Source organism: Ruegeria sp. AL7 (assembly GCF_056536105.1).
Genome location: NZ_JBQFJF010000001.1, coordinates 225485 through 340827, shown reverse-complemented (window position 1 = coordinate 340827; position 115343 = coordinate 225485). Strand labels below are relative to the sequence as shown.

106 protein-coding genes and 3 tRNA genes (2 of these 109 running past the window's edge) are annotated in these 115343 nt (G+C 59.8%); 44 read left to right on the top strand and 65 right to left on the bottom strand.

The genetic code is table 11. The features are described 5' to 3' along the window. Together moaA and ACR3E2_RS01690 are read left to right on the top strand one after the other, a co-directional pair. Positions 1-933: the 3' portion of a GTP 3',8-cyclase MoaA gene (gene moaA, locus ACR3E2_RS01695; RefSeq protein ID WP_267362895.1), read on the top strand. Its footprint begins 75 nt before the window's first position; the window shows 933 of its 1008 coding nt (coding positions 76-1008); its start codon lies beyond the left edge, outside the window; its stop codon occupies positions 931-933. Positions 934-936: 3 nt separating this feature from the next. Then, positions 937-2259 carry a 3-deoxy-D-manno-octulosonic acid transferase gene (locus tag ACR3E2_RS01690; protein WP_480481802.1) on the top strand — a complete coding sequence of 441 codons (1323 nt, stop codon included), beginning with the start codon at positions 937-939 and terminating at the stop codon, positions 2257-2259. A gap of 42 nt (positions 2260-2301) precedes the next feature. Here ACR3E2_RS01690 and ACR3E2_RS01685 read toward each other — a convergent pair whose 3' ends face one another. Genes ACR3E2_RS01685 through ACR3E2_RS01665 form a run of 5 tightly spaced genes read right to left on the bottom strand, consistent with a single transcriptional unit; the run spans position 2302 to position 8870 of the window. Next, positions 2302-3465 carry a M20 aminoacylase family protein gene (locus ACR3E2_RS01685; RefSeq protein ID WP_267362899.1) on the bottom strand — a complete coding sequence of 388 codons (1164 nt, stop codon included), beginning with the start codon at positions 3463-3465 and terminating at the stop codon, positions 2302-2304. 24 nt (positions 3466-3489) lie between these two features. Beyond that, positions 3490-4653, bottom strand: coding sequence for a M20 aminoacylase family protein (locus tag ACR3E2_RS01680; RefSeq protein ID WP_480481803.1), 1164 nt, complete (start codon positions 4651-4653; stop codon positions 3490-3492). 15 nt (positions 4654-4668) lie between these two features. After that, a complete protein-coding gene (locus ACR3E2_RS01675) occupies positions 4669-5835 on the bottom strand; it encodes a M20 aminoacylase family protein (RefSeq protein WP_267362903.1) in 1167 nt (388 codons plus the stop codon). 43 nt (positions 5836-5878) lie between these two features. Further along, positions 5879-7045, bottom strand: a complete 1167-nt coding sequence (argE, locus tag ACR3E2_RS01670) for an acetylornithine deacetylase (protein WP_480481804.1) — start codon at positions 7043-7045, stop codon at positions 5879-5881. A gap of 4 nt (positions 7046-7049) precedes the next feature. Further along, positions 7050-8870, bottom strand: coding sequence for an ABC transporter ATP-binding protein (locus tag ACR3E2_RS01665; protein WP_480481805.1), 1821 nt, complete (start codon positions 8868-8870; stop codon positions 7050-7052). A gap of 285 nt (positions 8871-9155) precedes the next feature. On the opposite strand from ACR3E2_RS01665, the gene ACR3E2_RS01660 reads away from it, so the two are divergent. The 3 genes from ACR3E2_RS01660 to ACR3E2_RS01650 all read left to right on the top strand — a co-directional run bounded on the left by ACR3E2_RS01660 (position 9156) and on the right by ACR3E2_RS01650 (position 12938). Then, complete coding sequence (locus ACR3E2_RS01660) at positions 9156-10862, top strand: peptide ABC transporter substrate-binding protein (RefSeq protein ID WP_480481806.1); 1707 nt, start codon at positions 9156-9158, stop codon at positions 10860-10862. 95 nt (positions 10863-10957) lie between these two features. Further along, complete coding sequence (locus tag ACR3E2_RS01655) at positions 10958-11965, top strand: ABC transporter permease (protein ID WP_480481807.1); 1008 nt, start codon at positions 10958-10960, stop codon at positions 11963-11965. Next, positions 11958-12938, top strand: a complete 981-nt coding sequence (locus ACR3E2_RS01650; protein ID WP_209504481.1) for an ABC transporter permease — start codon at positions 11958-11960, stop codon at positions 12936-12938. Before ACR3E2_RS01655 ends, ACR3E2_RS01650 begins: the two co-directional genes overlap by 8 nt. A gap of 6 nt (positions 12939-12944) precedes the next feature. Here ACR3E2_RS01650 and ACR3E2_RS01645 read toward each other — a convergent pair whose 3' ends face one another. The 6 genes from ACR3E2_RS01645 to ACR3E2_RS01620 all read right to left on the bottom strand — a co-directional run bounded on the left by ACR3E2_RS01645 (position 12945) and on the right by ACR3E2_RS01620 (position 19667). Beyond that, positions 12945-14081: an MFS transporter gene (locus ACR3E2_RS01645; protein ID WP_480481808.1), complete on the bottom strand. Its 1137-nt coding sequence runs from the start codon at positions 14079-14081 to the stop codon at positions 12945-12947. Positions 14082-14149: 68 nt separating this feature from the next. Next, positions 14150-15427, bottom strand: a complete 1278-nt coding sequence (locus ACR3E2_RS01640) for a DUF3422 family protein (protein WP_480481809.1) — start codon at positions 15425-15427, stop codon at positions 14150-14152. 109 nt (positions 15428-15536) lie between these two features. Continuing rightward, positions 15537-15893 carry a VOC family protein gene (locus ACR3E2_RS01635; RefSeq protein ID WP_209504483.1) on the bottom strand — a complete coding sequence of 119 codons (357 nt, stop codon included), beginning with the start codon at positions 15891-15893 and terminating at the stop codon, positions 15537-15539. 155 nt (positions 15894-16048) lie between these two features. Next, positions 16049-17503, bottom strand: a complete 1455-nt coding sequence (locus tag ACR3E2_RS01630; RefSeq protein ID WP_209504484.1) for an NAD(P)(+) transhydrogenase (Re/Si-specific) subunit beta — start codon at positions 17501-17503, stop codon at positions 16049-16051. Positions 17504-17516: 13 nt separating this feature from the next. Continuing rightward, positions 17517-19088, bottom strand: coding sequence for a Re/Si-specific NAD(P)(+) transhydrogenase subunit alpha (locus tag ACR3E2_RS01625; protein WP_480481810.1), 1572 nt, complete (start codon positions 19086-19088; stop codon positions 17517-17519). Positions 19089-19217: 129 nt separating this feature from the next. Beyond that, the gene (locus ACR3E2_RS01620; protein WP_267364290.1) at positions 19218-19667 is read right to left on the bottom strand and encodes a methyltransferase family protein; all 450 of its coding nucleotides are present in this window, start codon (positions 19665-19667) and stop codon (positions 19218-19220) included. A gap of 172 nt (positions 19668-19839) precedes the next feature. On the opposite strand from ACR3E2_RS01620, the gene kynU reads away from it, so the two are divergent. After that, on the top strand, positions 19840-21033 hold the full coding sequence (gene kynU / locus ACR3E2_RS01615) for a kynureninase (protein ID WP_480481811.1): 1194 nt from the start codon (positions 19840-19842) through the stop codon (positions 21031-21033). On the opposite strand, the gene ACR3E2_RS01610 is transcribed toward kynU, so the two are convergent. After that, positions 21026-21604, bottom strand: a complete 579-nt coding sequence (locus ACR3E2_RS01610; RefSeq protein ID WP_480481812.1) for a TetR/AcrR family transcriptional regulator — start codon at positions 21602-21604, stop codon at positions 21026-21028. The two genes, kynU and ACR3E2_RS01610, sit on opposite strands and share 8 nt — an antisense overlap. A gap of 98 nt (positions 21605-21702) precedes the next feature. On the opposite strand from ACR3E2_RS01610, the gene ACR3E2_RS01605 reads away from it, so the two are divergent. Both ACR3E2_RS01605 and ACR3E2_RS01600 read left to right on the top strand, forming a co-directional pair. Continuing rightward, a complete protein-coding gene (locus ACR3E2_RS01605) occupies positions 21703-22167 on the top strand; it encodes a (2Fe-2S)-binding protein (RefSeq protein WP_480481813.1) in 465 nt (154 codons plus the stop codon). Between the two features lie 3 nt (positions 22168-22170). After that, the gene (locus tag ACR3E2_RS01600) at positions 22171-24411 is read left to right on the top strand and encodes a xanthine dehydrogenase family protein molybdopterin-binding subunit (protein ID WP_480481815.1); all 2241 of its coding nucleotides are present in this window, start codon (positions 22171-22173) and stop codon (positions 24409-24411) included. Positions 24412-24470: 59 nt separating this feature from the next. On the opposite strand, the gene ACR3E2_RS01595 is transcribed toward ACR3E2_RS01600, so the two are convergent. The 3 genes from ACR3E2_RS01595 to ACR3E2_RS01585 form a co-directional block, all read right to left on the bottom strand. Further along, the gene (locus ACR3E2_RS01595) at positions 24471-25250 is read right to left on the bottom strand and encodes a gamma-glutamyl-gamma-aminobutyrate hydrolase family protein (RefSeq protein WP_480476009.1); all 780 of its coding nucleotides are present in this window, start codon (positions 25248-25250) and stop codon (positions 24471-24473) included. Between the two features lie 221 nt (positions 25251-25471). Next, the gene (locus ACR3E2_RS01590) at positions 25472-25897 is read right to left on the bottom strand and encodes a GlcG/HbpS family heme-binding protein (protein WP_480481817.1); all 426 of its coding nucleotides are present in this window, start codon (positions 25895-25897) and stop codon (positions 25472-25474) included. A gap of 57 nt (positions 25898-25954) precedes the next feature. Continuing rightward, positions 25955-28090: a malate synthase G gene (locus ACR3E2_RS01585; RefSeq protein WP_480481819.1), complete on the bottom strand. Its 2136-nt coding sequence runs from the start codon at positions 28088-28090 to the stop codon at positions 25955-25957. A gap of 207 nt (positions 28091-28297) precedes the next feature. Here ACR3E2_RS01585 and pepN point away from each other — a divergent pair, with 207 nt between their 5' ends. The 7 genes from pepN to ACR3E2_RS01550 all read left to right on the top strand — a co-directional run bounded on the left by pepN (position 28298) and on the right by ACR3E2_RS01550 (position 37411). Beyond that, positions 28298-30850: an aminopeptidase N gene (gene pepN, locus ACR3E2_RS01580; RefSeq protein ID WP_480481821.1), complete on the top strand. Its 2553-nt coding sequence runs from the start codon at positions 28298-28300 to the stop codon at positions 30848-30850. Beyond that, on the top strand, positions 30847-31275 hold the full coding sequence (locus ACR3E2_RS01575) for a hypothetical protein (protein ID WP_480476001.1): 429 nt from the start codon (positions 30847-30849) through the stop codon (positions 31273-31275). The genes pepN and ACR3E2_RS01575 overlap by 4 nt, the downstream gene beginning before the upstream one ends. A gap of 129 nt (positions 31276-31404) precedes the next feature. Beyond that, complete coding sequence (locus ACR3E2_RS01570) at positions 31405-32664, top strand: hypothetical protein (protein ID WP_480481823.1); 1260 nt, start codon at positions 31405-31407, stop codon at positions 32662-32664. Positions 32665-32745: 81 nt separating this feature from the next. After that, positions 32746-34257 (top strand): Asp-tRNA(Asn)/Glu-tRNA(Gln) amidotransferase subunit GatB, encoded by a 1512-nt coding sequence (gatB, locus tag ACR3E2_RS01565; RefSeq protein WP_480481825.1) that lies wholly within the window; start codon positions 32746-32748, stop codon positions 34255-34257. 147 nt (positions 34258-34404) lie between these two features. Next, positions 34405-35661, top strand: a complete 1257-nt coding sequence (pepT, locus tag ACR3E2_RS01560; RefSeq protein WP_480475995.1) for a peptidase T — start codon at positions 34405-34407, stop codon at positions 35659-35661. Between the two features lie 80 nt (positions 35662-35741). Then, positions 35742-36173, top strand: coding sequence for a DUF4177 domain-containing protein (locus ACR3E2_RS01555; RefSeq protein WP_480475993.1), 432 nt, complete (start codon positions 35742-35744; stop codon positions 36171-36173). Positions 36174-36334: 161 nt separating this feature from the next. Beyond that, entirely contained in the window at positions 36335-37411 is a 1077-nt protein-coding gene (locus ACR3E2_RS01550; protein ID WP_480481827.1) for a PLP-dependent cysteine synthase family protein, read from the top strand. A 9-nt stretch (positions 37412-37420) separates the two neighbouring features. Here the strand turns inward: ACR3E2_RS01550 and ACR3E2_RS01545 are convergent, their stop codons facing one another. Next, entirely contained in the window at positions 37421-37675 is a 255-nt protein-coding gene (locus ACR3E2_RS01545; RefSeq protein WP_209597754.1) for a BolA family protein, read from the bottom strand. Positions 37676-37781: 106 nt separating this feature from the next. Between ACR3E2_RS01545 and ACR3E2_RS01540 the strand changes: the two genes are divergently transcribed. The 3 genes from ACR3E2_RS01540 to ACR3E2_RS01530 all read left to right on the top strand — a co-directional run bounded on the left by ACR3E2_RS01540 (position 37782) and on the right by ACR3E2_RS01530 (position 39975). Next, positions 37782-38408 (top strand): J domain-containing protein, encoded by a 627-nt coding sequence (locus ACR3E2_RS01540; protein WP_480475989.1) that lies wholly within the window; start codon positions 37782-37784, stop codon positions 38406-38408. A gap of 131 nt (positions 38409-38539) precedes the next feature. After that, positions 38540-39088 carry an NYN domain-containing protein gene (locus ACR3E2_RS01535; protein WP_480482335.1) on the top strand — a complete coding sequence of 183 codons (549 nt, stop codon included), beginning with the start codon at positions 38540-38542 and terminating at the stop codon, positions 39086-39088. A 101-nt stretch (positions 39089-39189) separates the two neighbouring features. Beyond that, the gene (locus ACR3E2_RS01530; RefSeq protein WP_480481829.1) at positions 39190-39975 is read left to right on the top strand and encodes a hypothetical protein; all 786 of its coding nucleotides are present in this window, start codon (positions 39190-39192) and stop codon (positions 39973-39975) included. A gap of 166 nt (positions 39976-40141) precedes the next feature. Here the strand turns inward: ACR3E2_RS01530 and ACR3E2_RS01525 are convergent, their stop codons facing one another. Beyond that, positions 40142-41032, bottom strand: a complete 891-nt coding sequence (locus ACR3E2_RS01525; protein ID WP_480481831.1) for a Hint domain-containing protein — start codon at positions 41030-41032, stop codon at positions 40142-40144. 139 nt (positions 41033-41171) lie between these two features. Next, positions 41172-41378, bottom strand: coding sequence for a hypothetical protein (locus ACR3E2_RS01520; protein ID WP_480492676.1), 207 nt, complete (start codon positions 41376-41378; stop codon positions 41172-41174). A gap of 101 nt (positions 41379-41479) precedes the next feature. Here ACR3E2_RS01520 and cobS point away from each other — a divergent pair, with 101 nt between their 5' ends. The 4 genes from cobS (at position 41480) to ACR3E2_RS01500 (ending at position 47054) form a co-directional block, all read left to right on the top strand. Continuing rightward, on the top strand, positions 41480-42466 hold the full coding sequence (cobS, locus tag ACR3E2_RS01515; RefSeq protein ID WP_209504507.1) for a cobaltochelatase subunit CobS: 987 nt from the start codon (positions 41480-41482) through the stop codon (positions 42464-42466). Positions 42467-42899: 433 nt separating this feature from the next. Further along, positions 42900-44777 carry a cobaltochelatase subunit CobT gene (gene cobT / locus ACR3E2_RS01510; RefSeq protein WP_480481834.1) on the top strand — a complete coding sequence of 626 codons (1878 nt, stop codon included), beginning with the start codon at positions 42900-42902 and terminating at the stop codon, positions 44775-44777. An 81-nt stretch (positions 44778-44858) separates the two neighbouring features. Further along, complete coding sequence (locus ACR3E2_RS01505) at positions 44859-46649, top strand: aminopeptidase P family protein (RefSeq protein WP_480481836.1); 1791 nt, start codon at positions 44859-44861, stop codon at positions 46647-46649. 63 nt (positions 46650-46712) lie between these two features. Further along, the gene (locus tag ACR3E2_RS01500) at positions 46713-47054 is read left to right on the top strand and encodes a DUF427 domain-containing protein (RefSeq protein ID WP_209504510.1); all 342 of its coding nucleotides are present in this window, start codon (positions 46713-46715) and stop codon (positions 47052-47054) included. Positions 47055-47113: 59 nt separating this feature from the next. Here ACR3E2_RS01500 and ACR3E2_RS01495 read toward each other — a convergent pair whose 3' ends face one another. From ACR3E2_RS01495 to ACR3E2_RS01405, 19 genes are all read right to left on the bottom strand, one after another. Beyond that, positions 47114-48799: a chloride channel protein gene (locus ACR3E2_RS01495; protein ID WP_480481838.1), complete on the bottom strand. Its 1686-nt coding sequence runs from the start codon at positions 48797-48799 to the stop codon at positions 47114-47116. Between the two features lie 99 nt (positions 48800-48898). Then, the gene (recN, locus tag ACR3E2_RS01490) at positions 48899-50548 is read right to left on the bottom strand and encodes a DNA repair protein RecN (protein WP_480481840.1); all 1650 of its coding nucleotides are present in this window, start codon (positions 50546-50548) and stop codon (positions 48899-48901) included. Positions 50549-50584: 36 nt separating this feature from the next. Next, on the bottom strand, positions 50585-51448 hold the full coding sequence (locus ACR3E2_RS01485) for an outer membrane protein assembly factor BamD (protein WP_267363885.1): 864 nt from the start codon (positions 51446-51448) through the stop codon (positions 50585-50587). Between the two features lie 126 nt (positions 51449-51574). Next, the gene (gene lpxC / locus ACR3E2_RS01480) at positions 51575-52495 is read right to left on the bottom strand and encodes a UDP-3-O-acyl-N-acetylglucosamine deacetylase (RefSeq protein ID WP_480481843.1); all 921 of its coding nucleotides are present in this window, start codon (positions 52493-52495) and stop codon (positions 51575-51577) included. Positions 52496-52708: 213 nt separating this feature from the next. Next, positions 52709-54313, bottom strand: coding sequence for a cell division protein FtsZ (gene ftsZ / locus ACR3E2_RS01475; protein WP_480481845.1), 1605 nt, complete (start codon positions 54311-54313; stop codon positions 52709-52711). 348 nt (positions 54314-54661) lie between these two features. Continuing rightward, positions 54662-55081, bottom strand: coding sequence for a hypothetical protein (locus ACR3E2_RS01470; protein ID WP_480481847.1), 420 nt, complete (start codon positions 55079-55081; stop codon positions 54662-54664). Continuing rightward, positions 55068-56402 carry a cell division protein FtsA gene (gene ftsA, locus ACR3E2_RS01465; RefSeq protein ID WP_480475961.1) on the bottom strand — a complete coding sequence of 445 codons (1335 nt, stop codon included), beginning with the start codon at positions 56400-56402 and terminating at the stop codon, positions 55068-55070. Before ftsA ends, ACR3E2_RS01470 begins: the two co-directional genes overlap by 14 nt. A gap of 8 nt (positions 56403-56410) precedes the next feature. Continuing rightward, the gene (locus ACR3E2_RS01460) at positions 56411-57418 is read right to left on the bottom strand and encodes a cell division protein FtsQ/DivIB (protein WP_480481849.1); all 1008 of its coding nucleotides are present in this window, start codon (positions 57416-57418) and stop codon (positions 56411-56413) included. Beyond that, positions 57406-58323 carry a D-alanine--D-alanine ligase gene (locus ACR3E2_RS01455; protein WP_245222549.1) on the bottom strand — a complete coding sequence of 306 codons (918 nt, stop codon included), beginning with the start codon at positions 58321-58323 and terminating at the stop codon, positions 57406-57408. The genes ACR3E2_RS01460 and ACR3E2_RS01455 overlap by 13 nt, the downstream gene beginning before the upstream one ends. Positions 58324-58431: 108 nt before the next feature. Next, on the bottom strand, positions 58432-59370 hold the full coding sequence (gene murB, locus ACR3E2_RS01450; RefSeq protein WP_480481851.1) for a UDP-N-acetylmuramate dehydrogenase: 939 nt from the start codon (positions 59368-59370) through the stop codon (positions 58432-58434). Further along, complete coding sequence (locus ACR3E2_RS01445; protein ID WP_480481853.1) at positions 59367-59660, bottom strand: hypothetical protein; 294 nt, start codon at positions 59658-59660, stop codon at positions 59367-59369. The genes murB and ACR3E2_RS01445 overlap by 4 nt, the downstream gene beginning before the upstream one ends. 24 nt (positions 59661-59684) lie before the next feature. Then, the gene (locus tag ACR3E2_RS01440; RefSeq protein ID WP_480481855.1) at positions 59685-59951 is read right to left on the bottom strand and encodes a DUF2484 family protein; all 267 of its coding nucleotides are present in this window, start codon (positions 59949-59951) and stop codon (positions 59685-59687) included. Then, positions 59948-60196 carry a DUF2484 family protein gene (locus ACR3E2_RS01435; protein WP_480481857.1) on the bottom strand — a complete coding sequence of 83 codons (249 nt, stop codon included), beginning with the start codon at positions 60194-60196 and terminating at the stop codon, positions 59948-59950. The genes ACR3E2_RS01440 and ACR3E2_RS01435 overlap by 4 nt, the downstream gene beginning before the upstream one ends. A gap of 75 nt (positions 60197-60271) precedes the next feature. Continuing rightward, the gene (gene murC, locus ACR3E2_RS01430) at positions 60272-61681 is read right to left on the bottom strand and encodes a UDP-N-acetylmuramate--L-alanine ligase (protein ID WP_480481858.1); all 1410 of its coding nucleotides are present in this window, start codon (positions 61679-61681) and stop codon (positions 60272-60274) included. Then, complete coding sequence (locus tag ACR3E2_RS01425) at positions 61678-62775, bottom strand: UDP-N-acetylglucosamine--N-acetylmuramyl-(pentapeptide) pyrophosphoryl-undecaprenol N-acetylglucosamine transferase (RefSeq protein WP_480481860.1); 1098 nt, start codon at positions 62773-62775, stop codon at positions 61678-61680. The genes murC and ACR3E2_RS01425 overlap by 4 nt, the downstream gene beginning before the upstream one ends. After that, entirely contained in the window at positions 62775-63938 is a 1164-nt protein-coding gene (ftsW, locus tag ACR3E2_RS01420) for a putative lipid II flippase FtsW (protein ID WP_209504524.1), read from the bottom strand. The genes ACR3E2_RS01425 and ftsW overlap by 1 nt, the downstream gene beginning before the upstream one ends. Before the next feature lie 189 nt (positions 63939-64127). Then, positions 64128-65741: a S8 family serine peptidase gene (locus ACR3E2_RS01415; protein ID WP_480481863.1), complete on the bottom strand. Its 1614-nt coding sequence runs from the start codon at positions 65739-65741 to the stop codon at positions 64128-64130. A 21-nt stretch (positions 65742-65762) separates the two neighbouring features. Further along, the gene (locus ACR3E2_RS01410) at positions 65763-66926 is read right to left on the bottom strand and encodes a phosphatase PAP2 family protein (RefSeq protein WP_480481865.1); all 1164 of its coding nucleotides are present in this window, start codon (positions 66924-66926) and stop codon (positions 65763-65765) included. 28 nt (positions 66927-66954) lie between these two features. Further along, positions 66955-68778 carry an adenylate/guanylate cyclase domain-containing protein gene (locus ACR3E2_RS01405; RefSeq protein ID WP_480481867.1) on the bottom strand — a complete coding sequence of 608 codons (1824 nt, stop codon included), beginning with the start codon at positions 68776-68778 and terminating at the stop codon, positions 66955-66957. Positions 68779-69617: 839 nt separating this feature from the next. Between ACR3E2_RS01405 and ACR3E2_RS01400 the strand changes: the two genes are divergently transcribed. Further along, positions 69618-70799 (top strand): BaiN/RdsA family NAD(P)/FAD-dependent oxidoreductase, encoded by a 1182-nt coding sequence (locus tag ACR3E2_RS01400; protein WP_480481869.1) that lies wholly within the window; start codon positions 69618-69620, stop codon positions 70797-70799. Between the two features lie 24 nt (positions 70800-70823). On the opposite strand, the gene ACR3E2_RS01395 is transcribed toward ACR3E2_RS01400, so the two are convergent. The 10 genes from ACR3E2_RS01395 to mraZ all read right to left on the bottom strand — a co-directional run bounded on the left by ACR3E2_RS01395 (position 70824) and on the right by mraZ (position 80889). Continuing rightward, a complete protein-coding gene (locus tag ACR3E2_RS01395; RefSeq protein ID WP_480475937.1) occupies positions 70824-71198 on the bottom strand; it encodes a glycine zipper family protein in 375 nt (124 codons plus the stop codon). Between the two features lie 109 nt (positions 71199-71307). Then, positions 71308-72705 carry a UDP-N-acetylmuramoyl-L-alanine--D-glutamate ligase gene (gene murD / locus ACR3E2_RS01390; RefSeq protein WP_480481871.1) on the bottom strand — a complete coding sequence of 466 codons (1398 nt, stop codon included), beginning with the start codon at positions 72703-72705 and terminating at the stop codon, positions 71308-71310. Further along, positions 72702-73247 (bottom strand): AAA family ATPase, encoded by a 546-nt coding sequence (locus ACR3E2_RS01385; RefSeq protein ID WP_480481873.1) that lies wholly within the window; start codon positions 73245-73247, stop codon positions 72702-72704. Before ACR3E2_RS01385 ends, murD begins: the two co-directional genes overlap by 4 nt. Continuing rightward, positions 73244-74326: a phospho-N-acetylmuramoyl-pentapeptide-transferase gene (gene mraY, locus ACR3E2_RS01380; protein WP_267363338.1), complete on the bottom strand. Its 1083-nt coding sequence runs from the start codon at positions 74324-74326 to the stop codon at positions 73244-73246. Before mraY ends, ACR3E2_RS01385 begins: the two co-directional genes overlap by 4 nt. 36 nt (positions 74327-74362) lie before the next feature. Continuing rightward, positions 74363-75757: a UDP-N-acetylmuramoyl-tripeptide--D-alanyl-D-alanine ligase gene (locus ACR3E2_RS01375; RefSeq protein WP_480481875.1), complete on the bottom strand. Its 1395-nt coding sequence runs from the start codon at positions 75755-75757 to the stop codon at positions 74363-74365. Then, positions 75754-77253 (bottom strand): UDP-N-acetylmuramoyl-L-alanyl-D-glutamate--2,6-diaminopimelate ligase, encoded by a 1500-nt coding sequence (locus ACR3E2_RS01370; RefSeq protein ID WP_480481877.1) that lies wholly within the window; start codon positions 77251-77253, stop codon positions 75754-75756. The genes ACR3E2_RS01375 and ACR3E2_RS01370 overlap by 4 nt, the downstream gene beginning before the upstream one ends. A 22-nt stretch (positions 77254-77275) precedes the next feature. Beyond that, entirely contained in the window at positions 77276-79063 is a 1788-nt protein-coding gene (locus ACR3E2_RS01365) for a peptidoglycan D,D-transpeptidase FtsI family protein (RefSeq protein ID WP_480481879.1), read from the bottom strand. After that, positions 79060-79428 carry a cell division protein FtsL gene (ftsL, locus tag ACR3E2_RS01360; RefSeq protein WP_209504535.1) on the bottom strand — a complete coding sequence of 123 codons (369 nt, stop codon included), beginning with the start codon at positions 79426-79428 and terminating at the stop codon, positions 79060-79062. The genes ACR3E2_RS01365 and ftsL overlap by 4 nt, the downstream gene beginning before the upstream one ends. Continuing rightward, positions 79425-80417: a 16S rRNA (cytosine(1402)-N(4))-methyltransferase RsmH gene (gene rsmH, locus ACR3E2_RS01355; protein WP_480482337.1), complete on the bottom strand. Its 993-nt coding sequence runs from the start codon at positions 80415-80417 to the stop codon at positions 79425-79427. The genes ftsL and rsmH overlap by 4 nt, the downstream gene beginning before the upstream one ends. Before the next feature lie 4 nt (positions 80418-80421). After that, positions 80422-80889 (bottom strand): division/cell wall cluster transcriptional repressor MraZ, encoded by a 468-nt coding sequence (gene mraZ / locus ACR3E2_RS01350; RefSeq protein WP_480475923.1) that lies wholly within the window; start codon positions 80887-80889, stop codon positions 80422-80424. Between the two features lie 924 nt (positions 80890-81813). On the opposite strand from mraZ, the gene ACR3E2_RS01345 reads away from it, so the two are divergent. Together ACR3E2_RS01345 and ACR3E2_RS01340 are read left to right on the top strand one after the other, a co-directional pair. Further along, entirely contained in the window at positions 81814-82038 is a 225-nt protein-coding gene (locus tag ACR3E2_RS01345) for a DUF1127 domain-containing protein (protein WP_480481881.1), read from the top strand. A gap of 441 nt (positions 82039-82479) precedes the next feature. Continuing rightward, positions 82480-82698, top strand: a complete 219-nt coding sequence (locus ACR3E2_RS01340; protein ID WP_480481883.1) for a DUF1330 domain-containing protein — start codon at positions 82480-82482, stop codon at positions 82696-82698. A gap of 4 nt (positions 82699-82702) precedes the next feature. On the opposite strand, the gene ACR3E2_RS01335 is transcribed toward ACR3E2_RS01340, so the two are convergent. Continuing rightward, the gene (locus ACR3E2_RS01335; protein WP_480481885.1) at positions 82703-85327 is read right to left on the bottom strand and encodes an ATP-dependent helicase; all 2625 of its coding nucleotides are present in this window, start codon (positions 85325-85327) and stop codon (positions 82703-82705) included. Positions 85328-85507: 180 nt separating this feature from the next. On the opposite strand from ACR3E2_RS01335, the gene ACR3E2_RS01330 reads away from it, so the two are divergent. The 4 genes from ACR3E2_RS01330 to ACR3E2_RS01315 all read left to right on the top strand — a co-directional run bounded on the left by ACR3E2_RS01330 (position 85508) and on the right by ACR3E2_RS01315 (position 92503). Then, positions 85508-87283: a sensor domain-containing diguanylate cyclase gene (locus ACR3E2_RS01330; protein WP_480481887.1), complete on the top strand. Its 1776-nt coding sequence runs from the start codon at positions 85508-85510 to the stop codon at positions 87281-87283. Positions 87284-87322: 39 nt separating this feature from the next. After that, positions 87323-88450 carry an alpha-hydroxy acid oxidase gene (locus tag ACR3E2_RS01325; protein ID WP_480481889.1) on the top strand — a complete coding sequence of 376 codons (1128 nt, stop codon included), beginning with the start codon at positions 87323-87325 and terminating at the stop codon, positions 88448-88450. A gap of 154 nt (positions 88451-88604) precedes the next feature. Continuing rightward, entirely contained in the window at positions 88605-92042 is a 3438-nt protein-coding gene (locus tag ACR3E2_RS01320) for a pyruvate carboxylase (protein ID WP_480481891.1), read from the top strand. Between the two features lie 77 nt (positions 92043-92119). Next, positions 92120-92503, top strand: coding sequence for an MAPEG family protein (locus ACR3E2_RS01315; protein ID WP_480481893.1), 384 nt, complete (start codon positions 92120-92122; stop codon positions 92501-92503). A gap of 15 nt (positions 92504-92518) precedes the next feature. On the opposite strand, the gene ACR3E2_RS01310 is transcribed toward ACR3E2_RS01315, so the two are convergent. Further along, positions 92519-92671 (bottom strand): hypothetical protein, encoded by a 153-nt coding sequence (locus tag ACR3E2_RS01310; protein WP_267363306.1) that lies wholly within the window; start codon positions 92669-92671, stop codon positions 92519-92521. Between the two features lie 150 nt (positions 92672-92821). On the opposite strand from ACR3E2_RS01310, the gene ACR3E2_RS01305 reads away from it, so the two are divergent. The 3 genes from ACR3E2_RS01305 to ACR3E2_RS01295 all read left to right on the top strand — a co-directional run bounded on the left by ACR3E2_RS01305 (position 92822) and on the right by ACR3E2_RS01295 (position 93956). Then, positions 92822-92896, top strand: a tRNA-Gly gene (locus ACR3E2_RS01305). 33 nt (positions 92897-92929) lie between these two features. Further along, positions 92930-93004: transfer RNA gene (locus tag ACR3E2_RS01300), tRNA-Gly, on the top strand. Positions 93005-93026: 22 nt separating this feature from the next. Continuing rightward, a complete protein-coding gene (locus ACR3E2_RS01295; RefSeq protein ID WP_480492665.1) occupies positions 93027-93956 on the top strand; it encodes a GNAT family N-acetyltransferase in 930 nt (309 codons plus the stop codon). Here the strand turns inward: ACR3E2_RS01295 and ACR3E2_RS01290 are convergent. Then, positions 93953-94192 carry an Lrp/AsnC family transcriptional regulator gene (locus tag ACR3E2_RS01290; protein WP_480482339.1) on the bottom strand — a complete coding sequence of 80 codons (240 nt, stop codon included), beginning with the start codon at positions 94190-94192 and terminating at the stop codon, positions 93953-93955. The two genes, ACR3E2_RS01295 and ACR3E2_RS01290, sit on opposite strands and share 4 nt — an antisense overlap. A gap of 154 nt (positions 94193-94346) precedes the next feature. On the opposite strand from ACR3E2_RS01290, the gene hisB reads away from it, so the two are divergent. Together hisB and hisH are read left to right on the top strand one after the other, a co-directional pair. Then, entirely contained in the window at positions 94347-94934 is a 588-nt protein-coding gene (gene hisB, locus ACR3E2_RS01285; RefSeq protein ID WP_480481897.1) for an imidazoleglycerol-phosphate dehydratase HisB, read from the top strand. Beyond that, a complete protein-coding gene (gene hisH, locus ACR3E2_RS01280; RefSeq protein WP_480481899.1) occupies positions 94935-95573 on the top strand; it encodes an imidazole glycerol phosphate synthase subunit HisH in 639 nt (212 codons plus the stop codon). A gap of 3 nt (positions 95574-95576) precedes the next feature. On the opposite strand, the gene ACR3E2_RS01275 is transcribed toward hisH, so the two are convergent. Continuing rightward, a complete protein-coding gene (locus ACR3E2_RS01275) occupies positions 95577-95978 on the bottom strand; it encodes a DUF2147 domain-containing protein (RefSeq protein ID WP_480481901.1) in 402 nt (133 codons plus the stop codon). Between the two features lie 134 nt (positions 95979-96112). Here ACR3E2_RS01275 and hisA point away from each other — a divergent pair, with 134 nt between their 5' ends. After that, positions 96113-96832 carry a 1-(5-phosphoribosyl)-5-[(5-phosphoribosylamino)methylideneamino]imidazole-4-carboxamide isomerase gene (hisA, locus tag ACR3E2_RS01270; protein ID WP_480481903.1) on the top strand — a complete coding sequence of 240 codons (720 nt, stop codon included), beginning with the start codon at positions 96113-96115 and terminating at the stop codon, positions 96830-96832. A gap of 4 nt (positions 96833-96836) precedes the next feature. On the opposite strand, the gene ACR3E2_RS01265 is transcribed toward hisA, so the two are convergent. Next, entirely contained in the window at positions 96837-97283 is a 447-nt protein-coding gene (locus tag ACR3E2_RS01265; protein WP_267363290.1) for a DUF302 domain-containing protein, read from the bottom strand. 117 nt (positions 97284-97400) lie between these two features. On the opposite strand from ACR3E2_RS01265, the gene hisF reads away from it, so the two are divergent. From hisF to ACR3E2_RS01250, 3 genes are all read left to right on the top strand, one after another. Beyond that, positions 97401-98162, top strand: a complete 762-nt coding sequence (gene hisF / locus ACR3E2_RS01260) for an imidazole glycerol phosphate synthase subunit HisF (protein ID WP_209504552.1) — start codon at positions 97401-97403, stop codon at positions 98160-98162. Next, a complete protein-coding gene (locus ACR3E2_RS01255; RefSeq protein WP_480481906.1) occupies positions 98159-98476 on the top strand; it encodes a phosphoribosyl-ATP diphosphatase in 318 nt (105 codons plus the stop codon). Before hisF ends, ACR3E2_RS01255 begins: the two co-directional genes overlap by 4 nt. A gap of 69 nt (positions 98477-98545) precedes the next feature. Further along, positions 98546-99118: a hypothetical protein gene (locus tag ACR3E2_RS01250; RefSeq protein ID WP_480481908.1), complete on the top strand. Its 573-nt coding sequence runs from the start codon at positions 98546-98548 to the stop codon at positions 99116-99118. Here ACR3E2_RS01250 and ACR3E2_RS01245 read toward each other — a convergent pair. The 4 genes from ACR3E2_RS01245 to rlmB all read right to left on the bottom strand — a co-directional run bounded on the left by ACR3E2_RS01245 (position 99115) and on the right by rlmB (position 101406). Next, entirely contained in the window at positions 99115-99585 is a 471-nt protein-coding gene (locus ACR3E2_RS01245) for a CoA-binding protein (RefSeq protein WP_480481910.1), read from the bottom strand. The two genes, ACR3E2_RS01250 and ACR3E2_RS01245, sit on opposite strands and share 4 nt — an antisense overlap. Before the next feature lie 196 nt (positions 99586-99781). Beyond that, positions 99782-100213, bottom strand: coding sequence for a YHS domain-containing (seleno)protein (locus ACR3E2_RS01240; protein WP_480481912.1), 432 nt, complete (start codon positions 100211-100213; stop codon positions 99782-99784). Between the two features lie 125 nt (positions 100214-100338). Further along, positions 100339-100620, bottom strand: a complete 282-nt coding sequence (locus ACR3E2_RS01235) for a hypothetical protein (RefSeq protein ID WP_480482341.1) — start codon at positions 100618-100620, stop codon at positions 100339-100341. Between the two features lie 15 nt (positions 100621-100635). Next, positions 100636-101406 (bottom strand): 23S rRNA (guanosine(2251)-2'-O)-methyltransferase RlmB, encoded by a 771-nt coding sequence (rlmB, locus tag ACR3E2_RS01230; protein ID WP_480481914.1) that lies wholly within the window; start codon positions 101404-101406, stop codon positions 100636-100638. Positions 101407-101522: 116 nt separating this feature from the next. Here rlmB and ACR3E2_RS01225 point away from each other — a divergent pair. Continuing rightward, positions 101523-101606 (top strand) — tRNA-Tyr (locus tag ACR3E2_RS01225). Between the two features lie 231 nt (positions 101607-101837). Here the strand turns inward: ACR3E2_RS01225 and ACR3E2_RS01220 are convergent. The 5 genes from ACR3E2_RS01220 to ACR3E2_RS01200 form a co-directional block, all read right to left on the bottom strand. Further along, positions 101838-102359: a DUF2478 domain-containing protein gene (locus ACR3E2_RS01220; protein ID WP_480481916.1), complete on the bottom strand. Its 522-nt coding sequence runs from the start codon at positions 102357-102359 to the stop codon at positions 101838-101840. Between the two features lie 70 nt (positions 102360-102429). Then, positions 102430-103095 carry an NnrU family protein gene (locus ACR3E2_RS01215; RefSeq protein WP_480481918.1) on the bottom strand — a complete coding sequence of 222 codons (666 nt, stop codon included), beginning with the start codon at positions 103093-103095 and terminating at the stop codon, positions 102430-102432. A gap of 105 nt (positions 103096-103200) precedes the next feature. Continuing rightward, entirely contained in the window at positions 103201-105267 is a 2067-nt protein-coding gene (locus ACR3E2_RS01210; protein ID WP_480481920.1) for an ABC transporter permease, read from the bottom strand. Beyond that, a complete protein-coding gene (locus ACR3E2_RS01205; protein WP_480492660.1) occupies positions 105264-106298 on the bottom strand; it encodes a quaternary amine ABC transporter ATP-binding protein in 1035 nt (344 codons plus the stop codon). Before ACR3E2_RS01205 ends, ACR3E2_RS01210 begins: the two co-directional genes overlap by 4 nt. A 25-nt stretch (positions 106299-106323) precedes the next feature. Continuing rightward, complete coding sequence (locus ACR3E2_RS01200; protein ID WP_209504562.1) at positions 106324-107274, bottom strand: ABC transporter substrate-binding protein; 951 nt, start codon at positions 107272-107274, stop codon at positions 106324-106326. 418 nt (positions 107275-107692) lie between these two features. On the opposite strand from ACR3E2_RS01200, the gene ACR3E2_RS01195 reads away from it, so the two are divergent. Together ACR3E2_RS01195 and ACR3E2_RS01190 are read left to right on the top strand one after the other, a co-directional pair. Beyond that, positions 107693-108355, top strand: a complete 663-nt coding sequence (locus ACR3E2_RS01195) for a DNA-3-methyladenine glycosylase I (RefSeq protein ID WP_480481924.1) — start codon at positions 107693-107695, stop codon at positions 108353-108355. Between the two features lie 42 nt (positions 108356-108397). Continuing rightward, positions 108398-109084, top strand: a complete 687-nt coding sequence (locus ACR3E2_RS01190) for a hypothetical protein (RefSeq protein ID WP_480481925.1) — start codon at positions 108398-108400, stop codon at positions 109082-109084. Here ACR3E2_RS01190 and ACR3E2_RS01185 read toward each other — a convergent pair. After that, positions 109081-109494, bottom strand: a complete 414-nt coding sequence (locus ACR3E2_RS01185) for a c-type cytochrome (RefSeq protein WP_267366018.1) — start codon at positions 109492-109494, stop codon at positions 109081-109083. The two genes, ACR3E2_RS01190 and ACR3E2_RS01185, sit on opposite strands and share 4 nt — an antisense overlap. 97 nt (positions 109495-109591) lie before the next feature. Here ACR3E2_RS01185 and ACR3E2_RS01180 point away from each other — a divergent pair, with 97 nt between their 5' ends. Continuing rightward, a complete protein-coding gene (locus ACR3E2_RS01180) occupies positions 109592-110029 on the top strand; it encodes a DMT family transporter (RefSeq protein ID WP_480481927.1) in 438 nt (145 codons plus the stop codon). Here the strand turns inward: ACR3E2_RS01180 and ACR3E2_RS01175 are convergent. Both ACR3E2_RS01175 and ACR3E2_RS01170 read right to left on the bottom strand, forming a co-directional pair. Then, positions 110013-110699, bottom strand: a complete 687-nt coding sequence (locus tag ACR3E2_RS01175; protein ID WP_480481929.1) for an ABC transporter ATP-binding protein — start codon at positions 110697-110699, stop codon at positions 110013-110015. The two genes, ACR3E2_RS01180 and ACR3E2_RS01175, sit on opposite strands and share 17 nt — an antisense overlap. Continuing rightward, complete coding sequence (locus tag ACR3E2_RS01170) at positions 110692-111987, bottom strand: lipoprotein-releasing ABC transporter permease subunit (RefSeq protein ID WP_480481931.1); 1296 nt, start codon at positions 111985-111987, stop codon at positions 110692-110694. The genes ACR3E2_RS01175 and ACR3E2_RS01170 overlap by 8 nt, the downstream gene beginning before the upstream one ends. A gap of 355 nt (positions 111988-112342) precedes the next feature. Here ACR3E2_RS01170 and ACR3E2_RS01165 point away from each other — a divergent pair, with 355 nt between their 5' ends. After that, entirely contained in the window at positions 112343-112702 is a 360-nt protein-coding gene (locus tag ACR3E2_RS01165) for a hypothetical protein (protein ID WP_267366022.1), read from the top strand. A gap of 128 nt (positions 112703-112830) precedes the next feature. On the opposite strand, the gene proS is transcribed toward ACR3E2_RS01165, so the two are convergent. After that, on the bottom strand, positions 112831-114171 hold the full coding sequence (gene proS / locus ACR3E2_RS01160; protein ID WP_480481934.1) for a proline--tRNA ligase: 1341 nt from the start codon (positions 114169-114171) through the stop codon (positions 112831-112833). Between the two features lie 169 nt (positions 114172-114340). On the opposite strand from proS, the gene ACR3E2_RS01155 reads away from it, so the two are divergent. Beyond that, positions 114341-115343 carry the 5' portion of an FAD-dependent oxidoreductase gene (locus tag ACR3E2_RS01155; protein WP_480481936.1) on the top strand. 362 nt of this gene lie beyond the right edge of the window, so 1003 of the gene's 1365 nt are visible here — the first part of the coding sequence; its start codon is at positions 114341-114343; its stop codon lies beyond the right edge, outside the window.

Sequence of the window (115343 nt, the reverse complement as noted above, 5' to 3'; positions counted from 1 at the left end):
TTTCGTTGCGTCTACTGCATGTCCGAAAACATGACCTTTCTGCCCAAGAAAGACCTTCTTACGCTGGAAGAGCTGGATCGCATGTGCTCGACCTTTGTAAGAATGGGCGTTGAGAAACTGCGCATTACCGGCGGTGAGCCATTGGTTCGTCGCAATATCATGACTTTCTTCAACGCCATGACTCGCCACTTGGACAGCGGTGCGTTGAAAGAGCTGACGCTGACGACAAACGGTTCGCAATTGCATCGCTTCTCCGAAGATCTATATGCCGCCGGTGTGCGCCGTGTGAATGTATCCCTGGATACTCTGGATGACGACAAATTTGCCAAGGTCACACGCTGGGGCCGCCTCAAACAGGTACTGAACGGCATCGACGCGGCGCAGAAGGCAGGGCTGCGGATCAAGATCAACGCTGTTGCGCTCAAGGGTTTCAACGAACCCGAACTGCCCAAGATCACTGAATGGTGCGCCGAGCGCGACATGGACCTGACCTGGATCGAGGTCATGCCGATGGGCGATATCGGCAACGAGGATCGCCTGGACCAGTACTGGTCGCTCAAGGACGTGCGCAAAGAGTACGAAAACCATTACACAATCACGGATCTGGCCGAACGCACTGGCGGCCCGGCCCGCTATATCAGGCTGGAAGAAACCGGTCAGAAGATCGGCTTCATCACGCCCCTGTCCCACAATTTCTGCGAAAGCTGCAACCGCGTGCGCCTGACCTGTACTGGCGAGCTTTATATGTGTCTTGGGCAGGAGGACATGGCTGATCTGCGCGGCGCATTGCGGGATCACCCCGATACAGAACAGCCGCTTGAAGATGCCATCCGCGCGGCGATCAACCTGAAACCAAAAGGTCACGACTTCGACTATTCCCGCCAGTCCGTCGATGGCCGGATGAGCCGCCATATGAGCCATACAGGCGGCTGATACATGCCGGATCCCCAAGACCGACCCACAGCGCTGTACTACCTGTACTGCGCTCTGATCTCTCTGGCCGCACCTCTGGTCTGGAGAACCGTCCGAAAGAAACTTGAGGCTGCGGGCGTAGCAGCCAACCGCCAGCACGAACGTCTTGGCCATGCCAGTCAGCCCCGCCCCGCAGGGCAGTTGATCTGGTTCCACGCCGCCAGCGTCGGCGAAAGCCTGTCGGTCCTCACTCTGATCAATCGGCTGGGCACCTGCCTTCCCAAATCCGAGTTTCTGATCACCTCAGGCACGCCAACCTCAGCGGCCCTGATCGAAAAGCGCTTGCCGCCCCGCACCCGGCACCAGTACCCGCCGCTTGACACAGCCAACTCGGTCCAACGCTTTCTGGACCATTGGCAACCCGATGCCGGGATCTTCGTCGAAAGCGAGATCTGGCCGCGGTTGATTGTCGAAAGCGCAGGGCGCGACATTCCACTGGCTCTGCTGAATGCTCGATTGTCGGACAAATCTGTCGCCGGATGGAAGAAGCGCCCTAAAACGGCAAGGTTTATTCTGAATAAGTTTCGCCTGTTCCTAACGCAAAACGACAAAACAGCTGCCGACCTGATTGCCATGGGTGCCCCTGCCCAACGCGTGCAGCCCGGCACCAACCTCAAGGCCATGTCCGATCCTCTGCCTGTGGACCAGAACACTCTGGATGACATTCGCGCGCAATTAGCTGCCAGACCGGTCTGGATCGCCAGTTCCACCCATGCCGGAGAAGAAGACAGCGTTCTGGCAGCCCACAAAGCATTGTTGCAGCATTGGCCCGACCTTCTGCTGCTACTGATCCCACGCCACCCCGAACGACGCGGTGAGGTTGCAGAACTTCTGAACAACGCCGGGCTCAAGGCGTCCTTCCGGTCAAAAAACGCACCGATCACAGATACGACGCAGGTGTATGTTGCCGACACACTGGGCGAAACCGGAACCTGGTACGCGCTTTGCCCGATCGTTTTCCTTGGGGGATCACTGAAAGAGATTGGCGGACACAACCCATTTGAACCGGCACAGGCCGGGGCCGCAGTGATCACCGGCCCGGGGTATTTCAACTTTGCAGAAACCTTTGCCCCGCTGATCGACGCCAAGGGCGCTGTCGAGGTCCAGACATCCGCTGACCTCTCTGAGGCCGTTTCACATTGGCTGTCGGACCAGAATGCCCTTCAAGCCGCCCGAAGGGCTGCACAATCCTGCGTCAATACGCAGTCGACCGCCTTGGATGCCGTCGTCGAAACCCTCTGCACGGTGCTTGATCTGCAAGCAGAGGATCCCGCTTCCTCTGGCTAGAAATATCCCGGGGGTGTGGGGGCAGAGCCCCCACCCTCTCGATCAGGCGGCTGGCATCCGCTGTTCAACAATCTCCGCCCACCAGCTGCATCCGGCCGGAATGGCTTCGTCGTTGAAATTGTATTCCGGGTGATGAACCATTGCGGTGTCCCCGTTGCCCACAAGAATATAAGCGCCTGGGCGTTCCTCCAGCATGAAGGCAAAATCTTCGCCCCCCATGACCAAAGGTGCCTCGTCGCAATCACCGGACACCGACCGGGCCACATCCGCCGCAAACTCTGTTTGCTCGTCGCTGTTCACCATCACCGGATATCCACGAATATAGGTCACGTCAGCGGTGCCGCCAAACGTGGCCGCAACACCGTTGCAAATCTCGTTGATCCGCTTTTCAGCCAGATCCCGCATGCCCTTGCTCATGGTGCGCACCGTGCCTTTGATCTGCACGGTCTGAGGGATCACATTGAATGCCTTGGATGACGTCTCGAACGATGTCACTGACACCACAACCTGATCAATCGGGTCGGCATTGCGCGAAGAAATCGTTTGCAACGTAAGGACAGCCTGCGCTGCCAGAACTGTGGTATCCACGGTCTCATGCGGTTTGGCCGCATGTCCGCCGCGACCCTCAAAGGTGATGTCGAACTGATCGGTTGCCGCAAAGAACGACCCCGGTCGGATTGCGAACTTGCCGACAGGCTGTCCCGGCCAGTTATGCATGCCGTAGACTTCCTGAATGTTCCAGCGGTCCATCATGCCGTCTTCGCACATTTCGCGGCCCCCGCCGCCCCCTTCCTCAGCAGGTTGGAAGATCACGACAACGGTGCCGTCAAAGTTGCGGGTTTCCGACAGGTACTTTGCCGCCCCCAGCAGCATCGCGGTGTGCCCGTCATGGCCACAGGCATGCATCGCACCCGGCGTTTTCGAGGCATAGTCCAGCCCCGTTGCCTCATGTATCGGCAACGCATCCATATCTGCGCGCAGGCCGATCACCTTTCCCTTGCTGTCCGACTTGCCTTTGATCACCCCCACAACGCCGGTACGTCCGATACCGGTCACAACCTCATCGCATCCGAACTCCTTCAGCTTCTCGGCCACCTTCGCGCTGGTGCGGTGGGTCTCAAACAGGATCTCTGGATTCTCGTGCAAATCCCTTCGCCATTCTGTGATTTCATTCTGCAATTCGGCAAAGCGATTCTTAACTGGCATGTCTTTTCTCTCTCCTGATTCAGGTCAAGCCGCCGGCATCCGGCGCTCGACCATTTCCGCAAACCACGAGCACCCAATGGGGATGATCTCGTCATTGAAATTGTATTCGGGGTGATGCAGCCCGGCACTGTCACCGTTCCCCAAAACGATGAATGCCCCGGGCCTCTCTTCCAGCATGAACGAGAAATCCTCGCCCCCCATCACCATCGGCGCTTCAATGCAACTGCCCCCAACCGACACCGCAGCCTCTGCTGCATATCCCGTCTGGGCTTCGGCATTGATCGTCACCGGAACACCGCGCGTATAGGTGAGGTTCACGGACCCGCCAAATGTTGCAGCGGTCCCTTCCGAGACTTCCTTCAGCCGTTGTTCGATCAGGTCGCGCAACTCGTTGGAATGGGTCCGAACGGTGCCGCGTATCCGCGCCGATTGCGGGATCACGTTGAACGCTTTCGAAGATGTCTCGACCGAGGTCACAGACAGCACGGCCTGCAAAATCGGATCCGCGTTGCGCGACACGATCGTCTGCAACGCCACGATCAGCTGCGACAGCATCACCGTTGTATCAATCGTCTGATGAGGTTTTGCCGCGTGGCCGCCGCGCCCTTCAAGTTGGATGTCAAACTCGTCCGCCGCTGCCAGCAACGGGCCTGAGCGAATGGCAAACTGCCCGGTGGGAACACCCGGCACATTGTGCATCGCATAGATTTCCTGAATGCCGAACCGATCCATCAGACCGTCCTTGCACATGGCCTCGGCGCCATTCCCACCCTCTTCGGCAGGCTGAAAGATCACAATTGCCGTGCCATCAAAGTTGCGGGTTTCCGCCAGATACTTGGCGGCCCCCAAAACCATCGCAGTATGCCCGTCATGACCGCAGGCATGCATCGCATTCGGTATTTCTGAGGCATAGTCCAACCCGGTCTGTTCCTGCATCGGCAGGGCATCCATATCGGCGCGCAAGCCAATCACACGGCCCCGCGTGTCGCTTTTGCCGCGAATGACCCCGACGACTCCGGTGCGACCGATGCCGGTCACGACCTCGTCGCAACCAAACTCGTTCAGCTTTTCCGCAACCAGCGCACTGGTGCGGTGGGTGTCGTACAGAATTTCCGGGTGTTGGTGAATGTCACGCCGCCAACCGGTGATCTCATCATGCATCTCTGCGAGACGGTTCTTGATCGGCATGTCATTCTCCCTGTTTCATGCGACAGGCAATCGTCGTTCCACAAGCTCGGCAAACCAGCTGCAACCGGCGGGGATCGCGTCGTCGTCAAAGTTGTATTGCGGGTGGTGGCACATGGCCGTATCCCCGTTCCCGATAAAGATGTACGCGCCGGGGCGTTCTTCAAGCATATAGGCAAAATCTTCGGACGGCATGATCGGGTCCGTGCTGTCATTGACCTTGCCCGCAACCGCTGCTGCCGCCTCGGCCGCATAGCCCGTCTCAGCCTCGGAATTCACTGTCACCGGGTATCCCGGTGTCCAGATAACCTCCGCCTTCGCGCCAAAGGCCGAGGCCGTATCCTCGGCGATCCGGCGCACGCGTTCTTCGGCGATTGTGCGATATTCGGGGTCAAGTGTCCGCACGGTTCCCTGCAAACGAACCGTATGAGCTATCACGTTTGACGCTACGCTGTCCGTCACAAACGTCCCAACGGTGAGGACAACTCGCTTGATCGGGTCAACGGTCCGGGACACAACCGATTGCAAGGCAACAACGATGTGCGAGGCCACCAGCGTTGTATCCACCGCCTCATGCGGTGCAGCGGCGTGTCCGCCCTTGCCAGTGACGGTGATTTCAAACTCATCGGACGAGGCCAGCAACGCGCCAGGGCGAATTGCGAACTCTCCCACCGGAAGACCGGGCATATTGTGCATGCCATAGACCTCGTGAATGCCCCAGCGGTCCATCAACCCGTCCTGACACATGGCCAGACCGCCGGCCCCGCCTTCCTCGGCAGGCTGAAAGATCAGAACTACGGTGCCATCGAAATTGCGCGTTTCGGAAAGGTACTGCGCGGCCCCAAGCAGCATCGAAGTATGCCCGTCATGTCCACAGGCGTGCATCTTGCCCGACACGGTCGAGGCATAGTCCAGCCCTGTCGCCTCTTCAATCGGAAGCGCGTCCATGTCTGCACGCAGGCCGATGACGCGCCCCTGCGTATCCGTGCGCCCTTTGATCACCCCGACAACGCCCGTTTTGCCAACGCCCGGAGTGATCTCGTCCACTCCGAATTCTTTCAGACGGGCAGCGACAAACGCCGCAGTTTCATGGACGTCATACATCAACTCCGGATGGGCGTGCAGGTGGCGACGCCATTCGGTGATCTCGCCATGCATTTCCGCAAGTCTGTTTTTCACGGGCATCTCAAGACCTTTCTCTCAACCGCTGGCACCGTATTACACCGGGCTAGACGCATAGTTTTTCAACCAATCGCTGCATGAATTTATGACCGGCTTCGAATTGTTCAATCGTAATGAACTCATTCGGCTGATGGGCCTGTGCTATGTCTCCGGGTCCGCATATCACGGCAGAATACCCGGCCTCCTGAAATTGGCCTGCCTCGGTCCCGTAACTGACCACATGGCTTGCGTTGTCTCCGGTCAGGGCGCGTACCAGAGCTTCGGCTTCACCATCCTCTTCCGGGATCAACCCCGGAATCGCGAAGTTTTCAGTCAGTTCGATGCGGGTATCCGGGTGAACGGCCTGCATCTGAGCCTCAATGTGCCGAACCTGTTCGAAATAGGCATCGCGCCATTGGGCCTGCGTTTCATCGGGCACAGTCCGGAAATCCATCATGAACCGGCAGTCTTTGGCGGTAATGTTATGGGCTGTTCCGCCTTCAATCATACCGACGTGGCAGGTTGTCCAGGGTGGATCGAACACGGCAGCAACGGTACTGGGTTGCGCCGCCATGTTTCGCGCGTTCTGTTGGTTGGCCCAGTCGATCAACGGGGCCGCCGCCATGATGGCGTTGACGCCTGTGTGCATGATCGAGCTGTGAACTTCGAACCCGACCATATGGGTGTCAAAGCCGAACCCACCCTTGTGACCCGTCACCGCCTGCATCATCGATGGTTCGCCCACAACCACCGCCGAGCCTTTGGGAAGAACGCCCTGCATCGCCTCGATCATCGGCGGCGCCCCGGTACACCCGACTTCCTCATCAAAACTCAGCGCAAGTTGGAGCGGTCGTTTCACACGTGCGTAATGCGCCTCGACCAGCGCCCAGATGGCAAGCGCATCAAATCCCTTCATGTCACAGGTGCCGCGCCCGAAATATTTGCCGTCCTCCTCGGTCACGGTGAAGGGGTCGGTGTCCCAGGGTTGCCCGTCAACCGGTACGACATCCGTGTGCCCGGACAGTACAACTGCGCCTTCTTCCAAAGGGCCAACATGCGCAAAGATCGCCGCCTTATGCGGCTGATCCGGATCAGGCCAGCGGTGCGACGTGATCCCATGGCTTTGCAGGTATTCTTCCACCCAGCCGACCAACGGCAGGTTGGTGTCACGACTCACGGTTGGGAATGAGATCAGCTTGGTCATGATCTCAAGCGGCGTCAGGCGCTTGGCCATCGTGTCAGTACCCACTGTCTGTGGTCAGGATAAAGTGACCCGGTTCAACCTCTTGATATTGCGAGGGTTCCGGTTTGTAATCGACAGGATGGATCGGTGACGGGATCGGTTTGAAGTTCAGGTCTTTTTCAGTCTTTCGCTTGTTCGGATCAGCAATTGGAACTGCCTTCATCAATGCCTGCGTATAGGGGTGTTGCGGGTTTTCAAACACACGTGCACGCGGGCCCAGTTCCACAATGCGGCCCAGATACATAACGCCGACATAGTGGCTGACACGTTCAACCACGGCCATGTCATGACTGATGAACAGATAGGACAGCCCCAGATCGGACTGCAGCTCCATCATCAGGTTCAGAACCTGCGCCTGAACCGACACGTCGAGGGCCGAGACCGCCTCATCCGCGATGATCAGCTTGGGGTTCAGGGCCAGTGCGCGGGCAATCGCGATCCGCTGACGCTGTCCCCCGGACATTTCATGCGGGAAACGACGCATGAAGCTGCGCGGCAGCTGCACCTTGTCGAACAATTGCGCGACGCGGTCCTGCAATTCGGATCCCGACGCCACGCCATAGTTGCGCATCGGCTCGGCAACCTGATCGACCAGCTGCATCTGTGGGTTCAGCGAGGCGAACGGGTCCTGAAAGATCATCTGCATGTCCAGCCGCGCCTTGCGCAGGCCGGACGGGTCCAGCTTCATGATATCGACACCGTCCAGATTGACCTCGCCCGCCATCGGCTCGACCAGCCGCAGGATCGAACGCCCGGCCGAGGACTTTCCGCACCCGGATTCGCCCACAAGGCTGAGTGTCTGACCTTTGTTCAGTGTGAATGACACATCCTCGACCGCATGAACGTTCGAGATCGTGCGCCGCAGAAGACCACCTTTGACCGGGAACCGCGTGGTCAGGTTCTTTACGGTCAACAAAACCTCTTCGGTTCCGTGGATGGGCGCAATTTTCTGCCCCTCGACACCCAGCAGCTTCATCGGTTCGGGTGCCGACTTGCCCTGCATTTCACCCAGCTTCGGTACTGCGGCCAAAAGGGCCTTGGTGTAATCATGCTGCGGGTTTTCAAAGATTTCCTTGACGGTCCCCTCTTCGACCTTGTTGCCGCGATACATGACAACAACACGGTCAGCCATCTGGGCAACCACGGCCATGTCGTGGGTGATGAACATCACCGCAGTTCCGGTTTCGCGCTTGAGGCGATCCATCAGGGCCAGGATCTCGGCCTGAATGGTCACGTCCAGCGCTGTGGTTGGTTCATCGGCGATCAGCAGGCGGGGTTCGCAGGCCATGGCCATCGCGATGACGACACGCTGGCGCATCCCGCCCGACAGCTCGTGCGGGTATTGTTTCAGACGACGCTCGGGCTCGGGGATGCGAACCTGGCGCAGCAACTCAAGCGCCCGGTCCTCGGCCTGTGCCTTTGACATCTGCTTGTGGATGCGCAGACCTTCGGTCAACTGGCGGCCAACGGTAAAAACCGGATTAAGCGCCGTCATCGGCTCCTGAAAAATCATCCCGATCTCGTTGCCGCGAATCTGTTTCATCAGATCCGGATCGGCTTTGGACAGGTCCATCTCGCTCCCGTCGCGGCGGTCAAACAGAAGTTCACCACCCGCGATTTCGCCACCTCCGAACTCGACCAGCCGCATCAGCGACAGCGACGACACCGATTTCCCCGAGCCCGATTCGCCAACGATACAAACGGTTTCACCCGGTTTGATCTCGAACGAGACATCCTCAACACCGACAACGGGGCCATCCTTCGTCTGAAACTCCACCCGCAGTTTTTTAATCTGTGCAATAGGCTGATCCAGCACGCGCGCGCTCCCTTGACGACGGTATTCTTTTTCTGAATTCCGAACGCTAAGGCGGGCCGCCGGGAAAAGTCAAACCCATTACACATTTTCGCGACGGCACTACTTGCATTTTTCTCAGGTTCTGTTTCGATACGCCATGTAACCGACCTGGGGAGGCGGCGCAGACCGAAATCGTTAGCGCTATTATCTTTGTTGATCAGAACCTTACCTTGGGGCGGCAACGCCAAACCCGCAGGCCTTGCGGAGATAATCGAGACACGAACGTGTCCAACTTGGGAGTAACTTATGAAAATCAAAACCCTTTTGCTTGGTGCGATTGCAAGCACGGCGATGGCCCCGATGGCCTTTGCCGAGCGCGGATCGGACGGCAATGTCAGCATCATTTACTGGCAGGCCCCGTCGATCATGAATCCCTACCTGTCCAGCGGCACCAAGGATATCGATGCCTCCGCGTTGGTTATCGAACCCCTTGCGCGATATAACGAAGATGGCGAACTTGTGCCCTGGCTGATCGACGAAGTTCCGACCGTTGAAAACGGCGGCGTGTCCGAGGATCTGACCTCGATCACATGGAAAATTACATCCGGCCTTGTCTGGTCAGACGGCAGCCCGTTCACCAGCGCCGATGTCAAGTTCACACATGAATACTGCACGCATCCCGAAGGCGGTTGCGCCCAGCTTGTGAAATTTGAAGGTGTCTCCAGTGTGGAAACACCCGACGATCTGACGGTTGTGGTAAACTTCGAAAGCCCAACCCCCAACCCCTATGGCCCGTTTGTCGGCGGTGAAAGCCCGATCCTTCAGGCCGCCCAGTTTGCAGAATGCCTGGGCGCGCGGGCTCCGGAATGCACGGACGCCAACTTTAACCCGATCGGCACCGGCCCGTTCACGGTAACCGAGTTCCGGCCAAACGACGTGATTACGTTGGCGGCGAATGAAAACTATCGCGATCCTGCCAAGCCCGCATTTGCCAGTGTGACCTTCAAAGGTGGCGGCGATGCAACGGCGGCTGGCCGCGCGGTGATGGAAACAGGCGAGTTCGACTATGCCTGGAACCTGCAACTTGCGCCCGAAGTGATCGCGCAGATGCAGGAAGGCGGCAAAGGCACCCCGGTCGCGGGCTTTGGTCCGCTGGTCGAGCGTATCATGCTGAACCAGACCAACCCGTCGCCCGATCTGCCGGAAGGCGAGCGGTCAACGGCCCAGCATCCGCACCCGTTCCTGACCGATCCGGCGGTTTACAAAGCGATGTCGCTGGCCATCGACCGTCCGCTGCTGGTCGAGGTCGGCTATGGTCAGGCGGGCAAGGTGACCTGTAACTGGGTTCCGGCCCCAGCTGCGTTCAACTCGACCTCGATGACCTGTGACAAGCAGGATATCGAAGGCGCGAAAAAGCTGCTGGATGATGCGGGGATCGTTGATACCAACGGCGACGGCATCCGCGAAAAAGACGGCGTTCCGCTGAAAATCGTCTATCAGACCTCGACCAACGCCGTCCGTCAGGATTTCCAGGCGCTGATCAAGGAATGGTGGAGCCAGATCGGCATCGAATCCGAGCTGCGCAACATCAACGCATCGGTCTTCTTTGGCGGTGATCCGGGCTCGCCCGATACCTTCCAGAAGTTCTATGCCGATGTTGAGATGTACGCCAATACCTTCTCGGGCACCGACCCGCAGGTGTATCTGGCCAACTTGCTGTGCTCGGATGCGCCGCGCCCGGATTCGCAATGGCAGGGACAGAATATCTCGCGCTGGTGCAGCGAAGAGTATGATGCGATGCACGCCCAGCTTGCCAAGACCGCCAATTTCGACAAGCGCGCGGAACTGGGCCGCAAAATGAACGATTTGGCGGTTGAAGGCGGCGCAATGATTCCGCTGGTTCATCGCGGTCGTATCTCTGCCCATTCCAATACCTTGGGCGGCGTTGTCCTGAATGTCTGGGACAGCGAAATGTGGAACGTCGCGGACTGGTATCGCAAAACCGGTTCCTAAACTTCACAAGTGCGAAACCGCGCCCCGATCCTCATCGGGGCGCGGCATTACACGAGCGCTCCAACAAAATGACGCATCTGCAAAGGCACCTTTGAATGCTCAACTTCACCATTCGACGACTGGTGCTGGCCGTACCCACGCTGCTGTTCATCAGCCTCATTATTTTCCTGCTTCTGGAACTTGCGCCCGGCGATCCGATGGCCAGCCAGCCGCTGACCGTACCTGCGGACGTGCGCGAACGGATGCGCGAGGCGCTTGGCCTTGGTCAGCCGATGCATATCCGGTTCTGGAAATGGATCGTGCAGTTCTTCTGGATTGAACCGCAGGTGCTTGTCGACTCGATCTTTGGCACCACCTTTTCCGAAGGCGACCTGCGTGTGATTTCGTGGCAGACCCGCTCACCCGTTATGGACATCGTCGTTCAGCGTATCCCGCAGACCCTGTGGGTTGTCGGCACCGCCTATGTGGTCGCCATCCTGATCGCGCTGCCCATCGGCATCTATTCGGCCTACCGTCAGTATTCCTGGTTCGACCAGATGGGTACTTTCGTGTCGATGGTCGGCTTTTCCGTTCCACCCTTCTTTTCGGGCGTGCTGGTAATCGTGATCTTTTCAGTCCAGCTGGGCTGGTTCCCGTCGATCTATGACACCACGCTGGTGGTCAACAGCTGGGACAGCTTTGTTGTGCAGCTCAAACAGATGATCATGCCGGTCATGGTTCTGGCCTTGCAGATCACCGCACAACTCAGCCGGTTCATGCGCGCGTCCATGCTGGATAACCTCAATCAGGATTACGTTCGCACCGCCCGCGCCAAGGGTCTCAGCGAATATACCGTGGTCATGGTTCACGTCCTGCGAAACTCGATGATCCCGGTGGTCACCGTGATCGCGCTGGGTATTCCGTCCATCTTTGGTGGCGCCATCATCACCGAGCAGGTGTTCAAGGTGAACGGAATCGGGCAGTTGCTGATCGGCGCGATTCAGGCCAATGATCTGCCGATGGTGCAAACCCTGACCTTTATTTTCGCCGTACTGATCGTGCTGTTCAACCTGATCGCCGACGTCCTGTATGGCATTCTGGACCCGAGGATTCGCTATGACTGATCACGACAAATCAGACACGCTGATCCCCGACGAAGGTCTGGCCCCGGCATCCACCGCGCTGCCAACGGCCGACGTGATGGAAGAACTGGCCACCCCGCCCCGCAGCCAATGGCGCGATGTATGGGATCAGTTCAAGACCCACAAAGGCGCGATGGTCGGGGCGATCCTGTTTATCATCATCGTTGCCGGTGTCTATTTGGGCCCGTATCTGTGGAGCATCGATCCGACCCAGATCGATATCCGGTCGCGCAATCAGGGGCCCAGTTGGGCGCATCCCTTTGGCACCGACCAATTGGGTCGCGACATTCTTGCGCGCATGATGTCGGGTGGTCAAACCTCAGTCTCGGTTGGCATAACCGCAATGTTGCTGGCGCTGTTTCTGGGTTCGTTCATCGGCGTTCTGGCGGGATTCTTCAGGCGGCTCGATGGGCCGCTGATGCGCCTGACCGACCTGTTTCTGGCCCTGCCCCTGCTGCCTTTGCTGCTGGTCATGATGCTTCTGTTCCGCGAGCCCCTGTCAGCGGCTTTCGGGCTGGAGCGCGGGATCTTCATCCTGATCGTCTGCGCCATCGGCATCACCTCATGGATGCCGACTGCACGGATCGTGCGCGGTGACGTCCTGGCCATCAAGGAACGTGAATTCGTTCTGGCCGCACGCTCCATCGGCACCAGCAACAGCCAGATCATCACGCGGCATATCCTGCCGAACGTTCTTTCGCCGATCATGGTGTCGGCAACACTGGGGATTGCCACAGCGATCATCACCGAAAGCGCGCTGTCCTTCCTTGGGCTGGGCTTCCCGCCCGACTTCCCGACATGGGGCCGCCTGTTGTTTGATGGTGTCGACTATCTTCAGCAATACCCCGAGCGTGTATTCTGGCCCGGTCTGGCAATCTCGCTGACTGTTCTGAGCGTCAACTATCTGGGTGATGGTCTGCGCGACGCGCTGGATCCCCGCATTCGCGGACGCTGAAACAAGTTAGTCGGCGCGCTTCAGCGCGCCGGCCAACAGCACGATCAGAACGGCCAATGGCAACAGCACGGCGAACGCCAGACGCAGGCCGAACAGTTCCGCCAAAAATCCGATCAGCGGCGGCCCAATCAACAGCCCGCCATATCCCAGCGTAGCTACACTCGCGATGGCTTGCCCCGGCGGCACATGCGGATCGCTGGCTGCACGGCTGAACGCCAGCGGCATGATCACCGCATACCCTATACCCATCAGCGCAAACCCCGCCAATGCGGGCAAGGGCACGACCGAAGAAACCACAACGAAAACGCCCAGTGCCGCGCAGATCCCGCCAAACCGAGCCGTGGCGGCAGGACCAAACCAAGTGATGACAACAGCACCTGCAAGTCGAAACGCAACCATCGCCACGGAAAACACGGCATAGCCCAATGCGGCAACACTTTCGGGCGCACCGGACACGTCTCGCAGGAAAATCGCGCTCCAGTCCGCGACGGCGCCTTCACCCAATGCACCACACATGGCGGCGAATCCGACCAGTATCAGCGCGCCCGAGGGCAAAGCAAAAACCGAGCTTTGCGGCCGATCGGACCGTTTCGACGTCCAGCGCACCCACGACAAGGCCAGCGCGAAGGCGACAACCGCGCCACCCGCCACTAGGAAGTGCACCAGAACCGTCAGCCCCATCTGAACAGCCACATATCCGCTGAGCGCGCCAAGACCGGCCCCAAGGCTCCACATGGCGTGGAATGATGACATTACGGGTTTGTCATAAGCCTGCTCGACTTCGGCGGCCCAGGCATTCATTGCCACATCCATCGATCCGTGGAACGCGCCGAAAACAAACAAACAAAACGCCAGCGCCCAAAACCCGCCAGCCACAGCAAGCAGAACCAGCGACAGCGTGTACAGAACGGCCACAATCCGGGTAATCGCAACAGCGCCATTCCGATCCGTCAACCGCCCTGTGACCGGAAAGGAACAGACGGCCCCGGCCGCCATGAACAACAACCCGTACCCCAACGCGTCATGAGACAAGTCCAACCGGTCGCGCACGGCCGGAATGCGCGAGGCCCAGATGCCAAACAAGGCCCCGTTCAGGATGAACATGGCCGCAACTGCCCGCCATGCCGAGAAAACACCAATCAACAGAGAACCTCGTGCTGTCTGCCCGCCCCACCCGTTCTACAGGTTGGGCGCAAATTGGCAATTGCAGCTTACCCCAGGCGTTTGCGGATGCGCCGAACGGCGAACCATACGCCCGCCACTACCGGGATCGTCGCCGCCGCCGTCAGCGTTCCCTTGCTTATACCGGTGGCCGTCAACGGATACAGAAGATAGCCAACCAGTGAGACCGCATAATAACTGATGGCCACCACAGAAAGCCCCTCGACCGTGTGTTGCAAGCGCAAGGCAAGATCGGCCCGACGATCCATGCTTTCCAGCAGGGCCTGATTTTGTGCACTCCGCTCGACGTCCACCCTAGTGCGCAACAACTCACCCGCACGGATGGCCCGGTCAGACAGCGCCTGCAGGCGGCGTTCTGTTGATTTCACGGTACGGATCGCAGGATCATAACGGCGCATCATGAAATCGGCAAAGCTTTGACCACCTTCGAACCTTTCCTCGCGCAGGACGTCGATCCGTTGATTCACCAGCGCCTCGTAAGCGCCGGTTGCCCCAAACCGGAACGAACTGCGGGCCGATATGGTCTCGAGCTCGGTCGATGTGGCCAGCAATTGAGGCAACAGCGCATCTGGTGGTGTGGTGTCATCTGTCATTTCAACCATCAGCTTCGCCAGCTGGGCGTCCAGTTCCTCGATCCGGAGGGCCAATTGTTTGACGCGGGCAAAGCCAAGCATCGACATCGCCTTGTATGTCTCGATCTCGCACAGCCGCTGGATAATACGCCCTGTTCGGCGCGTGCCCGTGCCTTCGGTCACGAACAGGGCAAAACGCATGTGACCAGCCGGGTCGATACGGAAATCGCTAGCGCAAATTGCCGAAGCATCCAACACCCGAGACACGGCAAGACTTTCAGGTTCGAACCAATCAGCCAGAGCGACCTTTACAGCCGCATCTTCCGGGCGCGGTACCACCCGCATCAGCAACGAAGTGATCCTCTGGCCCGGGCTGGCCATCAGCCAATCCGGGGGAAAAACCTCGAAATCGGCGGGGTTGAAAGGGCGGCCGCTGACGTTCGGCACAATCGCCGTATACGTGACAAACTCTGTGTGCTGCTCCCATTTCAGCCAATGGCGTCCGATCTGCCCGGCATAATGCGTGGCCCCCGGCTGCGGATGTTGCGCCCCATGTCGGTCAAGCAGATCAATCAGATGGGCGATATCCTGACTGCGGTCCCGAGCGACGGCTGCTTCCGGCTTCTTGATCGCAAGAAAGGCGACCGTGCACGGCGTATCGGCGGCCGGAAACGGGCGGGCATGAAGTTCATTGGCCAGCGCATAGCGCAGCGGGTGATCATCGATTGGCGTCATTCAGAGGCTCCGATAGCGGTGTCCGCACTATACGTCACAACTCGGATACATCAATTCTTATTTTATTTCATATACTTACACGAATACAAAGGTATACAAACCGACTATCTCATTGATTTGGCTGCCACAGCTCGATCGGATTACCTTCCGGATCGTGAAGCCGCGCGAACTTTCCGATCTCACTGTCCCAATCGGGGCGGGTCTCAACAGCGATTCCGGCAGCTTCAAGCTGCTGTATCATCGCGCCCAGATCGTCGACCCGAAAATTGATCATCCATTGCTGATCCGGGTTTCCGAAATACTCAGTGTCTTTCGCGAACGGCGCAAACACCGTATACCCTTCGCGTTGCTTCCAGGGCACCGGATCATAGTGGTTTACGCCCAGATGTTCTTCGTACCAGCGGCTTAATGCCTCGGGATCACTGGCCCGAAAAAATACGCCCCCTATACCGTTCACTTTCTCCATGCTTCGCTCCAACAATACGCATGTCTATTATACCACAACCCGCCCGCTTCATCTGGCCATAAATATCCTGGGGGTTTGGGGGCAAAGCCCCCAATAGTACAAGTAAAGAAAAGGGCGCCCAAAGGCGCCCTTTGCAATTGGATCAGACCGGTGGATCAATCGATCATCGGCAGCAGCTTGTCCAGCGATGCTTTGGCGTCGCCATAGAACATGCGGGTATTTTCCTTAAAGAACAGCGGGTTTTCGATACCCGAATACCCTGTACCCTGACCGCGTTTGGACACGAAGACCTGCTTGGCCTTCCAGCATTCCAGAACCGGCATACCGGCAATCGGGCTGTTGGGATCTTCCTGCGCCGCAGGGTTCACGATGTCATTCGAGCCGATGACGATGGCCACATCCGTATCCGGGAAGTCGTCATTGATCTCGTCCATTTCCAGAACGATATCATAGGGCACCTTCGCCTCGGCCAGCAGCACGTTCATATGGCCCGGCAAACGGCCCGCGACCGGGTGGATCGCAAAACGCACCTCTTTACCCTTGGCGCGCAGCTTACGGACCAGTTCACTGACCGATTGCTGTGCCTGCGCCACCGCCATACCATAACCGGGAATGATGATAACGCTGTCGGCATCGTTCAGGGCTGCAGCAACGCCATCCGCCTCGATGGCCACCTGCTCGCCCTCAACGGCCATCTGTTCACCCTGCGGGCCACCAAAGCCGCCCAGAATCACGCTGACAAAGTGACGGTTCATCGCCTTGCACATGATGTAGGACAGGATTGCACCGCTTGAGCCCACCAGCGCACCGACCACGATCAGCAAGTCATTGCCCAGCGAGAAACCAATAGCCGCCGCGGCCCAGCCCGAATAGCTGTTCAGCATCGACACAACCACCGGCATGTCCGCGCCACCGATGCCCATGATCAGGTGATAACCAATGAACAGCGCGGCCAGGGTCATCAGGATCAGCGGCAGCAGCCCACCGGACGAGGTATACCAGATCAAGCAGATCAGCGAGAGACCCGCAGCCGCTGCGTTCAGCGCATGACCACCGGGCAGCTTTGTCGCCGCCGAGGTCACTTTGCCCGCCAGCTTGCCATAGGCCACGACCGAACCGGTAAAGGTGATCGCACCGATAAAGATGCCCAGGAACAGCTCTACATGAAGGATTGCCAGCTCGGCCGGTGTCTTCTTGGCGATCAGTTTGGCAAAGGTGCCCAGATCATGCAGATCCGCCTCTTTTGCCGTATCCGCAATCGCCAGGACCTGCGCCACGTTGCCGATCTCAAAATGCGCATTGAAACCCACAAACACCGCGGCCAGACCGACCAGCGAATGCATCGCGGCCACAAGTTGCGGCATCTCGGTCATCTGGACGCGCTGCGCCACGTATTGACCGATCAGACCGCCGCCAATGATCAGCAGGATCGACAAAAGCCACAGGCCAGACCCGGGGCCAACCAGCGTGGCAAAGACCGCCAACGCCATACCGACGATGCCGTACCAGACCGCGCGCTTGGCGCTTTCCTGGTTCGACAACCCGCCAAGGGAAAGGATGAACAAAACAGCCGCAACAACGTAGGCGGCAGTGGTGAAGCCAAATTCCATGTGCCCGGCCTCCTTAAGATTTCTGGAACATGGCGAGCATGCGCCGGGTTACGAGGAAGCCGCCGAAGATGTTGATCCCGGCCATGAAGACAGACAGTGCCGCCAGCAGAATGACCAGGAACGACCCCGATCCGATCTGCATCAAGGCCCCAACGATGATGATCGACGAGATCGCGTTGGTGATCGCCATCAGCGGCGTATGCAGGCTGTGCGAGACATTCCAGATCACCTGGAAGCCCACGAAAATGGCCAGCACGAAGACGATGAAATGCTGCATGAAGCTGGCCGGGGCAACCAGCCCCACCAGCAGCATCAGCGCACCGCCGACACCCAACAATGTAAACTGCTGCCTGGTCTGCGCCTTGAAGGCCGCAATCTCCTGCGCCTTTTTCTCTTCCGGGGTCAGTTCCTTGACCTCGGGCTTTTTCTGTGCGGCGATCGCCTGAATCTTGGGCGGCGGTGGCGGGAAGGTGATTTCACCTTCATGCGTCACGGTCGCGCCGCGGATCACATCGTCTTCCATGTTGTGATTGATCTGACCGTCCTTTTCGGGCGTCAGATCGGTCATCATGTGACGGATGTTGGTTGCATAAAGCGACGAGGATTGCGCCGCCATCCGGCTGGGGAAGTCGGTATAACCGATTATGGTCACGCCATTGTTGGTGACAACTTTCTCATCCGGCACGGTGCCTTCGACGTTACCGCCACGCTCGGCTGCAAGGTCGATGATGACCGAACCCGGCTTCATCGCCTTGACCATATCCTCTAGCCACAGCTTGGGCGCCGGACGGTTGGGGATCAGTGCGGTGGTGATAACGATGTCCATCTCGGGCGCAAGTTCGCGGAACTTGGCCAGCTGGGCGTTGCGGAATTCTTCCGACTGGACCGAGGCATACCCGCCTGTGGCCGCGCCGTCCTGCTGCTCTTCCTCGAAGTCCAGATAGACGAACTCAGCCCCCATCGATTCGACCTGTTCGGCCACTTCAGGGCGCACGTCGAACGCGTAGGTGATCGCGCCCAGCGACGTGGACGTCCCGATTGCGGCCAGACCGGCCACACCGGCCCCAACGATCAGCACCTTGGCAGGAGGAACTTTACCGGCGGCGGTCACCTGGCCGGTGAAGAAACGGCCAAAGTTGTTGCCTGCTTCGATCACGGCGCGATAGCCTGCGATATTTGCCATCGACGACAGCGCGTCCATCTTCTGCGCGCGCGAGATGCGTGGCACCATCTCCATGGCGATCACGTTGGCGCCCTTGGATTTGGCCAGCTCCATTCCTTCTTCGTTGCCCGCAGGATTGAAGAACGAAATCAGGGTCTTGCCCTTGGTCAACCGTTTCAGTTCGGCCTCAGTCGGGATACGAACCTTGGCAATGATATCCGCAGTCTTCCACAGCGACGCTGCGGTCTTGACCACCTCAACGCCTACGGCCTCGTATGCGGCATCCGAAAAACCGGCAGCCGCGCCCGCGCCTTTCTCGATCAGGCACTCATAGCCCAGTTTCTGCAATTGCACGGCCGAGTCGGGCGTCATTGCAACCCGGTTCTCACCGTCCAGTATTTCCTTTGGCGTGCCTATCTTCACTGGCAGTCCCCCTAATTTTTACTCTGTCCGAGCGGGTGGTCGGTATTCTTTGTTAAGCAAAGATGTATCCTGCGCAACATTATTTCGCAAGCGCAGCATTTTTTACGTAACATCACAAAATCAGCCACCTTAGATCCAACGCCGCGTCTTGCGTTCATAGCGTGCGAAATCCGTGCGGAACTGCCGGCGCAGGCGGTCTTCTTCCGGCAGGATAAACCGGCGCTCCAGCACCCAGACGAAGACCGGAACCAAAACCAGTGACAACACGGCGTCAAACCGCAGAATCAAACCCGCAAGAATCAGTACGTCCCCGACGTAGATCGGGTTTCGACTGCGTTTGTAGATGCCCGTTTGCACCATCGCGGTCGGTGTCTCATGGGGAATGACAGTTGTTTTATGGCGGCGAAACTCGACAATGGCCAGAACGGCCATCAGAACGCCACCGCCGATCAGAACTCCACTGAGAAGGTCGGTCAGGCCGCTCTCAAGTGACAGGCCCAGCGCCATGTATCTGGCTTGTGCCCATGCCAGCACCGCAAAAGCGATCAACCAAACTGGCGGTACATCTATCCAGCGCATTCTAAGCCCTCATGAACGACGACAGTGTCGGGTATATGTCGCTTCTGACCGACGTCCTACCGTTTTTCGGCCAGATTAGCAAAAGACCAGTATGTCGCATCGATAGACAGACATGTCAGGATCGGCTACCCCAAATGCAACAAAAGACGACCACACAAGTGAGTGAGCCTTCATGACCGATTTTGCAGCAACCAAAGCCATGTTCGACCTGCCCGAGGGCGTGATTTATCTGGACGGCAACTCTTTGGGCCCGCTGCCTAAAACGGCTGCGTCTCGTGTGCAGAACATGCTGACCGAGGAATGGGGGCAAATGCTGATCACCGGCTGGAACAAAGCCGGTTGGATGGGCCTTCCCACAGGGCTTGGAGATCGAATTGGCCGCCTGATCGGAGCCGAGCCAGGCAGCGTCGTGACCGGCGATACCCTGTCGATCAAGGTTTATCAGGCCGTGTCCTCTGCCCTTGAACTGAACCCGGCCCGCAAGGTTGTGCTTTCTGACAATGGGAACTTTCCGTCAGACCTGTACATGGTCGATGGCCTGCTGCGATCCCTTGGGAGCCCATACGAACTGCGCGTCGTCGACCCGCAGGACGTCGCAGATGCAATCACCGAAGAGGTCGCAGTCCTGATGCTGACCGAAGTGGATTACCGCACGGGCCGGATGCACGACATGAAGGCACTGACGGAACTGGCCCACGCCAACGGTGTCGTGACGGTTTGGGATCTGGCGCATTCCGCAGGGGCCATCCCCGTTGACCTTGCAGGGTGCAATGCAGATTTCGCAGTCGGGTGTACTTATAAATACCTCAATGGCGGCCCCGGTGCGCCCGCGTTCATTTATGTTGCGCCCCGACTTGCAGATAGTGTGCGCCCGGCCCTGTCTGGTTGGCTGGGGCACGAAGCGCCCTTTGCCTTTGACCTGGACTATCGCCCCGGAAGCGGGATTGAGCGTATGCGCGTGGGAACACCTCCGATCATCCAAATGACCGCACTTTCGGCGGCCATGGACATCTGGGATATGGCCGACATGGCGGATGTGCGCGCCAAGTCCATTGAATTGACCGAGCTTTTCATTCGTCAGGTCGAGGCGACCTGCCCAGACTTGCAATTGGACAGTCCGCGCGCGCCCGAGCAGCGTGGCAGTCAGGTTTCATTCCGCTTCAAGGAAGGCTACGCCGCGATGCAAGCGCTGATCGCGCGTGGTGTCGTCGGAGATTTCCGCGCACCTGACACAATGCGGTTTGGTTTCACGCCGCTGTATATCGATGAAAGCGATGTCGAGCGTGCAGTCGGGATTCTGGCGGATGTCATGCAGAACAAGCTTTGGGACACGCCCGAGTACAAAACCCGGCAGCGCGTTACCTGATTTCCAGCCCGGCCCCGATCAGGGCCGCCAACTGGTTGGTGCGCCTTTCAAATTCCTCGGCGTCTGACGCAGTCAGCTTGATCCCCTTCAGCGTGACCGTAAGTGTTTTCGCCGTTTCTTCAGGCGTGTCGAACAGACGAACGCGGCCAGCACCCTGCTCTCGCCTCAGCCATTCGGCATAAAGCGCGGCAAGTTCCCCTTCGCCCCGTTCGACAATGTCGATGGCCATGGATTTGGTCGTGTCCAGCATCTCAAGCCCATGCGGCGACGCCAAAATCGCAGCCATGCCCTCGGTCTGGGCGTGGATCGCCTTTCTGGCAATGTCCGAAACCGAGCCTTCACCGTTCAGCGCCTCGGCCACCGCTGCGGTCTTTTCCTCGTAATGCCGTTCGGTCAGCTTGCGAACGATCGCTTCCTTGTTCCTGTAATACAGATAAACCGCTGGCCGTGACATCCCCGCACCGCGCGCAATGTCATCCATCGAGGTCTTGCGGAACCCGTATGCGGAAAAGGCCTGAAAAGCAGATGCTAGGATCGCTTTCTGCCGGGATTCGTCACTCGTATCTTTCATGCGCAAATCTCTGACATTTTTTGTTTAATTTGTCAATTGACAGACTGACACTTTGCAATCATTATGTCAGAACCTGCCACAGTTACAAAAGGTGCGCCATGGCGACGGCCCTGAAGATTAACGGAACCCCTCATCAGATCGACCTGCCGGATGATGTCCCCCTGCTTTGGGTTCTGAGGGATGAGGTTGGCCTGACCGGCACCAAGTTTGGCTGTGGCGTCGCCGCTTGCGGCGCCTGTACGGTTCATATCAATGGCGAGGCGGTACGTTCGTGCCAAGTGGCGCTGTCGGATGTCTGGGGTGACGTGACCACAATCGAAGGCGTTGGCACGCCAGAAGCACTGGCTACTATCCAGCAATCCTGGGCTGATCATCAGGTGGCGCAATGTGGCTATTGCCAGTCGGGCCAGATCATGCAGGCCGCTGCCCTGCTTGCGGAAAACCCTGCGCCCACGGACGCAGAGATCGATGAGGCGATGCAGGGAAACCTGTGCCGCTGTGGCACCTACCCCCGCATCCGGGCCGCGATCCACGACGCAGCATCGAAGTTGAAGGAGGCGTAAGAGATGGCTTCTGTTGGCAAAATTATCCGCCGCACGTTCCTGATCGGCTCGGCCGCGATCGTCGGTGGCGTCGCCTTTGGCGCGTATTATGTCACCCGCCCTGCCCCCAACCCGCTGAAACCGAAAGAAGGTGAAGCGGCCCTGAACCCCTTCGTGCTGATCGATCAGAATGGCATCACCCTGTTCGCGCCCCGTGCCGAGATGGGACAGGGCGTGAAAACCACGTGGGCCGCGCTGATCGCCGAAGAACTGGACGTCGATCTGGATCAGATCACCGTTCTGCACGGTCCAGCAGCCGCCGCCTATTACAACTCAGCCATGATGGGCGAGGGACTGCCAAACAAGGGCTACGACATCTCGGACTTCCAACACAACTTAGGTGAAGCTCTGGGGGTTCTTGGCAAGGCCCTTAGCCTGCAAGTCACAGGCGGCTCCACCTCGATGAAGGACGGGTTCGAGAGGATGCGGCAAGCCGGTGCTTCGGCCCGTGAAACGCTGAAACGCGCCGCCGCTGATCGGTTGGGTATCGACCCCTCGGATCTGAAAACAGCTTCAGGCCATGTCATCACGCCAAACGGTGACAAGATCGCTTATACCGATCTTGCAGTGGAAGCGGCCGGACTGGAACCCGTCGAGGTACCTTTGCGAGACCCGTCCGAATGGCGTTATCTGGGACGGACACAACCGCGACTGGACATGGTGGGCAAAGTGACAGGCACTGCCGAGTTTGGCATCGATGTTCGCCTGCCCGGTATGAAATTTGCTGCCGTGCGCATGAACCCCAAACTTGGCGGCGCGATGAACAGCTTTGACGACAGTGCTGCAATATCCATGCCCGGGGTCGAGAAGGTTGTTGATCTGGGCACAGGTGTTGCCGTGATCGCGAACAACACATGGCTGGCCAATCAGGCGGTTGAGGCTGTTGAGATCGACTGGGGCGATGCGCCATATCCACCTGATACCGATGGCATTTTCTCAAAGATTGCCGAGGCGTTTGACGAAGCGCCGAACTCGACCATGCGCGATGATGGCGATGTCAGCGTGACGCCGGATGGCGCAACCGAGGTCACTGCCGAATACCAAGTGCCCTATCTGGCGCACGCCACGATGGAGCCGATGAATGCCACCGCGCTCTATACCGGAAACGCTCTGGAACTGTGGTGCGGCAATCAGGCCCCGACGCTGATCCGTTTTCGCGCTGCGAATACCGCAAATCTGGACACTGAGGCTGTTCAGATTCACACCACCTATCTGGGGGGAGGGTTTGGCCGCCGGGGCGAACTGGATTTCGGAGAAATCGCCACCAAGGTCGCCATGGCCATGCCTGGCACACCGGTCCAGACAACCTGGAGCCGCGAAGAAGACATGCGTCACGACTACTTCCGCCCCGGCGCCATCGCCCGGATGCGCGGCGCTGTTCAGGACGGCAAGGCCGTTCTTATTGACGGCAAGGTTGCATCGCAGTCCTGCACGCAACAGGCGGTCGAGCGTTACACCGGCTTCCCCGGAGGCGGACCCGACAAAGTGCTGGTCGAAGGGTTCTTCAACCAGCCTTACGCCGTGCCAAACTACCGGATGAGCGGCCACGTCGCTGATCTGGCTGTCCCGGTGGGCTTCTGGCGTTCGGTCGGCAACAGCCACAACGGCTTTTTCCACGAGACCTTCATGGACGAATTGGCCCATGCCGCAGGGCGCGACCCGCTGGACTTCCGGCTAGAACTGATGAGAACCGAACATGCCCCATCTGCAGGATGTCTGGAGGCGGTCAGGGAAATGTCCAACTGGACCGGAAAAACACCTGACGGTGTAGGCCGTGGCGTGGCCTTCACCTACAGCTTCGGCACTCCGGTGGCTCAGGTTATCGAAGTGGTCGACGAAAACGGTGCCATCCGCATCCACAAGGCCTGGATCGCCTGCGACATGGGGCTGGCGCTGGACCCGGAAAACGTCAAGGCGCAGATGTTTGGCGGCATGATGTATGGCCTGTCAGCCGCGTGTTTCGGCGAGATTACCTTTGCCGACGGGGAAGTCGAGCAGTTCAATTTCCCCGACTATGACGCCCTTCGCATGCATTCCGCGCCACAAGTCGAGGTGCGCGTTCTGGAAACCAACCGCCATATGGGCGGCGCTGGTGAGCCCGGCACGCCCCCCTCGATGCCCGCACTGGGCAACGCCCTGTTTGATTTGACGGGAAACCGCGCGCGCAGCCTGCCGCTGGTCAATCAGTTCAACCTGCTGGTCTGATTGCCATTCACCTTCCCCTGCACCGGTCCGTCGCGCGCCCGCACGGTCCGGTGCCCAAGTCAGGCTGATTTCTGAACTGCCTGACAGGCAATCCCCGCCGCCCATCCCCGCACAGCCATGCCGAAGGCTTCGAACAAGGGGCGTGAAACCGGGTCGTTGATCGCATCCCATTCGGGATGCCATTGCACGGACAGCGTAAATCCGGGCGCGTCCTTGATGTAGATCGCCTCGGGCGTTCCGTCCGGCGCATGCCCATCGATCACCACACGCTGTCCGATGCACTTGATCCCCTGCCCATGCAGCGTGTTTGTCATGACCTCCTGCGCACCAAACAAGTCGTGGAACACACCGTTTTCCGTCAGTTTCACCACGTGGCGCAGCGCAAATTTTTCCTCAAGTGTACCATCGGGCGGCATCCGGTGGTTCATCCGCCCCGGCAGATCGCGAATTTCCGGATAGAGTGTTCCACCCATGGCCACGTTGACCTCTTGAAATCCACGGCAAATGCCCAGAAACGGCTGACCCCGTTCCACACAGGCCCGAACCAGTGGTAAGGTGATCGCGTCACGCGCGCGGTCAAACTCTCCATGCGCCTCGGTTGCAGGTTCACCATATTCTTCGGGATGCACATTGGGGCGACCGCCGGTCAGAAGAAAGCCGTCGCAAACCTCCAGCAACTCCTCAACCGACACATAACGGGGATCGGCGGGAATCAGCAGCGGCAAACATCCCGATACGTTCGCCACAGCGTCCGAATTCATCGTCCCCCCTGCATGGGTCGGGTATTGATCGTTCATGAGGTATGAGTTGCCGATAATACCAACAACGGGTCGAGACATTCCGCTTTCCTTGTTATTCATCCCCTTGAAAAGGAAGCTAACCGCAGCTTCACAGCCGTGCAAGAATACACCTCCTGCGTGACAGCGCAGGGACGTGTTCAGGGGTGCACAAATACCCCCCGCGATCAGTCAAGTCACGGCTCGTTTTCCCCGCCTAAAACTTCAAGTCGGAAACATGCGCCAAGTCATTGCTTTGACGGAGCTGCTCTCAATGGTCGGACTTAAATCTCGCCGTCCAACCCGGCGGCCTCAATTCCCGCCATCGCAACGGCAGCATCGTTTTCTGACGTGTCGCCGGTTACCCCAACGGCACCGATCACGTCCCCTTTTCGACCCCGCAGCAAGACCCCGCCCGGAACTGGTACGACCTGCCCGCCATACACTCCGTTTACCGCCGCCATAAAGTAGGCTTGCGCCTCGGCCCGTTGCATCTGTGCCGTGCCCGCCATTCCCAGCATGACAGAGCCATATGCCTTGCCATGCGCAATCGCAAAGCGGCCCGGTGCTGCATCATCCTCACGCTCGAACGCGATGACGTGGCCGCCTGCATCCAGAACAACCACTGAAAGTGGCTTCAGCTCCATCTCGCGGCCTTTCTCAAGTGCTTTGCGGATAATGGTGCGGGCTTTGCGAAGGGAAACTTCCATGTGCATTCCTGTGTCTGCATGTCGAAAGAAGAAAGGGGGCGGATCGCCCCCTTTGTATTACGCGGTGGCCGCCTTCAATTCCAGACGGCGCGCGTGCAGGACCGGTTCGGTGTAGCCCGAGGGCTGCACACGGCCTTTGAACACAAGGTCACAAGCCGCCTGAAAAGCAATTCCGTTAAAGCCCGGCGCCATCGGGACATAACCCGGATCACTTGCATTCTGGCGATCCACGACAGCCGCCATTTTCTGCATCGCAGCCATCACCTGTGCATCGTCGACAATGCCGTGATGCAACCAGTTGGCCAGAGCCTGAGACGAAATCCGGCAGGTCGCACGGTCTTCCATCAACCCGATGTCGTTGATGTCGGGGACTTTGGAACATCCTACGCCCTGATCGACCCAACGCACGACATAGCCCAGAATGCCTTGTGCATTATTCTCGACCTCGCGCGAGATTTCCGCGTCACCAAGATTGCGGCCCCCCAGCAGGGGAATGGTCAGCAAATCGTAAAGCGTACCTCGGGCACCCGCCGCTGCGATCTCGTCCTGACGGGCCAGTACGTTGACCTTGTGGTAATGTGTGGCGTGCAGCGTCGCAGCTGTAGGCGACGGCACCCAGGCGCAGGTGGCGCCAGATTGCGGATGGCTAATCTTTTGCTCCAGCATATCGCCCATCCGGTCCGGCATCGCCCACATGCCTTTGCCGATCTGCGCCTTGCCTTTCAGGCCACAGGCCAAACCGATATCGACATTGCGGTCTTCATAAGACGCAATCCAGGGCGTGTTCTTGATCTCGCCCTTGGGCAGCATCGGCCCAGCCTCCATCGAGGTATGAATCTCATCCCCCGTGCGATCTAGGAAACCGGTATTGATGAAGGCGACGCGCGACTTCGCGGCGCGGATACATTCTTTGAGGTTGACCGAGGTGCGGCGTTCCTCATCCATGATGCCCAGCTTCACGGTGTTGCGCGGCAGGCCAAGGATGTCTTCGACCATGTCGAAAATCTCAACCGCAAAGGCAACCTCTTCCGGACCGTGCATCTTGGGTTTCACCACGTAGACCGACCCTTCGACCGAGTTACCCCCATCCCGTTGCAGGTCATGCATTGCGATCAGAGTGGTGCAGAGCGCGTCCATCAGCCCCTCGCCAATCTCGCGCCCTTCGGCGTCCAGAACGGCCGGGTTCGTCATCAAGTGGCCGACATTTCGCACCAGCATCAGCGAACGGCCTTTCAGGGCCGCCTGCTCACCTGTCGGTGTGGTGAAGGTCAGATCTTCTGCCAGCTTGCGGGTAAACGTTGCGTCGCCCTTGGTGACGTCTTCAGTCAGATCACCCTTCATCAAGCCCAGCCAGTTGCCATAGGCCGCGACCTTATCTGCTGCATCAACACAAGCGACCGAGTCTTCGCAGTCCATAATCGTTGAAAGAGCGGATTCCAGCCGGACATCTGCGATACCTGCGCGATCAGTGGCACCGATAACGCCAGTCGGATCGATCATGATCTGAATATGCAGGCCATTGTTTTTCAGAAGCACAAAAGCCGGCTTGTCTGCCGCGCCACCGAAACCAACAAATTGATCGGGGTTTGCCAGTGCCGGGGAAAGAGCACCTTCTTCGACATGCAGTCCCGACACGTCGGCCCAAGACCCACCAGCCAGAGGTACCGCGTCATCCAGAAAGGCTTTCGCCCATGCAATCACCCGTGCACCGCGCGCCGCATCATACCCACCGCCTGTTGGCAGATCGCCTATCGCATCGGTGCCGTAAAGCGCATCATACAGGCTGCCCCATCGCGCATTCGCCGCGTTCAGCGCAAAGCGCGCGTTGGTGATCGGCACCACCAGCTGCGGACCCGGCGTCAGCGCAATCTCGGGGTCGACATGCGTCGTGTCGATCTGAAACCCGTCGCCTTCCTCGACCAGATAACCAATTTCCTTTAGAAAAGCCTGATAGTCAGTGGGATCATTGCTCTGACCCTTGCGCGCAATATGCCAGCCATCGATGCGCCCTTGTATCTCGGCCCGCTTGGCCAGAAGCGCGCGGTTTTTCGGCCCCAGTTCAGACACCAGTCGCGCCAGACCCGCCCAGAAATCCTGCGCCGACACACCCGTACCCGGCAATGCCCGCGTCTCGATAAACTCTGCCAGTATTGGATCGATCTGCAGCCCGCTCAGGGTTTGTCTGCCACTCATCTTCCTGCTCTCCTGCGATTGTGTGCCATTGTATGCGTAAGTGACTTAGGCCGAAAGTTTCCGATAGGCAACTTTCGACTTTGCGTTAGGGTTATTCGGATCGAAGGGAAGCTGTTTCAAAAACAACAAGGGAATGGCGGGGGCCAGTTGCAGCTCTGGAACGATGCCCCTAACGTCGCGCCAGACACGAACCGATGCGAGGCCCCCATGCGCGACGCTGCCCCCACCACGATCTTCCTGAAAGACTACACTCCGTTTGGTTATCTGCTGGACAGCGTGCACCTGACCTTCGATCTGTCTGCACATGCCACACGGGTCACGTCGCGTATCGCGTTTCGTCCAAACCCCGACGCGACCGATCGCACCTTTTTTCTGCACGGCGAAGATCTGAACCTGATCCGCGCGTCCATCAACGGAACCGAAGTTTCGCCTGATGTCACGGACAAGGGCCTGACCGTCCATGTTCCCGACACCCCGTTCCTCTGGGAAGCCGAAGTTGAGATCGATCCGGGCAACAACACGGCGTTGGAGGGGCTTTATATGTCGAACGGCATGTATTGCACCCAGTGCGAGGCGGAAGGTTTCCGCAAGATCACATATTATCCGGATCGCCCCGATGTCATGTCCACCTTTACCGTGCGTATCAATGGCGACCTGCCGGTTCTTCTGTCGAACGGCAACCCCTCGGGCAAGGGCGAAGGATGGGCCGAATGGACCGACCCGTGGCCCAAGCCTGCCTATCTGTTTGCGCTTGTCGCTGGGGAACTTGTGGCCCATCCCGATCAGTTCACTACCAGATCAGGCCGGGATGTTGAGTTGAACCTGTGGGTGCGACCGGGGGATGAAGGCAAGTGCGCCTTCGGTATGGAGGCGCTGAAGAAGTCCATGAAATGGGACGAAGATGTCTATGGCCGGGAATACGATCTGGACGTCTTCAACATCGTCGCCGTCGATGACTTCAACATGGGCGCGATGGAAAACAAGGGGCTGAACATCTTTAACTCTTCGGCTGTTCTGGCCAGTCCTGAAACCTCGACCGATGCCAATTTCGAACGGATCGAGGCGATCATCGCGCATGAGTATTTCCACAACTGGACAGGCAACCGCATCACCTGCCGCGACTGGTTCCAGCTGTGTCTGAAAGAAGGTCTGACCGTCTTCCGCGATGCACAGTTCACATCCGACATGCGCTCGGGCCCTGTGAAACGCATACACGACGCCATCGACCTGCGCGCGCGGCAATTCCCCGAGGATAACGGCCCGCTCTCGCACCCGGTCCGGCCCGAAAGCTTTCAGGAGATCAACAATTTCTACACGGCCACGGTTTACGAAAAAGGTGCCGAAGTCATCGGCATGTTAAAGCGGCTGGTCGGGGATGAGGCCTATGCAAAGGCGCTGGACCTCTATTTTGACCGCCATGACGGACAGGCCTGCACGATCGAGGATTGGCTGAAAGTGTTCGAAGACACTACAGGCCGCGACCTGACCCAGTTTAAACGCTGGTACAGCCAGTCGGGCACGCCGCGTTTGACCGTATTTGAAGATTGGGCCGACGGGACCTTTACCCTGACACTGAAACAGCGCACCGATCCCACACCGGGTCAGGCAGAGAAACTGCCGCAGGTGATCCCGGTCGCCGTTGGCCTGCTGGGACCAAACGGGGATGAGGTCCGCACGACCGAAGTGCTGGAACTGACAGAGGCCGAGCAGAGTTTTCAGTTCACGGGGCTTGCGACAAGGCCCACAGCTTCGATCCTGCGCGATTTTTCGGCACCGGTCATCCTGGAACACGATCATTCAAACGCCGAACGCGCGTTTCTGCTGGCGCATGACACAGATCCGTTCAACCGCTGGCAGGCTGGCAGATCGCTGGCGCAGGACACCTTGCTGCGGATGATCTTGGACGAAGCAACCCCGGACGCCGATTACCTTGACGGGCTGCTGGCCGTGCTGCGCGACGACACGCTGGACCCGGCCTATCGCGCCTTGATGCTTGGGCTGCCGACGCAATCCGAACTGGCTGCGGCGTTGCATGAACGCGGCCAGACGCCCGATCCGATGGCAATCTGGTCAGCGGTCGAAACGCTGCGGCAGTCCACGGCGCAGCATGTGCAGGATCTGCTGCCCCGCCTGCACAGCGAGGCGTTGGTTGATGGCCCCTACAGCCCGGATGCCGAGCAATCCGGCAAACGCGCCCTTGGCAGCGCGGCATTGGCGCTGACCTCTCGGCTGGACGGGGGGGCAATGGCGGCCAATGTGTATGCCAACGCGGATAACATGACCCTGCAACTGACAGCCCTGTCCTGCCTGCTGCGCGCCCGCAAGGGCGAAGCCCAGCTGACCGCCTTCTATGACCAATGGCAGCATGATCGGCTGGTCATGGACAAATGGTTTGGCTTGCAGGTGACCATGGCCGCACCCGAGGCGACACCGGAAACGGCAAAGGCATTGACCGGGCATCCCGATTTCAACTGGAAGAACCCGAACCGGTTCCGCGCTGTCATGGGGGCCTTGGCGATGAACCACGCAGGGTTCCACCAGCCGGATGGTGCCGGGTACAGCCTGCTGGCCGATTGGCTGATCCGCCTTGATCCTGTGAACCCGCAAACCACGGCACGGATGTGTTCAGCTTTTCAGACCTGGAAACGGTACGACACCGGGCGTCAGGGCCAGATGCGCACGCAGCTTTCTCGCATTGCAGAAACACCGAACCTGTCGCGCGACACGACGGAAATGGTATCCCGCATCCTCGGCGCATGACACCCTACAGCTTTACCCGCCGCAACCGGAACACACGAACACTGGTCATTCTAGCCAGTGTCTACGCGACCCTGCTGGCGCTGGTCATCCTGTTCGACGCGGCTTGGTGGGTTGTCGGCCTGCTGTCTCTTGCCACTCTCCCCGCAATCTGGGACGTGATCCAGAATACCAGCGCTGGCGTGCATCTGGACCGGGATGCGGTGCGCTGGTTCACGGGCAATCGTAAGGGAGATATCCCGATGCGGGATATCGACCATTTCCGATTTGACACCCGGTGGGACTTTTCCGTTCGCGTATCCATCGTCCTGAAATCCGGGAAACGAATCCGGCTGCCAGATGAGTCTCTGCCGCCGCATCGGGATCTGGAAACCATTCTGAAACAGGCAGGTTTTCGCGTAAACCGTCATCATTTCACTGTTTTCTGAAACACTGCGTGATCTAAGGGCGCATTGGACACAAAAAACAAAGTTTATTAAGCAAATTACTTGAATTGAGCCTGATACCTCGCCAGACTTCAGACTCAGTTAAGTGTTTTTACAGTTTTGAGTTTTACCATGTTTCGGTCGTTAAGGGCGCTGTTTGCCCAGCCCATATCCAATCCCACGGACGCCTCAGAAGATCTGTGCGCAACGAAATCTGCGCTGGCCGCTGCCCTGCCTGAACATGGGCAGCTCAACATTCCTGTTGCAACGTCGAATTGCGACAATCTGATTGGACATTCTACAATCGAACATGGGCGCTATCTGGCCAGACAGGATCGCTGGACCGAGTTGTCCGATGAAATGCGTGCAGCGGATCAGGATCGTGCCGCCGTATCAGATGGTATGCCGATTGCCGATCTTTTGGCGTTCGGGGCCAGATCTGACGTGGTTCTGGCTGCGGAACATGCACTGTCGGACGGCAAGGCCATATCCGATTACGATTTGCTGGGTGGTATTTCGGAACTGGAAGGCGAGTTGTCAGACAATCCTGGTGATCCGATGATCGCTGCCGTTGTGGCGCTGGCCCATATCGACCTGGCCTGGGCCTGGCGCGGGAACGCCACGGACACGGCCCTTCCACCCTTGCACCGTTCGCGATGCGCCGCTCATTTCGACCGGGCCGCTGCGATCCTTCCCAAATGCAAGGCGGATGCACCGGACAGCCCTCTGATTGCGGCCGCCGGTTGTGCCCTGTTGGCCGGGCAGCGCAAGTCAAACGCCCGCGTTGCCGATGAGTACGAGCGCCTGATCACACTGGACCCGCGCAATCAGCGTCACATGCGCGCGATGGGCAGCCACCTTTTGCCCCGGTGGTTCGGCAGCTACGCAGAACTGGAATTGCAAGCCTTGCGCAATGCCGTCCGGACACAGGATATCTGGGGCGCTGGTGGATATACGTGGGTGCAATTCGATGCCATCGCTTTGGACGAAGAGGCCTGCGCACAGGTCGATGTCGAGTATTTCCTTGAAGGATTGCGCGATATCGTAGGTCTGCGCCCTGACCAGCAGATGATCAATATGTTGTCGGCCTATTGTGCAATCACCATTCAGAATGGTCACGGGCTGAACGAAAAGGCAGACAATGTCCGCGCTCAGATGCGCGACACCGCAAACTGGCTGATCCGCGATCACCTGACCGAGCTTCACCCCCTGATCTGGGCCCATGCCGCCAACGGGTTCAACAACTCGGTCCGCATCAACTCGCCCGAGCGGTTTGCTGCGCGCGGTCAGCGCGACGCGCTGCGCGCTATCTCGGATTTGTTCCGGGATGAACTGCGCAGCGGCAAGGATGTAACCTTCACACCGTCTGGTCTGCAGTTTTCCAAGAACTGAACGCGTCAGGATTCCCCCTTGCCCCTAGGCCCTGCCGGGCCTAATACGCAGGCTTAGACTTCTGCGGAAATGAGGCGCGCCATGCTCGACCTGACACACGAAATGCCCAAACCCAAAACCATTGCCGGGGCCAAGCACGATTGGGAACTGGTGATCGGAATGGAGGTGCATGCGCAGGTCTCATCCAATGCCAAGCTGTTCTCGGGCGCGTCCACCAAATTCGGGGCCGAGCCGAACTCGAACGTGGCCTTCGTGGATGCGGCAATGCCGGGGATGCTGCCGGTGATCAACGAGTTCTGCGTGGAACAGGCGGTGCGCACCGGGCTGGGCCTGAAAGCGGATATCAACCTGAAATCGGCCTTTGACCGCAAGAACTATTTCTATCCTGACCTGCCGCAAGGTTACCAGATTTCCCAGCTTTATCATCCTATTGTGGGCGAAGGCGAAGTGCTGGTCGAGATGGGTGACGGCACTGCGCGCATGGTGCGGATTGAACGTATCCACATGGAGCAGGACGCAGGCAAATCGATCCACGACATGGACCCGCACATGTCCTTTGTCGACCTGAACCGGACCGGTGTCTGCCTAATGGAGATCGTCAGCCGCCCTGATATTCGCGGGCCGGAAGAGGCCGCCGCCTATATCGCCAAACTGCGCCAGATCATGCGCTATCTGGGCACCTGCGATGGCAACATGCAGAACGGCAACCTGCGGGCGGACGTCAACGTCTCGATCTGTTTGCCGGGTGCTTATGAGAAGTATCAGGAAACACAGGACTTTTCGCATCTGGGCACCCGTTGCGAGATCAAGAACATGAACTCGATGCGGTTCATCCAGCAAGCCATTGAAGTCGAAGCCCGCCGCCAGATCGCCATTGTCGAAGCCGGTGGCAAGGTCGAGCAGGAAACCCGTCTGTATGATCCGGACAAGGGCGAAACCCGGTCGATGCGGTCCAAGGAAGAAGCGCATGATTACCGCTATTTCCCCGATCCCGACCTGCTGCCGCTGGAGATCGAACAGGCATGGGTGGACGAAATCGCCGCCCATCTGCCAGAACTGCCTGACGACAAAAAAGCGCGCTTTATCAGTGAGTTCGGCTTGACCGACTATGACGCTTCAGTGCTGACTGCTGAAGTGGAATCGGCGGCCTATTTCGAAGAGGTCGCGCAGGGGCGCAATGGCAAACTGGCCGCGAACTGGGTGATCAACGAGCTGTTCGGACGTCTGAAAAAAGAAGACCACGACATCACGGAGTCGCCGGTTTCTCCGGCGCAGCTGGGTGAGATCATCGACCTGATTTCCTCTGATGCTATCTCGGGCAAGATCGCCAAGGATCTGTTTGAAATCGTCTATACCGAAGGCGGTGATCCGGCGCAGATCGTCGAGGATCGCGGAATGAAACAGGTCACCGACACCGGCGCGATCGAGGCTGCACTGGACGAGATCATCGCGGCCAATCCGGCCCAGGTCGAGAAGGCCAAGGTGAACCCGAAACTGGCGGGTTGGTTCGTGGGTCAGGTGATGAAAGCGACCGGCGGCAAGGCCAACCCGAAGGCCGTTAACGATTTGGTCAGCAGGAAGCTGAGCTCCTGAACCTTACATTTTGTACAAACCTGCCAGTGGCAATTGTCAGGTTTGTACAATCAGATTTCCACGATTTCTTAAGAAATGGGGTCAGCTCATCGGCTTGACTTCGCCTGTGATTGCACCCTTTCTTCCGACCCAGAGAGGTGAGGTATCATGCAGAACAGATTTGATCAGGAACTCGAAGATCGGCTGGTGCGTTACGCGGCGATCGACAGTCAGAGCGACGAGACCTCGGCGACCACGCCGAGCACACAGATACAGTTCGACATGCTGAACCTGCTGAAGCAGGAACTGACCGAGATCGGCGCCAAGGATGTGACACTGACGGGTGACAGCGTGGTCGTCGCGACCATCCCCGGCACCGCACCCGGCCCGACGGTTGGCTTTCTGGCGCATGTGGATACGGCCCCCCAGTTCAATGCAACGGGCGTCAAGCCGCGGGTGATCAAAGGATATAACGGTGGCGACATTTCCTTTCCGGACAATCCGGATCTGGTGCTGTCCCCGGACGAGAACCCCTATCTGGCCGAGAAGATCGGACATGATCTGATCACGGCGTCGGGTACCACCCTGCTGGGCGCGGATGACAAGGCCGGGGTGTCGATCCTGATGACCATGGCGCGGCATCTGATCGAAAACCCGGATATACCGCACGGCCCTATCCGCATTGCCTTTACCCCAGATGAAGAGATCGGGCGCGGCGTTACCGAACAGCTGCCCAAGGATCTGGGGGCGGATTTCGCCTATACTCTGGACGGTGCCGAAGTGGGCGAGATCGAATATGAGAGCTTCTCGGCCGACCGCGCCGTGATCCGGATCGAAGGGGTATCAATCCACCCCGGACTGGCCAAGGACAAGATGGTGAACGCGACCCATCTGGCGGCGAAGATCGTGCAGACCTTGCCGCAGGCCACCATGACGCCCGAAACAACCGATGGCCGCGACGGGTTCATCCATGTCACCGACATGAGCGGTGGATCGTCCGAGATGGAAATCAAGCTGATCCTGCGCGATTTCGAGATGGAGGGCCTTGAGGCGCAACGTGACATCGTGCGGCAGGTCTGTGCGGCCGTGCAGGCCACGGAACCGCGCGCGACCATCACCTGCGATATCAGCCACCAGTACAGGAACATGCGCTATTGGCTGGAAAACGACATGACACCGGTTGATCTGGCGCGTGACGCCTGCCGCGAGCTGGGGATCGAGCCGCTGTCGGTGCCGATCCGCGGCGGCACCGACGGGTCGCGCCTGACCGAGTTCGGCACCCCCTGCCCCAACCTGTTCACCGGAATGCAGTGCATTCACGGGCCGCTGGAGTGGATTTCGGTGCAGGACATGGCAGTGGCGACCGAGCTGTGCCTGTCGGTTGTGACCAAGGCGGCACAGGCTAACGGCAATAATCAGGGCTGAAAACCGCCGCTCGGGCGACGGCCCTTTCACCCCGGGGTCAGCGTGGTAAGTTGGCGCGAACAGGTATTTAGGAACACTTGATGCAGCTTTTTGAATACAAGGTCGTCCCCGCGCCGCAAAAGGGCGTGAAAGCCAAGGGCGTGAAAACGGCCGAGGGCCGCTTTGCGGTCTCGGTCGAACAGGTTCTGAACCAGATGGCGCAGGACGGCTGGGAATACCAGCGCGCCGAGCTGCTGCCCAGCGAGGAACGCTCGGGCCTGACCGGATCGACCACAAACTGGCGCAATGTGCTGGTGTTCCGGCGGGTCGTGGCCGAGGAAGTCGATGCGTCGGTGATCGGAGAAGTGCCCGAGTTTGACGACACCCCGTTGGCCCAACCGATCCCCGGCCCCGGTGTGGTGGCCGCGCCGAAACCAATTTCGGAAGAAGCGAATGAACCGCCTTTGTCGTTGAAAAGCCGGGACCAGGTTGACCAGGATACGGATACCGCCAATGACAAGAAAGACGCCTGAGACGGATCAGGGTTTGACGTGCGGTTACACCTGCAACACGGTGTGCACCGCAGTTTGAGCAGCCCGCCCGCGGGCAGGTTTGGCGCTGCGGGCGCGATATGTGCTTATCAACCCAGCGAAATCTGTGGCATGTTAACCGGACAACCGGGAGGGATTTTGAAATGGGTATTCGGCAGACACAGGGGCGGGCACGCCTGTATGACAGCATCCTTGATACAGTCGGCGACACGCCCTGTATCCGGGTCAACCGGATCGCGCCGGAGCATGTGACCGTTTATGTGAAGTTCGAAGCGTTCAACCCGGCGGGGTCGGTCAAGGACAGGCTGGCGCTGAACATCATCGAGGCGGCAGAACGGGATGGGCGGCTGAAACCCGGTCAGACGGTTGTCGAGGCGACGTCCGGCAATACCGGGATCGGGCTTGCCATGGTCTGTGCGGCCAAGGGATATCCGCTGGTCGTGACGATGGCCGAAAGCTTTTCGGTCGAGCGGCGCAAGCTGATGCGCTTTCTGGGCGCGAAGGTTGTTCTGACCCCCAAGGCACAAAAGGGGTTCGGCATGTATACCAAGGCCAAGGAACTGGCCGAGGAAAACGGGTGGTTTCTGGCCAGCCAGTTCGAGACTGCCGCCAATGCCGATATTCACGAGAATACGACCGCGCGGGAAATCCTTGCGGATTTCGAAGGCAAGCAGCTGGATTACTGGGTGACGGGCTATGGCACCGGTGGCACGGTCGCCGGAGTATCACGGGTGTTGCGCAAAGAGCGACCCGATACGAAAATCATCCTGACCGAACCGGCAAATGCCGCCATCGTGTCGTCAGGCTATGTGAATACGCGCAACGACGATCACCAGCCCACCGAAAGCCACCCCAATTTCGAGCCGCACCCGATTCAGGGTTGGACACCGGATTTCATTCCATGGGTCCTTCAGGAAGCCATCGACAATTCCTATTACGACCAACTGGTCCCTATTCCAGGGCCGCAAGGGATTGAGTGGTCGCGCCGCCTTGCCTCGGAAGAGGGGATATTCACCGGGATCTCGGGCGGGTCGACCTTTGCGGTGGCGATGAAACTGGCCGAAACCGCAGCGCCGGGATCGGTCATGCTGGTGATGCTGCCGGATACGGGCGAGCGTTACCTGTCGACGCCTCTGTTCGAGGGGATCGAAGACGTCATGACGGATGAGGAATATGCGATCTCGGCCTCGACCCCATCCGCGCAGATGAGCGCAGAATAGGGCGCAGCGTCAGGTTCCGATATCCAGCGCCAGCGCGTGGATGCGGGGCACGATGTCGCCCAGCGCCTTGTGCACGGCCCGGTGGCGGGCGACGCGGGATTGACCCGCAAACGCGGCGGCGCGGATGCGGACGTTGAAATGGCTTTCGCCGCCTTCCCTGTGGCCTGCATGGCCGCGATGGCTTTCGCTGTCGTCGATCACGTCAAGTTCATGCGGGTCAAAGGCGGCTTGCAGGCGGGTTCGGATTTCGTCGGTCACGCTCATTTTTTTGCTCAGCGGCAAAATTTTTGCCGCCCCCCTCTTCTACTTTCGGCTGCTTAGACTAAACTGCTGCCTCCGAGTCGAAAAGATGCGTTCGTGAGGATAGAGCATGGCGAAATCAGACCCCTTCGGATTCGATATGTCCGTTTCCAGCGCCAAGAAAAAGAACCCGCGTGGGCGCCGGGGCATGTCGGGCGCGTCCGAGACCTCGGTCCGGATCTGCGATCACGACGGGTGTGACGAGCCGGGCAAGTTCCGCGCCCCCAAGGCACCGGATGTGCTGGATGACTATTTCTGGTTCTGCCAGCAGCACGTGCGCGAGTATAACCAGAAGTGGAATTTCTTCGACGGCACCACCGAGGCCGAGCTGAACGCGCAACGCTCGAAGGACAAGGTTTGGGAACGTGAGACCAAGCCGATGGGAGACCCGGAGGCGCGCGCCTGGGCCCGTCTGGGCATTGAGGACCCGCATCAGGTTCTGGGCGCCAACAGCACGCAGAACAAGGGGCGCACCTCGGGTGGTGGCGGACGTCGCCTGCCCCCCACTGAACGCCGTGCAATCGAGATTCTGGAAGCCCATGACAGCTGGTCCAAAACCGAAGTGCGCAAGGCGTACAAGAAGCTGATCAAGGTGCTGCATCCGGACATGAACGGCGGCGACCGGTCGCAGGAAGAGCAGTTGCAAGAGGTCGTCTGGGCCTGGGACCAGATCAAGGACAGCCGGAATTTCAAGTAGGGCCGCCGTCAGTCGCCAGCTGTTTACACAGTTTGAACGGATTGTGAGGATGCTGTCTGGAAACCTGTTTCAATTCCCGCAATAGTAGTGGGAATTGAAACAGTGCTTTTCCCGGAGCAACCGCTGTGCGTATGCCTTTCTTTTTGCTGCTTGCCTCACTTTGCGGGCTGGTCGTGGCGCAGTTCTATCCAACCGAGATGGACTGGCTGTTCCTTTTGGCCCTGCTTTGTGTGTTCGCCAGTACGATCCTTCTGATCCGGGCCTGGTTCGGCTGGCGCAGGGCCAACACATGGATCATCGTGGACGGGTCGAACGTGATGCACTGGAAAGACGGCGCACCGGATCTGGCTACGTTGCGGCAGGTTCTGGCCAGCCTGAAGCAAGCCGGGTTCAAACCGGGCGTCGTGTTCGATGCGAATGTCGGGTACAAGGTCGAAGGGGAATACATGAACGACCGGGCGCTGAGCCGCGCCCTGGGCTTGCGGGCCAAACGGGTCATGGTCGCGCCCAAAGGCACGCCGGCAGATCCGCTGATCTTGCAGGCGGCGCGCGACAGCAAGGCACGTATCGTGACAAATGACAGGTTCCGTGACTGGGAGGACGAGTTTCCGGATGTGTTGAAAGCGGATCGCCTTGTGAAAGGTGGTTTTCGCAAGGACGAGCTTTGGTTTTCGCTTTGACCACGCGACCACAGCTTTACGCAACGATCCGGGTTTCGTAGCGTTCAGGGATGACACTGACGGGACCCTGCCCCGGCAGAACAGTTTTGGATGCAAGGACCGTGGCACGCAAAGAGCAGAACCCGCCAAAAGCCAAGATCCCGCCGGATCATCCATTTTCTGACATCATCAGCGATGCGTACCGGGTTTTTGCCTATCCAAAGCCGAGCAGCATCGAGGTTTGCGAAGGCTGCTGCATGGACGCCGACATTGAGGCGGATTTCTTTACGCCGCCCATTGCCGAGCTTCCCCTGCATTACGTCCAGGACTGGTTCTTTGCCGCTTGTGATCCTGCGGGGATAGCCCGCGACACATGGGGGTACCTGCTGCCCCGGATCCTTGAGATTCTGGCCGTGGACGAAGACCCTGCCAGCGTTGGGCTGGAGGTGAGCCTGAACCGGTATGAAACCGGCAACCCGAAGAACTGGTCACCCGAGGAATGGCGGGTTCTGGACCGGTTCCAGCGCGCGTATCTGAAACGCGAGATGGCACGGGAACGCGGCTGTCTGGACGATACACTGTGCATGTTCGCCCTGGCGGGGTGGCCGCTGGAGTCGCTGTTCGAACAGGTCGCCGCAAGCCCGGATACCGAATTGGTGCTGCGCCTGTGGCGCGATTGGTGCGCATATTGCGTTCCGGGGCGGGACTCGATCTGGATTACCGCATTCTGGAACAGCCCCGGCAATACGCGGGCCTTTGAGTTCTACACCTCGGAAGCGATGCACGACAGGATGACCCGCATCGCGTTCGCCGAGGTCACACCGGAGGATATCGCGGAAAAGGCGCTGTCCGTGGCCAGTGTTATCGAGACCCATGCCGATTGGGCAATGGGTGGGTTGTCGACCTAAGGTCTGAGCCATGCGCGAATGATGTTGGGTTGATGTCCCGGAGGATGAAGGCGTCAAACCTTGTTCGGTTGATCCCCGATTGGCAACTACTGCACTAATGCTGTTAACAGCGCGGCGTGATCCGGGTGCGCACCAACAATGGCGCCACGATTTCCGCAACGTGGGCCTAACCTGCGAACATGCCTCGCAACGCGCGTGCCTCGCGCCCGGTCAGGCAGCTTAGGCGCGTTTGGGGGTGTGGTCCTGCGTCTGAACGCAACACCGGAAAGAGCGCGCGCAGTTCCTCGACATCGTCGCGATGCAGTGATTTCAGCGCCATGTCACCCGGAAACAGGCTTTCGCTTTGCAGACCGTGCGATGTGAGGATCACATGTTCGGCGCAGGCGATGTGATAATATGTCACCGCCTCGCCCGTGGTCACTTGCCGGATGGTATCATCGTTGACCAGATGAATGGCCGCGCAGAACACGCTTGGTGCGCCAAAATAAAGCTCGGCCCGCCAGCCCCCCAGCACAACCCGGTGTTGCGGAGAGAGGTAAAGATCCCTGTCCGGCAGGCCCTTGCCCAACGCATCGCGCCGGATGCAGACCGGGTTGAATTGGGGCCAGACGCGCAGGATTTGCGCGCTGAGTGTTCGTTTGCCGATCCATTCGATGGGCAGCGGGGTCCCGCCGGCTACGCAAACCCGGTCGCCCACGGTCAGATCTTCGACCGGGCGCGGGCCGCGATCCGTTTCGATCAGGGTGCCCGAAACAAAACAGGGCGGATCGGTCGGGTTCAGATCACTCGGGGTGATTTTCCAGTTGCCAGTGGTCTTCGGACCGGTTGGGTTATTGGCATCCCAGGCGTAGATTTGCCCGCCGACCTGAATGAATTCTCCGGTTTCCCCGGTTCCGCGGTAGTTTCCTTGCCCCAGATAGGTGTAAGGCTGGAAAGTCGCGCCCCCGTCAAACGACACCATCGATCCGCTGATGATCGCGGATTGTGTCGTGTTCTGGACGATGAGATCGTTCTGGCCCGTTGTCTTGGCCGTATGGAGAAGAACGCTAAATGCCACCTGGCGTCACCAAGGCCATGTTGGCAGATATCGACGCCTGCTGATCACTCGACCCAGAGCAACATTGCAGACGGAGCCGCACCCGGCATTCCCGTTTCACCAACACCCGATCACTTATAAAACGCCCCATAAGACCATTTTATATGTCTGATAAGGTCACTTTCCACAACATATAGTTTGCCGAATGCCCACCTGCATGCAGCATTTCGGACACATGGTTCGGCATCTGCATCCGATCAGGCCGCGCTGTCATTGAGAAACGCGGCGTGATCTGTGCCTTGTACCCGTCGCAGTTGAGGATCACCCGCGCGTCAATAGGGCCAGTTTGAAAGAAAAACCTGCTCACCTTTCCGAGCGGGCGGCTTTCCCTTGCCCTTGCCCGCAATATGTTGCACCACACACGGGTTCAAACCCGGCAATACGGGCCAAAGGATAAGGACAAGGCGAATGGCTGACGGATCGATCGATGTAAACGCAAAACCCACCGAAGATATCTCGGTCCGTGACGTATTTGGCATTGAGACGGATATGAAGGTCAAAGGGTTTGCCGAAGCCACCGACCGTGTGCCCGTCATCGACCCGACCTACAAGTTTGACCCCGAGACGACATTGGCGATCCTGGCGGGCTTTGCCCATAATCGCCGGGTGATGATTCAGGGCTATCACGGCACCGGCAAATCGACCCATATCGAGCAGGTCGCCGCCCGCCTGAACTGGCCCGCCGTGCGCGTGAACTTGGACAGCCACATCAGCCGGATCGACCTGATCGGCAAGGACGCGATCAAACTGCGCGACGGCAAGCAGGTGACCGAATTCCACGAGGGCATCCTGCCCTGGGCCCTGCGCAACCCCGTCGCCATCGTGTTCGACGAATATGACGCGGGCCGTGCCGACGTGATGTTCGTGATCCAGCGGGTGCTGGAACATGATGGCAAGCTGACCCTGCTGGACCAGAATGAGATCATCACGCCGAACCCGTGTTTCCGCCTGTTTGCCACCGCAAACACCGTGGGTCTGGGCGATACCACGGGTCTGTATCACGGCACCCAGCAGATCAACCAGGCGCAGATGGACCGCTGGTCGCTGGTCTCAACCCTGAACTATCTGAGCCATGACGCTGAGACGATGATCGTGCTGTCGAAGGCGCCGCATTACAACACCGCCGAGGGGCGCAAGACCGTCAGCCAAATGGTCACCGTGGCCGACCTGACCCGGACCGCCTTCATGAATGGCGATCTGTCCACCGTCATGAGCCCGCGGACCGTGATCAACTGGGCGCAGAATGCCGAGATCTTCCGCAATGTGGGCTATGCGTTCCGCCTGTCGTTCCTGAACAAATGCGACGAGTTGGAACGTCAGACCGTGGCCGAGTTCTATCAGCGCTGTTTCGACGAGGAACTGCCGGAGAGCGCCGCGAGCGCGAGCCTTGGTTAAGGCAAGCATCACCTCTGCGCTCATTGCGACCGTATGCGCTGGCTGTACACCGGTCAGATTTGAAAACCGTTACCCAAATGCCTATTTGGAAGAGGACTTCATATCTTCTCATGACGGTGGAGACGCGTTCGGCGCTCTCAGTTGTGGGTCAGTTTTTCACTATTGGGCAGCGTACAATAGCAAGAACGGTCTCCAATCCGCAAACGAAACCAAAGCGTCAAATGCGTTTCACACGTTACTCGCAAAAATGAACTATCGTTCTGGATGGAAAGACCTACAAAGCCTGTGGAAACGACCTGTATCCAGCGAGGAGCTTGAGCAGTTTGGCCCCCGTGAGGATCCTGTAACTGGTCGGATCTCGCACTCACTTTTTGACAAGTGCAAGAGACTGGCTTCAAGATACCCAGAAACGCAAAACCTAGCAGTTTTTTGAATGAGCAAACCCAACGACAACCCCGCTGATCCGTTCAAGAAAGCGCTGGCCGAGGCCACCAAGGTCATGGCTGATGACCCTGAGCTGTCGGTAACTTATACCGTCGATCCATCGGGCCTGTCGGGTGAGTCGATGCGGCTGCCGCAGGTGTCTCGGCGTATGACGCGGGAAGAGGTTCTGCTGGCGCGCGGCACGGCGGACGCTTTGGCGTTGCAGCGCCGGTATCATGATGACGCAACCCATGCGCGCTATGCGCCTCCGGGGGACATGGCGCGGGACTTGTACGAGGCGATGGAGACGGCGCGTTGCGAGGCGATGGGCGCGCGGGACATGCCCGGCACTGCCAGCAATATCGACGTCAAGATCGGGCATGAGGCGATCCGGCGCGGATATGACCAGTGTAAGCAGCCTGCCGATGCGCCCTTGTCGGTGGCGGCGGGATACCTGATCCGGCATCTGGCCACCGGGCGCGATCTGCCGCCTGCGGCCGAGAACATCATGAACCTGTGGCGCGGGTTCATCGAGGAACAGGCCGGTGGCGTGTTGGAGAACCTTGATGACGTGCTGTCGGATCAGGCGGAGTTCGCCAAGTTCGCGCGCCAGATGATCAAGGATCTGGGCTATGGCGACCAGCTGGGTGATGACCCCGACGAGTTGGACGACGAGCAGGAAGACCAGGCCGAGGACGACGCCGAGGAACAGCCCGATCCCGACAGCACCGGTCAGGATGATCAGGACGATCAGGACGCGGATGCGACGCCTGAGCAGACGCAGGAAGAGCAGCAGGATCAATCTCAGGCGCAGGTCTCGATGGATGAGATGGCCGAGGATGAGCTGGGTGACGAGGCGGAGATGCCGGATGGCGAAGCGCCGCTGGAGCCGCCTGCCCCGCCGCCCGCATCCGAGGCCGACCCGGATTACAAGGTCTATCTGAGCACGCATGATGAAGAGATTGCGGCCGAAGATCTGGCCGAGCCTGCGGAACTGGAACGGCTGCGGGCCTATCTGGATCAGCAGCTTGAACCTTTGAAAGGTGCGGTTTCGCGCCTTGCCAACAAGTTGCAGCGCCGATTGCAGGCGCAACAGAACCGCAGTTGGGAATTCGACCGCGAGGAAGGCATTCTGGATGCGGGCCGTCTGGCGCGCGTTGTGGCAAACCCCACCACACCGCTGAGTTTCAAGGTCGAGAAGGATACCGAGTTCCGCGATACGGTGGTGACGCTGTTGCTGGACAATTCGGGGTCGATGCGGGGGCGTCCGATCTCGATCGCGGCCATTTGTGCCGATGTTCTGGCGCGGACGCTGGAGCGCTGCAATGTGAAGGTCGAGATTCTGGGCTTTACCACGCGGGCGTGGAAAGGCGGACAGGCGCGCGAGGCATGGCTGAACGATGGCCGCCCGCAGCAACCCGGCCGTCTGAACGACCTGCGCCACATCATCTACAAGGGTGCCGATGCGCCGTGGCGGCGGGCGCGGCCCAATCTGGGGCTGATGATGAAAGAGGGCCTGCTGAAGGAAAACATCGACGGTGAGGCGCTGGAATGGGCGCATCGCCGGATGATCGCGCGGCGCGAGCAGCGCAAGATTCTGATGGTGATTTCGGATGGAGCTCCGGTTGATGATTCAACGCTGAGCGTGAACCCCGCCAACTATCTGGAAAAGCACCTGCGCGATGTGATTGCCATGGTGGAAAAGCGCAAGATGGTCGAGTTGCTGGCGATTGGCATCGGTCATGATGTGACCCGGTATTACGACCGTGCGGTGACGATCACCGATGTGGAACAGCTGGCCGGTGCGATGACGGAACAACTGGCGGCCCTGTTCGACAGTGATCCACGCGCGCGGGCGCGGGTGATGGGGATGAAGAAGGTCAGCTAGGCTGGCCTTGCCTCCGGCGGGAGTATTTCCCAAAAGATGACAAGGCGGCGATATCGACCGCCCGGCTGAGGGAGGAGTAGTATGTTCCAGTCCTTTGAGGTGACCGCGCGGCCCGAGCAGGGGCCGCCGCGTCTGGCTGCGTTGCGCGCTGAGCTGGTGCGCGAAGGGTTGGACGGGTTTCTGATCCCACGGTCGGATGCGCACCAGGGCGAGTATGTGGCCCCGCGGGATGAGCGTCTGGCCTGGTTGACCGGGTTTACGGGATCGGCCGGGTTCTGTGCTGCGCTGACCGACATGGCTGGTGTGTTCATCGACGGGCGGTATCGCACGCAGGTCAAGGCGCAGGTCGCGGATGTGTTCACGCCGGTGCCGTGGCCTGACGTGAGCCTGAGTGCATGGCTGAAAGAGCAGTTGCCCGGTGGAGGCAAGGTCGGTTTCGACCCATGGCTGCACGCGGCAGGGCAAATCTCGGCCGCGCTTGACGAGCTTGAGGGCACAGGCGTCGAACTGGTGCGCTGCGACAATCTGGTGGACCGGATCTGGGCAGACCAGCCTGAACCGCCGATGCAGGCCGTCAAGGCGCATCCGATCGAGTTTGCGGGTGAAACCGCTGACAGCAAGATTACCCGACTGGCCGCAGACCTGCGGCAGGCCGGGCGAAAGGCTGCGGTGATTACATTGCCGGATTCGATCATGTGGCTGCTGAACATTCGGGGGTCGGATATCGCTTACAACCCCGTGGCCCACGGGTTTGCGACCCTGCATGACGACGGCCGGGTCGATCTGTTCATGGCAGCGGCAAAACTGTTGGAGGTGCAGGATCATCTGGACCCGAAGGTGACGGTGCACAACCCTGCGGAGTTTCTGGACGCGGTGGCAGCGCTGGACGGTGCGGTACAGGTGGACCTGAGCACGGTGCCGCAGATCGTGGCGGACGCGTTGGGCGATGCCATGGTGGATGGCGGCGACCCCTGTGCCCTGCCCAAGGCCTGCAAGAACCCGGCCGAAATCGCGGGCAGCGCCGAGGCGCATTTGCGCGATGCGGTGGCGGTGGTCGAGACCCTGTGCTGGCTGGACGCACAGACCCCCGGCAGCCTGTCCGAGACGCAGGTGGTCACGCGGCTGGAAGAAAACCGCCGCAGGGACAATGTGTTGCAGGATATCTCGTTCGATACCATTGCCGGGACGGGTCCGAACGGCGCGATCATGCATTACCGCGTGACGGACGAGACCGACAGCCGGTTGCAGGACGGTCATCTGCTGGTGCTGGACAGTGGCGGACAATATCTGGATGGCACCACCGATATCACGCGGACGCTTGCCATCGGCTCTGTCGGGGCGGAGGAAAAGACCTGCTTCACCCGCGTGCTGAAGGGCATGATTGCCATGTCGATGCTGCGCTGGCCCGCAGGGCTGGCCGGGCGCGATATCGAATGCGTGGCCCGCACGCCGCTATGGGCGGCGGGGCAGGATTTCAACCATGGTGTCGGACACGGCGTCGGGGCCTATCTGAGCGTGCATGAGGGGCCTCAGCGCCTGTCGAAGGTCAGCCATGTCCCCTTGCTACCCGGCATGATCCTGTCGAATGAGCCGGGATATTACCGCGAAGGGGCCTTTGGCATCCGCATCGAAAACCTTGTGGTTGTGGAAGAAGCCCCGGCCCTGCCCGGTGGCGATGCGGAACGCGCGATGCTGTGCTGGCGCACCCTGACATTTGTGCCAATTGACCGCAGGCTGATCATGGTTGATATGTTGACGCCTGACGAACGCCGCTGGCTGAACGCCTATCATCGCGACGTCGCGGAAAAAATCCGCCCAAGGCTGGGACATGACGCGCAACTGTGGTTGGATGCCGCAACTGCGCCGATCTGACACCCGCCTGTTACATAGAACGGGCAGAGGAGAGGCCCCAATACGTCGACGGAAGGAATAGAAATGACTGAGATCACGATCCAAAAAGCGCCGGGCAAATGGACTGTCCGTTCGGGCGGCGCGATTCTGGGCGAAACGAGCAACGCGCTGGAACTGCACGAAGGCGACAAAGCTCCGGTGATTTACTTTCCGCGCGGCGATGTTGCCATGGCATTTCTGGACCAGACCGACAAGGTGACGCATTGCGCCCGCATGGGGGATGCGACGCATTTTTCCATCGTCAACAAATCCTCGGTGACCGAAAATGCGGTCTGGAGTTATGAAGACCCGGTTTCCGCCGTGGCCGAGATCAAGGGATACCTGGCGTTTTATCCGGTGGACTCGGTGAAGGTGGAACAGATTTAAGGGCACCGGACAGGGTTTCAACGGAGGCTTCGGGAGCGCTTGTCCCGGTCGCGGGAGCCTTATGAATGTTCCTCGGCCGCGGTGGCTGCGAGGGCCCGGTTGTACGCCTTGAGCGCGTCGACATGGTAGAGCGCGCCGACGGGTGTCTCGGACCCGTCCTGTTCCAGAACGATAACCGGAATGCAGGGTATGTCGTCACGGTCGAAATAGGGCATCGCGGCCTCGAGCGTGGCGCTGGCCTGAACGCACAGGCCCTGTTCGATCAGGGCGTGCGCCTCGTCCGCAGTGATTGAGCGGTCATCCCCGATAGGGCGCATCACCGCCCCGGCGCGCAGCATCGCCAGCAGATAAGCCTGCGGCCCGGCGGCCAGGTGGACATCGCGGCGTTCCAGCTGGGTCAGGAAGAACGACCGGTCCACAAGGCGCGACGCCAATGCGGTGGATATGGATACAGTCACCATCACGGCAAGGCCGATCTGCCAGTCTCCGGTCAGTTCAAAGACGATCAGAGTGGTCGAGATCGGGGCGCCCAGCACCGCAGCAGCCACGGCGCCCATTCCGGCAAAGGCGTAAAGCGTATGCGTGCCGGACACATCCGGCAGCAGCCCAGTGGCGATCAGTCCGAACGCCAGCCCGGTCAGCGCGCCGATCATCAGGGACGGTGAAAACACCCCGCCCCCCATGCGCCCGCCCATGGTGATCGCCACAGCCACTGTCTTGGTCACCGCAAACAGGATCGCGGTTGTCAAAACCAGATCACCGGTCAGGGCGCGGATCGTGGTTTGGTAGCCGACACCGATGATATGCGGGAACCAGATTGCCATCAGCCCCAGCATCGCGCCGGACACGGCCGGGCGCAGCCAGCCCGGAATGGACAGGCGGTTCTGGATATGGCTGCCGATATCATCAGCAAAGAAGATCGACCGCATCAGCAGCAGCGCGACAAAGCCGCAGATCAGGCCGAGGATCAGGAAGGCGGGAAGTTCGACATAGAATTGCAGCGATCCGGGCGTTTCCAGCGTGAACTCGGTAACGTCGCCATATTCCAACCGGTTGATCACCGTTCCGGCGACCGAGGCGATGACGATCGGGGCAAAGGCATGCACGGCGAAGTGGCGCAGCACGACCTCGAGCGCGAACAGGGCCCCGGCGATGGGGGCGTTGAAGCTGGCTGATACGGCGGCGGCGACAGCACAGCCCAGCAAGTCGCGGCCCGTGATCCCGTCGGCATGGATGCGGTTGCTGACCCAGGTGGAAATCACCCCGGCCATATGCACCACGGGGCCTTCGCGGCCCGTTGACCCACCCGAACTGAGCGTGATCAGCGAGGCAAAGAACGAGGCAATTCCGGCCTTGACCTCGACCCGCCCGTCGGTGATGGCGGATCCTTCGATCACATCAGCGACAGACCTGACGCGCCCGTCACTGGTGAACCGGTTCAGGATCACGCCCACGACCAGCCCACCGATGATCGGGATGATCAGGATCATGAACCACGGCAGTTTCTCGGCATGGCTGTGCAGCAGCAGAACGTCGTCGGTGTCGTAGAGATAGGCCTGCAACGCGCGGATGGCCTTGCGGAACCCAAGCGCCATGAATCCGGCAGCGATACCAATGACCAGCGCGATGAACCAGAACTGGATCTGGCTTGGCCCCCGGCGCAGCATCACCCGCCACGCATCCTTGATCGCGGCCAGAGCCTGATTGAACTGGTTGCGCAGAACGGTGCGGGTCGACTGGGTCATTGGCCCTCGGGGATCATCACGTAACCCTTAGTAAGCCACGGAGCACCCTAATAAAAGTGAGATAGCGACAGTGTGAAGCCAATTCGTGCCACGGGCGCATCAGGCCTGCAGCAGGGCCCGGGCGGCGGCGCGGGCCTCGTCCGTGATGGTGTCGCCCGCCACCATGCGCGCAATCTCGTCCACCCGGTCGGGTTGGGCCAGAGGGATGACGGTGGACAGGGTTTGCCCGTCCGTGACCTGTTTCTGCACCCGCCAGTGATGCGCCGCACGGGCGGCGACCTGCGGGGAATGGGTGACAACCAGCACCTGCCCGCCCTGCGCCAATGACGCCAGCCTGCGCCCGACCGCGTCGGCAGTGGCCCCGCCGACGCCGCGGTCAATCTCGTCAAAGATCATCGTGCGGGCGCTGTCATCGCCCGACAGGCACACTTTGAGCGCAAGCAGGAAGCGGCTGAGTTCACCCCCCGAGGCGATCTTGTTCAGCGGCCCCGCAGGCGCGCCCGGGTTGGTGGCCACGGTAAAGGCCACCGCGTCAGTCCCTTCGGGGCCGGGTTCCGCCGGGGTGAGTTCGGTCCGGAACACAGCGCGTTCCATCTTGAGCGGGGCCAGTTCCGCCATGACGGCAGCGTCCAGCCGCCCTGCAGCAGCTGCGCGGGCCGCGCTGAGGTCGGTGGCGGCATTATCATAAGCCTTTTGTGCCGCGTCCAAAGCCGCGCGCCTGTCCGCCAGATCGGCGTCGCCTGCTTCCAACTGGTTGAGGCGGGCGCGCAGAGTGTCGGCAAACGCGCCCAGATCATCCGGGGCCACGTCATGTTTGCGGGCCAGTGCGCGGATGGCAAACAGGCGTTCCTCGGCCTGTTCCAGTTCCGACGGGTCGAAGTCCAGCGCCTGAAGGCAGGCGTTCACGCCATCCTGCGCCTCGCCCAGTTCAATCATGGCGCGGCCCAGCGCGGCAATCGGTTCGTCCAGCTGACCACCCGCGTTGCCGGACACACCTTCCAGCCAGCGGATAGCGTCGGACATCGCCCCTTCGGCACCGTCCCCGGACAGCAGGGCGTAGGCGCGGGCGACATCATCGCGGATACGCTCGGCCCCCTGCATCATGCGGCGGCGGGCATCAAGTTCGGCATCCTCACCGGGCTGAGGATCAAGCTGATCCAGCTCGGCAACCGCGTGGCGCAGGAAATCTTCCTCACTTCGGACGGCAGCCAGAGCGGCCTCGGTCTCGGCCAGCACCTTGCGGGCGCGTGACATGTCGGTCCAGGCCGCACGAACGGATGTCAGCCGGTCCGAAACCCCGGCGAAATCGTCCAGCATGGCCCGGTGGCCACGCGGGTTCAGCAGCCCGCGGTCATCGTGCTGGCCGTGCAGTTCGATCAGGGTTTCCGACAGCGCCCGCAGCACATCGCCCGAGCAGCGGCGGTCATTGACCCAGGCGGTCTTGCGCCCCTCGGCGGTGTTGATCCGGCGCAGGATCAGCTCATCCCCGCCCGGCAGGCCTGCTTCGGCCAGTATCGCATGTGCGGGATGATCGGGGGAAAGTTCGAACTCGGCCACAACCTCGCCCTGCGCCGCACCCTGCCGCACCAGTTCGGCCCGCCCGCGCCAGCCCAGAACAAAGCCCAGAGAATCCAGAAGGATCGATTTGCCCGCGCCGGTTTCGCCGGTCAACGCATTCAGGCCCGGCTGAAAACTGAGTTCCAGCCGGTCGATGATCAGCATGTCGCGGATATCAAGGGCGCGCAGCATCGGGTCTTCAGCGTCCCAAGCCTAATGCCATGGCGATTACAACCACTCACCCTTGATGGTCTGACGATAGATTGTGCTGAGCCAGTTGTTGCCACGGCTCTTAAGCTGGAGCCCGCGTGAGGTCAGCAGCTTGTAGGCATCGTCATACCATTCCGAGGATTGGTAGTTGTAGCCAAGGATGGCACCTGCGGTTTGCGCCTCATCCAGCAGGCCGAGGGACAGATAAGCCTCGACCAGACGATAAAGCGCTTCGGCGGTGTGGGATGTGGTCTGGAAATCCTCGACCACGACGCGGAAGCGGTTGATGGCGGCGACAAAGTGATCCTGACGCAGGTAGTATCGCCCGATCTCCATCTCTTTGCCGGCCAGATGGTCAAAGGCCAGATCGAATTTCAGCACTGCCGAGGTGGCATATTCGCTGTCGGGATAAACCTCGATCACGGTGCGCAGCGATTGCAGCGCCTGAAAGGTCAGCCCCTGATCGCGCCCGACCTCGTCAATCTGGTCATAATAGCTGAGCGCCAGCAGATACTGGGCATAGGCCGCATCTTCGTCTGTTGGATAGAAGTCGATATACCGCTGGGCAGCGGCCCGGCTTTCTTCGTAGTTCTTGTCGGAATGGAACGAGAACGCCTGCATGATCAGCGCACGCTTGGCCCAGTCGGAATAGGGATACAGACGCTCGACCTCGGAGAAATACCAAGCCGCGTCATCCGAGCGATTCTGCGACAGTTCGTATTCGCCACGGGTATAGATCTGTTCTGGTGTGAACCCTTCCAGATTCTGATCCCGGTCCGCGCCCTTGTTGCCAAAAAGGCCGCCTGCGTTTCCACATGCCGTCAAAACTGCTGCCAGAAGAACCGCGCCTGCGAATCTGACTGCCGCCTTGCTGCCAACCATACCGCCCATCCTTGTCGTCTTACTTAAGAGGGTTCGCCCCGAATTGAGCCATGGTCTAGCACAGAAAATTCCGGTGCAAAACGCCTTATGCAACATCTGGCGCAAATGTCGTCAGAGTTGATCTGATCAGGCGACTTCGGGAATTTCGTTTACGATCAGGCCCTGCCCCGGCAGACGCGCGGCCTGTTCCGGTGTGCACAGAACCGGACGCACAGCACCGGGTGTTTCAAACAGATTGCGCAGCAATGTGTTGGTCAGCGAATGACCCGACTTGTCGCCCGTGAAATGGCCCAGAATCGGCCCGCCTGCCAGATAGAGATCACCCAGAGCATCCAGCATCTTGTGGCGCACGGCTTCGTCGGCGCGGCGGAACCCACCGGGTGTCAGCACCTCGTTGCCCTGCACGACCACGGCGTTATCCAGGGTACCGCCAAGGGCCAGCCCGTTTTCGCGCATGGCTTCGACATCAATGCGGCGGCAGAAGGTGCGGCAATCGCTGAGTTCGCGCGCGAACGACCCGTTGCGCATATCCAGCGTCTTGGTCTGGCTGCCGATTGCGCTGTCTTCGAAATCAATGTGGAAATCGATGATCAGCCCATCCGCGGGTGCGATGCTTGCGCTGGCGCCTTCCCGCGATGCGGTGACGGTCTTCAGCACCTCATAGGCCAGCACCGGGCTGGCCTGACGACGCACGCCTCGGGCCATGATACCGCGTACGAAATCGATCGAAGACCCGTCCATGATCGGAACTTCGGGGCCGTCGATTTCAATCAGCGCGTTGTGAACGCCGCACCCGGCCAAAGCAGCCATGATATGTTCGATGGTGGATACCGACACCCCGGCGCCATTGACCAGACGGGTGCAAAGCGGGGTCCGTTCGACCACGTGATAGATCGCCGGGATCATCGCATCGCCCAGATGGATATCCGTCCGTTTGAACCAGATGCCATGACCAACTGCCGCTGGTTTCAGGACCATGGTCGCAGGCTTGCCGCTGTGCAGCCCGACGCCTTTAAACGTGACCGGAGATTTGAGCGTATGTTGCAAAATGGGCCTCGGCGAGTGGTGTCCAGCCTTCTGGGGCTGTGTTGGACACTCAGTTAAGGAAGCCCGCGTCAAGGCTCAACTCACTCTTTGTAACCGAATGAAACATGTATGTAACAGATCGGCAAAACCCTGCTTACACGTTCGTAAGCCACTGTTTTAAAAAGAATTAGGGCCGCCAGATGGCGACCCCATGAGTGGATTTTGTTACCGCGATCAGTTGGCCTGACGGCGCAGGAAGGCCGGAATTTCGATACGATCCTGATCCGGGTCGGCCTCATCGTGAATCGGTGCCGTGGCCTCGGACTGGCGCAGAACGGGTTGCTGACGCGGCGGTTGAGCCGGTGTGTCAGAGGCGTGCCCGGTCATCCGGTCGATCAGCCGATTGAAGCCAAACCGCGAGCGTTCTTCGGGTTCGTGATGCGAAACCGCCGCTTGCGGGCGGGGTGCTGCGGCGCGCTGAGCTGCCGAGGGAACCTTCTGAACCGCAGCCTGCAAACGCTGGAGCGCTTCGGGCGACGGGGTGCCTGCGACAGGCGCGCGCGGGGCAACAAATGCCTCGGGCGCCGGTTCGACATGCTCGGGCTGCGGCTCGAATTCGGCGACGCGCGGCTGATAGGCTGGGGGCGGCAGATCGTCCTCATCCCGCTCGTCAAGCGGCTGGAACTGCGGCTGGGCGGGCTCTTCCGCGGCTTCAAACAGCGAAGGTTCGCGGTTTTCTTCCATCTGCGGCGCGGGCTCTGCCATTTCGGCGGCTGCGGGTGCTTCTTCGCGACCATATTCTTCGGCCGAAACGGTGCGGGTCAGCGGCTCGGACATCGAGCGGCGCGCGACCGGAATGTCAGCCGTTTTTTCGGTGGCGTCGATGCCGGTTGCAACAACCGACACGCGCATACCGCCTTCCATGGCGGTATCCAGCGTCGAGCCGACGATGATGTTCGCTTCGGGGTCCACTTCCTCGCGGATGCGGTTGGCGGCTTCGTCCAGTTCGAACAGGGTCAGGTCGTGCGAACCGGTGATGTTGATCAGCACGCCTTTGGCGCCTTTGAGGCTGATTTCGTCCAGCAGCGGGTTCGCAATGGCTTTCTCCGCCGCCTGAATGGCGCGATCTTCGCCGGTTGCCTCGCCGGTGCCCATCATGGCTTTGCCCATCTCGTCCATTACGGCGCGCACATCCGCAAAGTCGAGGTTGATCAGTCCCGGACGCACCATCAGGTCGGTTACGCCTTTGACGCCCTGATACAGGACATCGTCAGCCATCGAGAACGCCTCGGTAAAGGTGGTTTTTTCGTTGGCGAGGCGGAACAGGTTCTGGTTCGGAATGATGATCAGCGTGTCAACGACCCGTTGCAGCGCCTCAACGCCGTCTTCGGCCTGACGCATCCGCTTGGCACCTTCGAACTGGAAGGGCTTGGTCACGACACCCACGGTCAGAACGCCCAGCTCACGCGCGGCCTGCGCGATGATCGGAGCAGCGCCGGTGCCTGTGCCGCCGCCCATGCCTGCGGTGATAAAGCACATATGCGCGCCTGCCAGATGGTCGACGATCTGTTCGATGCTTTCTTCGGCAGCTGCGGCACCCACGGCCGGACGGGCCCCTGCCCCCAGACCTTCGGTGACCTTCACACCCAGTTGAACCCGCGCCGAGGACTGGCTTTGCTGCAGCGCCTGCGCGTCGGTGTTGGCGACGACAAAATCGACGCCGTCCAGCTGTTTTTCAATCATGTTGTTGACAGCGTTACCGCCCGCACCGCCAACGCCAAATACTGTAATCCGAGGCTTCAGTTCGTCTTGCCCGGGCATCGAAAGATTCAATGTCATGCTCTGTCCGCCTGTATTTATGTTCCGCCAAAGCGGTGTTTTTCTTACCTATCCTTGCTCGATTCTAGCGGGCTGATGCGAAAAGGTCACGTCAAAAATCGCGATTCACCACAAAATATGGAGGAAATAAGGCAGAAACCGGCGGCATTTCGCAGGTACTGCCAGATATAGCGGAAACGCCGGCGACCATCACAAGGCAGACGACCCCGGCGCGAGGACTCAGCCGTTCGTCACGCTTTGGTCGACCATCATTTACACTGCGGAAAACTGCTCAGGTCCTGCCGCGAGGCCTCTGCCGGGCCTTGTGGATATCTTGAGGGATAAATCGACGCGCTGCAACCGGATTTTTCAACTGAGCGGTGCACTTGGACAGTTGAGGCTGGTTTCGGTGATGCTGCGCACCTCCTGGATTTCGCCATCTGCAAACGAGGCCAGACGCACCATCAGACGGCCTTCGTGCAGGAAGGGCCACCAGCAGACGGGAATACCATCCGGATCGTTGTCATAGAGAAAGCAGATCTGACCGTTTGGCGTGGTGATCTGCCCATAGACACAGCCCTGCCCCTCTTGCCGCCAGACCGAGATGTGACGGTTCAGAAATTGCTCGGTCCCGACCAGATCGTTGCTGCGAATCTCATGGAAGGTGAGCGTTTTGCCGACGGCGGCATCCAGAAATGCCTCGGGCGTGATGATGGTCTGGGCCGAAACCCATCCCGGCAACAGGGCCGCACACAAAGCGGCCCGGCACAGGGGGCTACCAGTTGTCACGGAACCACCGAACGGCCCGCTTGAACGGGCGCGCGGCGTAGGTGTCGACCGGGATTTCGAAATCCCACCATTCGTCCTGCGGGTGCGCCGCAAACAGGCTGAGCCCCACGGAGGACGAGAACGCCGGACCTGTCGCCGATTGCGGCAGGCCGTGCACCCGCAGCGGGCGACCCAGACGCACGCGTTGACCAAGGATGCGGGTCGCCAGACCGTCCAGCCCCATGATCTGACTGCCGCCACCGGTCAGAACGATCTGCTGGCTTGGCATGTGTTCAAACCCGGCCGCATCCAGACGCACGCGGACCTCTTCAAGGATTTCCTCGACGCGCGGACGCATGATGCCGATCAGTTCGGCCCGACTGACCGTGCGGCGGTCGTGTTCCCAGTCACCAGTATCGCCGCCGATATCGATCATGTCGCGGTCATCAGCGCCGGTCGCATGAACGCCGCCATTGAACGTCTTGATCCGTTCCGCCACTGCCGCGGGCACGCCCAGCCCCATCGAGATATCGGCGGTCACGTGATCGCCGCCCATACGCACGCAATCGGCATAGATCATGTGTTTCTTCATGAAGATCGAAACGCTGGTGGTGCCGCCGCCCATGTCGATACAGGCCGCGCCCAGTTCCTGCTCATCCTCGACCAGCGCGGAAATTCCCGAGACATAGGCCGAGTTTGCAATCCCGGCGAGTTCCAGATCGCAGCGTTTGATACAGCGCACGATGTTCTGGATCGCCATCGCATCGACGGTCAGCATGTGCATATCGACCGCAAGGCTTTGGCCCATCTGCCCGCGCGGGTCGATCAGGCCCGAGCGGTTGTCGAGCGCAAAGTTGACCGGCTGTGCGTGCAGCACCTCGCGCCCGTCGCCGTAATCCGGCACGTCGCAGGCGTTCAGAACACGACCCACTTCGGCCTCGGTCACCAGCTGGCCATCCAGATCAACCTGTGCGTCCAGCCCGTAAGAGCGCGGGTTGGCCCCCGAGAAACAGGCGATGACGTGATCGACGCGAATATCGGCCATCTTCTGTGCGGCCTGAAGCGCGGTGCGGATGGCGCGTTCGGTTTCCTGCATGGCGGTGACTTCGCCAAACTGTACGCCGCGCGAACGTGTCGTTGCGGCCCCGATAACCCGAAACCCCGTCTGCCCCGCCATTGAGCCGATGGTGTTATCTTCACTCAGCCGGCCCGATCCGTCAAAACGCAGAACGAGGCAGGCAATCTTGGAACTGCCCACATCCAGAATCGCGATCACACCGCGTTGCAATGCCTGGCGCCGCATTTGACGCATGGCGCGTTGGGACTGATAAAGATCGGTCATCATGCTCGTTACTGCCCGTTACTCATTGTCACTTTTGTATTCCACCAGTCTTCGCTGGCGGCTTTGGTCATTCGGATGGTAGGACGCTGGCCTAGGCGCATGTCGACCACGGCCACGTCGCGTTCCAGAAGGTCCTGCACTTCGTTCACCGCAAGCACGCGTTCCAGCGCGCGCACCGGGCGCTCGGTCGGCAGCATGATGCGCTGGCCACGGTCCAGGACCAGATCCCAGCGCCGTTCACCCACGCGCACCAGCCCGCGCACACGGTTGCCCAGGCTGCGGGCGGTCTGGAAAATCTCGAGCGCCTGCGCCACATGGGCATCCGCACCCGCGCCCGCGATCAGCGGCAGGTCGGCATGGTCCTTGCGAGAGGTGGTTTCCTTGACATGCGCGCCGGTCTCGTCGAGCAGTTCGAGCCCGTCATGCGTCCGCCAGACAATCACGGGCTGACGCTCGACCACGTTGACCTGAAGGATGCCGCCCGGACGGATGCGGACGCTTGCCGATTTCACCGGATCAAGCCCGGTGATCGTGTCGCGCATCTGTTCGACGTCCAGATCCCATGAACTGATCGGGAAATCCAGAGGCACGACCTCGCGGATATCATCGGACAGGCTGGTGCCTGCCCCGTCGATGGCCATCAGGTTAACCATGAACTCGGGGCGTTCCTGAATCGAGGTGCGAATATCGGCGATATAGGTACCAAGCGCTTCGCGCCGGTCCTGAGAGGCAAAATAGACGCCAACTGCTGCGGCAATGGCGCAGATCGGCAGGCCAAGCTTGACGCCCAGACGGATACCCGGTGTCAGCATCCAGCGCTGAAGACGATAGCTGAGGCGCGACGGGGCCGGATCACTGCGGCGTGCGGTGCGGGAAAACACCCGCGCCCCGCGCAGACGCAGAATGGGCTGGGTGTCATGCGGCTCCGTATCGGCCGAGGCAAAATCGGCATCCGGCCCGGCAAGGGGTTTGGTGCGATGGATTTCCAGAGAGCGGCTGGCGATTAACGGTTGCATGAGGCGTCCTCAACCATCCAGGCGCAGAGCTGGCCAAATGTCATGCCCAGATGCGCGGCTTGTTCCGGGGCCAGCGAAGTGGGTGTCATGCCCGGCTGGGTGTTGGTTTCCAACAGAAACAAACCATCAGCACCCGCGCTGTCATCCCAGCGAAAATCGGTGCGGCTAACGCCCCTGCAGCCCAAAGCATCATGCGCGCGCAGGGCATAATCCATGCAGCGATCAAAGATGTCCTGTGGGATATCGGCAGGGACCACGTGCCATGATCCGCCGGGTTTGTACTTGGCGTCATAGTCGTACCAGCCGCCATCGGTCATGATCTCGGTCACGGTCAGGGCGCGGTCGCCCATCACGGTCACGGTCAGCTCGCGTCCGGCCACGTATTTCTCGACCATGATCTGGTCGGGCATGTCTTCGGACAGCTGCGGCGGGCCATTGGCGTTTTCGTGGACGATGTAGATACCGACGCTGGACCCTTCGTTATTGGGTTTGGCTACATAGGGCGGTTCCATCACGTGGGCGCGAGTCACCTCGGCACGCGGGACGATCACACTGGGGACAACGGGCAGACCTTCGGCCTGATAGACGTCCTTGCTGCGTTGCTTGTCCATCGCAAGGGCCGAGGCCAGAACACCCGAATGGGTATAGGGAATCCGCATCCATTCCAGCATCCCCTGCACGCAGCCATCCTCGCCCCAGCGGCCATGCAGGGCGTTGAAAACCACATCCGGCTGAATATCCAACAGGCGCGCATAGAGGTCGGGACCTGCGTCCAGTTCGACCACTTCAATACCTTCTCCCACAAGGGCGGCCGCGCATTCGCGCCCAGAGCTGAGAGACACCTCGCGTTCCGCCGAGGGGCCGCCCATCAATACCGCCACTTTGGGGTTTGTCCTGCTCGACATACCCAATGTGCGCCTCAATGTCCCCGGACCTTATGTGGTGGTCCGTACTGCGTTTATGCCTTTGATCCGTCGCCTGAATTTGCCTGTTTTGGTCTGACGGTCGGGGCTTTATTCTTTTAGCGGATCACCGACCCGCATGATTTCCCACTCTAGCGTGATGCCGCTTGTTTCGTAAACCTTTTTTCGCACCTCTTCGCCCAGACCTTCGAGGTCGTCAGCGGTGGCGGTGCCGGTATTGATCAGGAAGTTCGAGTGTTTCGGGCTCATCTGTGCCCCGCCGCGTGTCGCGCCGCGCATTCCGGCATCGTCGATCACTTTCCACGCCTTGAGGTCATGCACGTCATCAGCCTGCCCGGTCGAGGAAAAACCGGCCGGGTTGCGGAAGGTCGATCCGGCGCTGCGGTCCTTGGTGGGCTGGGTTTCGTCACGCTTCTTCAGTTGCGCTTCCATTCGGGCATGAAGGTCATAGGGATCGCCGGACGGGCCTTCGAACGTGGCCGAAATCAGAACGGCGCCTTCGGGCAGGTCGGACTGGCGATAGCGAAAGTTCAGATCCTCGGTCGTCAGGTCCCGCAGGTCGCCCTGCCGGGTGACAATGGTGGCCTTGCGCAGCACGTCCGCCGTGTAGCTGCCGTAACAGCCCGCATTCATCCGCACCGCGCCCCCGATCGAGCCGGGGATGGTGCGCAGAAAGGTCAGGTCCACACCCGCATCCGCGGCCTTGCGCGCAACATGCGCGTCCAGTGCGGCAGCGCCCGCGATGACCGTATTGCCCTCAACCGAGATGGCGTTGAACCCGCGCCCCAGCCGGATCACCACGGCCCGCAAGCCACCATCGCGCACGATGAGGTTCGAGCCGACCCCCATCGGGAAGACCGGCACACCATCCGGCAGATCGCGCAGGAAGGCCTGCAAGTCTTCGATATCGGCAGGTTGAAACAGGTAATCCGCCGGCCCACCAACGCGGAGCCATGTGAGGTCAGACAGGTTGCGCGCTTTGGCCAGGCGGCCCCGGACATCGGGAAGAACAGGGGGAAGCGGAGTCATGTAGTCGCGCGCACCGCCAGGCTGCGCCCACCGACCCCGCCCATGATTGCGGCAAAAAGGAAGGGGAGTACACCGGCAGTCAACCAGACCAGCGGGCCGAACGCCTTGTCTTCTTCACCCGTTCCGACATCGGCCAGCACGACGATCAGCCCCAGACCAACCGCGGATGTCAGCCCGATCAGCCACAGAAGGCTGCGCAGGCCAAGCCAGCGGCCCGCTGTAAACCCGGCAGCGGCACCCAGAACGAAGGAAACAAGCGGCAGATAGGCAAATGTGGCGATTGTCGCCATGACAGATCTCCTGAAGTTGGCCGGTTATTCTTTGGCCGCCTTCATGCCCTGCATTTTCGACTTTGTCCAACGGGTCAGATAAATCACCGGCCAGCGCAGCACGGACATGCCCATTGCCAGCACCAGCATCCCGATCCAGGGGCCATTTTCATAGGTGACATAGCCGACGATGGGAATGCCCACGATGATCAGGATATAGGCGCGCGTCCAGTGGTTGTCGGTGCTGGGGATCAGCGCAAGAACGTTGGCAGCAAAGCCCCACAGGGCCGCCAGAGCGATAGACCATGTCATTCCGCGACCTCGCGCCCTGTCCACTTGCGCCAGTAATACCGGATGGGGTTGCGGAACATCGACACGAACCCGGCAAATGCCGCGACCGACCAGAACCAGCCGTGGACATATCCAAGCCATACGACCAGCAACGGTGCGCAGACCAACAGGACAAACCCCGGCGGGAATTGCAGCCGCATCGGCAACATTGCCACGATGGTGGCGCAGATCACCCAAAGCGCTGCCAAGATCATCGAATAGTCCATTCGCCCCTCCGAGGACACGCGACTGTTGCGGTCAGAGTATCACACTTTTAAGTTGTGCAACAAACAAATGACGCGTCAAACAGCTTGTTTTCTTTGCAACCTCTCGGGCAGGCCGTTGGCCCAGGCGCTGATCGTACCGGCCCCGAGGCAGACGACCATGTCGCCCGGTCGGGCCTGTTCGCGCACGAGGCGTTCAAGGTCGTCTTCATCCAGCAGCGCGCGGGCGTGGCGGTGGCCGTGACGGATCAGGCCCTGCACCAGATCGTCGCGCGAGGCGCCTTCGATCGGGTCTTCACCAGCGGCAAAAACCTCGGCAATGGCCACGACATCGGCGTCATTGAAACAGGTGCAGAAATCGTCAAACAGGTTGGACAGGCGCGAATAGCGGTGCGGCTGATGCACAGCAATCACGCGGCCTTCGGTCGCCTGACGGGCGGCCTTGAGAACGGCGGCTATTTCGACCGGGTGGTGGCCGTAATCGTCGATGATGGTGACACCGTCGATTTCCCCGACCTTTGTAAAGCGACGGTTGACGCCGCCGAAATTGGCCAGCGCGTCGCGGATTTCCGCAGCTTTCATGCCCAGATGACGGGCGACGGCAGCGGCGGACAGCGCGTTTGAGACGTTGTGATCGCCGGGCATCGGCAGGGTGCAGCCTTCGATCATCTTGTCTTCGTATTGCAGATGTATGTCGAAATGCGCCACGCCGCCTTTGTAGGTCAGGTTCACCGCCCGCACATCCGCCTGCGCGTTGAACCCATAGGTTCGCACACGGCGGTCGGTGATGCGGCCGACAAGGGCCTGAACCTCGGCATGATCGGTGCAGCAGACGGCCAGACCGTAGAATGGCAGGTTCGAGACGAATTCGTAAAAGCCGTCGCGCAGCCTGTCGAAATCACCCCAATGCTCCATATGCTCGGGGTCGATATTGGTAACAATGGCGATGGTTGCGGGCAGCCGGTTAAAGGAACCGTCGCTTTCGTCGGCTTCGACCACCATCCATTCGCCCTGCCCCATCCGAGCGTTCGATCCATAGGCGTGGATGATGCCGCCATTGATCACGGTCGGATCGAAATCGCCTGCCACCATCAGTTCGGCCATCATGGTCGTCGTGGTGGTCTTGCCGTGCGTTCCGGCAATGGCAATGTTCGAGCGCAGGCGCATCAGTTCGGCCAGCATGTCGGCGCGGCGGACAACCGGCAGACCTTGGGCGCGGGCTTGGTCCAGCTCCGGGTTGCCCGGTTTGATCGCAGTCGAGACAACCACGACGGCGGCGTTTTCAAGGTTTTCGGCGCGCTGGCCGACGAAAATCTCGGCCCCCAAACTGGCCAGACGGTCAGTGATCTTCGAGGCTTTCAGATCGGAGCCCTGCACCTGATACCCCAGGTTCAGCAGCACCTCGGCGATGCCCGACATACCAATCCCGCCGATGCCCACGAAGTGGATCGGCCCTACGTCCTGCGGCAGTTTGGTTGCTGGGTTCATGTGGTCTCCTTCTGCGCCAGCTGCTCGACCAGAGCGACCAGACGCTGGGTGGCATCGGGCGCCCCGACCGACAGAGCGCCATGGGCCATTTTCTGTGCGGCTTCGGGGTTCGTAAGAACCGTGGTGATTTGCTGTGTCAGCGTGGGAACGTCAAGCGCATTTTCCGGGATCATGATGGCCCCGCCGGCCTGCACCAGCCCGCGCGCGTTGGCGGTCTGATGATCCCCGGCGGCAGCAGCAAACGGAATCAGGATCGAAGGGCGACCGATGACCGAGATATCGGCCACGCTGGACGCGCCCGAGCGCGAGATCACCAGCTGCGCATCCGACATGCGGCGGGGAATGTCATCGAAGAAGGGCTGAACGTCGGCGCGGATACCATGGTCTTGGTAGAATGCGCTGACCCGTTCGCCATCTTCATCCCGCGCCTGATGCGAGACACGGATATGCGCGCGAAGGTCTTCGGGCAGCGCGGCAATCGCACCGGGCACTATATCGCTGAGGATGCGCGCGCCCTGCGAGCCACCCATCACCAGAACCGACATCGGATAGTCACCCGGCGGGATATACCCGGCGGCGGCACGGTCCAGGACCGCGGCACGCACCGGGTTGCCGGTGTGAATGCCATGCGCGCCTTCGGGCAGATCCGTCGGCCAGACGCCGCAGGCCACCTGCGCAACGCGGGTTGCAAACAGCTGGTTCACGCGGCCCAGTACCCCGTTCTGTTCATGGATCATCCGCGGTATTTTCAGCAGGGTCGCGGCGCCCAGCGCCGGGATCGACGGATAACCGCCAAAGCCCACGACAACATCGGGTTTGTCGCGCATCATCTGGAAGACCATGCTGGTGACACCACCAGCGATAATCGGGCCAACCATCGCCTTTGCCGCCAGACCGCCACGGGCGAAGGTGGCCGAGGACGCCTCGACAATTTCGGTCGAATGGGGAAAGCCACCGGTATAGCGCGCACCGCGCGGGTCGGTGGACAGGCGCACACGCCAGCCCTTGTGCAGCATCGCCTCGGCCAGCGCCTGAGCGGGGAACATATGGCCCCCGGTGCCGCCAGCCGCAATCAACAGGTAAGGGTTCCCCATTATCCTCGTCCGCGCAGAATATCGCCTAGTTCGCCCTGTGGGCGGTTTCGGGTGAAGGCCAGCAGCATGCCAACGGCAATACCGCCAGCAATCAGGGACGAGCCGCCATAGCTGACGAACGGCAAAGTCATGCCCTTGGCGGGCAGCAGACGCACCGCAACACCCATGTTGATCATCGCCTGAACGCCAAACATGCAGGCCAGACCGGTACCGGCCAGACGAATGAACATGTCGCGTTCGCGCATCAGCCGCAGCAGCGAGCGCACGACGATCAGCGCATAAAGCGCAATGATGATCATGACGAGGATCAGGCCGTATTCCTCGGCCGCGACGGCGATGATGAAATCGGTATGGGCATCGGGCAGCGACCATTTCACCTGCCCTTCCCCCACGCCGACGCCGAACAAGCCACCTTCGCGGATGGCGTTGGTGGCATAGCCCAGCTGGGTGGTCGGATCGACCTCTTGATTCAGAAAGCCGTCGATGCGGCGGGCAAAGTGTTCAGAATTCGAATAGGCCAGCATCCCGCCCAGAACGACAACACCGGCCATGCCCAGCAACAGCAGCATCGGGGCCCCGGCTACGAAATACATGACGCCCCAGCCGAACAGGATCAGGCAGGCCTGACCGAAATCGGGTTGCATCACCAGCATGGCCACGATGGCCATGCAGAGCGCAAAGGACCACAACCGCCCCGGAGGGCCATTGATTTCCTGTGAGGCCGCCAGCAGCCAAGCGGCCACGACGACAAAGCCGGGTTTCAGAAACTCGGACGGTTGCAGCGAGGCAAAGCCCAGCGAATACCAACGCACCGCACCCTTGCCGAAATCCGTTCCAAACACCGGCAGGAAGACCAGAGCGACGAAGGCCCCCAGAAAACCCAGAACGGCCAGACGCCGCACCAAGGTTGGAGACATCATCGAAGTCAGCAGCATCGCGATCAGCGCCAATCCGCCGAACAAGGCCTGACGCTCGACATAATGGAAGGGGTCGAACCCGTTGCGACCGGCCAGTGGCGGCGAAGAGGCCAGCCCCAGCAACAGCCCGATGGTAAACAGGATCAGAACGCAGGACATCGTCCAGCGATCGATAGTACGCCACCACTTCGGTAGAATCGGTTCTCCGCGCTGGTCCTGGACCGCGCCATACACCATCTCAGTCATGAGATACCGCCACTCTCTGCCTCGTTAACGCCCCGTTTTCGGGGTCTGGCTACGAGTCTACATGCAATTTGGCGATCAGGCCAGCCTGTTCGCGGGCAAATCGGGATTTCCCGCGCAAGACCCGCGCCGCAGACCCAGACCGCCTGTCAACCGTGTTGCGACGGCCATCGGGCGGGAGGCGGCGGGCTGTCAGACTTTGGTCAGCAGCAGCGGCACATCCAGCAGCCCCGCCACACCGAACAGTTCGGCCCTGAGGGGAGGCGTGTAACCGTTGATCGCATCAGCTTGCAGGGTTCCTGCGGCCGAGGACCAATACCAGTGGGCATTATTGAAACGCGTTGCAGATGTTTCGAGGTTCTTGAAGATGGCTTTGATCTGCACCCCATTGAGAACATTGGGCGACTTTCGTTGCATCATCGCGATTGCCCCGGCAACAAGGGCCGAAGCCCCCGAAGTGCCGCCGAATTCGGTATACAGACCAGCAGGATCGTCCACGGCCTTTTTTCGGGTTTCGACAGCCGCGGCAAGGCTGCCTTCGACATAACCCCGGGGGCCCGGCACGTCCAACGTCACCAACCGTTGAGGTGCGAAATCGACAATCGGGATCGCGTCACCACTGCCATCGCGTTTGAGGTGATGTTTGGGAAGAGCGGCCCGATCCTCCAGATGGAAGTCAGTCGCCGAGGCCGCGTCACGGTCCAGACGTATTTGATAGCGGTTGTATATCTCACCGTCATCTGAGGGGGCGGACACGGTCAGATCAGCAGAATAGTTCGAATACCCGGACCGGTAGCCATTATAGTTGACGGCCCCCACGGAAATGATCCCGTTGGCTGGATCACCGGACAGGCTGGCGGGGTAAATCAATTCACTTCGACCGTCATTGCCAGCCGCGCAGACCACCGGAATTTTCGTGCTGACCCATTCGACGACCTTGTGGAGCGTCGACCACGCCACTGAAATATCGCGCGCGTCACCGTCGGGTTCATCGCGCATCGTCTCGTGCAGGCGCGTCTTTTCGTGCCTGTCCAGACCCGGATAGAACGGTTCGGTAACAGTGGCAGGACGGTCATCATACCCGGGCCAATGGTCCGGGTTCGCTATGTCGCGCGGAAACAGGATGACATGAACATCCTTTTCATGAGCATAAAGAAACGCCGCAATCAACTCTTCCGGGCTGGGTGAGATCGACGTCGTGATCGGAATAATCCTGCTTTTGGGATCAACCCCGTAATACGCCGCGATATTGCCGGTATTGCCGAATTGGTCCGCCGCAAAGCTGGTTCCGCAAGCCAGCCCGGCACAGCTGGTGCCGTGCCCGGCATAGCGATCATCATAAGCATCGATGTAACGCTTAACACCAAACCCCGATCTCAGCCCGGCAATCACCCGCTGTTCCTGCGACGTCAGGCCCGGAATGCCCAAGGGGTTCTGAATGCCCGACAGATGTTGCACATGTTCTTCGATATGTTCTGCCCCTGCCCCAACGGCCGACCGGTCGATGTATTTGACACCGAACGGGTGGCTGGCCAGATCAAGGGCTTCGTCCCGAATGACCCTGTCCGCCGGAACCGGTCCGGTGTCCGGCGCTTTCAGGTTTGGGTGATGCGGGGCCACGCCCATGTCGATCAGGGCGATCTTCGCCTCGGCCAGAGCAGGGCCTGTGAAATCCCAGATCGCGCTGTCGATTTCCGGGCAGGTCTCTCCGTCAGCGGGCGGGGGCGCCTTGACGGTCAAGGCTTTGATCGCGACCAGATGCCAGAGATAGTAATATCGTGCGTAGTCTTCGTTTCCTGCGGTCATTTCGTCACCTCGCGTTGATCCTTAACCCAGCCATTCGTCTTGTGCTTCGTCCATCAGTTCGTCCAGAACCTCGGTCAGGTAAGCCACGGTTTTTCTGGCCAGACTTCGCCCGGCGGCTGTGTCGCTTGGGTAGTGCAGACCAGCCCATTCGCGGTTTTCAGCAATCCGCTGGGCGCGGTGGAACAAAGCGACAGTGCCCGGATGTTCAGGGATCAGCCGCGAGAACAGTTCGGCAATCGCGAAGGATTGGTAGGAGTGGTTCGAGGGGTAAGCCGCATGAAAAGGCACCGGGATAAAGGGCCGGATCAGCGGCTGGATGATATTGGGTCTGGGTCGGCTGAAACGGTTCTTGTAGGTCAGGCCGATTTCATTCGTCAGTTCCAGCAGGATCGTCATCAGTGCACGTGTCGCATCAAAGCCGCCCTGCTCGTCAATGCCCAGCGGGCTGAGATAGTCATCAATACCAAAGCCAGCCTGCGCCACGATTTCCTCGCGCCGTGTCGCCTGATTTGACCACTTGAGCCGACCTTGCAGGATCAGCAAGTATTCGGTTTCCTTCATGCTTTCGTCAGGGCCCGGTGGCGGCAGAAGGTCGATGTTTTCCCAGACCTTGCCCAGCAGACCGGATGCGGGCAGCATTCCGATCCGGCACAGATCGCGCATCTCGCGCCAGCCGAAGGAGGCATCACTACCGCCAAAGTCAAAATCGCTGCGGTTCCGGTTGCGATTGCGATTTCTGTTTCGGTTGCGGTTTCTGTTGCGATTGCGGTTTCTGTTGCGATTCCTGTTTCGATTCAAAGCAAACGCCGAAGATGCGCTCATCGCGATTGAGGCCGCGCCGAGGGCAGAGCGTTTCCCGATCTCACCGTCTATCGAATCCATTACGCCTGCGTCAGCCTTGAGCGGATCGATAAACCGCTCGTCCTGCATGAAATCGCTGAGTTTGCGCAGCGTTTCATCGTCCAACACCTCTGGGTCCAGCGCGTTGATCGCTTTACTGTATTGCAGGTAACTCTCTCTCTGGGCATCGAAAATGAAATTGTTCAGCTCAGATTGGTTCGCCCCCAATGAGGTACCGAGACCACCGGTTCCGGCAAGGTTCATCAGTTTCACCACTTTGCACGAGATCAGCTCACCACGTCGGACCATCATTCCGAAACCGTTGAGCGTGGAAACGTAAGACATAAGTAAACCCCCTACTTTTACCCCTGCTTTAAGCGTGTTGCGGCAATCCGATCCTGGACAGGCCGCTTTCCATCAGTTGCGCGCTGAACCGTGTTGGCACCGGGAACCGGTCCTGCTGGATGCAGGCCAGCGACATGTCCGGTTCTAATTCGATCAACCGTTTCAAAGCGCTTTTACCAAGTTGCCGATCGCCTGCGTGCCCATAGGCCGCTGCTAGGTAACGCATGACCGCTTTGAATTGCGGCTGAACCTCCATCACGGATTCTCCGAACCTGATGGATTTCTCGAACTCGCCATTGACCAGCGCGGCGACGCATCCTGCCCCGTCAAACAGGTGCCGGTACGGGTTGTGCCGACCCAGAAGCCGGGCCTTCTGCGCGGCTTCCACCGCCAGCGCGGGGCGATCTGTGTAGCAATAAAGCATGGCGGCTGAATCCCAGCTCATCGCCCGATAAGGGCTGAGCTCGAGCGCGCGGTCGACCAGATCCTGCGCCACCGAAAACTCTCGGAACACGTAGGAATGCACGTGGGCGACAAGGCCCAGAACAGTGCCGTTATCCGGGTCAGCCTCGACCGCGCGGCGGGCCAGATCGCGTGCTTGCGCTTCCAGTGTGGCATCCCAGGTACCGTACCGTTCACCGACCTTGAAGGTCGTGACATAAGCCAGCCACGCTAGGTAGGCTGGTTTGGGATCAAGCTCGTAGGCAGCCAGAATGTCCGCCTCCAACTCATCGACTCCCGGCCCTGTCATGGTCAGCAGATGATGCACGGCTGCAAGAGCCGTCTTCGCCGCGTGATGGGAGGCCGGATCGCGCATGTGACGCCCGTTCAGCAAAGCCGTCAGCAAAGCGTCGGTGGCATAGCTGATGAACGATGTCAGTCCCGAGCAGTTTTGCCCCAGAAAGTCACCCTGATCCGCCACCACATTCTGGCTCCAGATCACTTTTCTGTCTTCCGACCTCATTGCGGTGGCGGACACTTGCAACATGCTGCCACAGGTCGAAGCGCGACACTGAAGGAAAAGATCAGGCCCAGCCGACAGTGGTTCCTTTGGAAGCGCGACCTGCGGCACCCGGTAATCCTGAACCTCGAGCGCTTCGGTTTCGGTAAGGGATTTGGACAGCTGTTCCGCAACGATGTTGGACACGAATGTCGCGGTTTCGGAACTGCCACCGACATCCGGAGACAACAGACCTATCACGAAATTCGGGCGCGGTATGGAGAACGACATCTGCTCGGACCGGAAGGCCGTTGGTTTGGTGGGAACGGGAACCGGCTGTGCTTTTCCATCCTTCTCATAGGGGACGTCGATGGTTGCGCGGGCCACTTTGAACAGCTCGAGCGTGGCACCGATATTCTTGAGATTGGGCCGCCCGATCGAGTTGAACAGGAAATCCTGTCGTCCGCGCAGCGCATTGCGCACAACGCTTGAGACCAGAACCTCGCCGGATGAGCCGACGCTTTCGATCCGGGCTGCCGTATTCACGGCGTCACCGATGATCTGCTGGTCAACCTCGAACGTGTCGCCCAGATGTATCCCAATTCGATACCCCTTGGCGTACCGGTCGGGGGCATGGGTCAGGACATCCTGCACCCCCAGCGCAGTTTCGACGGCGGCACGCGCACTTGGAAAGACGGCGCATAGCCCGTCACCGGTCAGGCCGGTCACCCGGCCCCGAAAGCTGTTAACCAGATCGCTGACGCAGTTCAGATCGCGGCGGATTCTGGCCAGCGTTTCAAGCTCGGCCTCGCGGACGGCGGCAGAGTAATCACATGCATCAAGGAACAGGATCGCCCTGAGCCGCGCCTTGGGAAGGTCGCTTGGATTGTTCAAATTCAGAGTAATACCCATGATCGTGTCTCGGAACTCTTTAACTTGTTGAAATGTGCCACCCCGAAAACAGGCGGGCTGGCACGCATCAGAGGCGTGTTGCGATTGCAAATGCAGCCGACGGGTGTGAATGGCGCTGCATTGCGCGGGACGGGCCACGGGCCTGAATGGAAATCACGAGGCATTAATCGGCCCGCTGATGAGATTTGGTTTCTAAAATGCGTTAAGTTCAAAATAATAAGGGTTATTGTATTGTTTTAGTGAACTTCCGTCGACATATTTTTATTTTTGAACATATTTTTCGGTGTAATTTGGCCAATTTACCCGGCACCTGTGGCGCTTGGTGCTTGGCGGGCAAGACGGGCTGATGCGGCAAGACTTCCCGTTAGGAGTGCGCGAGGGCTGATCCCGGTCAAGCACTTGGTATTGAACCGGCCCGATACTCTTGAACCAAGCGGATGGCCCGACACAGTTGCGGCTAACTGACACCGGAAATCGATTCTCCAAAAAGTATCCGAACGTTGTAATGCCTTCACCGTTTCTGCCAGACATGCCTGCCACCACCCTGTTCGGTGGCCCCACTTGTGGTGGGATCAGGTGCCTTGCACAACCTGAACGGTGCCGCATTTTGACCGGACCCGGGCATGGCTTTCTGCGATCTGCACCCTTCCAGCCCCGCCCCGCGACGCGCGCGCAAAATCTCGACAACCAGCCCAAACCGGCCCCCGTGCAAGGGTGTCACCGCCCGCAGGCCCCGATTTTCCGGGAATCATTCACCTGACAACTAAATCTTTTGCCTCAGGCACGATGCGCCGGGTTTCACCCTTGTCATCGCCGAAAATCCACGCCAAGGGCGGTGCATGAGGTTCGATACGATCATATTGGGTGCCGGAGCAGCAGGCATGATGTGCGCGGCCCGTTGCGGTGGGCGGGTGCTGGTGATCGACCACGCCAAGGCGCCGGGCGAGAAAATCCGCATCTCGGGCGGAGGGCGGTGCAATTTTACCAACATGTATGCGGGGCCGGGCAACTTCCTGTCGCAAAACCCGCATTTCTGCAAATCCGCGCTGGCCCGGTTTACGCAGTGGGATTTTGTCGACCTGGTGAACCGGCACGGCATCAAATGGCATGAGAAAACGCTGGGGCAGTTGTTCTGCGGCGGCTCCTCGAAGCAGATCATCCAGATGTTGCTGGACGAGATGAGCCGCGCCGGCGCCGAGCTTTGGGTGCAGACCGCGCTGCGTGATCTGCGCAAGGATGGCACCGGATTCGCGCTGGAGGTCGAGCGTGAGGGGCAGCGCCTGCATCTGACCTGCGCCAATCTGGTACTGGCCACGGGGGGCAAATCCATCCCCAAGATGGGCGCGACCGGGCTGGCCTATGACATTGCCCGGCAGTTTGGCCTGCGGGTGACCGACACCCGCGCGGCGCTGGTGCCGTTCACCTTTTCGGATGGCCGGTTCAAGGACCTGTCCGGTGTTTCCCTGCCCGTGCGGCTGTCGAATGACCGCACAAGTTTTGACGAAGCGCTGCTGTTCACGCATCGCGGCCTCAGCGGGCCGTCCGTTTTACAGCTGTCCTCCTATTGGCGCGAAGGCGAGGAGATCGGCGTGAACCTGATCCCCGAACTGCCCCTGTTCGATCTGCTGCGCGCGCAACGGCAAAATGCAGGGCGCAAGGCGCTGACAACGGAACTGGCGCGGCATCTGCCGTCCCGGCTGGTCGAGTATTTAAGCCAAATCATCCCGATGTCCGGCAATCTGGCCGATCAGTCGGACGCGAAACTGTCTGATCTGGTCGCGGCCCTGTCTGACTGGCGGCTGGGACCATCGGGAACCGAAGGGTATCGCACCGCCGAGGTGACGTTGGGCGGAATAGATACCGATGATCTGTCATCGAAAACGATGGAGGCCAAGGATGTCCCTGGCCTCTATGCGATTGGTGAAGCGGTGGATGTCACCGGGTGGCTTGGCGGCTACAACTTTCAATGGGCATGGTCATCGGGCCATGCCGCAGGTGTCGCCATTGCCGCCAAGAATTAACCTACACTTCCGTTTTGCGCGGCATTAGCCGACGACGTTATACCCGCGACCGCGCATGCAGTTGCGCACGATCACTTCCTGGTTCTGGGTGTTGCTGATCGCGCTGGCACCCACACCGACCAGAGCACCAGCGGCCGCCGCACGGCCCAGATCGCTGGCGCTGTTGTCGATAATCGCTGTGGTCGCCGCCGCACCAGCCGCGCCGATGGCGGCAGCGCCCGCGGTGTTGCTGTCCAGCGTCGGGCGAGACCGGGCCAGCGCCTGACAATTGGCCAGATCGGACTGGTAGTTCGGACCCACAGGCCCGTCGATGATAGGAACATAATTCGCCCCGCTATTGGCACAGGCCCCGGCCAGCGCAACGACGGGAAGGATGGAGAGAATTTTGCGTGCAGACATTTCCGCTTCCTCTTTATTGAACTTAAGGTGACGCAACCTCAATTCCAACAAAGTGTCAATCTGACTGAAAAATGTCCACATCTACCGGCAGGCTGTTGCAGGTGCGGTGTTAGCCCAGCCGTTTTTGCACCTGCGCTGTGAAATCGTCGCCACGCTGTTCGAAATTGTCATATTGATCGAAACTTGCTGCTGCCGGGGCCAGCAGAACGGTCTCGCCCGCCTGTGCATCCGCCATGGCCTGCGCCACTGCCGCCTCCATCGTGGTACAAACCTGTGCGTCGGACGTCAGTTGCATCGCAAAGCCCGCCGCCTCACGACCGATAACATAGGCTTTGATCACCTGATCCGCTGCTGCGTTCAGGGCTGCGACACCGCCTTCCTTTTCAAGGCCGCCACAGATCCATCGGATCTTTTTGAACGCCATAAGCGCTTTCAGGGCGCTGTCGACATTGGTCGCCTTGGAGTCGTTGACATAGGTAACCCCGTCGGCCTCGGCGATGATCTGGCTGCGGTGGGGCAGGCCCGGGAACGAGTGCAGCGCGTCTTCGATCACGCGTGGCGCAAGGCCCAGCGACCGGCAGGCCGCATAAGCCGCGCAGGCGTTCTGGTGGTTATGGGCACCGGGAAGGCCCTTGATCGCGCGCAGGTCGATGGACCCGGCCTGCCGCCCCTTGCGGTATTCCGACAAAAACCCCTTGCGCGCAAAGACCTGCCATCCCGGCCCCGTCAGCTTTCGCGTTACCGAGATACGGATCACCCGATCATCCGCCGGCCCTTCGGCCAGCTGGCCAGCCAGAAAGGCGCCTTCGGTTTCATCGATGCCAACGATCGCGCGGTCCGGGCCGCCTTCGGCAAACAACCTTCGTTTGGCCGCGAAGTATCCGCCCATGCCACCGTGGCGATCCAGGTGATCTGGCGAAAGGTTGGTGAACACCGCCACATCCGGGGTCAGCGCACGGGCCAGTTCCGTCTGATAGCTGGAAAGTTCCAGCACCACGACCGAGCCATCGCCACCCGGATCGATATCCAGAACACCGCGCCCGATATTTCCGGCCAGCTGCGCCTCGCGCCCGGCCTCGGTCAGGATGTGATGGATCAGAGCAGCAGTGGTTGATTTCCCGTTCGAGCCGGTGACCGCGATGACCCGTGGCGGAGTGTCATAGTTGCTCCATTCCGGCCCCGCAAAAGAGCGGAAGAACAGGCCGATATCATTGTCGACCGGCACGCCTGCATCCAAAGCTGCGGCAACCACGGGGTTGGGTTCGGGATAAAGATGCGGAATGCCCGGTGAAACGATGAGCGTGGCAATCGTGTCAAACGCCCCCTGTTTGCGCAGGTCGGCACAGGAGAACCCTTCGCCCTCGGCGTTGGCGCGGGCTGTGGGGTTGTCATCCCAGCAGACCGGTTCCGCCCCGCCTGCGCGCAAGGCGCGTGCGGTTGCAAGACCGGACCGGCCCAATCCCAGAACCGCAACTTTCTGCCCTGAAAAGCCTTTGACCGGGATCATTTCATGTGTCCTTTGCCTAGCTGCGCTTCAAGCCAGTCTGCCCGCTCGACCACGGGCCGTTTCGGGACAAGGACTGTCTGGAAACCAAGTTTCGGTAAGCGGTCGCACAAAGCTTCATATTCCGCAAGAGCGTCAGACAGATCATGCTGTCGCTCGCTGTCCTGAACATAGATTTCAGGCCATGGTGGAAACAGGAACACCCGGCAATCATAGTCAAGCCGCAGAATCTTATCACGCAGTGCATTTTCAAGATTTGTGCCCGTGCGCTCGAACCAGATCAGAGCATCCAGCGCCGACCTGTCAAACAGAACCAGACCAGCTGGAGCATGGGCCATGTCGTCAAAAGCCGTGCCGATCACCTTTCTGCAAAACGCCTCGGGGTCATTCCACGGTAACGCGTTCCCACCGCTATCCTGCTCGGCCCTGACCACACGTCGACCAGGTTCAGGAACCGTTGCGTAGCCACGTTTCGCCATTTCCTGCAGCAGGGTTGACTTACCTCCGCTGGAACATCCTGACAAAACAATTCGGCGGTTGGTCACCGCACCTTCAGCGTTGCAAGACCGATCATCGCCAGGATCAGCGAGATGATCCAGAAGCGGATGACGATGGTCGGCTCGGCCCAGCCTTTTTTCTCATAATGGTGATGGATCGGGGCCATCAGGAAGACCCGTTTGCCGGTGCGTTTGAAGTAGAGGACCTGAATGATCACGCTCAGCGCCTCGACCACGAACAGCCCGCCGACGACGGCCAGAACCAGCTCGTGCTTGGTGGCAACGGCAATGGCGCCCAGCGCGCCGCCCAGCGCCAGCGATCCGGTGTCGCCCATGAAGACCGCCGCCGGGGGGGCGTTGTACCAAAGGAACCCCAGACCCGCACCAAAGAGCGCTGAGGTAAAGATAAAGATCTCACCGGTGCCCGGCACGTAATGCACGTCGAGATATTCGGTAAAGTCGACGCGGCCCACCGCATAGGCAATCACGCCCAGCGTCGAGGCGGCGATCATCGCTGGCATGATGGCCAGCCCGTCCAGACCGTCGGTCAGGTTTACTGCGTTGGCGGCCCCTACGATCACGACAATCGCAAACGGAATATAGAAGATGCCCAGATTGACCAGCGTGTCCTTGAACACCGGCACGGCCAGCTGGTTCTGCAACGCTTCGGGGTGGTGCAACGTCGCCCAAAGCGAAGCCAGCACGGCAATAATCACGCCCAATGCGAGGCGCATCCGCCCCGGTACGCCCTTGGTGTTCTGTTTCGACACCTTGGCATAGTCATCCGCGAATCCGATGGCCGCATAAGACAGGGTCACGAAAAGCACCATCCAGACATAAGGGTTATCCAGACGCGCCCAGACAAGGGTCGAGGTCACAAGAGCCCCGACAATCAGCAAACCGCCCATTGTTGGCGTGCCTGCCTTGGAAAAATGCCCCTCGGGGCCATCATTGCGGATCGGCTGGCCCTTGCCCTGCTTTCTGCGCAGTACGTTGATCAGCGGTTTTCCGAAGATGAACCCAAAGATCAGTGCCGTCATGAAGGCACCGCCTGCGCGGAAGGTGATATACCGGAAGAGGTTCCAGAAATCCCCGCCATCCGACAGGGCGGTCAACCAGTACAGCATGACAATACCTTTCTCACACGAGGCGCATGGGCGTGATCACCCATCAAGCGCGCCCCCTTGCCCCATTTTGCGCAGACCGTCAACAATCGAGGCCAATCCCATGCTGAGAGAGCCCTTGGCCAGCACAGTATCGCCGTCCCTGACCAGCGAAGGCAACCGGTCGGCCATCTCGGTGCTGGTTTCAGACCAGAGGCCGCGTTTCGCCGGAGGCAGCGCGTGGTGCAGTGCCCGCATCAACGGGCCGATACAATGCACCTGATCGACATGCGCCATCGCATTGGCATCGGCCATGGCGGCGTGCATCGCCTCTTCCTGCGTGCCGAGCTCTTTCATGTCGCCCAGAAAGGCGATGCGGCGTTTGCCTTGTGAGGCGGCGAGCACGTCCAGCGCGGCCTCCATCGAGGTCGGGTTGGCGTTATAGCTGTCATCCAGCAGTTCGATCTGCCCGCCGCCGGGCAGAAGAATGCTTTCCCGTACACCGCGCCCCTTGACCGGGGACCATGCGCGCAGGCCCGCAATGGCCTGATCCAGATCGACACCCAGTTCCACGCAGGCAGCCAAGGCCCCCAGCGCGTTCATGGCGAAATGCGTACCGGCAGAGTTCACCGCAAAGCGGAATACCTGATCACCAACGGCAGCTTCGGCAATCACGGTGTTCGCCCCCTGCTGAACGTCGGTCAGCCGGTAATCCGTTGCGCCTTGGCCGAAATCCACGATCCCGACCCCCTGCCCAAGTGCCGTTTGGCGCAGGATGTCCGCGTGCTCGATATCTGCGTTGACGATTGCCGCGCCACCGGGTTCGAGCCCTTCAAAGATCGCAGCTTTTTCATGGGCGATGCCAGCCACATTCTCGAAGGCTTCCAGATGCACCGCCGCCACGGTTGTAACCAGCGCCACATGCGGGCGGGCCTGCCGGGCCAGCGGGGCAATCTCGCCCGGATGATTCATGCCAATCTCGATCACCGCGAATTCAGTGTCGCGCGGCATCCGTGCAAGGGTCAGCGGAACGCCCCAGTGGTTGTTGTAACTGGCCACGCTGGCATGGGTTTTGCCTTGCGCTTCAAGGATCACGGCCAGCATTTCCTTGGTCGACGTCTTGCCGACACTGCCGGTCACCCCTACCACACGTGCATTCGTTCTGGCGCGTGCTGCCTGCCCCAAAGCCTCGAGCGCCGCCTGCACATCATCAACGATCAGCAGTGGTGCGTCTGGCGATACGTTGTCGGGAATATGCGAGACCAAAGCCGCGCCCGCGCCTTTCTCAAGCGCTTGGGCAACGAACTCATGCCCGTCCCGCGCCGCTTTCAGCGCAACAAACAGATCACCGGGTTGAAGGGTGCGCGTGTCGATGGAGACACCATCAGCGGTCCAGTCGGTCGTGACCCGTCCACCCGTTGCCTGAGCGGCCTCGGATGCTGTCCAGAGCGTCATGCGACCCTCCCGTCCAGCGCGGCGACGGAAATGCTGGCCTGTTCGGCATCATCGAAGGGCAGCACCTGATCGCCAACGACCTGCCCGGTTTCGTGGCCCTTGCCCGCAATCAGCAGTGCGTCGCCGGGTTGCAGGGCATCGATGCCGCGCAGAATGGCTTCGGCGCGGTCGCCGACCTCGGTCACGCTGACGTCGCCCGCTGCCTCGAGCGCACCTGCCATGACAGCGGCGCGTATGGCGGCGGGGTCTTCGCTGCGTGGGTTGTCGTCGGTGACGAAAACCATATCTGCGTGGTTGGCAGCTGCCTTTCCCATCAGCGGGCGTTTCGTGGCATCGCGGTCGCCGCCCGCGCCGACAATGGCGATCAAACGACCCATCACATGCGGACGCAGCGCCTTGAGAGCGGTGGCCACGGCGTCGGGGGTGTGCGCGTAATCCACAAAAACCGTCGCGCCGTTTTCGCGGGTTGCGGCCAGCTGCATACGCCCGCGCACGGTGGTCAGATGCGGCAGCGTTTCAAAAACCCGTTCGGGGCTGTCGCCCGCGGCAATCACCAGCCCGCAGGCCAGCAGGATGTTTTCGGCCTGGAACCCTCCGATCAGGTTCAGGCGTGTCTGGAAGGTCCGGCCCTGCCACGCAAATCGCAGATCCTGCCCGGTGGCATCGAACCGCTGGTTGATCAGGCACAGATCGGCGTCGCCCAACCCGACGGTCAGCACCGATTGACCGCGCGCCTGGGCGATCCGGCGGACCCGAGACCCCTTGGGATCGCTCAGATTGATGACCGCGGTGCCATCCTGCGGCAGAACCCGGTCGAACAACCCAGCCTTGGCTGCGAAATACGCTTCAAAAGTCTCGTGGTAATCCAGATGGTCCTGCGTGAAGTTCGAAAACCCGGCAGCGGTCAGGTGCACGCCATCCAGGCGGCGCTGTTCAAGGCCGTGGGACGAGGCCTCCATCGCGGCGTGGGTCACACCGTTTTCGGCGGCTTCCGCCAGACAGCGATGCAGGGTGATTGGCTCGGGCGTGGTATGGGCCAGCGGTGCGGTCCATGCCCCTTCGACACCGGTTGTCCCAAGGTTGACGGCGGCATGGCCCAGTTCGGTCCAGATCTGGCGCACAAAGGTGGCAACCGAGGTTTTTCCATTGGTTCCGGTGACCGCAACAATGGTCTGCGGCATCGCACCGAACCATAGGGCGGCGGCCCCGGCCAGTGCCTGACGCGGGTCTTCGACAACCACCAGCGCCGCATCCGACGCTGCAAGATCAGCTGCTGCGATTTTCGCCCCTTCGGCATCGGTCAGGATGGCGGCGGCCCCCATGCGCAGGGCGTATTGAATGAACGTGCCGCCATGAACCCGCGTGCCTGGAAGGGCTGCAAACAGGAAACCGTCTTTCACCTCGCGGCTGTCAACGGCCAGACCGGTGATCTCGGGGTTAACCCCGCCTCGCGCGGTCAGGGCCAGTTGGCTGAGTTTCTTTGTCCTTGTGCCCATGACCCACCTCTTGCCGGACAGCCTAGTTTGAGGTCAGCGTTATAGCAGCGCCCGCCTCAGGCTCAAGCCGGGGACGCAAGCCCAGCAGAGGTGCCACGCGACCAATAAGTTCGGCAGCTACTGGCACCGCGGTCCAGCCTGCGGTGCGGCGTTTTTCGCCGTAAGCCACGATTGAAGGTTCATCCAGCGTGACGATCAGAACATATTTCGGATCGTAGGCCGGGAAGAGCGTTGCGAAAGTGGCGATGACCTTGTCTTCGTAATACCCGCCGCGTGGCTTGGGCTTGTCTGCCGTGCCGGTCTTGCCAGCCACGTCATACCCTTTCACCTCGCCAAAGCTGGCGGTGCCATCCGTCACCACTTTGCGCAGCATCTTCTGCGCCTGACGCGCGGTTCCCTGCGACATCACGCGCGGGCCGTATTGCGGGCCGTTCTGGCGCAAGATGGTCGGGCTGACATAGTGCCCACCGTTGGCAATCGCGGCATATCCCGCCGCCAGATGCATCGGGCTGGTTGACAGGCCATGGCCGTAGGAAATGGTTACGGTGCTCAGCTCGCCCCATTTCTTTGGCTTCAGCGGCACACCTCCCGTGGCCTCGACAATCTCAAACGGGGTCGGGTCGAACATGCCGAGCGCATTCAGAAAATCCTGCTGCCGCTGCGCGCCGATCTGCAACGCCAGACGCCCGGTGCCACGGTTGGAGCTGTGGACGATCACATCCGCCACGCTGATCTTGCCGTAATTCTTGCCGTTGAACTCTCCGATCGGGAAGCGCCCGATCTTCATCGGGCCGGATGTATCGATGATGGTGTTCGAGTTCACCAGCCCAAGGTCAACCGCCTGCGCGGCGGTGAAAATCTTGAAGACCGACCCCAGTTCGTACACGCCCTGCACATAGCGGTTGAACAGCGGGCTGTCCGAGGGATCAAACCCCGAGGTCGGCGGGCGCGGACGATCATTGGGATCGAATGAGGGCAGCGAGGCGGCGGATACAACCTCGCCCGTATGCGCATTCATCAGAACCGCCGATGCGCCCTTGGCGTTCATGATCTTCATACCGCCATAGAGCACCTGTTCGACCGCGGCCTGAATGGTCAGGTCCAGCGACAGTTGCAGCGGCTTGTTGCCATTGGCCGGGTCGCGCAGATAGTCGTCAAACTGCTTTTCCACCCCGGCCACACCGATCACCTCGGCGGCGCTGACGCCCTCGCGGCCAAAACCGGAGCCACCCAGGATATGCGCGGCCAACTTGCCATTGGGATAGAGGCGCATCTCGCGCGGGCCAAACAGGATGCCGGGATCACCAATGTCGTGCACGGCCTGTTTCTGTTCGGGCGAAATGCGTTTCTTGATCCACAGAAACTTGCGCTTGCCAGTGAAATCCTTGACCAGACGCTCTTTATCCAGATCGGGGAAGATCGCGACCAGCTGATCCGCTGCCGCAATCGGGTCGATCATCAGGGGCGGCTGCGCGTAGACGGAATAGGTATCAAGGTTGGTGGCCAGAATGCGCCCTTCGCGGTCGACGATATTGGCGCGTTGCATGGCAATCGCGGCCCCCGGCGCATTGGCCAGTGGTTCCTGCACCTCGGACGTTGCCAACATGCCCATGCGGACACCGACAACTGAGAAAGCGCAAAAGAAGAACAACCCCAGCACCAGCAGACGCCCTTCGGCGCGGGCGCGGGCACGGTCTTTCATGTCTTCGTGGCGCTTGCGGATGTTTTCACGCTCGATCGCCTTTGGGTTTTCGCCCCGGGCGCGGGCGTCAAGGATACGGGCCAGTGGGCGAAGGGGCGTGCGCGTCATGGGATCTGCACCTCGCCCAAGGCCTGAATGTCGGTGATGGCCTGCAATTCAATCGGGTCAACGATGGGCAGGTCAGGATCCTCGGCAAAGGCAATCTGGTCGGCGCGCCCGAACTGTTCGGCCCGCAGAGGCAGCAGACCAAGACGTTCAAAATTCAGGTCTGCCAGTTCTCGCAGCCGGTCGGGGCGGTTCAAATAGGCCCATTCGGCGTTCAGGACCGCCAGCCGCACCTGCGCCATGCCGATCTCGCGTTGCAGGGATTGCGTTTCCTTCACCACCTGTTGGGTGCGATAATTCTCCTGATAGGCCCAAAGCGCCAATCCGAACACGGACAGGGCAGTCAACACATACAAAACACTCTTCATCTTGCCCTTCCCCCCAGTTGAGGCGTTCCAATGGCGCGGGCCTCAATTTCCCCCGCCGGAGCATCGGTACGGATCGCAACACGCAGCTTGGCCGAGCGCGCGCGCGGGTTTTCCTGCAATTCCCGTTCGTCGGGCCCCACCGCCTTGCGGGTCTTCAGCGTAAATTGCGGCTGGTCCTGTTCCATCTCGGGCGCATAGCGGTTCGCACGCCCTGTCTTGCCCGCGCGCGACTGAAAGAACCGTTTGACCATCCGGTCCTCGATGGAATGGAAGGTGACAACGGCCAGCTGCCCACCAGGTTTCAGCGCACGTTCGGCAGCCATAAGGCCCTGAAACAGCTCTTCATATTCGGCATTCACCGCGATCCGCAGGCCCTGGAAACTGCGCGTTGCGGGATGCGATTGCCCCGGTTTCGGACGCGGCAGGCAGGATTCGACAATCTCGGCCAGTCGCAGGGTTGTTGTGATCGGCGCCTTGGTTCGTGCCCTGACAATCGCCTTGGCAATCCGGCGGCTGGCGCGTTCTTCGCCATAGTGGAACAGGATATCGGCCAGTTGCGCCTCGGTCGCGGTGTTTACCAGATCGGCGGCGCTTTCGCCTTGCTGGCTCATCCGCATATCCAGCGGACCGTCCTTCATGAAGGAAAACCCGCGCTCGGCCTGATCCAGCTGCATCGAGGACACGCCAAGATCCAGTACAACGCCGTCCAGGTCCTGCGCATATTCGTCCATGCGCGAAAATACGCCGGGCTGCATCACCAGCCGGTCGCCGTAATCCTGCGCCCAATCTGCCGCCATTTCAAAGACCAGCGGATCTCGGTCTACACCGATGACCTTGTCCGCCCCGGCCTCCAACAGCCCGCGCGTGTAGCCGCCCGCGCCAAACGTGCCGTCCAGCCAGATGCCCGTGACCGGCGCAACCGCAGCCAGCAAGGGGCGCAGCAGAACGGGAATATGTGGTTTTTCTGATGAGGACGCAGCGCCGGCCATGCCGTTACGCATCCCCGGTGCCATCTAGGAACTGCATCGGATCAAAATCGTCCGGCAGATCATCCATCCATTCTTCGGTCTTGGCCAGTTCCTCGACCTCGTAGGTCTCGGGTTTCCAGATCTGAAAGGTGTCGCCTGCGGCAATAAAGAACGCCTCGCCTTCCAGACCGATCTTGCTGCGCAGCTTGGCGGGTAGCACAAGACGCCCGGTTTCGTCCACGTTGGTCGGGAAAGACTGACCATGGAACATGCGCTGCAACATCCGCCGCTGCATCGAGCCACGCGGCAGGGCATCGATCTTGGCATCAACCTCGTCAATCGCCTGCATGGTATAACATTCAAGGAACTTGCGGCGGTGGTCACCATAGACAATCACCAGTTCAGGGTTGTCACCGGGCTGCCAGTTGGGATCGGACGATTCAAGCACACGGCGAAACGAGGCCGGGATCGACACCCTGCCCTTCGTATCCACCTTGTGGTGGCTCTCACCTCTAAACCTGCGCGCCAAGACGACTGTCCCTTTCGCTTGCGCCCCACCTTGAATTCACGGTCCCCCCGGATGAAAAACGGCGGGTTGATCTGCTGCCACTGATCAACCCGCCGCATTGACCCGCTAAGCGGGATGTCCAGCTGCGCGCGCCACCTGGGGGGATGTCTGCTCGCCCGCGCGCCGGATCTCTTGGTTGATGAAAGCGAGATGCCTGTATGAAACCTGAATATTTTTGGTCGGGGTCGTTTGGTGCCCCTGCTGCCTCGTCCTCATCGGATGTATTAGGGATGACATGGGAATTCATGGAAATCAATAGGAAATTTGCGCAGCGTGTCATGCGGAACACGGCCAGAGCGGAATATCATTGAAGGATTCGAGCCCCACGACACCAGTTTTAGCGTGCGATGAAAAACACGCCCCAATATATAGAAAATTCTGCGGCCGAATTTTTTCCCGCGATTTCCCAAGAATTTTGCCAGCTTTTCTTTTGGACTGGAAATATTGGCCCCAAATGCACAATCAGCCCTTCGAATCGTTCAGAATTTCGGGTCGTTTTCCAGCAATCTCCCCCACGCGACCACATCGCCCCATGATTTCCCACGCGCGATTCACCCAAGCCTTGTCAACATCGGAACGGACATGTTTTGCCCAATTTTCCGCAGAGTGCGCTCAATTCAAAGGCAGGCCATCGGGAAGGGCCAGATGCCGCCGACAAAGCTGACCTAGGGTCGACCCCATATTTTCAAGGCGCATCGCGGCAAGAAGAAAAAACTGAGCCAATCTATGCATTTGCTGCATAGCAGCATTGATGTCGTGACCTATTGTGCAATTGCAGCATTTGCCTATCTTCAATCTCAAGCAAGGGCCGGACGATACCGGCAAGACAAAAAGATACGGATGATGAGCATGGCAGTCGCAAGCACGCATACAGCAGTAAAGAACGCACCGGCGTTCGGTTTTGGCGCAGTTCTGGAAAACGCAAAGACCCGGTTCGTACGCTATCGTCTGTACCGCCAGACCGTCAATGAATTGTCCGCTCTGTCGAACCGCGAGCTGGCCGATCTTGGCCTGCACCGCTCGATGATCCGCCGCGTTGCCATGCAGGCGGCAAACGAACAAACCGCGCGATAAGCGCAACACGCATACTGAGATCAGGCCCTTCCTCCTCCCTTAGGGTCTGTAATCAGCGGCAACGTCTTCCTCCTCCCTGACGTTGCCGCACCTTATACCGGCCTCAACCCGCCGGACACGGATACATCGGGGCGTCCTCCTCCCTGCCTTGATGTTGAAAGCGCGCGGCGATGTCTTCCTCCTCCCTGACATCGCCGCGTCTTCCTCATACCGGGTTCAAACCCGGGCTCGCATACATCAGGGCTCTCCTCCTCCCTGCTCTGATGTTGACAAGACGGCGGTTCCCTCTCCTCCTCCCTGGGAACCGCCGTTTTTTGTTTTTCGGACACTGGTGTAGGATGGCGTCCTGACATCTGATGCGGAGGACGCCATGGCCGCCTATTTCATTGCGCAGATCAACATTCACGACCCGGACGGATATCAGGGCATCTGGCAGGTTTCATGCCGATCTTCGACCGCCACGGCGGTCGCCTGCTGACGGTCTCATCCAAACCGGTCGAACGGATTGAAGGCAATTGGCCCGAAGGCGGGATTGTGTTGATGGAGTTTCCGGATCTTGCAGCAGCGAAATCCTGGAAGGACGACCCGGATTACATCGAACTGGCGAAGATCCGAAAGGCCACCGCAACCACCAATCTGGTTCTGGTCGACGGGATATGACGCCTCAGAACGGGACGTCATCCTTGTTGGTCAGAAAACGCGAGACCACTTTCTTGATGCCCGCCTTGTCGAAATCGACCTCGACCTTGTCACCTTCTATCCCGATCACCGCGCCGTAGCCGAATTTCTGGTGAAACACCCGTTCGCCCAGCGTGAAACTGGCCAGTGCGGTGGCGTCGATCACCGTGTTGCGGCTTTCGCGGGGTTGCGACATGCCATATTGGCCCTGCCGCGCCTGCAACCGTCTCCAACCCGGCGAGTTATAGACGTTGGCTTCGGCCGCGCGGGTTTCTATGCCTGCCGTCTGATGCCCACCGCCATAAAGGCCCGGAGGTGTCAGCACCTCGACATGGTCCTCGGGCAACTCGTCAATGAACCGTGACGGCATCGAGTTCTGCCATTGCCCGAATACCCGCCGGTTGGCGGCGAAGGAAATCGTACAAACCTCTTCGGCGCGGGTGATACCGACATAGGCCAGACGGCGTTCTTCCTCGAGCCCCTTGAGGCCGGTTTCGTCCATCGACCGTTGCGAGGGGAACAGCCCGTCTTCCCACCCCGGCAGGAAGACGACGGGAAACTCCAGCCCCTTGGCCGCGTGCAGGGTCATGATCGAGACCTTGGCCCCGTCACCGTCCTGTTCATTATCCATGACCAGGCTGACATGTTCCAGAAACCCTTGCAGGTTTTCGAAATTGTCCAGTTGGTTGACCAGTTCCTTGAGGTTTTCCAGACGCCCCGGCGCTTCGGGGGTCTTGTCGTTCTGCCAATGGGCCGTGTAGCCGGATTCGTCGAGGATGATCTGCGCAAGTTCGATATGCGTATGCTCGGGTGCGCCGAACCGCATGGGCGAACCGTCATCGATCACCGAATCGTCGTCCACCTCGATCCGCGGCCCACGCGTCATCGCATTCCACCGGACCATCCCGTCGATCAATTCGCGCAGCGCTTTGCCGCCCTTGCCCTTGATCAGCCCGTTGTCGACTGCGATCCGCGCACCTTCGACCAGAGGCACACCATTCTCACGCGCCACAATCTGAATGGTCTGCTGCGCCTTGTCGCCCAATCCGCGTTTCGGCGTATTCACGATCCGCTCGAACGCCAGATCATCCTCGGGGCTGGTCACCAGCCGGAAATAGGCCATGGCATCGCGGATCTCCATCCGCTCGTAGAAACGCGGGCCGCCGATCACCTTGTAGGGCAGACCGATGGTCAGGAACCGGTCCTCGAACGCGCGCATCTGGTGCGAGGCGCGGACGAGGATGGCAATTTCGTTGAGATCAAACTTTTGGAAAGTAGCTTCCAACGAAAGCCCTTCTTGTTGCCTCATTGTCAATTCCCAAACGAGGTCTTGGTTACTTTCTTCCGCCCAAAAGCCATCTTCCGCAAAGAAGCTCTTATGCTCCTTCAACTGATCAAGAACTTGCTCTCTGCTATTAAGCTCTCGTAGTGCGCCCAATTCGTCGAGACGCTCCACTTCTCTCATCATTTGTTCTGATCGAGAGTTTTGCCTTCGTTTAGCAAAAGGTGAACTTCCGTTAGCAAGGTCCTCGATCTTCTCGCCAATCCAGCGAGCTTCCTCTTCACCGTCCCAATGACCGATCAGGCTGACCTTCTCTCCATTTTTTGCAGCCGTCCATAGCTCTTTACCTAAACGGCTTTCGTTCCCCCGAATGACGTTGGAAGCTGCCGCCAGAATATGCGGGGTCGAGCGGTAGTTCTGCTCCAGCCGCACCACATAGGCACCGGGAAAGTCCTTTTCGAACCGCAGGATGTTGCCGACCTCGGCCCCGCGCCAGCCATAGATTGATTGGTCGTCATCACCCACGCAGCAGATGTTCTTGTGCCCCCCGGCCAGCAGGCGCAGCCACAGGTACTGGGCGACGTTGGTGTCCTGATACTCGTCCACAAGGATGTAGCGGAACCAGCGCTGGTATTGTTCCAGAACATCCGGGTGGGTCTGGAAAATCGTGACCATGTGCAGCAGCAGGTCGCCAAAATCCACCGCATTCAGCTCGCGCAGGCGGGTCTGGTACTGGGCATAAAGTTCGATGCCCTTGTTGTTATAGGCCCCGGCATCCGCCGCTGGTACCTTGTCGGGCGTCAGCGCACGGTTTTTCCAATCATCGATGATCCCCGCCAGCATACGCGCGGGCCAGCGTTTGTCATCGATATTGGCGGCGCGAACCAATTGCTTGAGCAGGCGCAGCTGGTCGTCGCTGTCCAGAATGGTGAAGTTCGATTTCAGATCGACCAGTTCCGCGTGGCGGCGCAGCAGTTTGACGCAAATGGAATGGAAGGTGCCCAGCCATGGCATCCCCTCGGCGGGCTCGCCAAGCAGGCGGCCTACTCGTTCCTTCATCTCGCGCGCGGCCTTGTTGGTGAAGGTCACCGACAGTATCTCGTTCGGGCGCGCGCGCGCTGTGTTGAGTAGATGCGCAATCCGGGCCGTCAGCGCCTTGGTCTTGCCCGTCCCCGCCCCGGCCAGCATCAGAACCGGGCCGTCCAGGCGTTCGACCGCGTCACGTTGCGCCGGGTTCAGCTCATCCAGATAGGGCGAAGGGCGCACGGCCATAGCCCGCGCCGACAGGGATGCGCCTTCGAAGGCGTCCATTTCGTCAAAACTGCTCATGACCCCAAACTACGCCGGATGAACGCCGAGGGAAAGAGTTTGTTCACGGCTTGTTCGCAAGGATTTTTCACGTCTTTTTGCATTCAATTCTAAACAAAGATGCCGCTGCCCTGTGGGGCTGTTAACCCTCTGTCAAGCCCTGCCCCGGATGCTGGTTCCATTGCTGTGGGAGTGGAACAGATGGAAGCGAAGGAACTGACGGGCGGGTCGTCACGGCTGAAACTTGTGGGCGTTACCCTGATTCTGATCGCGCTGACAGCGGCAGCAGGATGGGGCATCTATGCGGCCCCTGCCCCGGTTGTGGACCGCATGTTGGAATCGGATTTGCGAAAAGACGCCATGCAGCTAAGCCGTCAGGTCGAAAGCCATCTGGACGATCTGGATGCAACGTTTCGGTACCATGAGCTGCACGAGCATGACGCGGAATTCCTGATGCTGCTGCCCGAAACCTCGGACATCTACCGGTTCAAGCTGTTTGATGCGTCCGGTCGGGTGTTCTGGTCGACCCGTGCCAGCGATGTGGGGGCGGTGAATACAAAACCGTACTTCCAGTCGGTCGTCGCCGCCGGAAGCATTTATTACAATCACGCGGAAAAACCCGCGGCAGAGGTTGACTCGATCGACAATGACCCAGCCGGACATGCGGGCCCAATCACCAAACATGTGGCCGAGGTTTATACACCGATCATCAGGGACGGCGTTTTCCTTGGCGCTATCGAATTTTATTCGGACATCACCAATCTCAGAACCCTGTTCATCACGCGCGTGCGCCTGTCGCTGGCGTTGCTGAGCAGTGTCGCATTGCTGGCACTGACCACGGTCATCCTGATTGTCCACCGCACCAACCGCCGTCAGATGCGTGATCTACACAAGCGCGCCGTGAAAGAACGCGAACTGATGGGAGAGCAGCTTCGCCTGGCGCGTGAGGTACGCCTGCTGGGCGAGTTGAACGAGTGGCTGCAATCAAGCCGCTCACTGGATGAGCTTTTCGACATGGTCGCGCGCTTTATGACCCATATCCTGCCCGAGGCCGAGGGGAGTGTGTACGTCTATTCCAACTCGCGCGATGTGCTGGACGGGTGTGCCAGTTGGAACGGGGGAACGCATAAATCTCATATCCATCCGGAAGGATGCTGGGGTTTGAGGCGCGGCCGGACTTATGAGTTCGGTGCTTCTGAGATCGATTTTGTCTGCGAACATGCCGAACCGCATGACAGGCGGCCCTATTTCTGTTTTCCCATTCTGGCCCACGGAGAAACCGTTGGTCTGTTGCATCTGCGCGCGGCTGAGGGGCGTGAGGCCTGTTTCCACAAAAGCCGCAAGCTGGCGCAGCTGTGCGCCGAACAGATCAGCATGGCAATCGCCAATGTCCGTATGCGCGATCAGCTGCATGACCAATCGGTGCGCGACCCGCTGACCGGGCTGTTCAACCGCCGCCACATGACCGAGACATTGCGCAAGGCCATCAGCCGCAGCCAGCAGACCGGCGCCGCGCTGAGCCTGATTGCCGTGGACGTCGATCACTTCAAGAAATTCAACGACACGCATGGTCATGACGCCGGAGACATGGTGTTGCGCGCGGTCGGCGCGGCGCTGGAACAGGGCTGCGACCGGGACGAGATCGCCTGCCGCGTCGGCGGCGAGGAATTCATGCTGATCCTGCCCGACAACAGCCCCGAAGATGCCATGACCCGGGCCGAGCAGTTACGCCAGTCGGTCGAGGCGGTCATTGTCCGCTATGGCGAAAAGGCCCTGCCCCGTATCACAATCTCGGTCGGGGTCGCGCATTACCCCGCCCACGGCACCATGCCGCAGGATCTGATGCGTGCCGCGGATGATGCGCTGTATGTAGCCAAGGACAAGGGGCGCAATCAGGTTCACGTCGCCGCCGGGGCGCTGGAGCAGGCCAGGCGCGTTCCCGCAACGGGTAAACGCCCATCGCCGGAAGCCGCTTGAAAACCTTGCCGAATCGCCCCGCAGGCCGGATCAATCCTTATGGACCTGCACAGCACCTATCCCGGTATTCCCGATCTGAAACGCCGCGCACGCCGTCGGCTGCCGCACTTCGTGTGGGAATATATCGACAGTGGCACCGGGATTGAAACGACGCGGCATCGCAATCGAAAGGCGCTGGATGATGTCCGTCTGAGCCCCTCGATCCTGCATGGGGACCTTGAATTCGATACGTCGGTGAAAATCTTGGGCGGCACCTGTCCTTTGCCCTTCGGTATTGCACCGATCGGGATGTCCGGCCTGGTTTGGCCCGATGCGGAGCGGTTGCTGGCACAGGCCGCCGCCAAGGCAGGCATTCCCTATTCGCTATCAACGGTGGCCAGTCAGAGCCCCGAAGACCTGGCCCCCTATCTGGGAGAGAACGCGTGGTTCCAGCTGTATCCGCCAAGGGACCCAGAAATTCGCATGGACATGCTGAACCGGGCGCGCGGGGCCGGATTTCGAACTCTGGTTCTGACCGCTGACGTCCCTGTCGCCTCGCGCAGGGAGCGGCAGACGCGCTCGGGCCTGCGGCAGCCGCCGAAACTGACACCGCGCCTGCTGGCACAGATCGCCCAAAGACCTGCATGGGCCCTGGGCATGCTGCGCAGCGGCGTTCCGCACATGCGCACACTGGACAAATATATCGATGACCCTGGCGATCTGCCGCCGACGGCCCATGTCGGATACCTGCTGCGGACTTCGCCGGATCTGGATTACGTCAAATGGCTGCGCGATCATTGGGATGGGTCGTTTGTCGTGAAAGGCATCCTGCGCCCCGAGGATGCGGACAGGCTGGAACAGGTGGGTGTGGACGCCCTGTGGGTGTCGAATCACGGGGGCCGACAGTTCGATGCAGCCCCGGCCAGCGTCGAGGTTCTTCCCGCAATCCGGAGCGCGACCCGCCTGCCGCTGATTTTCGACAGCGGTGTCGAAGGCGGGCTGGATATCCTGCGTGCGCTGTCGCTGGGCGCGGATTTTGTCATGCTGGGGCGTGCTTTTTTGTACGGTCTTGCGGCACTTGGCGCTAAAGGCCCTGCGCATGTGATCGATATCCTGAGGCAGGATCTGCACGCGAATATGGGTCAGATGGGACTGGCCGATCTATGTCAGTTTGAGACGAAACGCTAAATTATTGATGCTGCAACGCGGCATCCCTATAAGTGTGCCGAGGCCAAAGGGCGTTTGCGAGCGATAACATGCCGGTTCTACCCAGAAGAACGGATGTACCTGTGCGTATTCTCCGCCCAATAAGACGCCCAAACACCAAAGACCGGGACCTGATATGACAGACTTCAACAAGATCCTGATCGCCAATCGCGGCGAGATTGCCATCCGCGTCATGCGCGCAGCAAACGAGATGGGCAAACGCACCGTCGCTGTTTACGCTGAAGAAGACAAACTGGGCCTGCACCGGTTCAAGGCGGATGAGGCCTATCAGATTGGCGAGGGCATGGGTCCGGTCGCGGCGTATCTGTCGATTGACGAAATCATCCGCGTGGCCAAGCATTGCGGCGCGGATGCGATCCATCCGGGCTATGGCCTGCTGTCCGAAAACCCCGATTTCGTGGATGCCTGTGTCAAGAACGGCATCACCTTCATCGGCCCCCGGGCCGAGACCATGCGCGCATTGGGTGACAAGGCCAGCGCGCGGCGCGTGGCCATCGCGGCCGGTGTGCCTGTCATTCCGGCCACCGAGGTCCTGGGTGATGACATGGACGCGATCCGCAAGGAGGCCGCCGAGATCGGATACCCGCTGATGCTCAAGGCGTCCTGGGGTGGCGGCGGACGCGGGATGCGCCCGATCCAGTCGGAGGATGAGCTGGAAGAAAAGGTTCTGGAAGGCCGCCGCGAGGCTGAGGCCGCCTTTGGCAATGGCGAAGGCTATCTGGAAAAGATGATCACCCGTGCCCGCCATGTCGAGGTGCAGATTCTGGGCGACAAGCATGGTGAGATTTATCACCTGTACGAACGCGACTGCTCGGTCCAGCGCCGGAACCAGAAGGTCGTCGAACGCGCCCCTGCCCCTTACCTGAGCGAGGAACAGCGCGCCGAGATTTGCGAACTGGGCCGTAAGATCTGCGCCCATGTGAATTACGAATGCGCGGGCACTGTCGAGTTCCTGATGGATATGGAAACCGGCAATTTCTACTTCATCGAGGTGAACCCCCGCGTACAGGTCGAACACACGGTCACCGAAGAGGTCACCGGGATCGACATCGTTCAGGCGCAGATCCTGATCGCCGAGGGCAAGACTCTGGCCGAAGCCACCGGCGCCGCCAGCCAGGCCGATGTGCATCTGAACGGTCACGCGCTGCAAACACGGATCACCACAGAAGACCCGCAGAACAACTTCATCCCCGATTATGGCCGGATCACCGCTTATCGCTCGGCCACGGGCATGGGCATTCGTCTGGATGGCGGCACTGCCTATGCGGGCGGTGTCATTACGCGGTACTACGACTCGCTGCTGACAAAGGTCACCGCTTGGGCGCCGACGCCCGAGAAGGCGATCAGCCGGATGGACCGCGCCCTGCGCGAGTTCCGTATTCGCGGCGTCAGCACCAATATCGATTTCGTTATCAACCTGCTGAAGCACCCGACCTTCCTGTCGAATGAATACACCACCAAATTCATCGACACGACGCCGGATCTGTTTGCCTTTAAGCGCCGCCGCGACCGGGGCACCAAGGTTCTGACCTATATCGCCGATATCACGGTGAATGGTCATCCCGAAACTAAGGACCGCCCCGAGCCGCGCGCCGACCTGAAAGTCGCCAAGCCCCCCGCGCAGAAGGCCGAGCCGCGGATGGGCACGCGCAACCTGCTGGAGCAGAAAGGCCCGCAGGCCGTGGCGGACTGGATGAAAGCGCAGCGGCAGCTGCTGATCACCGACACCACCATGCGCGACGGGCACCAGTCGCTGTTGGCGACCCGGATGCGGTCGATCGACATGATCAAGGTGGCGCCAACCTATGCCGCGAACCTGCCGCAGCTGTTCTCGGTCGAGTGCTGGGGCGGTGCGACGTTCGACGTGGCCTACCGGTTCCTGCAGGAATGCCCATGGCAGCGTCTACGCGACCTGCGCGAGGCAATGCCGAACCTGATGACACAGATGCTGCTGCGGGGCGCAAACGGGGTTGGTTACACCAATTATCCCGACAACGTGGTGCAGGAGTTCGTGCGCCAGGCATCGAAGAACATCGACGTTTTCCGCGTCTTCGACTCGCTGAACTGGGTCGAGAACATGCGCGTTGCGATGGATGCTGTTATCGACAGCGGCAAGATCTGCGAGGGTACCGTTTGTTACACTGGCGATATTCTGGACCCTGACCGCGCCAAATATAACCTGAAATACTATGTCGGAATGGCCAAAGAGTTGCGCGACGCAGGCGCGCATGTTCTGGGTCTGAAGGATATGGCGGGCTTGCTGAAACCAGCCTCGGCCAAGATTCTGATCCGGGCGCTGAAGGAAGAGGTTGGACTGCCGATCCACTTCCACACCCATGACACGGCCGGTATCGCCAGCGCGACCATCCTTGCCGCCTCTGAGGCGGGAGTGGACGCGGTGGATTGCGCGATGGACAGCTTCAGTGGCAACACGTCCCAGGCAACGCTGGGCACTGTGGTCGAGGCGCTGCGCCATACCGACCGTGACACCGGGTTGGACATCAAGGCGATCCGCGAGATCAGCGATTACTTCGAGGCTGTGCGTGGCCAATATGCGGCCTTCGAATCAAGCCTGCAGGCCCCGGCGTCCGAAGTGTATCTGCACGAAATGCCGGGTGGTCAGTTCACCAACCTCAAGGCACAGGCACGCAGCCTGGGTCTGGAAGAGCGCTGGCACGAGGTCGCGCAGATGTACGCCGATGTGAACCAGATGTTCGGCGATATCGTAAAGGTGACGCCCTCGTCGAAGGTTGTTGGCGACATGGCCCTGATGATGGTCAGTCAGGGGCTGACCCGCGAGCAGGTCGAGGATCCGGCGACAGATGTGGCCTTCCCCGACTCGGTCGTCGACATGATGCGCGGCAATCTGGGTCAGCCTCCGGGCGGATTCCCGAACACCATCATCAAGAAGGTGCTGAAAGACGAGGCCCCCAATACCCAGCGCCCCGGCAAGGACGTGCCTGCCGTCGATCTTGAGGCCACCCGCGCCGAGCTGTCCAAGCAGTTGGAAGGCAAAGAGGTCGATGACGAGGATCTGAACGGGTACCTGATGTATCCCAAGGTGTTTCTGGATTACATGGGCCGTCACCGGATTTATGGCCCGGTCCGCACTCTTCCCACGCGCACCTTCTTCTACGGCATGGAGCCCGGCGAAGAGATCACGGCCGAAATCGACCCCGGCAAGACGCTGGAAATCCGGTGTCAGGCCATTGGCGAAACGGATGAAAAGGGCGAGGTCAAAGTGTTCTTCGAACTCAACGGCCAGCCGCGTGTGATCCGGGTGCCGAACCGGATGGTCACATCAACCACTCAGGCGCGCCCCAAGGCCGAGGTCGGCAACCCCGATCATGTCGGGGCGCCGATGCCGGGTGTTGTGGCCACGGTTGCCGTGACCGCAGGCCAGCAGGTCAAGGAAGGTGACATGCTGCTGACCATCGAGGCGATGAAGATGGAAACCGGCATCCATGCCGAGCGTGATGCGACCGTCAAAGCCGTGCATATCCAGCCCGGCGGCCAGATTGACGCAAAGGACCTTCTGATCGAACTGGAATAAGACGGAAAACAACCTAATGTTCATCAGGCCGTGTGGGAGACCGCACGGCCTTTTCTATGATTGAGCGGAGACCCATTATGCTTGCAATCACCCCGATCTATGCGGCCCTGGTCGCAATTCTCTACGTCGCACTCAGCGTCAAAGTGATCCTGCAACGACGCAGCGACAGAATCTCGGTCGGGGATGGTGGCAGCAAGCTGATGATCAAGGCGATACGGACACACTCGAACTGCGCCGAATACGCCCCGATTTCCCTGCTGCTGATTGCTATGGTCGAGTTGCAGGGCGCGGCCGGGGTTTTGGTCCATCTGCTGGGGCTGATGTTGCTGGCGGGGCGTCTTTTGCATGCGTACGGATTTGGACGGACGCCACAGATCGTCATCCTGCGGCAGGCCGGCATGAGCCTGACCTTCCTCGCCATTCTGGGCGCGGCCTTGGCAAACCTGATTCTGGCGCTTTAGGCCGTCTGGCGGGTGTTACCCTGCCAGAACGGTTGTTTCGATCTGCGGTGCACCCAGCAGAACCGGTATGAACCGGTCATGTTCGTGCCGGTCCGGTTTCAGGATGGTAGCGCCGATCAGAATCATCGCGGCAAGCATCACGATCTTCAGGTCTGCAACGGATATCATGACGGCACCTCCTGCCTGTGTTTTGTTGATTTGAGTTACGGGTTGAACGGGTCACGGGCCGGATTCCGTCGAAAAGATTTTTCCCGCTTTTTGTGTTTTTCCGCTTGCAGCCCCGCGTGGGAATTTATACATCCCTCCTCACTCAACGGCGCGGGCGTAGCTCAGGGGTAGAGCATAACCTTGCCAAGGTTAGGGTCGGGCGTTCGAATCGCCTCGCCCGCTCCATTGAGAGGTCTTCGGACCATATATGTATCTGATGCGGGCGTAGCTCAGGGGTAGAGCATAACCTTGCCAAGGTTAGGGTCGGGCGTTCGAATCGCCTCGCCCGCTCCAGATACCAAGTTTTCCCAAACATATGGTTCTTTCGTTGGCATTGCGCCATTGTGGCTATGGTTTCAATCACGCACGGGAAATGCTTATGTTCGACTATGTCATTCGCCCCCTGACTGCGGATGAAATGCAGACCGCTGTCGACTGGGCAGGCCAAGAGGGCTGGAACCCCGGCCACCACGACGCCGCCTGTTTCTACGGCACCGACCCCAACGGGTTTCTGGGCGGGTTTCTGGACGATGAGATGATCGCATCAGTGTCTGTGGTGGACTATGGTGATGCGTTTTCGTTTCTGGGATTTTATATTGTACGTCCGGAATTTCGGGGGTCGGGTTACGGGCTGAAAATCTGGCATCAGGCTTTGGCGCAACGAACCGGGCGCAATATCGGGCTCGACGGGGTCGTTGATCAGCAACACAATTACCGCAAGTCTGGTTTCACCTTTGCCTATAACAATTACCGCTTCACCGGCACTGTCAGAGGCATTCTCGACACTCTAGGGCAGAGCGATGACGCATCAATCAGCCCGCTCAGTCAGCCATCGCCGGAGCTGTTCGCCTATGACCGGCAACTCTTCCCTGCGCAGCGCGACGCGTTTCTAACAGGTTGGCTGAGTGCGCCGAATCATATCTCACGGGTGTGTACAGTGGAGGAGCAGATCAGGGGATATGCCACCTTGAGACCGTGTAAGACAGGGTACAAGATCGGGCCGCTTTTCGCAGATGACGCCGGTGTCGCACGGGGCCTGCTTGCCAGTCTTTTGACTGCCGTATCAGCAACAGCCAGCGACCAAGCGGTTTTCATCGACATGCCACAGCCCAACGCGGCTGCTTTTGCTTTGGCGGATGCGCTGGGTCTTACGAAAGTGTTCGAAACCGCCCGGATGTATTCCGGCGATCAGCCGGATATCGACCTGTCCCGCATCTATGGCGTGACCACCTTTGAACTGGGTTAAAACGCCTTGAACGTCATCGTCGTCAGCGAGCGTTCGATATTGGGAATCACCAGCAAGTGTTCGTTGATGAAATGGCCCACATCCTCGGTTTCGGGGATGTAGAGCTTGAGCATCAGATCAAACTCACCGCTGGTAGAATAAAGCTCTGAGTGTATTTCGCGCAGGGCGATTTCCTCGGCGACCTTGTAGGTGGTGCCGGGTTTGCAGCGGATCTGGATGAATACGCAGGTGGACATGGCTTGGCCCTGTTGGTTCATGTTGTCTGCAAGCTGACATGGTGCCGGGCCGGGTGCAATCCCTTGCAACAGTTTGCAGCGATTGCAACGCATGGTCTGGATCAACCCACCCCACCCCGTCTATAAGCGCGCCTGTAGCAAAAGGAATTTGCCCATGCGCACCGCTTCGATCAGCCGCAAGACTGCCGAAACCGAAATTTCGGTCTCGGTCAATCTGGATGGCACCGGTACATATGACAATCAGACCGGCGTCGGGTTCTTTGACCATATGCTGGACCAGCTGGCGCGCCACTCGTTGATCGATATGACAATCCGCGCCAAGGGCGACTATCACATCGACGATCACCACACGGTCGAGGATACCGGCATCGCGCTGGGTCAGGCTTTGACACAGGCCCTGGGCGACAAGAAGGGTATCCGGCGCTATGGCGAATGCCATCTGCCGATGGATGACGCGCAAGTGCGCTGTGCGCTGGACCTGTCGGGCCGCCCGTTCCTGATCTGGAATGTCGATCTGCCGACGCAAAAGATCGGTACGTTCGACACAGAACTGGTGCGCGAGTTTTTTCAGGCGCTCAGCACCCATGGCGGCATCACCCTGCATATCGACCAGTTGCACGGCTTCAACAGTCACCACATCGCCGAGGCCGCGTTCAAGGCCGTTGCACGCGCGTTGAGGGATGCGGTTGAGACCGATCCGCGCAAAGCGGATGCGATTCCGTCGACCAAGGGCGCGTTGTAAATGCTCACAGCCATAATTGATTACGAAAGCGGCAATCTGCATTCAGCGGAAAAGGCGTTTCAGCGCATGGCGCAAGAGGTCGGCGCAGGTGACGTTGTTGTCACCTCGGACGCGGATGTAGTTGCGCGTGCGGACCGACTGGTTCTGCCCGGTGATGGTGCCTTCCCGGCCTGTGCTGCCGAGCTGCGCGGCCACAAGGGTATTTATGACGCGATGGTCGAAGCGGTCGAACAGAAGGCCCGTCCGTTTCTGGGCATCTGCGTTGGCATGCAACTGATGGCAACCAAAGGCCATGAATACACCGAGACCGATGGTCTGGGCTGGGTGGCAGGCGATGTTGTTCGGATCGAACCGTCAGATGCCGCGCTGAAAGTGCCGCATATGGGCTGGAACGATCTGGTTCTGGAAAGCGATCACCCGATCTTTTCCGGGGTGAAATCAGGCGATCACACCTATTTCGTCCATTCCTACCATTTTCGCGTGTCCGACCCGGCGCAGCGATTGGCTTATGTGGAATACGGGCAGGACGTCACGGCCGTGATTGGCCGCGACACGATGGTTGGGATGCAGTTTCACCCCGAGAAAAGCCAGGATGTTGGCCTGCGTATGCTGGGCAACTTCCTGACCTGGAAGCCCTGAGGCTTACTGAACCCGCGTCCAGGTTTGCCCGCGGCAGATCAGGCCGCCCGCCACACAGCCCTTGACGGTCAGCGCATTCTGGCCGTCCAGAGACATTTTCGAGTTGTAGGTTTTGTCCCGGTCGGGGGCCCAGATCTTACCGCTGTCATAGCTGCCGCCCCCTTCGGGGACCATGTCCCAGATGATCTTTTTGCCAAGGTTCTCATATTCCAGCTGCTGGTTGCCATCGGCGTCGAACGCGCTGTCGATGGTGCCGCAGATCGCACTGCCGCATTCGGAAATCGTCACATGCAGATAGCCACCCGTGTCGCCCGGCGCGGTTTTCCACAGGCCGTCAACCGGATCGTCGGCAAAAGCAGCTGTAGCAAGCAGCATCAGGCCCGCTGAAAGAGTAAAAGTCTTCATGATTTTCTCCCTGTTTTGTGGGCAGTCTGACCCGCTATTGTGCGGCGGGCAAGAATGACCCAGCGTCGCGTTGCATCCCCTGCCCTGCTTGTGCGATATCCCGCGCGTGTAACAGTGATATAGGGCCGCCCGACATGATCCTCTACCCCGCCATCGACCTCAAAGACGGCAATGCCGTACGCCTGCTGCGTGGTGAAATGGACAAGGCCACCGTGTTCAACGAAGACCCGGCCGCTCAGGCCCGTGCCTTTGTCGAGGCGGGGTGCGAATGGTTGCATCTGGTCGACCTGAACGGCGCATTCGCAGGCGAGCCGGTCAACGCAGCACCGGTTGAGGCAATTCTGAAAGCGTGCAAGGTGCCCGCGCAACTGGGTGGCGGCATCCGCGACATGGCCACGATCGAAACATGGATCGAGAAGGGGCTTGCGCGGGTCATCTTGGGCACTGTCGCTGTCGAAAACCCCGGTCTGGTGCGCGAAGCAGCCAAAGCCTTTCCCGGCAAGGTCGCTGTCGGCATCGACGCACGCAACGGCATGGTGGCCACCAAAGGCTGGGCCGAAGAGACCAATGTTCAGGTTACCGATCTGGCCCGTAGTTTCGAAGACGCGGGCGTGGCCGCAATCATCTACACTGACATCAACCGAGACGGTGCCATGCAGGGCCCGAACATCGAAGCGACCGCAGCCCTGGCACAGGCCGTTTCCATCCCTGTGATCGCCTCGGGCGGTGTCAGTTCGCTGGACGACCTGATCGCCCTTCGCGATTGCGGCGTTGCGCTGAACGGCGCGATTTCAGGCCGGGCGCTTTATGATGGCGCGATAGACCTGGCCGAGGCCATCCGCGCCCTGTCGTGATCGGTTATTGCGCGGCTGCGGCGGTCAGCTTGGCCAGTGCACCGCGCATCTTTTCGATGACCGGTGATTTGTCGACATCGTTCAGGTCGTCCAATGTCTCTTTCGGGTCTTCATAGATCAGCCAGACCTGGCCATTGGAGTCTTCGTACGCCTGCACCTTGAGAGGCAGAAACAGCCCGGCGCGCGGGTCGATCTGCATGGCTGGCGTACCCAGCGCCGGGTTGCCGAAGATCAGCACCTGATTGGCAGGAATGGACGTACCGATCTTTTCCGCCCCGGCCGCGTGGTCGATGCGGGCAAACACGGTTGCACCTGCATTTCCGACGGCGGCTTCCAGCGCGTCCAGCGCCTCGGCCACGGATTTGTCGGTTTGAACCTTGATCAGATCATCTGCCATTGCGGTCAGCGCGCCTCCGATTGAAAAAACACAAGCCAGTATCAGTCTACGCATATCGATATTCCTTCTGTGAAATTCACCCCAGTTTTCACAGAATTGAGACCTCTCACAATCACAAGTCTGGCATCGGCAGGGCTTTGCCGCTAGAGGTGCGCCCATAAAGGATATCCTATGCTGAAAACCCGGATCATTCCCTGCCTTGATGTTGCCGATGGCCGAGTGGTCAAAGGCGTAAATTTCGTGGGCCTGCGCGATGCGGGCGACCCGGTGGAATCGGCCAAGGCCTATGATGCTGCCGGAGCGGACGAGATCTGCTTTCTCGACATTCACGCGACCCATGAGAATCGCGGCACCATGTTCGATGTGGTGCAGCGTACGGCGGAACAGTGTTTCGTGCCACTGACCGTGGGCGGTGGGGTGCGAACAAAAGACGATGTGCGCGCCTTGCTGCTGGCGGGGGCGGACAAGGTCAGCTTCAACTCGGCCGCGGTTGCCAATCCGGATGTGATTGCCGAAGCGGCAGATCAGTTCGGCAGTCAGTGCATTGTCTGCGCCATCGACGCCAAGACCGTCAGCCCCGGCAAGTGGGAGATCTTTACCCATGGTGGGCGCAAACCCACCGGCATTGACGCGGTTGCCTTTGCAAGAACCGTGGTCTCCAAGGGGGCCGGTGAAATCCTGCTGACCTCGATGGACCGCGACGGCACCAAATCCGGGTTCAACCTGCCGCTGACCCGCGCCATTTCCGACGCGGTGGATGTGCCCGTGATCGCCTCGGGCGGTGTTGGTACTTTGGACCATCTGGTCGAGGGCGTCACCAAGGGCGGTGCAAGCGCCGTGTTGGCGGCATCGATTTTCCATTTCGGCGAATACACCATCCGCGAGGCCAAGGAACATATGGCCGCAGCTGGCATCCCCATGAGGCTAACATGAGCATCTTGCACGATCTGGCCGCCACGATCGAGGCACGCAAGGGGGCTGATCCCGAAAGCAGCTGGACGGCCAAGCTGCTTGCGAAAGGCCCTGAGAAATGCGCCGAGAAATTCGGTGAAGAGGCCATAGAGGCCATCATCGAAGCCGTAAAAGGGGATCAGGTTAAGCTGACCTCGGAAGCGGCGGACGTGTTGTATCACCTTCTGGTCATGCTGGCCGCGCGGGACGTGGCGCTGGATGATGTTCTGGCCGAGCTGGACCGCCGTCAGGGCACCAGCGGTATCGCCGAAAAAGCTGCCCGCCCCAAAGGGTAACGTCCGGGTTCCGCACTGGCTCCTGGGCCGTTATACTCGGATGCCAGACTGTCAGGGCGAAGGCGCGTTATGATCCGAATTTTGATGCTTGTGGCAACCCTTGCCATCGTCGCTGGCTGCGCAGCGCCGCCGCGCTCGACCGGGGATGAGGTGCAGCGGCTCGCCACGGAGATTCAGGGCCTTGGCCCGGATATCGACCCTGAGGAGGCCCGACGCGCAGCGGGAATTGCTTACGCCTATACCGCTCAGCTGGTCGAGGAATACCAGATCACAGACCCGCCCCTGATCCATAACATGAAGGTCAACAAGGGGCTGCGCCCGCGTGGGCTGTGCTGGCATTGGGCCGAGGATATCGAGCGGCGGCTGAAACAGGAAAACTTCCGGACACTGGAGCTGCACCGTGCCATTGCAAACGCGGACAACCCGACGCGGATCGACCACAGCACCGCAATCATCAGCGGTAAAGGTGCGACGCTGTATGACGGTGTCGTATTGGACCCGTGGCGTTATGGCGGCGTGTTGTTCTGGTCTCCGCTGGTCGAGGATACCCGGTATGACTGGGTTCCGCGCGACGTGGTGCTGGAAAAGCGGCGGAAGGAACAGGTCGCCCGTCTGAAACCTTACGTCCCCGCCAAACCCTAAAGCTTGGACGAGATGATCCCCGTCGAAAATCCGCCCATGCGCAATTCGCCAAACAGGCGCTGATATTCGATCTTTGGGCAACGGTTCATCACCACATCCACGCCACGGGCCTGAGCCTTTACCGCCGCTTCAGGGTGTTCCACGCCAATCTGCATCCAGATCGTACCGAGCGACGGGAAAGCCTCCAGCGCCTCATCTACAATGGGTGGCACGGCCTCGGACCGCCGGAAAATGTCCACCATGTCTACAGGCTCGGAGATCTCTGACAGGCTGCCGCGAACCGTCTGACCAAACAGGTCTTTGCCCGCGTGGCCCGGATTGACGGGAATCACCTTGAACCCTTTCAGCGACAAATAGCGCGCCACGTAATAGCTGGGTCGCACAGGGTTCATGGAAACGCCGACAACGGCCACCGTCTTGGTGCGTTGCAAAATAGCCTTAAGGTACTGATCGGAATAGTCTGGCATGCCCTATCCTTAACAGGGTTCCAAAAAGAAAAAAGCGCCCAAGAAAGCTTGGGCGCCAGTTGTTGGAACGAGGGACAGTGAAATGACCCGCGGCAGTTCCGTTCCGCGGTCACTGTGACATTTAAGCATGGATCCGTTAAAAAAAAGAGGGGTGGCGCATTTTTGTGATGACTTTTCACAATTAGCTGAACCCTGCCTACTCCCCATAGAGAATTGCGGGCCAGTTTTCTTCTGCCATCGCAATGTATCCTGTTTGATTCTGCTGCCAGATTTCCTCGACCGCGGGTGAATGCGTCAGGTAAAGACGCCCATCGACCACCTGCCACGTATTCGGATCCGTGCTTTTCAACACACCCATCGCCATCCCGTACGAGCAATAACCACCGAACTGCGGCGCAAAGGCGCGCGGGTTGCCTTCAAAGAGCTCGCGATTTGCCTGCGATTTGAAATGCCACCGGGCGCCCTTCCACATGACCGCGTTTTCGGGTGCCCCTTTTGAAGGCGCGTCGCTGTCAAAATAGGACACGGGATCATACCCCGCCAACGCCACACCGTCAGTGGCGTAATACACGGGATTGTCCTGCGCAAACACGGCAGGAGCCAGCAATACAGTGCTCAGCGAGCTCATAAAAGTACGTCGGTTCAGCATCGTCATATGGGAATCTGCACATTCAAGACCATCAAGATGCAACTTTTCGCGTTTTTCGGAACCCCTGTTGACGCGGATGTGAACGAGTGTTCGCCAGTTGAAACTTAGTCAAAGATGTCTTCGATCACGTCCCATGCTTCGTCGAACACGCGCGTAAGCATGGTCTTCTTCCTCTTTTTGCGCTTTGCTTTCCGAGGGGCAGCATGAGACACAGCTACGCGCAGCGGTTCGGGTTTGTGTACTTTCCGCGCGGGCAGCATCTTCAGGTTGTGCAGCGGCGCTCCACAGCTGGAGCAGCTAAGCTCGTGCCGTTCCTTGCCTTTCAGGATCAGGGCAGCCCGGGTGCCGCAATAGCAGCAGGTCGCGATTTTGGCAGGGCCGGGAATGACGCTCTCCTTTTTTCAGGGTCGCGATGCATATAAGGCGATTGCCGCGGCATTTGAGACGTTCAGCGAACCAAATCCCCCGGCTGCGTCAATTTTAACCAACTGATCCACGGTTTCCTTTGTCTTCTGCCGCAAGCCCGGACCCTCCGCGCCCAGCACAAGCGCGACAGGGCGGTCACGGCCATCGCTTAGCGCACCTTCGATTGTCATGTCGGCTTCTCCGTCCAGCCCAAGGACCAGAAAGCCCATGCCCTGAAGCTCGACAATCGCGTCTGCAAGGTTGCGCACCCGCAGATAAGGCTGCCGCTCAAGCGCACCGCTGGCGGTTTTTGCCAGTGCCCCGGTCTCGGGCGCGGAATGGTGGCGTGTGCCGATCACAGCACTGGCCCCCAGAACTTCGGCCGAGCGCAGAATCGCCCCGACATTGTGCGGGTCGGTGACCCGGTCCAGCAGAATGACGCGAGGGTTTTCGCGACCGACGCAGTTATCTGCCAGACTGCCCCATTCCAACGGCTTGACCTCCAGCGCTGCGCCCTGATGCACGGATCCAGCATCGATGGGCGCAGAAAACTTGCGCGGGTCGACTATCTCGGCCTCGATCCCAGCAAATTCAATAGCTTCCGCCAGTTTATCGCATGCATTCCGCGTCACCATCAGGTGTAGTTTTTGCCGTTTTGGGTTCATCAGCGCATCGCGAACCGCGTGCAGGCCAAACAGCCAGACGGTTTCTGCAGCGGCAGCTTTGCGCGCCTGTTCCTTTTCGACGACCCATTTGGGTTTCTTCATTTCAAGGGCCTCCGGGCCGGGAATTCGGTTTCCTGCGCCAAAGGGAAATTTTCCTGTTGACGCTCCTTTGGTGCGCTAGTAATCACGCCTCCACGTCAGGTGCAACGCCTGACAGTGGGCGACAGGCCGCAAGGTGTGGCAGGGGACTGTAACTCCCTCGCGGAGACGCACGCCTGGTTCGATTCCAGGGTCGCCCACCATCTTTCCAGCGTATTCCGAAGATGGTCAGGACTCGTGTCCCGCACTGCGTTATTGTCTGGCAGCTATGTTATTGCTGTTGGTCTGCCCCCATTCTCAGATGCGACAGACCTGATCCGTTTTACACATCTTAAACCGGCGCTAACGCGACCGGATTGTGAACGAAGGGTGCCGCGTGGCCTTCGCCACCACATGTCATGACGTTCAGATCAATGCGCCGGTCGATTGCGCACCTATTCCGCAGCCGGGCGCATCTGCGCTATGCGGTTGAACCAGCCTATGATGTCGTCCAAATCCGCAGGCAGCTCTTCGGCCGCACCTTCGGCGAAAGCGTTGAATTTTTCCGCGTTCAACCCGTTCACGCCGACCAGCACCGGAATATCCAGCGCCAGCGCTTCGCCGATCACCGGGCGGAACCCCCGCCCATCAGACTCATGTTTACCGAATTTGTTGATAATCAGCAGGTCCGGTGCGTTCGCAAGCGAGGCAGTCACATACCCAACCGCCTGTTCCAGCGCTGCGGGGTCCAGACGGCAGCCGCGCGACTGCGAGCCCAGCGATTGCGAGATACGGATGGTATCCCCATCCGGCAACACGCGGACATCCATGTCGCATTTGCTGCTGTCGGTACATTCCGTATTCGTCTGGACGACACCGGCCAGTTTCGCGCCGGATGCCAGCAGACGCTCAGCAACAGCGCTCAGCAAGCGATCCGTCGCGCCGCGGTCGGTGGTAGTGACATAGGCCAGATGCATCTTGGACCTCTTGTAATTCGATTGTGACGTTTCAAATAGCACGCAAGGCGCAGCCCGACCACTCCCCCAGTCAAGGAAGCGGCGACAGACCAATCACAGGTGTGTGCAGGTGAAGAAGAACCGCATAAGCGGCCAGTGCGGTCAGCCAGACCCAAGGGCGTGGCCAGGGTCGCGGTGAGCGCAGTGAGAACCGCGCCGTATTTCGGGACAACCGAACCCATTCAAAGCCCATCTCACGCGATTTACGCCTGTCGATCAGGATCGTGCCCATAACAGAAAATCCGGCAAACAGGCCAAACAGGATCACATGTGACAGGCTTCCATTGGCCAGAAGATGCGCCAAGGACCACAACAGCAGCGCGGCTAGGATCGGGTGGCGGGTGGTGCGCAGAATACCGGGGTGTTCGGGGTCAAAAGGCCTTTTGCCCATCCCACCGAAAGAAAACGGGTTCTGGATCGCAAGCCCGGCCACAGCCAGCCAGCACACCACGGGCATGATCAGTATTGGCACCCAGCGCAAGACTGCGAACGGCGGAATGACCTCGACATAGGGGGCGTTTGCAGCGGCGACAATCAGCCAGGCCAGCACGGCCAGCGACAGAAGTGAATAGGCCGCGAAATACCCCCGGCGCCCGAGCGTGCCGATCAGCCAGCCCCGCACGGTGGGCCGTACAGGAATTGCATGGCTGAGCAGGAAAACGATGAGTGCTGCAAGAAATAGGCCCCAACCGGTCATGATATTCTCCAACGTGTTGGGGTCGGTCTAGAGTGAGAGGGCAGCGACTTCCTTGCCCGAAATCAAGTTGGGTCACAGGGGCGAATACACCGCCCCTGCCCTGTATTACAGCCCAAGCGCCGCGCGGCGTTCTTCGGCAAAGCCCTGCACGATGCGGTCGGCGATCAGTGCCAGAATCGCCATCGCGGCCCCGGCAGATATGCCCAATCCTACATCCGCCTGACCCAGCGCCAGATATATCGACTGGCCCAGACCGGTGGTCCCGATCAGTGCCGCGATGACCAGCATGGCAAAGGCATAAAGGATGGTCTGGTTCAGCCCAAGCAGGATGGTCGGGGCCGCATAAGGCGCCCTCACATCGCGCATGATCTGCCACTCGGTCGCGCCGCTTGAAATTGCGGCCTCCATCATCTCATCCGGTGTATTGACCAGCCCGTGCCGCGTGTAGCGGATCATCGGGACAATCGCATAGGCACAGATGGCCAGAAAGGCCGAGAACTCGCCAATCTGGAACACCATCAGCACCGGGATCAGGAACACGAAAAGGGGGATCGTCTGCAACATGTCACAGATCGGGCGAACCACGTTCCACACAGGCTGCCATACCGCGCTGGCAAGGCCGATCAGCCCACCCGCCAAAGCGCAGGTAAACACCGCTGCACCGCTGAGATAAAGCGACAGCAGCGCCCTTTCCCACAGGCCCGAGACGAGGATGGTGCAGAGCAGCCCCACGCAGAGCGCGGCCAGACGCCAGCCCCCGGCAACCCAGCCCAGCGCGGCAGCGCCAGTCAGGACAAAGGGCCACGGCAGGTTCGCGATACCGGTTTCCAGCATTCCAATCAGAATCAGAACGACCAGCCCACCAGTCAGCCGTCCGCGCCACACCATCAAAAGCGCAATCCCGGCACCGGCCGCAAACAGGCCAAAGCTCATGCTCGACGTCCACTGGAAACCCCATGTGAAGGGCAGCACCGCCTGATCCAGCCCGATCCGCAGCGGCAGCAGTACATAGAACAGCGAGTTGTTTTTGAGGGCGTCCAGCCACTGGCCATTGGCCTGCGTGAATGCGGTCAGGCCGCTGTCCACGGCTTCGGCCATCGGGTCCAGCAGGGTCAGCTCCGCAGGGTTTGGCAACCACGCCCAGAAGGCCGCCGTGAAGACAACAGCAAAACCCAGCATCGCCCAGACAACACGGCTGTCATAGCGTTTACGCTCGGTCGCCAAAGTGCCGCTCATCCGGTCGATCACCACGGCAAAGACCACGATAACCAGACCCGCCATCAGCGACTCGCCGAACTGCGCCTTGCGCATGGTCAGCAGAACCTCCCAGCCGATATCGTTGAACCCGCCGATGACGGCGGCGATGATAACCATCGACAGAGCAGCCATCAGGCATTGGTTCACACCGACCATGATCTGAGTGGTGGCGGCAGGGATTTCGACCTGGAACAGTTGCTGGAACCGAGTGCCGCCGGACATGATGGCCGCCTCTTTGATCTCGGGCTCCACCCGTTCCAATCCCAGCATCACATTGCGCGCCATGGGCGGTGCGGCATAGATGGCCGAAGCAATCAGACCAACAACAGGACCAAATCCAAACAGCAGCAGCAGCGGTGTCAGATAGGCAAAGGTCGGCACCGTCTGCATGATGTCCAGCACGGCCTGCACAAAGGATTTCACCTTTGGCACTTCGTTGGCGAGGATGCCGATGCCGCCCCCAATGACCAGCGCCACAGGGACAGACACGGCGACAAGCGCCAGCGTATTCATGCTTTCGGCCCAATAGCCCGAGGCCAAAACAAAGCTGAGGCCCAGAAAGCCAAGTGCGGCCATGGACAAGCCGCCCAGATACCAGCCCAACGCGGTCACAATCCCGATCAGGATAGGCCATGGCGTTTTGCCTAGCACGAAATTCGCCCAGTTCATTGGGTGGGTCATCAGGTCCGAAAACAGCCGCATTGCCGGTTTGATCAGGTTCAGAAACCAGTCCAGAAACGCGCCAACCCATTGGGTTGCAGGCAGTTCCCACGCGGCGGGCCACTTGACCAGCCACGGGGCGATACCCTCGAGCGCGAGGCAAACTGCACCGACGATAACAGTTATCAGGGCGGCCTTCGCACCTGCCGTCAACTGCGCACTGCGCCGTGTCGGGAGGTCGGTTATGGCGGTCATGTCTCGTCCACCTGGAGAGCTGCGGCCAGATCGGACGGATGCACCGTGCCGACGACATTGCCTGCCTCATCCCGTACGGGCACGGGTTCATACAGCTCCATGCAATGCGCAAGGGCTGCGTCCAGCGTCATCGAGGTGGTGAGGCCGGGATCATCCGGGCCACATTCCGCCTTGCTCCGCATCACCGAGGCGACTTTGGCGTGCTGACCTTTGGCGACATCCTTCGAGAATTCGCGCACGTAATCATCCACCGGGCGCAACACGATATCTGTGGGCGTTCCGATCTGAACAATCTTGCCGTCGCGCATGATTGCAATGCGGTCGGCCAGCTTCAGCGCCTCTTGAATGTCATGGGTGATAAAGACGATGGATTTCTTCAGCGTCGCCTGAATGCGCAGGAATTCATCCTGCAACTGGCGGCGGATCAATGGGTCGAGGGCCGAGAACGGTTCATCCAGAAACCAGATATCGGGATTTACGGCGAGGCTGCGGGCAATGCCCACACGCTGGCGCTGGCCACCTGAAAGCTGGCGCGGAAAGCTGTCTTCGCGCCCTTCCAAACCGACCAGTGAGATCACCTCCTGTGCGCGCGCCAGCCGTTCCTTCTTGCCCACACCCTGCACGCGCAGCGGATAGGCCACGTTTTCGGAAACGGTCATATGCGGGAACAGGCCGAAATGCTGGAACACCATGCCCAGTTTTTTGCGGCGCAACTCGGTCAGGGCCTTCTTCGAGGCTCCGATGACATTTTCGCCGTCCACCCGAATCTCACCGCCCGTGCCAGGTAGCAGCTGCGAAATGCAGCGGATCAGCGTGGATTTGCCCGAGCCCGACAGACCCATGATGACAAAAAGCTCGCCCTCCTGAACTTCGAAATTGGCATCCTGAACGGCAGGGATCAGCCCCTGTTCCCGAAGGGCGGCGGCAGCCTTGTCTGCGTCATTCCCTGACCGAGACAGCGCGTCGGTCAGGGCTTTGTCAGCGCCGGGGCCAAACACCTGCCAGAGATTCCGGCAGGCGATGGCTGGCATGGTCGTGTCCGTCACTTACGCGGGCTCACTGGGTTGCCGCGTCTACAACCGGACGCCATTTGCCTTCGTTTTCAGCCATCCATGCGGCGACAACTTCTTCGACCTTTCCGCCGTCAACGTCGATCGCGCCCATCATCGGCTGCTGGTCTTCAACCGCCAGCTGATAGTTGGTCAGGATTTCAAAGGCTGCCGGCCATTTCTCTTCCATACCGCTCCAGCCGGCTTTGAAGATGCGCGAGGGAGAGAAGTCGCAGTCATTGACAGCGTTCGGGTTCGGGCCCCAGGCCGGATCACTGAAGCACGCCTCTTCACCGGCTGGCAGTTCAACGAACTGAACGTCATAGGCCGACATCGCCCAATGCGGCTGCCAGAAGGTGATCAGCAGTGGCGATTTGCGTTCGGTCGAAGCGCGCAATTCCGCGATCAGCGCCCCTTCGGACCCTGCAGGTACGGCTTTGAAAGGCAATTCCAGACCGGTCATGCGATCCGCGCCCGGAGTACCCCAATCGGCCGGGTAGTCGACCAGACGACCACCGGGCAGAGTTTCCGCCGTCGCAAAGACCTGTGCACAATCTTTCAGCGCTTCCCATGCGGGCAGGCCCGGGCACAGATCGGCCACATGCGCCGGGTATGCGATGCCTTCCTTGGCATCCAGACCCAGATCACCGATTTCGACCACAGTGCCTTCACCGATTTTCTTGGCGTATTCATCGGAAACGTTGGAAGACCAGATTTCCAGTGTCGCGTCGATGTCGCCATCGGCCAGCGCCTGGAACTGGTTCATCATGCCAGCGGTCACATATTCGACGTTGTACCCGGCTGCCTTGAGCATCTCACCCGCCACATGCGTGGTGACGTGCTGGCCGGTCCATTCGTTGATCGCCAGTTTGATCGGTTCATCCACGGCGCCCATATCCGCCGCCTGCGCCGCGCCTGCAACGCTCAGAGCCATTAGGCTTACACTTAGTTTTTTCATGGACTTAACTCCCTGTCATATTTGTTTTGCCCATCCCGGCAAGGATTTTCCCGCCGGTCTTTCTGTCTGATGACAATGCCATGCCGCAGCATGCACAAATTTGGCTGGAAAAGAACAGTGATCCGTTTCCAAATTGTGGAAAAGATCTTTCTGCCAGATTGTTCCCCCCTCCCGGCTCCCTTTACGCATCCAACCCGGCTAGCCCTTGTTTCATTTCGCTAAGACGGGACATTGACTGACGAGTCAATCAGAAAACATTTTGCCACCTTTTGTCGAGAACTTCTTTCAAAAAACCGCATTTTTCTGCGAATTCGGTTATTCCGGGGACTGCCTCAAATCTGGAAACGGTCATATTTTTTATTGCCAAACAAGAACAAAAGGCAAACATTCATTGTCGGGCAACATCAAGGTTAGACAGATGCGAACGTTTGACGAAATCTTTGAAATCGCAGCTGCGCGCCACGGCGGTCCAGAAGCACTGGACGCAAAACTGAGCAAACCGAAAACCCCTGAGGAACTGGCAGCGATGCCCGAGGATCGCTGGCTGTCGATCATCACGAAATGTATCTTTCAGGCCGGTTTCAACTGGAAAGTCATCGAAAACAAATGGGACGGGTTCGAAACAGCCTTTGACAGGTTCGACGTGGGGCGATGCGCGTTCATGGATGATGAGAAGTTTGACACCCTGTTGCAGGATACGCGCATCGTCAGGAATGGAACCAAGATCGCGGCTGTACGGGATAACGCTGCGTTCCTGCTTGAGCTGCGCGAGGAAGGCGGCGTGGGTAAAGTGCTGGGCGGCTGGCCATCTGATGACTACGTCAATCTTCTGGCCATGCTGGCCAAACGCGGGGCCCGACTGGGCGGCGCTTCGGCACAGTACGCGATGCGGTTTGCCGGGCGGGACAGCTTCATTCTGTCCCAGGATGTCACAGCCCGCCTGATTGCCGAAGGTGTGATCGACAAGCCTGCCACCTCGAAGAAAGCGATGGAGGCGGTTCAGAACGCCTTTAATACATGGATGGGTCAGTCCGGGCGATCACTTACGGAAATCAGCCGGGTTCTGGCCATGAGTCTGTGAAAACGGTTTGCGGAATACCCGCAGCGGAATAAGATTCAACTTATGGTTCTGCGTGTATTCTTTGCTTCTTTTTTGTTGCTGGCCGCCTGCGGTCGTGAGTTGACCGAGCAGGAGCGCGATTTTGCGGAAACCATTCAGGGGGAAACCCTGAATCTGGATCACATCCGTCTGGTCGAAGGTGCCCCGGTGGCAAACGTGACGTATTTCCGCGAAGAACGCCCGCGACTGGCCTGCCGCGAACGCATTCTGCCCCCGGTGGACCCCGGGCCGGTGACGGGCAAACCTGCCGCCGTGGCCCTCTTCAACAAAGTCTACTTTGCCCGCGACTGGTATCTGGAGGACTATATGGCCGACTTTCCGGATCAGATGAACCTGCTGGCCGCGATGCTTTTGGCCCATGAGCTGACGCATGTCTGGCAATGGCAGAATCGCCGGACCACGGGTTACCACCCCCTGCGCGCTGCGGCGGAACATGGGGGCCGAAGGGATCCGTATCTGTTCGACCTAGAAACTTCTCCGGATTTTCTGACCTACGGGTTCGAACAGCAGGGCGCGATTGTCGAGGAATACGTGTGCTGTCGCGCGCTGGCCCCTCAGGCCAAGCGCACCAAAAGACTACACGACATGCTGGGTGCCCACTTTGATCTGTCGCCCCTGCCGGAACAGGGGCGCGAGCGCCCGGTCCTGATCCCGTGGAGCGAAGCCAGGATCGAGGGGATTTGCAGTTAGTTCCGGGCGCGCTGCAGGGTTTCCAGATATGCCACCAGATCAACGATCGGCTGGCTGGTCAGAATCGGCTGACCTTCCGGTGTTTTCATGGATGTGTCCTGCCCGTCAAAATAAGGGCCATAGACCGGCATCGGGCTGCCATGGCTGACCAGCGGATCCCTGCCGTCGATGCGGGCGACAACGCGGGCAGTCGGGAACACCCCGCTTTCGCTGGACAATGCGGTCAGATCGGACGGCTGAACAACCAGCACACTGGCCATCGGCCCCTGCCCGGTTGCGTCAATCCCGTGACAGGTCGCGCAGTAATGCAAATAGAGTTCCTCTCCGGTCGCGGCATCCTGCGCCCAAGCAGCTTGTGCGGCAGCAGCCGAGACCCCGAGAACCAGCATACCGATCGTTGCCTTGAACATCGTATCCTCCTGTCACAATTGACATTTGCAGGGTTGCCCGACAGGCATATGGGCGCAATGATCCAGATCAACGAAACAGGTGCAGAGGGTTCGGGCAATGACACAATACGCAGCCATCATGCTGGCCGCCGGATTTGGAATTCCGATACTGGCCGCTCTTAACGCGGCCCTTGGCAAGGTCATCGGATCACCGACAACGGCAGCTGTGGTGCTGTTTGCAATTGCCCTGGCCGCCTCGGTTCTGACCATGCTGTTGTTTCCCGGTTTTGCAGCCTTGACCAAGGTTGCGCAGGCCCCGAAACACCTGTTGTTCGCTGGCATCCTGATTGCATTCTATGTGTTGTCGATCACCCATGTCGCCCCGCATTTCGGTGTGGGAAACGCCGTGTTCTTTGTCCTGTTGGGGCAATTGATCAGTGCCGCGGCAATCGATCACTTCGGCCTGTTCGGCGCGCAGGTTGCACCCCTCACCCTGATGCGGGCAGGAGGTATCGCGGTCATGGCCATCGGTGTTGCAATCACTCAACTGGCCTGAGCACGCCACCCTCAAGCCGGACCATGCGATCCATGCGCGCCGCCAGTTCGAGGTTGTGGGTCGCGATCAACGCCGACAAACCGTCGTCCCTCACAAGTTTCATCAGCGCATCGAACACCTGATCCGAAGTTTCAGGGTCCAGATTGCCTGTCGGTTCGTCCGCCAACAAAACACGTGGCGCGTTGGCAAGCGCCCGACAAAAAGCCACGCGTTGTTGTTCACCGCCCGACAGCGCCGCAGGACGGTGGCTGGCGCGCGGGGCGACGCCCACACGGTCCAGCAGATCCAATGCCCGTGCCTGAGCAGCTTTTTCGGACGCGCCATTGGCCAGTTGCGGCAATGTGATGTTTTCCAGCGCCGTAAACTCGGGCAGCAGGTGATGGAACTGATATACGAAACCGATATCCTGCCGACGCAACGCCGTTCTGGTTCGGTCGCCCTTGCCGTTCACATTCTGCCCCCCGATTTCCACGGTTCCGTTGTCAGGCCTATCCAGCAGACCGGCGATGTGCAGAAGCGTCGATTTACCCGCCCCTGACGGCGCAACCATGGCCACAGCCTCACCCGCGCGCAGTTCGAGGTCGACCCCGCGCAGAACCTGCACCTCGCCCGGTGTGCCTTTGAGGTAGGTCTTGGTCAGACCGTTCAGTCGCAAAGTGACATCATTCATAGCGCAGCGCCTCGACCGGGTTCAGCCGCGCCGCGCGGCGGGCGGGGAAATAGGTGACGATGAAAGACAGGCCAAGCGACAGGCCCGTCGCCTTGAGCACATCGCTCAGATGCAGTTCGGCCGGCAGGGCGTAGATGCCACGGATCGACGGATCCCACACGCCACCGCCCATCACGTAGTTTACGAATGAGAAAATCGGATCAATGTAGATCGCAAAGAGGCATCCCAGGATGACCCCCATTGCAGTGCCAATCAGGCCGGTGAACGCACCACAGATGAAAAAGACGCGCAGAACCGATCCCTCGCTCAGGCCGATCGTGCGCAGGATTCCGATATCGCGCCCCTTGTTCTTTACCAGCATAATCAGGCCCGAAACGATGTTCATCGCAGCAATCAGAACGAGGATCGACAGGATGATGAACATCACATTATCCTCAACCTCGAGCGCGCGTAGAAAGCCGCCGGATGCGTCCTGCCATGTCCAGATCTGGCTGCGCTCGCCCGACGCCTCAAGAATGGGAATCAGGATCGGGCCAAGATCTTCGGGCTTGTCCACCATCACTTCGATCTCATCCGCCACACCTTCACGGTTGAAAAAGCCCTGCGCCTGCGAAAACGGCATGTAGACGCGGGTGCGGTCGATGTCATAGCGACCGGCCGAAAACACATAGACAACGCGATAGGCATTCACGCGCGGCGACGTGCCAAAGGCGGTTTTGACCCCGTTGGGCGAGGTCAGTTTGACCACATCCCCGACAGTGGCCCCGATGCTGCGGGCCACACCCGATCCAATGGCGATGACATCCTCACCCGTCTGGAAGTCCGACAGGTCCCCCGCCGCCTGTTCCGCCTGCGCGATACCCGGCAGGTCGAGCAGATCGTCGGGTCGGATGCCAAACACCTCGACCCCGCTGCTGCTGTCGCGGTTGGTGATCAGCACCTGCCCCTTCACCAGCGGTGCGGCACGCTCAACTCCGGGCACCTGCGCTATGCGGTCGGTGCGTTCCTTGTAGTCGGCAATTGTTCGATCCACCCGGCCCTGCGCGTCAAATTCACCCGAGGAATAGACCGTCACATGCGCATTGGCGCCCAGAATGGTGCCGACGAATTCAGAGCGAAAACCTGAACGGACAGCCAGCGTTGCAATCAGCGCAAACACGGCAAGCGTGATCCCGATCAAAGAGATCCATGTCATCACGCTGACACCGCCTTCGGCCCTGCGCGCGCGCAGATATCGCCAGGCGATTTTCCATTCAAAAGGGGCAAAGGGCGGGGGTGTCTTGGCCATGCCTGCTCCGGGTTTTCTTGTTTGCGGCGACCCTTTCGGCATTTCGCCCAATGGTCAAGCCGGTTGTCACTCTGAACTGGCTCCTCAGCCTGAATGAGCCGAATCGTTGCAGGACATGACCAAAATACACGTGCAAAACAGGTGTCTTCTAATTCGGGCGCTACACCATGAGTTGTGAAGCGCATCACAGACAGAAGGTGATTGTTTCAGGTATGACGTTAATCATCGCACATCGTGAGCCACTGAATCGTAAAGGCAACAATAAGTGCGAAATTTTATTACTCTTTTTGATTATTTTCAGAAACTTTGCCACCCTAACCATGGGGGAACACATTTAAAGAGCGGGGGTCGCTCAATGAATTTACGAATTTCAACCAATGGCGCGGGTGCAATTTCGACCCGTCAGGCTTCAACAGAATTGGATTGTGAGACCGCAGCCTTGCTGCGCGCGGCCATCCGGCCGATCTTTGTCACCGCAGCAAGCTGGGGCAATCTGGCAGACATCCTGAAAGACAAAGGATATCGTCTGGTGTTCCGGCAGGGCCGTTTGTGTATCACGGATCGGGCAACCGATGCGCGGATTTGCGGATTGCGCTTTCTGGATATCGAGTTTCGCGAACTGATCAGCCGCCTTGGCCGCCCGATTGTTGTGGCCACAGGTGACGGAGCCAACGGAGACGTCCTGGCCGAGCGCCCGACGTCGGATCAAAACTGAGAACCGACCGACTGACGCGGTCGGCCTTCAGGTAGCCTGGGAAGGGCCGCCAGGTCTGAGCCTTCGGCACCCCTTCCGGATCACGGGGCGTGTTTCAACGCCCGCTTCATGCAGCAACTGATGGTCGCTCAGGCGATCTGCTGGTAAATCTCAGCAACTTTGGTAACGGCCGCTTCGGGGCTCAGTTCCTCGCTTTCGCCAGTGCGGCGGCAGGTCAGTTCAACCACACCATTCTTCAGACCGCGCGGGCCAACCGTGATGCGCCAGGGCAGACCGATCAGGTCCATCGTGGCGAATTTACCGCCAGCGCGTTCGTTGCGGTCGTCATAAAGCGGCTCCAGACCCAAAGCCGTCAGCGCCGTGTAGATCTTGTCACAGGCTGCATCGGCTTCTTCATCGCCCTGCTTGAGGTTGACGATACCGCAATGGAATGGGGTCACGCCCTCGGGCCAGATGATGCCCTTGTCGTCATGGCTGGCCTCGATGATTGCTCCTACAAGGCGGCTGACACCGATACCATGGCTGCCCATGTGAACCGGAACCGGTTTGCCATCCGGGCCTTGGACAGTCGCGCCCAAGGGATCGGAGTATTTAGTGCCAAAGTAAAAGATTTGACCCACCTCGATGCCGCGCGCCACGCGGCGGCGTTCTTCGGGGATCTGATTGAACAGCGCCTCGTCATGGGTTTCATCAGTGCGCGCGTATTTCGAAGTGAACTCTTCCAGAATGGCCTGACACTGTTCGCGGTTGTCATAATCGATGTCACGGTCGCCAAAGGTCAGGTCAGTGACAGCACTGTCATAGAAAACTTCGGATTCGCCGGTATCGGCCAGAACCAGGAACTCATGCGTGTCATCGCCACCGATGGGGCCGGAATCGGCGCGCATCGGAATCGCCTGAAGTCCCATCCGTTCATAAGTGCGCAGATAGCTGACCAGATGGCGGTTATAGGCGTGCAGCGCATCTTCCTTGGTCAGGTCGAAATTGTATCCGTCCTTCATGTAGAATTCACGGCCCCGCATCACGCCGAAACGCGGGCGGATTTCATCGCGAAACTTCCACTGGATCTGGTAGAGCGTCAGCGGCAGATCCTTGTAGCTGCTGACGTGGCCGCGGAAGATATCTGTAACCAATTCCTCGGCCGTCGGCGTGAACAGCATGTCCCGGTCATGCCGGTCCTTCATCCGCAGCATCTCCTGACCGTAATCGTCATAGCGCCCGGATTCACGCCACAGATCCGCCGACTGGATGATGGGCATCTGGATCGCGATGTGACCGGCCCGCGCCTGTTCCTCGTGGACGATGTTTTCCAGCTTGCGCAGCACTTTGAAGCCCAGCGGCAACCAGGAATAAATCCCGGCAGAGGCCTGCTTGATCATCCCTGCACGCAGCATCAGCCGGTGGCTGACGATCTGAGCCTCGGACGGGGTTTCCTTGAGAACGGGCAGAAAGTAACGGCTCAGGCGCATGGACGGACCTTCAAAGGTAAGAATTCGACTGGACAGGTGATTATGCCAAAGCCCCGCCGGGGGCAATCGCGCATTGGTGTTTTTCCGACCTTGCGGCAGTCGGTTTTTTGATTGACCCGCCAATCGGGAATCCCAATGGTAGCGGAAACGCAAATTCCATGAGGCGCCAATGCAGACCATTCAGGAACCCGCACGCCAAATCCCCGTCATTCATCAAACCGATGTTCTGGTCGTCGGTTCCGGCCCCGCCGGGTTGGCCGCAGCGCTTGCAGCGGCACGTGCGGGGGCCGAGGTATCTTTGATTGATCGGTTCGGCTGCATGGGTGGCAACATCACGGCGGTCGGCGTCGAAGGACTTGCCTGGTACCGGCACGAGCAAACCGTCGAGGCAGGCGGCATCGGGATGGAGTTCGAAACCCGCGCCAAGGAGATGGGGGCCGCCGTTCCCGAAAGCCAGTCGCTAAGTTATGAGTTGGACAGCGAAGGCTTCAAACTGGTCGCCGACAAGCTGGTCGAAGAGGCGGGTGTGCACCCGATGCTGCACCGACAATTCGTCGCGCCGATCCTGGATGGAGACCGGATCACCGGCGTCATCACAGAATCCAAGGCCGGGCGCGAAGCGATTTTGGCCAAGGTCGTCATTGATGCCACCGGCGACGCGGATGTAGCCCATCGTTCGGGCGCGCCGACCCACAAAACTCCGCGCGAGGACATGATGGCGGCTTCGGTCATGTTCCATCTGGCGGGCGTAGATAAACGCGCCTTCATGGAAGGTGTGAAAGCTGACCCGCAGACCTACAAGGACTGGGGCGGTGGCGGAGAGTGGAACATTGAGACCTCGGGTAAAGAGGACGACATGTTCTCACCCTTCGTGCACAAACCGTTCCAGCAAGCAATCGATCAGGGGCTGATCCCGCCGCATCTGAACACCATCGCCGGCACCTGGGGCGCGATGCATGACACGGGCGAGCTGACGTACATGAACCTCATCCATCTGGCCGAGGTTGACGGCACCGATCCCGACAGCCTGACGCGCGGCGAGATTGAAGGTCGCCGCCAGACCATGCTGGCCATCGAGGCGCTGCGACGGTTCATGCCCGGTTGCGAAAACGCACGTTTGCGGAATTTCGGTATGACCATCGGCATCCGCGACACCCGCAAGATCGACGCGG

Coding starts and splice junctions, on each gene's coding strand:
- ACR3E2_RS01690 (WP_480481802.1), top strand. CDS start 937: ATGCCGGATCCCCAAGACCGACCCACAGCGCTGTACTACCTGTACTGC.
- ACR3E2_RS01685 (WP_267362899.1), bottom strand. CDS start 3,465: ATGCCAGTTAAGAATCGCTTTGCCGAATTGCAGAATGAAATCACAGAA.
- ACR3E2_RS01680 (WP_480481803.1), bottom strand. CDS start 4,653: ATGCCGATCAAGAACCGTCTCGCAGAGATGCATGATGAGATCACCGGT.
- ACR3E2_RS01675 (WP_267362903.1), bottom strand. CDS start 5,835: ATGCCCGTGAAAAACAGACTTGCGGAAATGCATGGCGAGATCACCGAA.
- argE (WP_480481804.1), bottom strand. CDS start 7,045: ATGGCCAAGCGCCTGACGCCGCTTGAGATCATGACCAAGCTGATCTCA.
- ACR3E2_RS01660 (WP_480481806.1), top strand. CDS start 9,156: ATGAAAATCAAAACCCTTTTGCTTGGTGCGATTGCAAGCACGGCGATG.
- ACR3E2_RS01655 (WP_480481807.1), top strand. CDS start 10,958: ATGCTCAACTTCACCATTCGACGACTGGTGCTGGCCGTACCCACGCTG.
- ACR3E2_RS01650 (WP_209504481.1), top strand. CDS start 11,958: ATGACTGATCACGACAAATCAGACACGCTGATCCCCGACGAAGGTCTG.
- ACR3E2_RS01640 (WP_480481809.1), bottom strand. CDS start 15,427: ATGACGCCAATCGATGATCACCCGCTGCGCTATGCGCTGGCCAATGAA.
- ACR3E2_RS01635 (WP_209504483.1), bottom strand. CDS start 15,893: ATGGAGAAAGTGAACGGTATAGGGGGCGTATTTTTTCGGGCCAGTGAT.
- ACR3E2_RS01630 (WP_209504484.1), bottom strand. CDS start 17,503: ATGGAATTTGGCTTCACCACTGCCGCCTACGTTGTTGCGGCTGTTTTG.
- ACR3E2_RS01620 (WP_267364290.1), bottom strand. CDS start 19,667: ATGCGCTGGATAGATGTACCGCCAGTTTGGTTGATCGCTTTTGCGGTG.
- kynU (WP_480481811.1), top strand. CDS start 19,840: ATGACCGATTTTGCAGCAACCAAAGCCATGTTCGACCTGCCCGAGGGC.
- ACR3E2_RS01610 (WP_480481812.1), bottom strand. CDS start 21,604: ATGAAAGATACGAGTGACGAATCCCGGCAGAAAGCGATCCTAGCATCT.
- ACR3E2_RS01605 (WP_480481813.1), top strand. CDS start 21,703: ATGGCGACGGCCCTGAAGATTAACGGAACCCCTCATCAGATCGACCTG.
- ACR3E2_RS01600 (WP_480481815.1), top strand. CDS start 22,171: ATGGCTTCTGTTGGCAAAATTATCCGCCGCACGTTCCTGATCGGCTCG.
- ACR3E2_RS01595 (WP_480476009.1), bottom strand. CDS start 25,250: ATGTCTCGACCCGTTGTTGGTATTATCGGCAACTCATACCTCATGAAC.
- ACR3E2_RS01590 (WP_480481817.1), bottom strand. CDS start 25,897: ATGGAAGTTTCCCTTCGCAAAGCCCGCACCATTATCCGCAAAGCACTT.
- ACR3E2_RS01585 (WP_480481819.1), bottom strand. CDS start 28,090: ATGAGTGGCAGACAAACCCTGAGCGGGCTGCAGATCGATCCAATACTG.
- pepN (WP_480481821.1), top strand. CDS start 28,298: ATGCGCGACGCTGCCCCCACCACGATCTTCCTGAAAGACTACACTCCG.
- ACR3E2_RS01575 (WP_480476001.1), top strand. CDS start 30,847: ATGACACCCTACAGCTTTACCCGCCGCAACCGGAACACACGAACACTG.
- ACR3E2_RS01570 (WP_480481823.1), top strand. CDS start 31,405: ATGTTTCGGTCGTTAAGGGCGCTGTTTGCCCAGCCCATATCCAATCCC.
- gatB (WP_480481825.1), top strand. CDS start 32,746: ATGCTCGACCTGACACACGAAATGCCCAAACCCAAAACCATTGCCGGG.
- pepT (WP_480475995.1), top strand. CDS start 34,405: ATGCAGAACAGATTTGATCAGGAACTCGAAGATCGGCTGGTGCGTTAC.
- ACR3E2_RS01555 (WP_480475993.1), top strand. CDS start 35,742: ATGCAGCTTTTTGAATACAAGGTCGTCCCCGCGCCGCAAAAGGGCGTG.
- ACR3E2_RS01550 (WP_480481827.1), top strand. CDS start 36,335: ATGGGTATTCGGCAGACACAGGGGCGGGCACGCCTGTATGACAGCATC.
- ACR3E2_RS01545 (WP_209597754.1), bottom strand. CDS start 37,675: ATGAGCGTGACCGACGAAATCCGAACCCGCCTGCAAGCCGCCTTTGAC.
- ACR3E2_RS01540 (WP_480475989.1), top strand. CDS start 37,782: ATGGCGAAATCAGACCCCTTCGGATTCGATATGTCCGTTTCCAGCGCC.
- ACR3E2_RS01535 (WP_480482335.1), top strand. CDS start 38,540: ATGCCTTTCTTTTTGCTGCTTGCCTCACTTTGCGGGCTGGTCGTGGCG.
- cobS (WP_209504507.1), top strand. CDS start 41,480: ATGGCTGACGGATCGATCGATGTAAACGCAAAACCCACCGAAGATATC.
- cobT (WP_480481834.1), top strand. CDS start 42,900: ATGAGCAAACCCAACGACAACCCCGCTGATCCGTTCAAGAAAGCGCTG.
- ACR3E2_RS01505 (WP_480481836.1), top strand. CDS start 44,859: ATGTTCCAGTCCTTTGAGGTGACCGCGCGGCCCGAGCAGGGGCCGCCG.
- ACR3E2_RS01500 (WP_209504510.1), top strand. CDS start 46,713: ATGACTGAGATCACGATCCAAAAAGCGCCGGGCAAATGGACTGTCCGT.
- ACR3E2_RS01495 (WP_480481838.1), bottom strand. CDS start 48,799: ATGACCCAGTCGACCCGCACCGTTCTGCGCAACCAGTTCAATCAGGCT.
- recN (WP_480481840.1), bottom strand. CDS start 50,548: ATGCTGCGCGCCCTTGATATCCGCGACATGCTGATCATCGACCGGCTG.
- ACR3E2_RS01485 (WP_267363885.1), bottom strand. CDS start 51,448: ATGGTTGGCAGCAAGGCGGCAGTCAGATTCGCAGGCGCGGTTCTTCTG.
- ftsZ (WP_480481845.1), bottom strand. CDS start 54,313: ATGACATTGAATCTTTCGATGCCCGGGCAAGACGAACTGAAGCCTCGG.
- ftsA (WP_480475961.1), bottom strand. CDS start 56,402: ATGACCGATCTTTATCAGTCCCAACGCGCCATGCGTCAAATGCGGCGC.
- ACR3E2_RS01460 (WP_480481849.1), bottom strand. CDS start 57,418: ATGCAACCGTTAATCGCCAGCCGCTCTCTGGAAATCCATCGCACCAAA.
- ACR3E2_RS01455 (WP_245222549.1), bottom strand. CDS start 58,323: ATGTCGAGCAGGACAAACCCCAAAGTGGCGGTATTGATGGGCGGCCCC.
- murB (WP_480481851.1), bottom strand. CDS start 59,370: ATGACTCCGCTTCCCCCTGTTCTTCCCGATGTCCGGGGCCGCCTGGCC.
- ACR3E2_RS01445 (WP_480481853.1), bottom strand. CDS start 59,660: ATGGCGACAATCGCCACATTTGCCTATCTGCCGCTTGTTTCCTTCGTT.
- ACR3E2_RS01440 (WP_480481855.1), bottom strand. CDS start 59,951: ATGACATGGTCTATCGCTCTGGCGGCCCTGTGGGGCTTTGCTGCCAAC.
- ACR3E2_RS01435 (WP_480481857.1), bottom strand. CDS start 60,196: ATGGACTATTCGATGATCTTGGCAGCGCTTTGGGTGATCTGCGCCACC.
- murC (WP_480481858.1), bottom strand. CDS start 61,681: ATGAACCCAGCAACCAAACTGCCGCAGGACGTAGGGCCGATCCACTTC.
- ACR3E2_RS01425 (WP_480481860.1), bottom strand. CDS start 62,775: ATGGGGAACCCTTACCTGTTGATTGCGGCTGGCGGCACCGGGGGCCAT.
- ftsW (WP_209504524.1), bottom strand. CDS start 63,938: ATGACTGAGATGGTGTATGGCGCGGTCCAGGACCAGCGCGGAGAACCG.
- ACR3E2_RS01415 (WP_480481863.1), bottom strand. CDS start 65,741: ATGACCGCAGGAAACGAAGACTACGCACGATATTACTATCTCTGGCAT.
- ACR3E2_RS01410 (WP_480481865.1), bottom strand. CDS start 66,926: ATGTCTTACGTTTCCACGCTCAACGGTTTCGGAATGATGGTCCGACGT.
- ACR3E2_RS01405 (WP_480481867.1), bottom strand. CDS start 68,778: ATGGGTATTACTCTGAATTTGAACAATCCAAGCGACCTTCCCAAGGCG.
- ACR3E2_RS01400 (WP_480481869.1), top strand. CDS start 69,618: ATGAGGTTCGATACGATCATATTGGGTGCCGGAGCAGCAGGCATGATG.
- ACR3E2_RS01395 (WP_480475937.1), bottom strand. CDS start 71,198: ATGTCTGCACGCAAAATTCTCTCCATCCTTCCCGTCGTTGCGCTGGCC.
- murD (WP_480481871.1), bottom strand. CDS start 72,705: ATGATCCCGGTCAAAGGCTTTTCAGGGCAGAAAGTTGCGGTTCTGGGA.
- mraY (WP_267363338.1), bottom strand. CDS start 74,326: ATGCTGTACTGGTTGACCGCCCTGTCGGATGGCGGGGATTTCTGGAAC.
- ACR3E2_RS01375 (WP_480481875.1), bottom strand. CDS start 75,757: ATGACGCTCTGGACAGCATCCGAGGCCGCTCAGGCAACGGGTGGACGG.
- ACR3E2_RS01370 (WP_480481877.1), bottom strand. CDS start 77,253: ATGGGCACAAGGACAAAGAAACTCAGCCAACTGGCCCTGACCGCGCGA.
- ACR3E2_RS01365 (WP_480481879.1), bottom strand. CDS start 79,063: ATGACGCGCACGCCCCTTCGCCCACTGGCCCGTATCCTTGACGCCCGC.
- ftsL (WP_209504535.1), bottom strand. CDS start 79,428: ATGAAGAGTGTTTTGTATGTGTTGACTGCCCTGTCCGTGTTCGGATTG.
- rsmH (WP_480482337.1), bottom strand. CDS start 80,417: ATGGCCGGCGCTGCGTCCTCATCAGAAAAACCACATATTCCCGTTCTG.
- ACR3E2_RS01345 (WP_480481881.1), top strand. CDS start 81,814: ATGGCAGTCGCAAGCACGCATACAGCAGTAAAGAACGCACCGGCGTTC.
- ACR3E2_RS01340 (WP_480481883.1), top strand. CDS start 82,480: ATGCCGATCTTCGACCGCCACGGCGGTCGCCTGCTGACGGTCTCATCC.
- ACR3E2_RS01335 (WP_480481885.1), bottom strand. CDS start 85,327: ATGAGCAGTTTTGACGAAATGGACGCCTTCGAAGGCGCATCCCTGTCG.
- ACR3E2_RS01330 (WP_480481887.1), top strand. CDS start 85,508: ATGGAAGCGAAGGAACTGACGGGCGGGTCGTCACGGCTGAAACTTGTG.
- ACR3E2_RS01325 (WP_480481889.1), top strand. CDS start 87,323: ATGGACCTGCACAGCACCTATCCCGGTATTCCCGATCTGAAACGCCGC.
- ACR3E2_RS01320 (WP_480481891.1), top strand. CDS start 88,605: ATGACAGACTTCAACAAGATCCTGATCGCCAATCGCGGCGAGATTGCC.
- ACR3E2_RS01315 (WP_480481893.1), top strand. CDS start 92,120: ATGCTTGCAATCACCCCGATCTATGCGGCCCTGGTCGCAATTCTCTAC.
- ACR3E2_RS01310 (WP_267363306.1), bottom strand. CDS start 92,671: ATGATATCCGTTGCAGACCTGAAGATCGTGATGCTTGCCGCGATGATT.
- ACR3E2_RS01295 (WP_480492665.1), top strand. CDS start 93,027: ATGGTTCTTTCGTTGGCATTGCGCCATTGTGGCTATGGTTTCAATCAC.
- ACR3E2_RS01290 (WP_480482339.1), bottom strand. CDS start 94,192: ATGTCCACCTGCGTATTCATCCAGATCCGCTGCAAACCCGGCACCACC.
- hisB (WP_480481897.1), top strand. CDS start 94,347: ATGCGCACCGCTTCGATCAGCCGCAAGACTGCCGAAACCGAAATTTCG.
- hisH (WP_480481899.1), top strand. CDS start 94,935: ATGCTCACAGCCATAATTGATTACGAAAGCGGCAATCTGCATTCAGCG.
- ACR3E2_RS01275 (WP_480481901.1), bottom strand. CDS start 95,978: ATGAAGACTTTTACTCTTTCAGCGGGCCTGATGCTGCTTGCTACAGCT.
- hisA (WP_480481903.1), top strand. CDS start 96,113: ATGATCCTCTACCCCGCCATCGACCTCAAAGACGGCAATGCCGTACGC.
- ACR3E2_RS01265 (WP_267363290.1), bottom strand. CDS start 97,283: ATGCGTAGACTGATACTGGCTTGTGTTTTTTCAATCGGAGGCGCGCTG.
- hisF (WP_209504552.1), top strand. CDS start 97,401: ATGCTGAAAACCCGGATCATTCCCTGCCTTGATGTTGCCGATGGCCGA.
- ACR3E2_RS01255 (WP_480481906.1), top strand. CDS start 98,159: ATGAGCATCTTGCACGATCTGGCCGCCACGATCGAGGCACGCAAGGGG.
- ACR3E2_RS01250 (WP_480481908.1), top strand. CDS start 98,546: ATGATCCGAATTTTGATGCTTGTGGCAACCCTTGCCATCGTCGCTGGC.
- ACR3E2_RS01245 (WP_480481910.1), bottom strand. CDS start 99,585: ATGCCAGACTATTCCGATCAGTACCTTAAGGCTATTTTGCAACGCACC.
- ACR3E2_RS01240 (WP_480481912.1), bottom strand. CDS start 100,213: ATGAGCTCGCTGAGCACTGTATTGCTGGCTCCTGCCGTGTTTGCGCAG.
- rlmB (WP_480481914.1), bottom strand. CDS start 101,406: ATGAAGAAACCCAAATGGGTCGTCGAAAAGGAACAGGCGCGCAAAGCT.
- ACR3E2_RS01220 (WP_480481916.1), bottom strand. CDS start 102,359: ATGCATCTGGCCTATGTCACTACCACCGACCGCGGCGCGACGGATCGC.
- ACR3E2_RS01215 (WP_480481918.1), bottom strand. CDS start 103,095: ATGACCGGTTGGGGCCTATTTCTTGCAGCACTCATCGTTTTCCTGCTC.
- ACR3E2_RS01210 (WP_480481920.1), bottom strand. CDS start 105,267: ATGACCGCCATAACCGACCTCCCGACACGGCGCAGTGCGCAGTTGACG.
- ACR3E2_RS01205 (WP_480492660.1), bottom strand. CDS start 106,298: ATGCCAGCCATCGCCTGCCGGAATCTCTGGCAGGTGTTTGGCCCCGGC.
- ACR3E2_RS01200 (WP_209504562.1), bottom strand. CDS start 107,274: ATGAAAAAACTAAGTGTAAGCCTAATGGCTCTGAGCGTTGCAGGCGCG.
- ACR3E2_RS01195 (WP_480481924.1), top strand. CDS start 107,693: ATGCGAACGTTTGACGAAATCTTTGAAATCGCAGCTGCGCGCCACGGC.
- ACR3E2_RS01190 (WP_480481925.1), top strand. CDS start 108,398: ATGGTTCTGCGTGTATTCTTTGCTTCTTTTTTGTTGCTGGCCGCCTGC.
- ACR3E2_RS01185 (WP_267366018.1), bottom strand. CDS start 109,494: ATGTTCAAGGCAACGATCGGTATGCTGGTTCTCGGGGTCTCGGCTGCT.
- ACR3E2_RS01180 (WP_480481927.1), top strand. CDS start 109,592: ATGACACAATACGCAGCCATCATGCTGGCCGCCGGATTTGGAATTCCG.
- ACR3E2_RS01175 (WP_480481929.1), bottom strand. CDS start 110,699: ATGAATGATGTCACTTTGCGACTGAACGGTCTGACCAAGACCTACCTC.
- ACR3E2_RS01170 (WP_480481931.1), bottom strand. CDS start 111,987: ATGGCCAAGACACCCCCGCCCTTTGCCCCTTTTGAATGGAAAATCGCC.
- ACR3E2_RS01165 (WP_267366022.1), top strand. CDS start 112,343: ATGAATTTACGAATTTCAACCAATGGCGCGGGTGCAATTTCGACCCGT.
- proS (WP_480481934.1), bottom strand. CDS start 114,171: ATGCGCCTGAGCCGTTACTTTCTGCCCGTTCTCAAGGAAACCCCGTCC.